General features: G+C 71.8%; 111 protein-coding genes and 1 pseudogene (1 of these 112 running past the window's edge). 50 read left to right on the top strand and 62 right to left on the bottom strand.

Going from position 1 to position 110,975, the window contains the following annotated elements; all coding sequences use genetic code 11:
• Nucleotides 1–718: the 5' portion of an alpha/beta hydrolase gene (locus ACFQO7_RS17995; RefSeq protein WP_376807419.1), read on the bottom strand. The gene continues 80 nt to the left of window position 1, outside the view; the window shows 718 of its 798 coding nt (coding positions 1–718); it begins with the start codon at nt 716–718; the stop codon falls past the left edge of the window.
• Nucleotides 719–863: 145 nt separating this feature from the next.
• Between ACFQO7_RS17995 and ACFQO7_RS17990 the strand changes: the two genes are divergently transcribed.
• The gene (locus ACFQO7_RS17990; protein WP_376807418.1) at nt 864–1,334 is read left to right on the top strand and encodes an aminoacyl-tRNA deacylase; all 471 of its coding nucleotides are present in this window, start codon (nt 864–866) and stop codon (nt 1,332–1,334) included.
• 63 nt (nt 1,335–1,397) lie between these two features.
• Here ACFQO7_RS17990 and ACFQO7_RS17985 read toward each other — a convergent pair whose 3' ends face one another.
• Nucleotides 1,398–2,816, bottom strand: coding sequence for an aminotransferase-like domain-containing protein (locus ACFQO7_RS17985; protein WP_376807417.1), 1,419 nt, complete (start codon nt 2,814–2,816; stop codon nt 1,398–1,400).
• Here ACFQO7_RS17985 and ACFQO7_RS17980 point away from each other — a divergent pair.
• From ACFQO7_RS17980 to ACFQO7_RS17965, 4 genes are read left to right on the top strand one after another with little or no spacing between them, the layout of a single operon-like run.
• On the top strand, nt 2,815–3,753 hold the full coding sequence (locus ACFQO7_RS17980) for a DMT family transporter (RefSeq protein WP_376807416.1): 939 nt from the start codon (nt 2,815–2,817) through the stop codon (nt 3,751–3,753). The genes ACFQO7_RS17985 and ACFQO7_RS17980 overlap by 2 nt on opposite strands.
• A 2-nt stretch (nt 3,754–3,755) precedes the next feature.
• A complete protein-coding gene (locus ACFQO7_RS17975) occupies nt 3,756–4,382 on the top strand; it encodes an FMN-binding negative transcriptional regulator (RefSeq protein WP_376807415.1) in 627 nt (208 codons plus the stop codon).
• Nucleotides 4,383–4,425: 43 nt separating this feature from the next.
• Nucleotides 4,426–5,547 carry an LCP family protein gene (locus ACFQO7_RS17970; RefSeq protein ID WP_376807414.1) on the top strand — a complete coding sequence of 374 codons (1,122 nt, stop codon included), beginning with the start codon at nt 4,426–4,428 and terminating at the stop codon, nt 5,545–5,547.
• Nucleotides 5,548–5,565: 18 nt separating this feature from the next.
• Nucleotides 5,566–6,096 (top strand): GNAT family N-acetyltransferase, encoded by a 531-nt coding sequence (locus ACFQO7_RS17965; RefSeq protein ID WP_376807413.1) that lies wholly within the window; start codon nt 5,566–5,568, stop codon nt 6,094–6,096.
• Here the strand turns inward: ACFQO7_RS17965 and ACFQO7_RS17960 are convergent.
• From ACFQO7_RS17960 to ACFQO7_RS17950, 3 genes are read right to left on the bottom strand one after another with little or no spacing between them, the layout of a single operon-like run.
• Entirely contained in the window at nt 6,093–6,884 is a 792-nt protein-coding gene (locus ACFQO7_RS17960; RefSeq protein ID WP_376807412.1) for an alpha/beta fold hydrolase, read from the bottom strand. The two genes, ACFQO7_RS17965 and ACFQO7_RS17960, sit on opposite strands and share 4 nt — an antisense overlap.
• A gap of 13 nt (nt 6,885–6,897) precedes the next feature.
• Nucleotides 6,898–7,629 carry an SRPBCC family protein gene (locus ACFQO7_RS17955; RefSeq protein ID WP_376807411.1) on the bottom strand — a complete coding sequence of 244 codons (732 nt, stop codon included), beginning with the start codon at nt 7,627–7,629 and terminating at the stop codon, nt 6,898–6,900.
• 1 nt (nt 7,630) lies between these two features.
• Entirely contained in the window at nt 7,631–8,227 is a 597-nt protein-coding gene (locus ACFQO7_RS17950) for an ArsR/SmtB family transcription factor (protein ID WP_360535162.1), read from the bottom strand.
• Between the two features lie 253 nt (nt 8,228–8,480).
• Between ACFQO7_RS17950 and ACFQO7_RS17945 the strand changes: the two genes are divergently transcribed.
• Nucleotides 8,481–9,302, top strand: a complete 822-nt coding sequence (locus ACFQO7_RS17945; RefSeq protein WP_376807410.1) for a hypothetical protein — start codon at nt 8,481–8,483, stop codon at nt 9,300–9,302.
• Between the two features lie 14 nt (nt 9,303–9,316).
• Here ACFQO7_RS17945 and ACFQO7_RS17940 read toward each other — a convergent pair whose 3' ends face one another.
• Together ACFQO7_RS17940 and ACFQO7_RS17935 are read right to left on the bottom strand one after the other, a co-directional pair.
• Nucleotides 9,317–9,784 carry a GNAT family N-acetyltransferase gene (locus tag ACFQO7_RS17940; RefSeq protein ID WP_376807409.1) on the bottom strand — a complete coding sequence of 156 codons (468 nt, stop codon included), beginning with the start codon at nt 9,782–9,784 and terminating at the stop codon, nt 9,317–9,319.
• Nucleotides 9,781–10,368: a TetR/AcrR family transcriptional regulator gene (locus ACFQO7_RS17935; RefSeq protein ID WP_376807408.1), complete on the bottom strand. Its 588-nt coding sequence runs from the start codon at nt 10,366–10,368 to the stop codon at nt 9,781–9,783. Before ACFQO7_RS17935 ends, ACFQO7_RS17940 begins: the two co-directional genes overlap by 4 nt.
• Nucleotides 10,369–10,630: 262 nt before the next feature.
• Here ACFQO7_RS17935 and ACFQO7_RS17930 point away from each other — a divergent pair, with 262 nt between their 5' ends.
• From ACFQO7_RS17930 to ACFQO7_RS17915, 4 genes are all read left to right on the top strand, one after another.
• Nucleotides 10,631–11,014 carry a cysteine peptidase family C39 domain-containing protein gene (locus tag ACFQO7_RS17930; RefSeq protein ID WP_376807467.1) on the top strand — a complete coding sequence of 128 codons (384 nt, stop codon included), beginning with the start codon at nt 10,631–10,633 and terminating at the stop codon, nt 11,012–11,014.
• A complete protein-coding gene (locus ACFQO7_RS17925) occupies nt 10,966–11,289 on the top strand; it encodes a DUF4872 domain-containing protein (protein ID WP_376807464.1) in 324 nt (107 codons plus the stop codon). Before ACFQO7_RS17930 ends, ACFQO7_RS17925 begins: the two co-directional genes overlap by 49 nt.
• 77 nt (nt 11,290–11,366) lie before the next feature.
• Entirely contained in the window at nt 11,367–11,885 is a 519-nt protein-coding gene (locus tag ACFQO7_RS17920) for a SigE family RNA polymerase sigma factor (protein WP_376807407.1), read from the top strand.
• 5 nt (nt 11,886–11,890) lie between these two features.
• Nucleotides 11,891–12,748, top strand: a complete 858-nt coding sequence (locus ACFQO7_RS17915; RefSeq protein ID WP_376807406.1) for a hypothetical protein — start codon at nt 11,891–11,893, stop codon at nt 12,746–12,748.
• Nucleotides 12,749–12,880: 132 nt separating this feature from the next.
• On the opposite strand, the gene pip is transcribed toward ACFQO7_RS17915, so the two are convergent.
• Nucleotides 12,881–13,831 (bottom strand): prolyl aminopeptidase, encoded by a 951-nt coding sequence (gene pip / locus ACFQO7_RS17910; RefSeq protein WP_376807405.1) that lies wholly within the window; start codon nt 13,829–13,831, stop codon nt 12,881–12,883.
• A gap of 43 nt (nt 13,832–13,874) precedes the next feature.
• On the opposite strand from pip, the gene ACFQO7_RS17905 reads away from it, so the two are divergent.
• Nucleotides 13,875–14,390, top strand: a complete 516-nt coding sequence (locus ACFQO7_RS17905) for a MarR family winged helix-turn-helix transcriptional regulator (protein WP_376807404.1) — start codon at nt 13,875–13,877, stop codon at nt 14,388–14,390.
• Between the two features lie 31 nt (nt 14,391–14,421).
• Nucleotides 14,422–14,688: a hypothetical protein gene (locus ACFQO7_RS17900; RefSeq protein ID WP_376807403.1), complete on the top strand. Its 267-nt coding sequence runs from the start codon at nt 14,422–14,424 to the stop codon at nt 14,686–14,688.
• A 39-nt stretch (nt 14,689–14,727) separates the two neighbouring features.
• Here the strand turns inward: ACFQO7_RS17900 and ACFQO7_RS17895 are convergent, their stop codons facing one another.
• Entirely contained in the window at nt 14,728–15,642 is a 915-nt protein-coding gene (locus tag ACFQO7_RS17895; RefSeq protein WP_376807402.1) for a bile acid:sodium symporter family protein, read from the bottom strand.
• Between the two features lie 50 nt (nt 15,643–15,692).
• On the opposite strand from ACFQO7_RS17895, the gene ACFQO7_RS17890 reads away from it, so the two are divergent.
• Complete coding sequence (locus ACFQO7_RS17890; protein WP_376807401.1) at nt 15,693–16,223, top strand: hypothetical protein; 531 nt, start codon at nt 15,693–15,695, stop codon at nt 16,221–16,223.
• 40 nt (nt 16,224–16,263) lie between these two features.
• Here the strand turns inward: ACFQO7_RS17890 and ACFQO7_RS17885 are convergent, their stop codons facing one another.
• Nucleotides 16,264–16,572, bottom strand: coding sequence for a hypothetical protein (locus ACFQO7_RS17885; protein WP_376807400.1), 309 nt, complete (start codon nt 16,570–16,572; stop codon nt 16,264–16,266).
• Between the two features lie 138 nt (nt 16,573–16,710).
• Between ACFQO7_RS17885 and ACFQO7_RS17880 the strand changes: the two genes are divergently transcribed.
• Nucleotides 16,711–17,910 carry an aminoglycoside phosphotransferase family protein gene (locus ACFQO7_RS17880; RefSeq protein ID WP_376807399.1) on the top strand — a complete coding sequence of 400 codons (1,200 nt, stop codon included), beginning with the start codon at nt 16,711–16,713 and terminating at the stop codon, nt 17,908–17,910.
• Between the two features lie 217 nt (nt 17,911–18,127).
• Nucleotides 18,128–19,390: a L,D-transpeptidase gene (locus ACFQO7_RS17875; RefSeq protein ID WP_376807398.1), complete on the top strand. Its 1,263-nt coding sequence runs from the start codon at nt 18,128–18,130 to the stop codon at nt 19,388–19,390.
• Nucleotides 19,391–19,534: 144 nt separating this feature from the next.
• Here ACFQO7_RS17875 and ACFQO7_RS17870 read toward each other — a convergent pair whose 3' ends face one another.
• From ACFQO7_RS17870 to ACFQO7_RS17855, 4 genes are all read right to left on the bottom strand, one after another.
• Nucleotides 19,535–20,194, bottom strand: a complete 660-nt coding sequence (locus ACFQO7_RS17870) for a hypothetical protein (RefSeq protein ID WP_376807397.1) — start codon at nt 20,192–20,194, stop codon at nt 19,535–19,537.
• A 90-nt stretch (nt 20,195–20,284) separates the two neighbouring features.
• The gene (locus ACFQO7_RS17865) at nt 20,285–21,166 is read right to left on the bottom strand and encodes a hypothetical protein (protein ID WP_376807396.1); all 882 of its coding nucleotides are present in this window, start codon (nt 21,164–21,166) and stop codon (nt 20,285–20,287) included.
• Nucleotides 21,167–21,233: 67 nt separating this feature from the next.
• On the bottom strand, nt 21,234–21,950 hold the full coding sequence (locus ACFQO7_RS17860; protein WP_376807395.1) for a YqeB family protein: 717 nt from the start codon (nt 21,948–21,950) through the stop codon (nt 21,234–21,236).
• A 205-nt stretch (nt 21,951–22,155) separates the two neighbouring features.
• Nucleotides 22,156–23,001, bottom strand: coding sequence for a slipin family protein (locus ACFQO7_RS17855; RefSeq protein WP_376807394.1), 846 nt, complete (start codon nt 22,999–23,001; stop codon nt 22,156–22,158).
• 217 nt (nt 23,002–23,218) lie between these two features.
• On the opposite strand from ACFQO7_RS17855, the gene ACFQO7_RS17850 reads away from it, so the two are divergent.
• The 3 genes from ACFQO7_RS17850 (at nt 23,219) to ACFQO7_RS17840 (ending at nt 26,470) form a co-directional block, all read left to right on the top strand.
• The gene (locus tag ACFQO7_RS17850; RefSeq protein ID WP_376807393.1) at nt 23,219–24,355 is read left to right on the top strand and encodes a geranylgeranyl reductase family protein; all 1,137 of its coding nucleotides are present in this window, start codon (nt 23,219–23,221) and stop codon (nt 24,353–24,355) included.
• Nucleotides 24,356–24,536: 181 nt separating this feature from the next.
• Nucleotides 24,537–25,472, top strand: a complete 936-nt coding sequence (locus tag ACFQO7_RS17845; RefSeq protein ID WP_376807392.1) for a transporter substrate-binding domain-containing protein — start codon at nt 24,537–24,539, stop codon at nt 25,470–25,472.
• Entirely contained in the window at nt 25,469–26,470 is a 1,002-nt protein-coding gene (locus ACFQO7_RS17840) for a hypothetical protein (RefSeq protein WP_376807391.1), read from the top strand. Before ACFQO7_RS17845 ends, ACFQO7_RS17840 begins: the two co-directional genes overlap by 4 nt.
• A gap of 19 nt (nt 26,471–26,489) precedes the next feature.
• On the opposite strand, the gene ACFQO7_RS17835 is transcribed toward ACFQO7_RS17840, so the two are convergent.
• The 3 genes from ACFQO7_RS17835 to ACFQO7_RS17825 form a co-directional block, all read right to left on the bottom strand.
• On the bottom strand, nt 26,490–26,855 hold the full coding sequence (locus ACFQO7_RS17835) for a VOC family protein (RefSeq protein ID WP_376807390.1): 366 nt from the start codon (nt 26,853–26,855) through the stop codon (nt 26,490–26,492).
• A gap of 157 nt (nt 26,856–27,012) precedes the next feature.
• Nucleotides 27,013–27,660, bottom strand: coding sequence for a hypothetical protein (locus tag ACFQO7_RS17830; RefSeq protein ID WP_376807389.1), 648 nt, complete (start codon nt 27,658–27,660; stop codon nt 27,013–27,015).
• Nucleotides 27,661–27,670: 10 nt separating this feature from the next.
• A complete protein-coding gene (locus tag ACFQO7_RS17825) occupies nt 27,671–28,231 on the bottom strand; it encodes a TetR/AcrR family transcriptional regulator (protein ID WP_376807388.1) in 561 nt (186 codons plus the stop codon).
• 294 nt (nt 28,232–28,525) lie between these two features.
• On the opposite strand from ACFQO7_RS17825, the gene ACFQO7_RS17820 reads away from it, so the two are divergent.
• Nucleotides 28,526–29,776 (top strand): hypothetical protein, encoded by a 1,251-nt coding sequence (locus tag ACFQO7_RS17820; protein WP_376807387.1) that lies wholly within the window; start codon nt 28,526–28,528, stop codon nt 29,774–29,776.
• Between the two features lie 67 nt (nt 29,777–29,843).
• Here ACFQO7_RS17820 and ACFQO7_RS17815 read toward each other — a convergent pair whose 3' ends face one another.
• Nucleotides 29,844–30,452: a hypothetical protein gene (locus tag ACFQO7_RS17815; RefSeq protein ID WP_376807386.1), complete on the bottom strand. Its 609-nt coding sequence runs from the start codon at nt 30,450–30,452 to the stop codon at nt 29,844–29,846.
• A 111-nt stretch (nt 30,453–30,563) separates the two neighbouring features.
• A complete protein-coding gene (locus ACFQO7_RS17810) occupies nt 30,564–31,070 on the bottom strand; it encodes a DinB family protein (RefSeq protein WP_360535213.1) in 507 nt (168 codons plus the stop codon).
• A 106-nt stretch (nt 31,071–31,176) separates the two neighbouring features.
• On the opposite strand from ACFQO7_RS17810, the gene ACFQO7_RS17805 reads away from it, so the two are divergent.
• On the top strand, nt 31,177–31,821 hold the full coding sequence (locus ACFQO7_RS17805; protein WP_376807385.1) for a glycerophosphodiester phosphodiesterase: 645 nt from the start codon (nt 31,177–31,179) through the stop codon (nt 31,819–31,821).
• 39 nt (nt 31,822–31,860) lie between these two features.
• Here ACFQO7_RS17805 and ACFQO7_RS17800 read toward each other — a convergent pair whose 3' ends face one another.
• The 4 genes from ACFQO7_RS17800 to ACFQO7_RS17785 form a co-directional block, all read right to left on the bottom strand.
• Nucleotides 31,861–33,186 carry a GAF domain-containing protein gene (locus ACFQO7_RS17800; protein ID WP_376807384.1) on the bottom strand — a complete coding sequence of 442 codons (1,326 nt, stop codon included), beginning with the start codon at nt 33,184–33,186 and terminating at the stop codon, nt 31,861–31,863.
• 140 nt (nt 33,187–33,326) lie between these two features.
• Nucleotides 33,327–34,934 carry a GTPase family protein gene (locus ACFQO7_RS17795; RefSeq protein ID WP_376807383.1) on the bottom strand — a complete coding sequence of 536 codons (1,608 nt, stop codon included), beginning with the start codon at nt 34,932–34,934 and terminating at the stop codon, nt 33,327–33,329.
• The gene (locus ACFQO7_RS17790; protein ID WP_376807463.1) at nt 34,931–36,661 is read right to left on the bottom strand and encodes a GTPase family protein; all 1,731 of its coding nucleotides are present in this window, start codon (nt 36,659–36,661) and stop codon (nt 34,931–34,933) included. The genes ACFQO7_RS17795 and ACFQO7_RS17790 overlap by 4 nt, the downstream gene beginning before the upstream one ends.
• Nucleotides 36,662–36,777: 116 nt before the next feature.
• Complete coding sequence (locus ACFQO7_RS17785; protein WP_376807382.1) at nt 36,778–37,902, bottom strand: helix-turn-helix domain-containing protein; 1,125 nt, start codon at nt 37,900–37,902, stop codon at nt 36,778–36,780.
• Between the two features lie 102 nt (nt 37,903–38,004).
• Here ACFQO7_RS17785 and clpX point away from each other — a divergent pair, with 102 nt between their 5' ends.
• Complete coding sequence (clpX, locus tag ACFQO7_RS17780) at nt 38,005–39,264, top strand: ATP-dependent Clp protease ATP-binding subunit ClpX (RefSeq protein ID WP_376807381.1); 1,260 nt, start codon at nt 38,005–38,007, stop codon at nt 39,262–39,264.
• A gap of 9 nt (nt 39,265–39,273) precedes the next feature.
• On the opposite strand, the gene ACFQO7_RS17775 is transcribed toward clpX, so the two are convergent.
• Nucleotides 39,274–40,194 carry an ornithine cyclodeaminase family protein gene (locus ACFQO7_RS17775; RefSeq protein WP_376807380.1) on the bottom strand — a complete coding sequence of 307 codons (921 nt, stop codon included), beginning with the start codon at nt 40,192–40,194 and terminating at the stop codon, nt 39,274–39,276.
• A gap of 112 nt (nt 40,195–40,306) precedes the next feature.
• On the opposite strand from ACFQO7_RS17775, the gene ACFQO7_RS17770 reads away from it, so the two are divergent.
• The gene (locus tag ACFQO7_RS17770; protein WP_376807379.1) at nt 40,307–41,665 is read left to right on the top strand and encodes a sulfatase-like hydrolase/transferase; all 1,359 of its coding nucleotides are present in this window, start codon (nt 40,307–40,309) and stop codon (nt 41,663–41,665) included.
• Between the two features lie 6 nt (nt 41,666–41,671).
• On the opposite strand, the gene ACFQO7_RS17765 is transcribed toward ACFQO7_RS17770, so the two are convergent.
• Nucleotides 41,672–42,199 carry an NUDIX hydrolase gene (locus ACFQO7_RS17765; RefSeq protein ID WP_376807378.1) on the bottom strand — a complete coding sequence of 176 codons (528 nt, stop codon included), beginning with the start codon at nt 42,197–42,199 and terminating at the stop codon, nt 41,672–41,674.
• A gap of 119 nt (nt 42,200–42,318) precedes the next feature.
• Between ACFQO7_RS17765 and ACFQO7_RS17760 the strand changes: the two genes are divergently transcribed.
• The gene (locus ACFQO7_RS17760) at nt 42,319–43,113 is read left to right on the top strand and encodes an N-formylglutamate amidohydrolase (RefSeq protein WP_376807377.1); all 795 of its coding nucleotides are present in this window, start codon (nt 42,319–42,321) and stop codon (nt 43,111–43,113) included.
• Nucleotides 43,114–43,121: 8 nt separating this feature from the next.
• Here ACFQO7_RS17760 and ACFQO7_RS17755 read toward each other — a convergent pair whose 3' ends face one another.
• Entirely contained in the window at nt 43,122–44,126 is a 1,005-nt protein-coding gene (locus ACFQO7_RS17755; RefSeq protein WP_376807376.1) for a LacI family DNA-binding transcriptional regulator, read from the bottom strand.
• A 410-nt stretch (nt 44,127–44,536) separates the two neighbouring features.
• Between ACFQO7_RS17755 and ACFQO7_RS17750 the strand changes: the two genes are divergently transcribed.
• Nucleotides 44,537–45,727, top strand: a complete 1,191-nt coding sequence (locus ACFQO7_RS17750; protein ID WP_376807375.1) for a GNAT family N-acetyltransferase — start codon at nt 44,537–44,539, stop codon at nt 45,725–45,727.
• A gap of 108 nt (nt 45,728–45,835) precedes the next feature.
• Here the strand turns inward: ACFQO7_RS17750 and ACFQO7_RS17745 are convergent, their stop codons facing one another.
• The 3 genes from ACFQO7_RS17745 to ACFQO7_RS17735 form a co-directional block, all read right to left on the bottom strand.
• Entirely contained in the window at nt 45,836–48,931 is a 3,096-nt protein-coding gene (locus ACFQO7_RS17745) for a hypothetical protein (protein ID WP_376807374.1), read from the bottom strand.
• Between the two features lie 63 nt (nt 48,932–48,994).
• On the bottom strand, nt 48,995–50,353 hold the full coding sequence (locus tag ACFQO7_RS17740) for a GGDEF domain-containing protein (RefSeq protein WP_376807373.1): 1,359 nt from the start codon (nt 50,351–50,353) through the stop codon (nt 48,995–48,997).
• A 308-nt stretch (nt 50,354–50,661) separates the two neighbouring features.
• Nucleotides 50,662–51,630 carry an EamA family transporter gene (locus ACFQO7_RS17735; protein WP_376807372.1) on the bottom strand — a complete coding sequence of 323 codons (969 nt, stop codon included), beginning with the start codon at nt 51,628–51,630 and terminating at the stop codon, nt 50,662–50,664.
• A gap of 88 nt (nt 51,631–51,718) precedes the next feature.
• Here ACFQO7_RS17735 and ACFQO7_RS17730 point away from each other — a divergent pair, with 88 nt between their 5' ends.
• Nucleotides 51,719–52,264 carry a CGNR zinc finger domain-containing protein gene (locus tag ACFQO7_RS17730; RefSeq protein WP_376807371.1) on the top strand — a complete coding sequence of 182 codons (546 nt, stop codon included), beginning with the start codon at nt 51,719–51,721 and terminating at the stop codon, nt 52,262–52,264.
• 2 nt (nt 52,265–52,266) lie between these two features.
• Here the strand turns inward: ACFQO7_RS17730 and ACFQO7_RS17725 are convergent, their stop codons facing one another.
• The 7 genes from ACFQO7_RS17725 to ACFQO7_RS17695 form a co-directional block, all read right to left on the bottom strand.
• On the bottom strand, nt 52,267–53,031 hold the full coding sequence (locus ACFQO7_RS17725; RefSeq protein ID WP_376807370.1) for a sulfite exporter TauE/SafE family protein: 765 nt from the start codon (nt 53,029–53,031) through the stop codon (nt 52,267–52,269).
• A 186-nt stretch (nt 53,032–53,217) separates the two neighbouring features.
• A complete protein-coding gene (locus ACFQO7_RS17720) occupies nt 53,218–54,654 on the bottom strand; it encodes a sigma-70 family RNA polymerase sigma factor (RefSeq protein ID WP_376807369.1) in 1,437 nt (478 codons plus the stop codon).
• A 261-nt stretch (nt 54,655–54,915) separates the two neighbouring features.
• Complete coding sequence (locus tag ACFQO7_RS17715) at nt 54,916–55,959, bottom strand: coiled-coil domain-containing protein (RefSeq protein WP_376807368.1); 1,044 nt, start codon at nt 55,957–55,959, stop codon at nt 54,916–54,918.
• 169 nt (nt 55,960–56,128) lie between these two features.
• Nucleotides 56,129–56,623 (bottom strand): GNAT family N-acetyltransferase, encoded by a 495-nt coding sequence (locus ACFQO7_RS17710; RefSeq protein WP_376807367.1) that lies wholly within the window; start codon nt 56,621–56,623, stop codon nt 56,129–56,131.
• A gap of 105 nt (nt 56,624–56,728) precedes the next feature.
• On the bottom strand, nt 56,729–57,067 hold the full coding sequence (locus ACFQO7_RS17705) for an RNA polymerase-binding protein RbpA (RefSeq protein ID WP_120319291.1): 339 nt from the start codon (nt 57,065–57,067) through the stop codon (nt 56,729–56,731).
• A 115-nt stretch (nt 57,068–57,182) separates the two neighbouring features.
• Complete coding sequence (locus ACFQO7_RS17700; RefSeq protein ID WP_376807366.1) at nt 57,183–58,187, bottom strand: aldo/keto reductase; 1,005 nt, start codon at nt 58,185–58,187, stop codon at nt 57,183–57,185.
• A gap of 119 nt (nt 58,188–58,306) precedes the next feature.
• Nucleotides 58,307–59,764: a cellulase family glycosylhydrolase gene (locus ACFQO7_RS17695; RefSeq protein ID WP_376807365.1), complete on the bottom strand. Its 1,458-nt coding sequence runs from the start codon at nt 59,762–59,764 to the stop codon at nt 58,307–58,309.
• 265 nt (nt 59,765–60,029) lie between these two features.
• Between ACFQO7_RS17695 and ACFQO7_RS17690 the strand changes: the two genes are divergently transcribed.
• The 4 genes from ACFQO7_RS17690 (at nt 60,030) to ACFQO7_RS17675 (ending at nt 63,452) form a co-directional block, all read left to right on the top strand.
• Entirely contained in the window at nt 60,030–60,569 is a 540-nt protein-coding gene (locus ACFQO7_RS17690; protein ID WP_376807364.1) for a dihydrofolate reductase family protein, read from the top strand.
• A 264-nt stretch (nt 60,570–60,833) separates the two neighbouring features.
• Nucleotides 60,834–62,072: a lipocalin-like domain-containing protein gene (locus ACFQO7_RS17685; RefSeq protein WP_376807363.1), complete on the top strand. Its 1,239-nt coding sequence runs from the start codon at nt 60,834–60,836 to the stop codon at nt 62,070–62,072.
• Nucleotides 62,073–62,193: 121 nt separating this feature from the next.
• Nucleotides 62,194–62,769 carry a TetR/AcrR family transcriptional regulator gene (locus ACFQO7_RS17680; protein WP_376807362.1) on the top strand — a complete coding sequence of 192 codons (576 nt, stop codon included), beginning with the start codon at nt 62,194–62,196 and terminating at the stop codon, nt 62,767–62,769.
• Nucleotides 62,770–62,783: 14 nt separating this feature from the next.
• The gene (locus ACFQO7_RS17675) at nt 62,784–63,452 is read left to right on the top strand and encodes a lysophospholipid acyltransferase family protein (protein ID WP_376807361.1); all 669 of its coding nucleotides are present in this window, start codon (nt 62,784–62,786) and stop codon (nt 63,450–63,452) included.
• A 98-nt stretch (nt 63,453–63,550) separates the two neighbouring features.
• Here ACFQO7_RS17675 and ACFQO7_RS17670 read toward each other — a convergent pair whose 3' ends face one another.
• The 6 genes from ACFQO7_RS17670 to ACFQO7_RS17645 all read right to left on the bottom strand — a co-directional run bounded on the left by ACFQO7_RS17670 (nt 63,551) and on the right by ACFQO7_RS17645 (nt 70,616).
• The gene (locus ACFQO7_RS17670) at nt 63,551–64,435 is read right to left on the bottom strand and encodes a hypothetical protein (RefSeq protein WP_376807360.1); all 885 of its coding nucleotides are present in this window, start codon (nt 64,433–64,435) and stop codon (nt 63,551–63,553) included.
• A 197-nt stretch (nt 64,436–64,632) separates the two neighbouring features.
• Nucleotides 64,633–65,604, bottom strand: a complete 972-nt coding sequence (locus tag ACFQO7_RS17665; RefSeq protein ID WP_376807359.1) for a CU044_5270 family protein — start codon at nt 65,602–65,604, stop codon at nt 64,633–64,635.
• Entirely contained in the window at nt 65,601–66,146 is a 546-nt protein-coding gene (locus ACFQO7_RS17660; protein ID WP_376807358.1) for an RNA polymerase sigma factor, read from the bottom strand. Before ACFQO7_RS17660 ends, ACFQO7_RS17665 begins: the two co-directional genes overlap by 4 nt.
• Before the next feature lie 64 nt (nt 66,147–66,210).
• Nucleotides 66,211–66,444, bottom strand: a complete 234-nt coding sequence (locus tag ACFQO7_RS17655) for a hypothetical protein (RefSeq protein ID WP_376807357.1) — start codon at nt 66,442–66,444, stop codon at nt 66,211–66,213.
• On the bottom strand, nt 66,441–67,034 hold the full coding sequence (locus tag ACFQO7_RS17650; protein WP_376807356.1) for a hypothetical protein: 594 nt from the start codon (nt 67,032–67,034) through the stop codon (nt 66,441–66,443). Before ACFQO7_RS17650 ends, ACFQO7_RS17655 begins: the two co-directional genes overlap by 4 nt.
• A 126-nt stretch (nt 67,035–67,160) precedes the next feature.
• On the bottom strand, nt 67,161–70,616 hold the full coding sequence (locus tag ACFQO7_RS17645) for a lamin tail domain-containing protein (protein WP_376807355.1): 3,456 nt from the start codon (nt 70,614–70,616) through the stop codon (nt 67,161–67,163).
• Between the two features lie 279 nt (nt 70,617–70,895).
• Between ACFQO7_RS17645 and ACFQO7_RS17640 the strand changes: the two genes are divergently transcribed.
• The 4 genes from ACFQO7_RS17640 to ACFQO7_RS17625 all read left to right on the top strand — a co-directional run bounded on the left by ACFQO7_RS17640 (nt 70,896) and on the right by ACFQO7_RS17625 (nt 72,759).
• Entirely contained in the window at nt 70,896–71,261 is a 366-nt protein-coding gene (locus ACFQO7_RS17640) for a type II toxin-antitoxin system RelE/ParE family toxin (RefSeq protein ID WP_360535277.1), read from the top strand.
• A complete protein-coding gene (locus ACFQO7_RS17635) occupies nt 71,258–71,575 on the top strand; it encodes a helix-turn-helix domain-containing protein (protein WP_376807354.1) in 318 nt (105 codons plus the stop codon). Before ACFQO7_RS17640 ends, ACFQO7_RS17635 begins: the two co-directional genes overlap by 4 nt.
• A 254-nt stretch (nt 71,576–71,829) precedes the next feature.
• The gene (locus tag ACFQO7_RS17630; protein WP_376807353.1) at nt 71,830–72,303 is read left to right on the top strand and encodes a hypothetical protein; all 474 of its coding nucleotides are present in this window, start codon (nt 71,830–71,832) and stop codon (nt 72,301–72,303) included.
• A 9-nt stretch (nt 72,304–72,312) separates the two neighbouring features.
• Complete coding sequence (locus tag ACFQO7_RS17625) at nt 72,313–72,759, top strand: hypothetical protein (protein ID WP_376807352.1); 447 nt, start codon at nt 72,313–72,315, stop codon at nt 72,757–72,759.
• Here the strand turns inward: ACFQO7_RS17625 and ACFQO7_RS17620 are convergent.
• From ACFQO7_RS17620 to ACFQO7_RS17610, 3 genes are all read right to left on the bottom strand, one after another.
• Nucleotides 72,756–73,190 carry a DNA-binding protein gene (locus ACFQO7_RS17620; protein ID WP_376807351.1) on the bottom strand — a complete coding sequence of 145 codons (435 nt, stop codon included), beginning with the start codon at nt 73,188–73,190 and terminating at the stop codon, nt 72,756–72,758. The two genes, ACFQO7_RS17625 and ACFQO7_RS17620, sit on opposite strands and share 4 nt — an antisense overlap.
• A 67-nt stretch (nt 73,191–73,257) precedes the next feature.
• Complete coding sequence (locus ACFQO7_RS17615; RefSeq protein WP_376807350.1) at nt 73,258–73,740, bottom strand: hypothetical protein; 483 nt, start codon at nt 73,738–73,740, stop codon at nt 73,258–73,260.
• Nucleotides 73,733–73,993: a hypothetical protein gene (locus ACFQO7_RS17610; protein ID WP_376807349.1), complete on the bottom strand. Its 261-nt coding sequence runs from the start codon at nt 73,991–73,993 to the stop codon at nt 73,733–73,735. Before ACFQO7_RS17610 ends, ACFQO7_RS17615 begins: the two co-directional genes overlap by 8 nt.
• Before the next feature lie 65 nt (nt 73,994–74,058).
• Between ACFQO7_RS17610 and ACFQO7_RS17605 the strand changes: the two genes are divergently transcribed.
• Nucleotides 74,059–74,637: a hypothetical protein gene (locus tag ACFQO7_RS17605; RefSeq protein WP_376807348.1), complete on the top strand. Its 579-nt coding sequence runs from the start codon at nt 74,059–74,061 to the stop codon at nt 74,635–74,637.
• 38 nt (nt 74,638–74,675) lie between these two features.
• Here ACFQO7_RS17605 and ACFQO7_RS17600 read toward each other — a convergent pair whose 3' ends face one another.
• Nucleotides 74,676–75,143, bottom strand: coding sequence for a hypothetical protein (locus ACFQO7_RS17600; RefSeq protein ID WP_376807347.1), 468 nt, complete (start codon nt 75,141–75,143; stop codon nt 74,676–74,678).
• 168 nt (nt 75,144–75,311) lie between these two features.
• Entirely contained in the window at nt 75,312–75,962 is a 651-nt protein-coding gene (locus tag ACFQO7_RS17595) for a hypothetical protein (protein WP_376807346.1), read from the bottom strand.
• 193 nt (nt 75,963–76,155) lie between these two features.
• Between ACFQO7_RS17595 and ACFQO7_RS17590 the strand changes: the two genes are divergently transcribed.
• Genes ACFQO7_RS17590 through ACFQO7_RS17580 form a run of 3 tightly spaced genes read left to right on the top strand, consistent with a single transcriptional unit; the run spans nt 76,156 to nt 77,946 of the window.
• On the top strand, nt 76,156–76,857 hold the full coding sequence (locus tag ACFQO7_RS17590; protein ID WP_376807345.1) for a hypothetical protein: 702 nt from the start codon (nt 76,156–76,158) through the stop codon (nt 76,855–76,857).
• Entirely contained in the window at nt 76,833–77,459 is a 627-nt protein-coding gene (locus ACFQO7_RS17585) for a hypothetical protein (RefSeq protein ID WP_376807344.1), read from the top strand. The genes ACFQO7_RS17590 and ACFQO7_RS17585 overlap by 25 nt, the downstream gene beginning before the upstream one ends.
• 52 nt (nt 77,460–77,511) lie before the next feature.
• Complete coding sequence (locus tag ACFQO7_RS17580; protein ID WP_376807343.1) at nt 77,512–77,946, top strand: hypothetical protein; 435 nt, start codon at nt 77,512–77,514, stop codon at nt 77,944–77,946.
• 81 nt (nt 77,947–78,027) lie between these two features.
• Here ACFQO7_RS17580 and ACFQO7_RS17575 read toward each other — a convergent pair whose 3' ends face one another.
• Nucleotides 78,028–78,312 carry a hypothetical protein gene (locus ACFQO7_RS17575; protein WP_376807342.1) on the bottom strand — a complete coding sequence of 95 codons (285 nt, stop codon included), beginning with the start codon at nt 78,310–78,312 and terminating at the stop codon, nt 78,028–78,030.
• 264 nt (nt 78,313–78,576) lie between these two features.
• On the bottom strand, nt 78,577–78,786 hold the full coding sequence (locus tag ACFQO7_RS17570; RefSeq protein WP_376807341.1) for a hypothetical protein: 210 nt from the start codon (nt 78,784–78,786) through the stop codon (nt 78,577–78,579).
• Between the two features lie 109 nt (nt 78,787–78,895).
• Between ACFQO7_RS17570 and ACFQO7_RS17565 the strand changes: the two genes are divergently transcribed.
• Nucleotides 78,896–79,327, top strand: coding sequence for a hypothetical protein (locus ACFQO7_RS17565; protein WP_376807340.1), 432 nt, complete (start codon nt 78,896–78,898; stop codon nt 79,325–79,327).
• A 157-nt stretch (nt 79,328–79,484) separates the two neighbouring features.
• Here the strand turns inward: ACFQO7_RS17565 and ACFQO7_RS17560 are convergent, their stop codons facing one another.
• On the bottom strand, nt 79,485–79,724 hold the full coding sequence (locus ACFQO7_RS17560; protein WP_376807339.1) for a hypothetical protein: 240 nt from the start codon (nt 79,722–79,724) through the stop codon (nt 79,485–79,487).
• A 332-nt stretch (nt 79,725–80,056) separates the two neighbouring features.
• Here ACFQO7_RS17560 and ACFQO7_RS17555 point away from each other — a divergent pair, with 332 nt between their 5' ends.
• From ACFQO7_RS17555 to ACFQO7_RS17535, 5 genes are all read left to right on the top strand, one after another.
• Nucleotides 80,057–81,259, top strand: a complete 1,203-nt coding sequence (locus ACFQO7_RS17555) for a helix-turn-helix transcriptional regulator (protein ID WP_376807338.1) — start codon at nt 80,057–80,059, stop codon at nt 81,257–81,259.
• An 11-nt stretch (nt 81,260–81,270) separates the two neighbouring features.
• Nucleotides 81,271–81,990 (top strand): 5-formyltetrahydrofolate cyclo-ligase, encoded by a 720-nt coding sequence (locus tag ACFQO7_RS17550; protein WP_376807337.1) that lies wholly within the window; start codon nt 81,271–81,273, stop codon nt 81,988–81,990.
• 949 nt (nt 81,991–82,939) lie between these two features.
• On the top strand, nt 82,940–84,199 hold the full coding sequence (locus tag ACFQO7_RS17545) for a helix-turn-helix domain-containing protein (RefSeq protein ID WP_376807462.1): 1,260 nt from the start codon (nt 82,940–82,942) through the stop codon (nt 84,197–84,199).
• Nucleotides 84,196–84,756, top strand: a complete 561-nt coding sequence (locus ACFQO7_RS17540) for a GNAT family N-acetyltransferase (RefSeq protein WP_376807336.1) — start codon at nt 84,196–84,198, stop codon at nt 84,754–84,756. Before ACFQO7_RS17545 ends, ACFQO7_RS17540 begins: the two co-directional genes overlap by 4 nt.
• A 175-nt stretch (nt 84,757–84,931) precedes the next feature.
• Nucleotides 84,932–85,237, top strand: a complete 306-nt coding sequence (locus ACFQO7_RS17535) for a hypothetical protein (RefSeq protein ID WP_376807335.1) — start codon at nt 84,932–84,934, stop codon at nt 85,235–85,237.
• A gap of 389 nt (nt 85,238–85,626) precedes the next feature.
• Here ACFQO7_RS17535 and ACFQO7_RS17530 read toward each other — a convergent pair whose 3' ends face one another.
• Together ACFQO7_RS17530 and ACFQO7_RS17525 are read right to left on the bottom strand one after the other, a co-directional pair.
• Entirely contained in the window at nt 85,627–90,240 is a 4,614-nt protein-coding gene (locus ACFQO7_RS17530; RefSeq protein WP_376807334.1) for a galactose-binding domain-containing protein, read from the bottom strand.
• Nucleotides 90,241–90,703: 463 nt separating this feature from the next.
• Nucleotides 90,704–91,531, bottom strand: a complete 828-nt coding sequence (locus ACFQO7_RS17525) for an alpha/beta fold hydrolase (RefSeq protein WP_376807333.1) — start codon at nt 91,529–91,531, stop codon at nt 90,704–90,706.
• Nucleotides 91,532–91,603: 72 nt separating this feature from the next.
• Between ACFQO7_RS17525 and ACFQO7_RS17520 the strand changes: the two genes are divergently transcribed.
• Nucleotides 91,604–92,638 carry a sigma-70 family RNA polymerase sigma factor gene (locus ACFQO7_RS17520; RefSeq protein ID WP_376807332.1) on the top strand — a complete coding sequence of 345 codons (1,035 nt, stop codon included), beginning with the start codon at nt 91,604–91,606 and terminating at the stop codon, nt 92,636–92,638.
• 134 nt (nt 92,639–92,772) lie between these two features.
• Here the strand turns inward: ACFQO7_RS17520 and ACFQO7_RS17515 are convergent, their stop codons facing one another.
• Entirely contained in the window at nt 92,773–94,023 is a 1,251-nt protein-coding gene (locus ACFQO7_RS17515) for an MFS transporter (RefSeq protein WP_376807331.1), read from the bottom strand.
• A 46-nt stretch (nt 94,024–94,069) separates the two neighbouring features.
• The gene (locus ACFQO7_RS17510) at nt 94,070–94,462 is read right to left on the bottom strand and encodes a hypothetical protein (RefSeq protein WP_376807330.1); all 393 of its coding nucleotides are present in this window, start codon (nt 94,460–94,462) and stop codon (nt 94,070–94,072) included.
• Nucleotides 94,463–94,737: 275 nt separating this feature from the next.
• On the opposite strand from ACFQO7_RS17510, the gene ACFQO7_RS17505 reads away from it, so the two are divergent.
• Entirely contained in the window at nt 94,738–97,548 is a 2,811-nt protein-coding gene (locus ACFQO7_RS17505; RefSeq protein WP_376807329.1) for an AfsR/SARP family transcriptional regulator, read from the top strand.
• Between the two features lie 55 nt (nt 97,549–97,603).
• On the opposite strand, the gene ACFQO7_RS17500 is transcribed toward ACFQO7_RS17505, so the two are convergent.
• Both ACFQO7_RS17500 and ACFQO7_RS17495 read right to left on the bottom strand, forming a co-directional pair.
• A complete protein-coding gene (locus ACFQO7_RS17500) occupies nt 97,604–98,053 on the bottom strand; it encodes a hypothetical protein (protein WP_376807328.1) in 450 nt (149 codons plus the stop codon).
• A 221-nt stretch (nt 98,054–98,274) separates the two neighbouring features.
• Nucleotides 98,275–98,823 (bottom strand): TetR/AcrR family transcriptional regulator, encoded by a 549-nt coding sequence (locus ACFQO7_RS17495; protein ID WP_376807327.1) that lies wholly within the window; start codon nt 98,821–98,823, stop codon nt 98,275–98,277.
• Between the two features lie 103 nt (nt 98,824–98,926).
• Between ACFQO7_RS17495 and ACFQO7_RS17490 the strand changes: the two genes are divergently transcribed.
• Both ACFQO7_RS17490 and ACFQO7_RS17485 read left to right on the top strand, forming a co-directional pair.
• Complete coding sequence (locus ACFQO7_RS17490; RefSeq protein WP_376807326.1) at nt 98,927–100,177, top strand: MFS transporter; 1,251 nt, start codon at nt 98,927–98,929, stop codon at nt 100,175–100,177.
• A gap of 145 nt (nt 100,178–100,322) precedes the next feature.
• Nucleotides 100,323–101,180: an SAM-dependent methyltransferase gene (locus ACFQO7_RS17485; protein ID WP_376807325.1), complete on the top strand. Its 858-nt coding sequence runs from the start codon at nt 100,323–100,325 to the stop codon at nt 101,178–101,180.
• Nucleotides 101,181–101,243: 63 nt separating this feature from the next.
• On the opposite strand, the gene ACFQO7_RS17480 is transcribed toward ACFQO7_RS17485, so the two are convergent.
• From ACFQO7_RS17480 to ACFQO7_RS17465, 4 genes are all read right to left on the bottom strand, one after another.
• Nucleotides 101,244–101,531, bottom strand: coding sequence for a DUF1905 domain-containing protein (locus ACFQO7_RS17480; RefSeq protein ID WP_376807324.1), 288 nt, complete (start codon nt 101,529–101,531; stop codon nt 101,244–101,246).
• 34 nt (nt 101,532–101,565) lie between these two features.
• A complete protein-coding gene (locus ACFQO7_RS17475) occupies nt 101,566–103,230 on the bottom strand; it encodes a S9 family peptidase (protein WP_376807323.1) in 1,665 nt (554 codons plus the stop codon).
• A 114-nt stretch (nt 103,231–103,344) separates the two neighbouring features.
• The gene (locus ACFQO7_RS17470) at nt 103,345–103,797 is read right to left on the bottom strand and encodes a DUF3291 domain-containing protein (RefSeq protein ID WP_376807322.1); all 453 of its coding nucleotides are present in this window, start codon (nt 103,795–103,797) and stop codon (nt 103,345–103,347) included.
• A gap of 31 nt (nt 103,798–103,828) precedes the next feature.
• Nucleotides 103,829–104,455: a helix-turn-helix transcriptional regulator gene (locus ACFQO7_RS17465; protein ID WP_376807321.1), complete on the bottom strand. Its 627-nt coding sequence runs from the start codon at nt 104,453–104,455 to the stop codon at nt 103,829–103,831.
• 145 nt (nt 104,456–104,600) lie between these two features.
• Between ACFQO7_RS17465 and ACFQO7_RS17460 the strand changes: the two genes are divergently transcribed.
• On the top strand, nt 104,601–105,278 hold the full coding sequence (locus ACFQO7_RS17460; protein ID WP_376807320.1) for a hypothetical protein: 678 nt from the start codon (nt 104,601–104,603) through the stop codon (nt 105,276–105,278).
• A 60-nt stretch (nt 105,279–105,338) separates the two neighbouring features.
• On the opposite strand, the gene katG is transcribed toward ACFQO7_RS17460, so the two are convergent.
• Nucleotides 105,339–107,570 carry a catalase/peroxidase HPI gene (gene katG / locus ACFQO7_RS17455; RefSeq protein WP_376807319.1) on the bottom strand — a complete coding sequence of 744 codons (2,232 nt, stop codon included), beginning with the start codon at nt 107,568–107,570 and terminating at the stop codon, nt 105,339–105,341.
• Nucleotides 107,571–107,606: 36 nt separating this feature from the next.
• Nucleotides 107,607–108,026, bottom strand: coding sequence for a Fur family transcriptional regulator (locus ACFQO7_RS17450; RefSeq protein WP_465252386.1), 420 nt, complete (start codon nt 108,024–108,026; stop codon nt 107,607–107,609).
• 869 nt (nt 108,027–108,895) lie between these two features.
• Here ACFQO7_RS17450 and ACFQO7_RS17445 point away from each other — a divergent pair.
• Together ACFQO7_RS17445 and ACFQO7_RS17440 are read left to right on the top strand one after the other, a co-directional pair.
• Entirely contained in the window at nt 108,896–110,431 is a 1,536-nt protein-coding gene (locus ACFQO7_RS17445; protein WP_376807317.1) for a sigma-70 family RNA polymerase sigma factor, read from the top strand.
• Between the two features lie 363 nt (nt 110,432–110,794).
• Nucleotides 110,795–110,975: pseudogene (locus tag ACFQO7_RS17440) on the top strand (non-reducing end alpha-L-arabinofuranosidase family hydrolase); the annotation flags it as partial.

Below are 110,975 nucleotides of genomic sequence, written 5' to 3'. Positions count from 1 at the left end.
TGCGGCCGGGGTACTCGCGGTATTCGGTGAGCGCCGACGAGTGCCGGTAGAGGCGGTGGTTGGACCGGTTCACCGAGGCGGGCACGATGTGGTCGGCGCCGCCCGCGACGAACAGCAGCGGCGCGCGGTCGTCGCGGCGCACGTCGACCTTCAGCGGCGAGTTCGGGTCCAGGTTGGCGAAGGCGCCCTGGAACAGGGCGCGTGCGGCGGCCGGGACGTGGTAGCGGTCGTAGACCTGCCGCGACTGCTCGGCGGTGAGCGTGTTGGTGAAGGCGTAGTGGAACTGCTCGGGGGTGAGCGGCACGGCCTTCTTGCGGTTGGCCGGGTTGCCCAGCACCGGTGAGGCGGCCTTGAGCTGGGTGAGCGGGAGCCGGTGGACGCCGCGGATCTGGCCCGAGTTGATGGCGACACCGGCCGCGCCCAGGCCACGGCCGAGCAGGATCTGCGTCAGGGCGCCGCCGAACGAATGGCCCATGATGATCGGCCGGGTGTCGAGGTCGGCGATGATCCGCTCGTAGTGGTCGGCGACCTCGCCGACGCCCAGGCCGGCCAGCGGCGACGGGTCCCGGCGCAGCGCCTCGACGCCGCCCTCCAGGCCGGGCCAGGACGGGGCGAGCACCCGGAAGCCCTGCTCGGTGTAACGCTCGATCCAGTGCTCCCAGCTCAGCGGGGTCATCCACAGGCCGTGGATCAGCACGATCGTGTCGGGGGCGGTCATGGCCGGTCAACTCCTCGTTCGTAGTAGACGGAACGTTCTGTCTACGTTTGAATCTACGCTCGGCGGTGGCGCGAGTTCAAGGGGAGGGAGAACGGTCGTTCTATGAGCTGGGTCACGGTGGTGGCGCGCGGGATAGGGTGCGGGCATGACCGGTTCGGCGCTCGACGCGCTCAGCTCCGCAGGCCTCGACCACCGCGTGATCCGGCACGGGCCGGTGCGCAGCCTCGCCGAGGCGGCGGCCGCCCGGGGTGTGGAGATACCCGACGTGGTGAAGACGATCGTGGTGCGGCGCGGGGATGACGATTTCCTGTTCGTGCTCGTCCCGGGCGATCGGGTGATCTCGTGGCCGAAGCTGCGGGCGCTGCTCGGGGTGTCCCGGCTGTCCATGCCGGACGCGAACGAGGCGAAGAACGCGACCGGGTACGAGCGCGGGACGATCACGCCGTACGGGTCACTCAAGCCGTGGCCGGTGATCGCCGACGAGCGGCTGCGCGGGCGGGAGATCACGCTCGGCGCGGGCGAGCACGGGGTGGCCGTCGCGGTCGACGCCGACGCGGCGGTGAACGGTCTCGGCGGCACGTACGCCGACGTCACCGACCCGGAACCGGTGAAGTAACCGCGAAACCACGCCGCCGGCCGCAGCTCAGGCGCGATGTCGGGTTAAGAAGGTGCCCTTCCTCTACGCGGAGCGATGGGAAGGTGCCCTTCCTTTCTGCAGGGCGTGGGCGAGGCGGGTGATGGCTTCCTCGTGGTGGGCGGGTGGGGCGGCGGCGTAGGTGAGGCGCAGGTGGGGGGCGGGGGGCTCGGCGGCGTACCAGGGGCGGCCGGGGAAGACGATGACGCCCTCGGTGGCTGCCGCGGTGGCGAGGGCGACGTCGTCGGTGCCGTCGGGCAGCGGGGTCCAGAGGTGCAGGCCGCCGCGGGGGACGGTCGGTGGGACCAGGTCGGGTAGGTGGCGGCGGAGCGCGGACAGGAGGGCGTCGCGGCGGTCGCGCAGGGATGAACGCAGGGCGCGGCGGTGGCGGGTCCAGGCCGGGGAGGTGACGAACTCCAGGGCGGCCTGCTGGAGTGGGCCGGCCACGTAGAAGTCGTCCAGGAGGCGGGCCGCGCGCAGGCGCGCGCCGGCAGGCCCGCGGGCGCCGATGGCCGCCACGCGCAGGCCGGGAGCGGTCGCCTTGGTCAGCGAGCGCAGGTAGACGACGTGGCCGTCGGGGTCGTCGGCGGCCAGCGGCGGCGGGGCCTCCCCGTCGATGGTGAGGTCGCGGGCGTAGTCGTCCTCGATGAGGAACGCGCCGGCGGCGCGCACGGCCGCGGCGACTTCGGCGCGGCGGTGCCCGGCCAGGGTCGCGCCGTGCGGGTTGGCGTACAGCGGCTGGCAGTAGAACAGCCGCGCGCCGGTGCGGGCGAAGGCGGCGGCGAGCTGGTCGGGGCGTACGCCGTCGGCGTCGGCCGGGACCGGCACCACCCGCAGCCCGGCGGCCCGCGCCGCGGCCAGCGCGCCGAGGTAGGTCGGCGACTCGACGAGCACCGTGTCGCCGGGGGCGCTGAGCGCGCGCAGCGCGGTGGACAGTCCGGCCTGGCCGCCGGCGCAGATCACCATGTCGTCGGCGCGCAGTCCGGCCCCGGCCTCGCGGGCGAACCAGGCCCGCAGGTCCGCGCGCCCCTCGACGGGGCCGCGCTGCCACGCCGCGGGCTGGCGGGCGGCCCGGGTCAGCGCCGCGCCCAGTGCGGCGGCGGGCTGCAGGTCGGCGTCGAGGTAGCCGCCGACCAGCGGGATCGCCCCGGCGGGCGGTAACGCCAGTAACGCCTGCAGCTCCTCGTCGCCCGGCGGGCGCGCCCCGAGCGCGACGGTCTGCCAGGACAGGTCGGGCACGGTGGGCTCGTCGGGCGGGACGGCCACGAAGGTGCCCTTGCCGGGCCGGGCCTCGATCACGTTCTGTGCCACCAGCTGCCGGATCGCCTCGGCGACGGTGACCGGTGAGGCCTGGTGGCGGGCGGTCAGCTCGCGTACCGACGGCAGCCGGGTCCCCGGGCCCGCGGCGGCGGCGAGCCCGCGCAGATCTTGGATAACGCGGGCCGCTGCGTTATCGTTACTCATGACGGACAAGAGTAGCGCTACTGTCCCCGAAACGGTAACAGCGGACCGGGTCACCGGACTGGCCCTGGGCGCGGTCGGGGTGCTGGCGTTCAGCATGTCGCTGCCCATGACCCGGATCGCCGTGCAGCAGCTCGACCCCTGGTTCGTCGCCTTCGGCCGCGCGGTCGGCGCGGCCCTGCTCGCCCTGGCCTACCTGCGGTTCACCGGCGCGCCCCGGCCCAGCCGCGCCCAGTGGCGGCGGCTGGCCGTCGTCGCCCTCGGTGTCGTGGTCGGGTTCCCGCTGTTCACGTCGCTGGCGCTGACCACGCAGACGTCCGCGCACGGGGCCGTCGTGAACACCGTGCTGCCCGCCATGACCGCGATCTTCGCGGTGCTGCGGGCCGGTGAGCGCCCGCCGCCCGCGTTCTGGGCCGCCGGCGCGGCCGGGCTGCTGGCCGTGCTGACCTTCCTGGTCACCAGCGGCGCGGTCCAGGGCGCGCTCACCGTCGCGGACCTGTTCCTGCTGGTCGCGGTGGTGCTGTGCGGCCTCGGGTACGCCGAGGGCGGCGCGCTGTCACGAGAGCTCGGCGGCGCGCGCACCATCTGCTGGGCGCTGCTGGTGTCGCTGCCGGTCACCGTGCCGGTGACGATCGCCGCCGCGGTGGCCCATCCCCCGCGCGCCGACACCACCGGCTGGACCGCGTTCGGCTACCTCACCGTGATCTCCATGTTCCTCGGCTTCTTCGCCTGGTACGCGGGCCTGGCCCGGGGCGGCATCGCCCAGGTCGGCCAAGTCCAGCTCACCCAGCCCGTGCTCACCCTGGGCTGGTCGGCGCTGCTGCTGGGTGAGACGGTGACTCCCGCCTCGATCGGGGCCGCGCTGGTGGTGCTCGCCTGCGTCGTGCTCATCCAGCGCACCCGTGCGAGCGCGCCCGCGCCCGCCGTCGGAAAGGTCTGACCATGTACACACCCGCCCACTTCGCCGCCGACGAGTCCGCCGTCCGCGAGCTGCTGACGAACCACGGTGCCGCCGACCTGGTCACCGCGACCGCGGACGGCCTGGTCGCGACCACGCTGCCGTTCGTGTACGACCCGGACACCGGCCCGCACGGCGCGCTGCTCGGCCACCTGGCCCGCAACAACGACCAGTGGCGCCGCCCCGTGCTGGGCGAGGCCTTGGCGATCCTGCGCGGCCCCGACGCCTACGTCTCGCCGACCTGGTACGCGGCCAAGGCCGAGCACGGGCGGGTCGTGCCGACCTGGAACTACACCGTCGTGCACGCGTACGGCGAGCTGGTCGTGCACGACGACCCGGACTGGACCGGGGCGCTGGTGCGCCGGCTGAGCGACCAGCACGAAGGCCACCGCCCGCAGCCGTGGTCGGTCGACGACGCCCCGGCGGCGTTCGTCACCGGCCAGCTGCGCGCGATCGTCGGCATCGAGCTGCGCATCACCCGCATCGAGGCCAAGTGGAAACTGAGCCAGAACCGCTCGGCGGCCGATGTGGACGGTGTCGTCGCCGGGCTGCACGCCGACGGTGCGTCTGCCGCCGCCCACGCCGTGGACCGCGCCCGGCGCAGGGACTAAAGTTCGAGGCCCCCGACAGCGCCACACCCCCGGAGCGCACCCCATGACGACGAGGTCGACTCGGCTGTTCATCATCCTCGGTCTGGCGCTGGCACTGCTGGGCGGTGGGGCGTACGCGGCCGTCCAGGTCGCCAAGGACCGGGTGGACGAGGCGATCCCGCAGGTCGACCTGTTCGGCCCGAGCGAGGAGCCGTCGCCGTCGCCGAGCCCAAGCGCCAGCCCCACTCCCCCGGCCGGGGCGGACATCAAGGGCCCGCTGAACATGCTCATCCTGGGCCGCGACACGCGCGAGGAGCAGAAGGGCTCGCCACCGCACGGCGACGTCGTGATGATCCTGCACGTCGACAAGGACCTGACCGGTGCGTACCTCACCTCGCTGCCGCGGGACCTGGTCGTCGACATCCCGGCGTTCACGCCGTCGCGCTTCGGCGGGGAGCGCAGCAAGCTCACCCACGCCCTGACCTACGGCGCGCGGGTGCCCGGCAGCGGCTCGAAGTGGAACCTCGCGCAGGGTTTCCAGCTGCTGGCCAAGACGGTGAGCAAGTACACCGGGATCGCCCGGTTCGACGCGGGCGCGATCATCTCGTTCGGCGGCTACGTCCGGCTGATCAACGCCATCGGCGGCGTCGACATCTACGTCGACCAGAAGGTCGTCTCGATCCACCGCCGCCCCGACGGCGTGCACCGCGCGACCTGCCGCGGCTGCGCGCACGGCTACTCCGGCCCGCGGATGACCTACAACGTCGGCACCCGGCACATGAACGGCTGGATGGCCCTGGACTACGCCCGGCAGCGGTACATCACCGGCAGCGACTACGCGCGCCAGCGCCACCAGCGCCAGCTCATCAAGGCGATGCTGACCAAGGTGCTCAGCGGCGACCTGCTCACCGACCCCACCAAGCTGGACGACGTGCTCGGCGCGCTCGGCGAGACGTTCACCTTCGACGGCCGCGGCCGCAAACCCAGCGAGTTCGCGTACGCCCTGCGCAACATCCGCCCCGCGAACCTGACCCTGGTCGGCCTGCCCGGCAGCGGCGTCTTCAGCGGCGGCGCCTACCGCGGCGAACGCCTCGACGCCGTCCAATCCACCTACTTCGCCGCCCTGCGCGCCGACAAACTCGACGCCTGGACCAAGTCCCACCCCAAGCTCGTCAACCTCCGCTGACGCTGCAAGGATCGTGGCATGGTGGGGCAGGCGGTGTCCGTGCGCGCGGCGCTCGCGCAGGACGTGCCGGCGATCGTGGCGCTGGTGGAGTCGGCGTACCGGGGGGACAGCAGCCGGGCCGGGTGGACCACCGAAGCCGACATCCTGCAGGGCCAGCGCACCGACGCCGAGGCCGTCGCCGCGCACGTGGCGGACCCGGACAGCGTGGTGCTGCTCGCCGAGCGCGGCGGGGAGCTGCTGGCCTGCTGCCACCTGGAACGCCACGACGGGTACGCGTACTTCGGCATGTTCGCGGTGCGCCCGCTGCTGCAGGGCGGCGGCCTGGGCAAGACCGTGATCGCCGAGGCGGAGCGTTTCGCCGCCGACGAGTGGGGCGTGCCCGAGATGCACATGACCGTCATCTCGGTGCGGGAGGAACTCATCGCCTGGTACGAACGCCGTGGTTACACGCGCACCGGGCAGACGAGCCCCTTCCCGTACGGTGACGAGCGCTTCGGCCTGCCGCAGCGCGACGACCTCGAGTTCGAACTGCTCGTCAAGAAGCTCTAGACGAAGAACTCCTTGAGCACCGGCGCGACGGCCTCCGGCTTGAGCAGGTGGGTCTGCCCCGGCAGGGTGCGGTAGCCGGCGCTCGGCAGCGCCTGCGACAGGGCCTTGGCCCCGTTGCGCATGTACGCCGGGCTCTTGCCGCCGTCCATGACCAGCGCCGGCAGCTGCGCGCCCGCCCAGCGGGAGGCGTCCAGCGGCTTGCCGCGGCCGGTGTCGCCGAGCACCCGGAAGTCGTACGGCAGCGTGTGCGCCACCGCCTTGAGCTTCTTGAAGTTCGGCGTCAGCTTCATGATCGCGACCACGATGCCGGGCACCCCGACCGTCTTCATGAACGTGGTGACGGCGTCGCCGCGGCGGTCCTGCGCGATCATCGTGTCCATCTTGTCCAGGTAGTCGTCGGGCCGGGCCGCGTGCGTGCCGTCGACGATGAACGGCGGCTCGTACACGGCGAGCTTGCGGACACCGCCCAGCCGCGCGGCGGCGTCGCAGGCCAGCACCGCGCCGGACGAGCTGCCGTACACGTAGGCGCTGCCGCCGGCCTCCTTGATCAGCGCGTCGAGGTCCTCGACCTCCCGCTCGACGGAGTACGGCGCGGTGTCGCCACTGTCGCCCCGGCCGCGCCGGTCGTAGGTGTAGACGGTGTAGGAGTCGGTCAGCAGCTTCGCCAGCGGCTCGGCCGGGCCCATGGCGCGGTGGCACATGGCCCCGTCGACCAGGATCACCGCCGGACCCTGCCCGGCCCTGCTGTACGCGATGACGGTGCCGTCCGCGGAGACGACGGTGTTCATGGGGTGCTCCTTCTCAGGCATACAACTCGTCCAGCCAGGACTGCCAGGCGGCGGATTCGTCGGTGGGGGTGAAGACGTGGTGCATGGCGACCATCGAACCGGTGAAGCCACGCACGAAGCGGTACATCGCGTCCGGGGTGCGTACGGCCAGGGTCTGGGCGCTGACCTGGTAGACGGTGGCCTCGCGCGGAACCCCGTCGACGGTGAACACGGCCGGGTCGCCGGGTTTCGGGGTGTCCGGCAGGCCGAGCGCGCCGTGCAGCAGCCGCCAGGCGTGCGGCCAGTCGCCGACCGGCGGGCCGAACACGGTGACCGGGCAGGCGGTGCGGCCGAGGAACCAGGTGAGGTATTCGACGAGGGTGCGGTGGAACAGCGCACCGCCCAGGCCCATCGCCTCGAACTCGTCGGCCCAGTCGTCGCCGGGCAGGAAGCCGCTGGTCACCGTACGCACCACGGCACTGCCGCCGGCCCGGCCCTCGATCAGGAACTCGTACGCCACGAAGCGGCCGTCAGGGTCGGGCGCCTCGCCGTAGGCCAGGCGGTGGCCGGGCTCCCACGCGGTGATCGGCAGGGTCGGGGTGTACGCCCCGAACGCCGTGCTCACCGCACCACCGGGACCGGGCGCCACGTCGTTGCGGCCCATGAACCACGAGTCGATGCCCGGGCCGGTCGCGATGGCGTCCCAGACCTGTTCCGGGGTCGCGTCGACCGGCAGCTCCTCGGTGATCTCGAAGTCCTTGCCCATGTCAGCCCTCCTCGGCCGGGCGGGTCACGCTCGGGTGCACCGCGACGATGATCCGGTGCTCGCGACCGCCCTCGGCCTGCTCGTCGTGGTACTTGCTCACCAGCGCCGCCACGGCGCCGGCCAGCTCCTCGGCGAACGCGGACCGCTGCGCCGGGCTCGCGAACCGCACCGTGCCGTCCATCGCGAACGTGGCCAGCCGCTTGTTCGCCTTGGCCGCGCCGGTCAGCAGCTCGCCGATGTCGCGCACCAGCCGCGCGGCCAGCGCCAGCAGCCAGCGAGCGGACAGCCGGTCGGGCGCGCGGCCCGGGTCGGGCTGCACCGCCGACAGCGCGATCGGCGAGATCACATAGGACGCGGCGGTGGCCTGCAGCACGCGCTCGGTGACGTTGCCCTTACGCCGCTCCTCGACCAGCTCGACCAGCCCGTGCCGCTCCAGCTCGCGCAGGTGGTAGTTGACCTTCTGCCGGGGCTGGCCGACCTTGGCCGCCAGCGAGGTGGCCGAACCCGGCTCCACCAGGGCAGCCAGCAACCTGGCCCGGATCGGATCCAGCGAGGCCTCGGCCGCCGCCGCATCGTCGATCACCGCAACATCGAACATGCCCCGTATCCTGCTACCGACAAATTTTTTTGTCAAGCCCCGACCTGCCCCACCTCGCCCCTGCCGCAACTCTTAAAGACTTGCGGCCTCAGCCGGTGCGAGAGGCCGCGAGTCTTTAAGAGTTGCGACGGAGGGGGGCGAACCGGGGCAGAGGTGACCTTCGGTGGGGGTGGGGACCCAGCGGAAGTCAGAAACCCCACAAATGATCACCAGAACGTAGGGGTCTCCGCTACTGAGCGTTAGCGTCGAGGGTATGACGAACCCGATCGCCGATATCAGCGTGCCGGAACTCAGCCGGCAGATCGCGCTGCTGGAGCGTCAGGAGATCGCCCGGGGCGCGCTGAACGTCTGCACCCTCACCATGGACCTGCGCCACAAGTACCGCCGCGCCCTCGTCGCCCGCGACCAGGCGGCGCTGTCGCTGGTGCGCCACGAGAACTGGACCGCGGCCGACATCGCCGAGGTCATCTGCGGCCACCGCGCCTGCGGCCCGCGCGCCGCGATCATTCTGGAGTGGACCGGCCTGACCACCGACGGCGGGACCGCCCGCGACCTGGCCGAACGCCAGCAGGTCGCGATGCAGCTGCGTGAGCTGCTGTCGCTGGCCTACGACAAGGCGCTGCGCCTGCTTCCGGCCGCCCCGGTGGATCTCAACCTGCCCGACGACCCCACCGAGCGGCTCGCGTACTGCGCTCACTGGCTGCGTTTCGTCGACGGCTACCGGGCCGCCAACGAGGCCTCGCGCATCCTGTTCGCCGCGATCCTGGCCCACCACCACGGCTGGCCGCTGACCGACGTCGCCGAGCTGGGCGGGGTGACCACGGACGAGGTCGCCGCGGCCCTGGCCGCCGCGGAGGCCAGCCCGCCATCCGATGCCGACAGCGGCCTGCTCGCCCAGCTGACCCTGCTCGACCGCGTCCTGGAACACAACACCGAGCGCCTGCTGGCGGTACGCGAACGCGCGCTGGCCGACAGCCTCGCCGACGGTGTGCCCGAACGTGTCGTCGCCGCCCACATCGGCCTACCCGAGCAAGAACGCTCCGCCGGCCACGACCTCGAACCCTGCCCCGCCTAAGTGGCGCCCGCTGATCAGGGACGCAGCGACTTGGCGTAGCAGACGCTCATCTCCCAGCGGTCGTACGGCGGGTAGTTCGGGATGCGGGTGAAGCCGGCCCGCTCGTACACGGCGATCGCCTCCGGCTGGCGCACGCCCGTCTCCAGCTTGAAGCGGTGCGCGCCGGTCCGGACCGCGAGCGCCTCGGCCTCGGCCATCAGCCGCCGGGCGATGCCGCGACCGCGCCAGGCCGGGTCGACGTACATGCGCTTGAGCTCCGCCTCGCCGGCGTCGAGCGGCTGCACCGCGCAGCACCCGATCGCCGTGCCGCCCGCGAGCACCAGCAGGAAGCGGGCCGCCTGCTTGACGGTCGGGTGGTCGAAGTCGATCTCCTCGGGGTAGAGCGCGTCCAGCTCGACGCGCATCGCGCCGACCAGCGGCCCCAACCGCGCGTCGTCCGGCGACACCTCGACGATCTCCATGGTGGCGGTCTCCGCGCTCATTCCTTGGCCCCCAGCAGCAGGTCGAGGTGGTTGTCGACGGCCCGGACCAGCAGGTCCGGCGGGTAGAGGTCGGGCGTGGCCACCCCGCACAGCGCCAGCCCCTCCAGCAGCGCGACGAGGTTGCGCGCCCGAAGTTCCAGATCTTCCGGGGGTACGGCGTACGCGTCGCGCAGCAGCCCGGTCAGCCGCCTGATCCACGACTCGTGCCGGACCACGTGTTCGGCCAGCAGCACCGGATCGGTGCGCCCCGCCATCAGGAAGTAGGCCCAAATGGTGGAGTTCAGCCGCCGCTCCTCGTCGAGCGGCACCCCTTCCCGCAGCACCGCGCGCAGCAGTTCCCGAGGGCTGTCGAAGTCGCCGAGGGCGTCGATGCGCGCGGCCATGCGCCGGTGCATGACGTCGCGGGCGTGGATGAGCAGTGCGTTCTTGTCCCGGAAGTAGTGCGCCACCCGGCCCGTGGTGCAGCCGGCGGCGTCGCCGACCGCGCGCAGAGTCAGCCCGTCGAGGCCGCGCTCGCTGACCACCTGCCACACGGCGGCGGACAGCTGCTCGCGGCGCTCGTCGTGGTCCACCTGGCGCGGCACGCCCCACCCCGTTTCATCACGGCCGTTACGTAACGAGCGTTACGCTACCAAGCTCGCCTCCCGCCTGTCCAGGGGTTACGATGCGCACGGCGTTTCCGTACGCCATACCTCCTGACCGGTGCCCCACGCGCGCCGGCGACGCGGGGGCGAAGGTGGCCATCTCATCGCGGGCGGGACCGCCTGTGCAGCTGGAAACCCTCTTTCGGCGACGGACGCGTCACCGGCGTGGGAGGGGCGCAGTGCCGTCGCGGAGGACGCCGTCATGACTGCACGCAGGAACTTCAAGAAGCTCGTCCAGGAGCGCATGGACCGCACCGGCGAGAGCCACACCACCGCGGCCCGCCTGCTCGCCGGGCCCGTCGTCACCGCCACCGGACAGCACCGTGAGTCCGTGCTGGTCGGGCGCCTGCTCGCCGCCGCCGGGCGGCCGCTGTCCGAGGCCATGGTGTGCGGGCTGGGCGGCGGCATCGGCTTCATGCACGCCGTGTTCCGTCGCGGACTTCACCGCCGCCTGGACGTCCCACCGCCAGGGCCGCCACCAGCTCCTCACGATCTCAGCCGAACCCGGGCGGCGGCGCCGAAGCATCCGGCCCGGACCTGCGGCCCGCCGTCCGCGATGCGCTGCGGACCACGGTCGCGCACCTGACCGGGCCGGTGCTGGGCAACAGCTTCGACGTCGGCTTCGGCTTCTCCGGCATGGCCAAGCTCGCCGCCGAGCTGCGCGACACCCGGACCCGCAAGGGGTGGGCCAGGCGCTTCGGCGACCCGGCCGGACACGCACACGCCATGCGGCGGCTGGCCGAGTGCCTGGAACGGGAGTACACCGCCCCCGGCGCGACCCGCCCGCTCTACGCCGACTTCCTCGACGAGGCCGCGCTGTCCGCCGAACATGCCGCCGTCGGCCACCTGACCACGGGCTGACGGCAGGACGGGCGCGATCCGGCGAGAAAGCAGCGCAGACCGGGCAACCGGGCAGGAGTCCGGACCGTGGAAGGACCGTGACCGAACGAACCAAGGCCCTCAGCGAGGGCGACCAGGCGTTTGCGGCCTTCGTCGAGCTCGCCTGGCAACGGCACCTTCGGCTGGCCCTCCTGCTGACCGGTGACCAGTGGCAGGCGGAGGAACTCCTCCAGGACAGCCTGGTCAAGATCTACGAACGCTGGCGTCGGCTGTCGCGAACCGACGACCTGAACGCGTACCTGCGCAAGGTGGTGGTGAACAACCACACCTCGATCTGGCGCCGCCGGCGCCGGGAGAGCCTCGTCTCCGACGTTCCCGACCGGCCCGGGCCGGTCGGGAACGTCAGCACGCAGGCTCTCGTGGTACGCGAGGCCCTGCGGGCGCTGCCGCCCAGGCAGCGCGCGGTCGTGGTGCTGCGGCACTACGAGGACCTGCCCGAACGTGAGATCGCGCGGGTGCTCGGCTGCTCGCCGGGCACCGTCAAGAGCCAGCACGCCAAGGCCTTGGCCAAGCTCAGGCACTCGATGTCCGAACCGGCAATCCCGAGCATGAGGTGAGGCAGATGAACGATCTCGACAGGCTCTCCGGGAGCCTGCACGAGCTGGCCGGCCAGGCCACCTCGGCAGCGCCGACCCAGCGGCTGCTGAGCCGCGGGCGGCGGGTCCGCCACCGGCGTACCGCGCTGACCGGCGCGTCGCTGGCCGTCCTGACGGTGGGTGCGGTGGCCGCCGTCGCCGCCGTGAACCAGCCCTCCGGTGGGGGCGTGATCGCCGAGAGCCCGCCGGCCTCGGTGGCCGCGGCCGACCCGGGCACGCGGCTGGTGGCGGCGATCACGGCGAGCCAGAGCACCAGCTATCAGTTGAAGATCACGCTCACGTCGACCACCGTGCCGGAGGCCGCCGCCGTGGTCTCCACCGGGGCGTTCGACCCGGCGGCCCGGACCGGCTACCTGCGGACACCCTTCGGCGAAGGTCCCGGTGTCGGCGAGGAGCGGCTGGTCGACGGCGTCCAGTACGCCGGATCGGCCGGAGTCGACGGCGTCTGGCACTGGACCCGACGGCCGGGCACGCACGACAGCCTCGGCGGCCGACCGTTGCTGGACGGCCCGCTGGGCAGCACCGCCGACCCGGCGGAACTGCTGGCGGCGCTGACGCAGGCCGGCGCGGTCGTCACCCAGACCGGGCCGAACCTGCTGCACTTCGAGTACGCCGCGCAGCAACCCCAGCCACCCCTGGTCAGCGAGACCGTCACCGGGGACGTGACGCTCGACGCCGACGGCCGCATCTCCGGCGTCGTCTACGACCGCAACGCTGTCTGGCAGAAGCCCGGCGGTCAGCCGGGGCCCGCCGGCACGCACGTGGTCGTCGAGTTCAGCGCCTACGGCACCCCCGTGACCGTGGCGGAGCCCACGGTCGACTGACCCGCCCCACGATCATCGGACCTGCCTGGCACCTGGGCGTATCTTGAACACGCTTTCGCCCACGTGCCCGGCAGGTCCGATGATCGTGCGGGGTCGCGCTCGGCGGCGCGGCGCGCTCAGCGGCAGGTCCGCTCAGCGACGGGTCGCGAAGCGCGCCACCGCTGCCAGCACGACGTCGCCGATGCCGCCCCGGGAGCCGTGCCCGGCGCGGTCGACCAGGGTCAGCTCGGCGTCGGGCCAGGCCTGGGCGAGGTTCCAGGCGATGTCGGCCGGGCCGCTGATGTCCAGCCGCCCGTGCACCAGCACCCCCGGAATGCCCGCCAGCCTGCCCGCGTTGGCCTGCAGCTCGCCGTCGGCCAGGAACGCCGCGTTGGCCCAGTAGTGAGTGACCAGCCGGGCGAAGGTCATCCGGAACTCGGGGTCCTCGAAACGCGGGTCGGCCTCGAAGCCGGTGGCGATGGCGACGTGCTGGTCCTCCCAGAGGCACCAGTCCCGGGAAGCCTTGTCACGTACGGCCGGGTCCGGGTCGGCCAGCAGCCGGGCGTACGCCGCGGCGAGGTTGCCGTCGCGGTCGGCCTCGGGCACGCCGTCGCGGAACCGGGCCCACTCCTCCGGCAGGATGCGCCCCATCTGCCGGGTCACCCAGTCGACCTCCCGGTGGGTGGTGTTGGTGAGGCTGAACAGCACCAGTTCGGACACCGACGACGGGTGGCGCTGCGCGTAGGCCAGCGCCAGGGTGCAGCCCCAGGACGCGCCGAGCACCAGCCAGCGCTCGATGCCCAGGTGGGCGCGCAGCTGTTCGAGGTCTCGGATCAGGTGGTGGGTGGTGTTGACGCTCAGGTCGGTGGCCGGGTCGCCGGCGCTGGGTGTGCTGCGGCCGCAGCCGCGCTGGTCGACGAGCACCACTCGATAGTCGGCCGGGTCGAAGTAGCGCAGCCAGCCCGGGGTCGCCCCGGAGCCGGGGCCGCCGTGCAGCACGACCGCGGCTTTGCCGTCGGGGTTGCCGCAGACCTCCCAGTGGACGAGGTTGCCGTCGCCGACGTCGAGCAGGCCGCCGTCGTACGGCTCGGTCTGCGGGTGCATGGCCACCTCCAGGAAAATACAACAGTGCTGTTATGTTTGTAGCATGGCTCCTCTCCCGGAACGCGAAGCGGTCGGCACCCTGCTGCGGCACGTGCTGGAACTGCTCGACGGCGACGTGGCGAAGGTCTACGCCGAACGCGACCTGGCCGACTACCGGCCGCGCTACTCCCCCGTGGTCCGCGCGCTGCTGGCACAGGGGCCGATGCCGATCCGCGACCTGGCCCGCACCGTCGGCGTCACCCACTCCGCGGCCAGCCAGACGGTGGCCCAGATGAACCGCGCGGGCCTGGTCGACCTGACCCCCGGCACCGACGCCCGCCAGCGCCTCGTCAGCCTCACCACGAAAGCCCACGAGCTGCTGCCCCTGATCACCGCCGAATGGTCGGCCACCACCGCGGCGATGCGCACTTTGGACACCGAGCTCTCCATGCCCCTGGTGGACCTGCTCACCGAACTCACCACCGCCCTGACCCGCCGCCCTTTCCGCCAACGCATCACCGACGCCGGCCTCCCCACCCGACCGCCCCAAGATCGGCGAGGCGAGTCGGGGCTGCCATGACCTGTTGCCGGGTGTCCCTACCCTGCGCAGCATGGGGACGAGCAAAAGCAAGAGGCACCGCAGCGCGCTGGTGACCGTGGCCGGTCGCCGGTTCACCTGTCTGGTCTGCGGGCAGCGCGAATTCACCAGCCGGGAGATCCTGCTCAACACACCCGGCCTGGAACTGTTCGACCTGGCCTGGGCCAACCGCTCGTCGCTCGGCGTGATCTGCATGGCCTGCGGCTACGTGCACGAGTTCGTCGGCAAGGCCGTCGAGTTCTGGACCGTCTCCGGCGGCTACCCGGCCACGGCCACCTGACCGCCGGCGCCCTCCGGAGCAGGGCGCCGGCGCACGGCGTCAGTTCTCCAGGGCCGGTTCGGCCGCCACCCGGGCGGGCCGGACCAGGTAGCCGAAGGCGGCCGCGGTGAAGAACATGATGATGCTGTACACCGCGGCCGGCACCGCCAGCGCCGTGCTCGCCAGCAGCGTGGTGGCGATGAAGATGGCCAGCGTGCCGTTGTGGATGCCGATCTCCATCGCGGCGGCGACCGAGTCCGCGCGGTCGAGCCCGGCCAGGCGCGGCAGGAAGTAGCCGACACCCAGGCTGATCACGTTGAACAGCAGCGCGACCAGGCCCGCGTCGGCGAAGTAGTCGGCGATGTTGTCCCGCTCGGACACCAGCGTGCCGATGATGACCAGCACCAGCACCACCACGGACAGCAGACGCACCGGGCGGTGCATCCGGTCGGCGAAGTCGACCGAGCGGCTGCGGATGAACATGCCGATCGCCACCGGGATCAGCACGATCGCGAACACCTGCAGCGACTTGCCGAACTGCAGCCCGATCTGGTCGGTGCCGGACAGGAAGTGGTTCAGCGCGAAGTTCACCACCAGCGGCAGCGTGAAGATCGCCAGCACCGAGTTCACCGCCGTCAGCGTGACGTTGAGCGCCACGTTGCCGCCGAACAGGTGGCTGTACAGGTTCGCGGTGGTGCCGCCGGGCGACGCGGCCAGCAGCATCATGCCCGCCGCCAGCGTCGGATCCAGATCGAGCAGCAGGACCAGCCCGAAGCACACCGCGGGCAGCAGCAGCACCTGGCAGACCAGCGCCACCAGCACCGCTTTCGGGAACACCACGATCCGCTTGAAGTCGGCGACGGTGAGCCCGAGGCCGAGGCCGAGCATCACGATGCCGAGGGCGACGGGCAGGAACACCTGGGTCAGCACTGAATCCATAGCCGAGGATTCTTCATGGCCTGTGACCGGCGACACATCAGCCGGACAGCCGACGTGGCAGACTCCTCGCCCATGGGGAGCCAGCGATGAACCACGTCCGCGACGCCGCGATGACCGCCCTGATCTTCGGTTTCTTCGCCTCGGCCTGGTTCGGCTGGGCGCAGGAGGCGCCGCCGCAGGCCTGGAAGAAGCGGCTCGGCATCGCCGGCGGCGTGAGCATCCTGGTCTCAGTCATCGGCGGCATCCTGGCCTGGCAGCACTGGTCCGACGGGTCCGCGCTGAGCGAGCCGGGCGCGATGCGCAGGTACGGCATCATCGTCGGGATCGAACTCGTCGCCGCGGCGGGCGGTGCGCTCGTGCTCGGCCTGCGCGGCAAGCGCGAGCTGATCGCCCCGTGGGTCTGCCTCGTGGTCGGCGTGCACTTCATCCCGCTGGCCGGGCCGCTGCAGAGCCCGCTCCTGTTCCCACTCGCGGTGGCGATGACCCTGGTCGCCGCCGGAGCCACCCCGCTGGCCCGCAGGCGCGGCATCCCGCCGAGCGCGACCACCGGCGTCGGCGCAGGCATCTCCCTGCTGGCCTGCGCCTTGGCCGCCCTGGTCTACGCCTTCACTCTCTGACCGGTGGTGGCCGACCGGGCGACCGGGCGGCCAGGACAGATCAGAGGGCTCGGCGGAGCCACTCCTCGACACCGGCGACGTGGATGAGGGCCCAGGACTGGGCCAGTTCCGGGCGACGGGCGGTGATCGCGTCGAGGATGGCCAGATGCTGCTCGCGGGTCCGTTCGACGGCTTTGTCCTGGGTGAGGCCGCGCCAGATCCGGGCTGCGCTGGGCGGGGCGGTGGGGAGTTTCTCGCGGACTCCGATCCCGAAGCCGGGCGCATCGACGGTCTCGTGGACGCCGAACGGGCCCGCGACCACCGTCTCGGCAGCCGCGACAGCAGCGTCGCCGTCTCTATTGGACAACACCGCTCGGACGTGCGATAGGGCCCTACCCGATCACCTGCCCGATCGTCTCCGCGCCCTCCCGGCGGGGGAGGCTCCGCTTCACGACCTGGGGACGAAAACCCGGCGACGGGGCAGACGGGCGGCGGTAGGGTCCGCGGCGTGGGACGAATCGTGACGCTGGTGCTGGTGGACCCGACCGGAACGGTGCTGGGGGCGCTGCCGCCGTACGCGGTGGACCTGCCCTGGTGGCAGGACGTCTCCGAGGTCGTCACCGGGGCACGCGAGCACCACGGCGTCGACGTGACCGTGCTGCGCCTGCTCCACGCCGACCAGCCCGCCCCACCCGGCGGCAAGGTCACCTACCTGGCCGAGGTCGCCGGTGATCCCGGCCCGGTGCGCCCGGCGGCCGCCGCGCTCGTGCCGCACCCGCGCCGCGCGCCGTACGCCGAGATCGGCGGCCCCGCCGCCAGCCTCGCCTGGGCCGCCGACGCCCTGACCGCCCGCGGGCGGACGCTGACCGCAGCCGCCCAGCAGCGCACCTGGAACCTGTCCTCGATCTGGCGGCTGGAGACCGACACCACGCCGGTATGGCTCAAGCAGGTCCCCGCCTTCTTCGCCCACGAGGCCGCCGTGCTGGGCTGGCTCGCCGAGCACTCCCCCGGCGCCGCCCCCGTCCCCCTCGCCGCCGACGGCGGCCGGGTCCTGCTCGACGACCTGCCCGGCACCGACCGGTACAGCGCTCCCGTCGGCCAGCGGCTCACCATGCTGTCCCTGCTGCACCCCGTCCAGGTCACGGCCGCGGCGCGGGTCGTCGACCTGCTCGCCCTCGGCGTGCCCGACCAGCGCTCACCTCTGCTAGCCGGACGCCTGCGCGCGGTCGTCGCCCGCGAAGGCGCGCTCCCGGTCCCGACGGCGACCGAGCCGCTCCCGGCGGCCGACCCGCGTGCTCGGCTGGCCACGCTGCTGGACGGGCTGGACGAGCGGCTGGCCGCGCTCGCCGCCTGCGGGCTGCCGGACACGCTGGTGCACGGCGACTTCCACCCCGGCAACGTGCGCGGCACCGACGAACGGCTGCACGTCATCGACTGGGGCGACGCCGTGATCGGCCACCCGGCGATCGACCTGCTGCGCATGAGCGAACGGGTCGCCGACCCGGGGCCGCTGCGGCAGGCGTGGAGCAGGGCCTGGCGGGCGGCCGTGCCCGGCTGCGACCCCGAACGAGCGATCGAGCTGATGGAGCCGCTGGTCGCGCTGCGCAACGCGGCCGCGTACGCCGGGTTCCTCGACGCCATCGAACCGTCGGAGTGGCCGTACCACGCCGACGACGTGCCGTACTGGCTGGCGCAGGCGGCGGCCTGAGCGCCACCGCCTGCGCCGCCGAACGTGCCGCGCACGGCGCGGGCCGATGTCATGATCCGAGGTGGTGGGCGATCTCTACCCCATCCGGCTGGTCCCGAAGGAACCGAACAGGGCTCACGGAACGTTTGGGCGATGCGGCAGGATGTTCCGCGATGTGTGGATCTGGGGAGCGGGGTAGGCGGCGATGAGCCTGAGCACGATGGCGCGCAGGAGCGCGATGGCACTGGTGCTGGCGGTGGTCGCACCGCTGGCCCTGACCGCGTGTTCGAAGGACGGCGGCGAGACGCCGTCCTTCGTGGCACCCACGCAGTCGGCTCCGGTGCCCGCGCCCGCGAGCACGGAACCGCTGGCGCTGGCGGTCACGCCCGCCGAGGCGGCCAAGAACCAGCCGGTGAGCGCCGAGATCGGCACCAAGGTCAGCGGCGGCGAGGTGAAGTCGGTGACGATGACCGACTCGGCCGGCGCCAAGGTGGCGGGCGCCATGCGCGCCGACGGCTCGTCGTGGGTGCCGAGCAAGCCGCTCAAGTACGGCAAGAAGTACTCGGCGACGGTCGTCGCGGTCGGCCCGGACGGCACGACCATGGAGAAGAAGACGTCGTTCACGACGATGGGCAAGCCGGGCAAGACGACCGGCGCGGGACTCTACCTGTTCTCCGACCGCACCTACGGCGTGGCGATGCCGGTGGTCATCGAGTTCACCAAGCCGGTGCCGGTGTCGGCGCGGGCCGCCGTGGAGCGCCGCCTGTTCGTCAAGGTCGAGCCGCCGCAGCCGGGCATCTGGCACTGGTCCAGCTCGCTGCAGGTGATGTACCGCGGCCCGCAGTACTGGCAGACCGGCACGAAGATCACCGTTCGGGCGGCGCTGGAGGGCGTGCCGATGGGCGACGGCCGCTACGGCGACGCCGACCGCTCCGGCGTCGGCAACATCGCCAAGGAGAAGATCGAGCTGATCGTCGACAACGCGAACAAGCGCATGCAGGTGTTCAAGAACGACGTGGTGGTCAAGACGATCCCGGTCAGCCTGGGCAAGACGAAGACCCCGTCGTCGTCCGGCACCATGGTGATCATGGACAAGCAGCGCAAGACGGTCTTCGACACCACCGACGACCCGGGCAACGTCGACCGCTACGTCGTCAACATCGAGTACGCCCAGCGCCTGACCTGGGGTGGCGAGTACATCCACGCCGCGCCGTGGTCGGTGCAGCACCAGGGCGTACGCAACGTGTCACACGGCTGCGTGAACGTGTCCACGGCCAACGCCGTCTACCTGTTCAACCTGACCAGCATCGGCACGCCGGTCACCGTGAAGGGCACCGAGCGCAAGATCAAACCCGCCAACGGCTGGACGGCATGGTCCGTGGGCTGGGAGGACTACATGAAGGGCAGCGCCCTGCCGATCCCGCCGGAGCTGGCCGCACTCGGGTCCCCCGACCCGTCCGCATCGGCTCAGCCGTCGCCGAGCGTGTCCCCGACGGCGTGACCCGGACCACCTGACTCTCGTCATACGCAGGTCCCGACCGACGACCGCTGCGGTCGGGACCTGCTTTTACGCACACTGGAACACGTCGGCCCGGGTTCGCCTCAATGGCGCGGTGAACCGGGGCCACGCCTGCGTCCGTGACGGTCAGCGGGCACCGGCGGGTCCGAAGAGGTGCGGGACGCCGCTCTCGGCGATGAGTCCGGCCAGCACCGGGTCCTGGGCGAGGCTCGCCGGATCACGGGTCAGCCTCGCCTCGCCCAGCCGCACGACCGCGTCCTTGAGCGCGGCGCTGAACCGCTGCGCCTGCGCCGTCGACGGCAAGTGACCCACCAGCAGCGCGGGCAGCAGCAGCCGGCGGGCGAGCAGTTCCCGCGCCGAGGTCGTCTGCGGGCGGCGCACCACCGAGACGTTGACCCGTACGGCGTGCTCGTTGCCGGGCGGCACACCCGGCCGGTCGGTCTCGATCGCCACGTATCGGAAGCCGTGCGCGACCTCGCACGACCCGCACGACACCGGCCCGGAACCCCGTCGGCCCCCGCACTCGGCGCAGGGCAGCCGGTCCAGGGCCGCGTCAACGACCCGCCAGTCGTGGCGGTGCGGTTCCTGCGCGACCATCCGCGCGATGTCGACCTGATCGTCGGCCGACAGCACGCCGAAGCCCGCGACGTAGTCCCGCCACTGCTCCTCGACCAGCGCGTCGACCAGGGCCACGCACCGGGCGCAGTGCGGTGCGCCGCCGAACTCCCACCCCGGGCAGTCCGGGCAGGGGCGCAGCGGGTCACCGACCTGCGGGCGTACCGCCACGACCACCTCCCCCGTGTCCGGGCCGTCACCGGCCGCTGCCAGCCTGCCAGGCGCGGCGGCCGAGCCGCCGGCGGATTCGCGAGACCCCGGTCAGGGCACGGCGCCGGACGCCCCCAGCAGCACCCGGTTGCCCAGCGGCTGCGCCAGCCGCACGGTGTACGGCGCGGTACGCAGCATCGCGTCCCGCACGCAGCCCTCACCGCCCGTGGTGGCGGCGGGGGACTTGGTGGCGATCCGCAGCCGCACGACGGCGGCCTGCGCCGACTCCACCACCTCGGCCGTGTACTCCTGCACCGGCTCGCCGGGGCACGGCGGGCCAGGCGCGGGCAGGCGCAGCGTCAGCGTCACTCCGTCCGCGGCGAGCCCTGCCGGGTTCAGCACCCCGTCCGCGTGCTCCACCGGCCAGAACGCGGTGTCGGCCAGCGCGGCGACGGCCAACGGCTGGATCGACTCCGGCGCGGTGAACAGCCACGCGGGCAGCATCCGCGGGCCGCGGTCGGTGGCGAACTCGGCCGTGCCGAGCGCCACCTTCGTGATCAGCAGCGGCGGCGGGCTGACGTCGGGCGCCGACGCGGGGTCACCGATGGCGGCGAGCAGGTCGTACGCCTGCCGGGAGCTGATCGCGGGCAGCTCGAACGCACCGTCGGACAGCACGGCGCCAACCGTCGCCGGGCCGTCGGGCAGCTGCGCCTGCAGCTTCAGCCGCCCCTGCGACACGGCGATCTTCGCGTCACCGGTGGTGTAGCCGTACTCCCGTACCCGGCCGACGAGCAGCAGGATCGGCCGCGGTGTGCGGTCCACCGGAAAGTCGGCGAACCGGGCGAGCTGTGCCGCGGCGTCGGCCGCCGGGGACGCCGCGCCGACGAGCGGCACCGTCCCGGCGGGTTCGGGCGACGGCACGGGCGCGCACCCGGCGAGCACGAGCAGCGCGGCGAGCAGCCCCGCGGAGAGACAGGTCGATCGGCGATTCATGAGCACTCCCCCGGTACGGCGGTGCATGTCACTTCATCGACGCACCGTGGTGGGTCCCGGTTGCCGCCTAGCCGACGTGATCTCCCGAGCCGGGCGGGGTGGCCACGCGCCAGTACTGCCGGCGCTGCGCGTCGCGCACCAGCACACCCAGCCGGCGCAGCTCCTCGCGCAGCACCGCGGACTCGGTCTCCTCGCGTTTGGACAGCGCCTTCGCGCGGGCCGTCAGCAGCGCGTCCGCGCCCGCGGGCAGGCCCGGCAGATCGGGCACCCAGAGCCGGAACAGCGCGCCGTACGGGTCGCCCTCGTCGCGCCACGGGTAGCCGTGCGCCGTGAACGCCGCCCGCAGGTCGGCCGCGCGCAGGTCGGAACCCTCACGGGCGTGCTCCCAGCCGTCCGCGCCCTGCAGCACCAGCTGCTTGCCGTCGACGAACACGGCGGCCACGTCCGCGCGGGCGACCGTCCGCGACGGGCCGTCGACACGGGACAGCACCGCCGTCCCGTCGGTCACCGTCACCGTGAGCCGTTCGCCGACCGCGGTCAGCACCAACAGCAACCCGGCGGCCAGGCCCAGCACGAGCGCACCGATCGTGGCCCACGGCTCGGGGATCTCCGCGATCAGCTTGAACGGACCCTGGAACGGCGCCCAGGACAATCCGGCGATCCACCCCGCGGCGGCCTTGAGCAGCCAGCCGAGGGCCATACCCGCGATCGGGAAGCCCCAGGCGATAAGCGCCCGCTCCCCCGCCGGCACCGTCACGACCGTCTCCGCGCCACTGCGCGACATCTCGCCCCCTGCCCGCCGGATGATCCGGGCCGCGGGCCGACCCGGCGGATCCGCGGCGTCGCCGCCGAGCCTGGCACACGCCGGGCCGCCGCGTTTCGCCGGGCACCGTGGGATCCGGTTCGTCGGCTTCGGATCGAGCTCGGCCTGCCCGGGTCGGCCGCCGGACAGCGGCTGGGCGGGTCCCGGTGGACCCGCCCAGTCGGTCTCAATTCGGCGTGCTGTGCTTGTCGAAGCCGATGTACAGGCGGGCCTCGGCGTTGCCGCCGAGCGCGGTCATCGTCTCCAGCTCACGCAGCCGCAGCAGCGCCGGGTGCTCGGCATACACGGCCGCGGCCTCGGCCAGCCGGCGCAGCGCGTCTACCTCGGCCTCGACCCGGATGCGCTGGGCGGCGGCGTCGGCCTCGGCGGCCAGCCGGGTCGCCTCGCGCTTGCCGGCGGCGGTGACCTGGTCGGCCTCCGCGCGGGCCCGCGCCTCCAGCACGTCCTTCTCGGCCTTGGTGCGCGCGTCGACCAGCTGCGCCTCGGCGAGCCGCTGCGCGGCCAGCACCCGGTTCATGACCTCCTGCAGGTTGCCGGGGAACACGAGGTCCTTCACGTCGGCGCGCAGGATCTCCACGCCGTACCCGGCAGCGGCGCCCTGCACGTCGCGCAGGATGTCCTCGGACAGCTGGTTGCGGTTGGTGAGGATGTCCTCCAGCGTCATCGACGCCAGCGAACGGCGGGCCGCCAGCTGCACGTCGCTGTACACGCGGTCGGTGTAGCTGTCCACCCGCTCCACCGCGGCGACCGGGTCGACCACCTTGAAGTGGGTCAGGATGCTCACCCGCAGCGCGACCTTGTCCGAGGTCAGGATCTCCTGGCCCTTCAGGGTCAGCTCGCGCTCGCGCATGTCCACCAGGGTCACCTCGACGACCGGGCCGCGCTTGCCGAAGCGGCCGCTCGCGGCGGGCAGCTCGTAGCGGCCGGCCTCCAGCACGCCGGTGAGCTTTCCGTCCTCGTAGCGCAGGCCGCGGTGGGTGTTCTTGATGATGATCTCGGTGGTGGCGCCCATGGCGATTCCTCATGGTGAAGGGAAGAGGGTCGCCCCGGAGCGGGTCCGATGGCTAGGACGGGTATCAGGCGAAAGAGGCCTGTCAGCATGGAATGACGGATTCCAGTGCACTTTGTCTGGCAGACACCCGCTATGAGCCCGCCGGGGCGAGATCACTTCATCACGGACCCCGTTGCCCGGCAACGGATTTTCGGCTCCCGTGGCGGCGTGCCCGGCCATGACCGATGCTGGAGGCGTGTACGAGGTCGCGATCGTCGGGGCCGGGCCGGCCGGATCGGCCGCCGCGCTCGCCGCCGCGCGGGCCGGGGCGAAGGTGCTGCTGGACCGCGGCGTGTTTCCCCGTGACAAGGCCTGCGGCGACGGCATCGCCCAGCAGGGCCTCGACGTGCTGGGCGGGCTCGGGGTCACCGGGCTGACCGACGGCTACTCGCCGATCCGCTCGCTGCGCCTGACCGGGCCCGGCGGCGTGCAGGCGGCGCGGGAGCTGCCCGAGCCCGCGTACGTCATCCCGCGCGCGGTGTTCGACACCCGCCTGGTCGCCGCGGCGGTGCGGGCCGGTGCCACGTTCCGGCAGCACACGGTACGCGGCCTCACGGTGCGCCCGGACGGCGTCGAGCTGGGCGGCGGTCTGGCCGCACGGGTCGTGATCGGGGCGGACGGCGCGAACTCCACCGTGCGGCGCGCCCTGGGCCTGCCCCGCAACCCGCCGGACCGGCTGGCCGTGGCCATCCGCGCCTACGCCCCCGACCCCGCGCCGCGGCCGGAGCAGCGCATCGTGATGACCGGGCAGCGGTGGCCCGCCTACGCCTGGTCGTTCCCGATCGGGGACGGGCGGCGCAACGTCGGCTACGGCGAATTGGCGTCGCGCGGCCCGCTCAGCCGGTCTCATCTGCTGGAGCGGATGCACGACCTGCTCGGCGACACCGGCCTGGCCGGGCTGTCCGACGCACGGGCACACCACCTGCCGCTGTCGACCTGGCGTCCTCGCCCGGGGCACGGGCGGCTGCTGCTGGCCGGGGACGCGCTGTCGCTGATCAACCCGTTCACCGGCGAGGGCATCTTCTACGCCGTGCTGTCCGGCGCGCTGGCCGGGCAGGCCGCCGTGTCGCCGGGCGGCACGTCCGCGGGCCGCGCCTACACGGTCGCGCTGCGCCACCGCCTGGCCCGCCACCTGCGGCACACCGGCCTGGTCGCCCGGCTGACCGCACGACCGTGGGTGGTCGACGCCGGGATGCGCGCCGCCGCCCGCGACCAGCGCGTCTTCGACGGCTTCGTCGGCCTGGGCCTCGGCGACGGCCTCCTCACCCCGCGCCTGCTCGCCGCCGTGGCCACCGCCGCCGCCCACCGCCCCTGACCCGCGCCCGACCCGCCCCGTCGCTGTGGCAGTTTCCCCGAAACTGCGGGACGAACCAGCGGAGCGGCGTGCGCGAGTGCCAGGGCGGGTGCTTCATCTAAACGTTGTACTGACGGGCGTCACGGTGTGGAGGCGCGCGACTACATTGGACCGGCGCCGTCCACCTACCTGAGGACCGCCGATGACTGAGATTCCTGCCCGGCCGCGGTTGCGGCCGCTGCTGACCGCGACCGCGGTGACGCTGACGATGCTGTTGGCGGGCGCTGCGGCCTGCGGGCCCAAGGACAACGCGCCGACGACCGTGGACGACCTGTTCCGGAAGACCGATGTGTACGGCCAGCCGAGGATCAAGATCGGCGTGGCCGAGGACCAGCCGCTCATGGGCAAGATCGTGAACGGGCGCTTCGAGGGCTTCGACATCGAGATCGCGCGCTACCTGGCCGAATCGCTGGGCTTCCAGGGCGACAGCCGCATCGAGTGGGTGCCGCTGCAGACCGAGGACCGCGAGAACGCGCTCGTGTCGGGCCAGGTGCACCTGGTGGTGGCCAGCTACTCGATGACCCCGGACCGGGAGAAGGAGATCGACTTCGCCGGGCCGTACTTCGCCACCAAGCAGGAGCTGCTGATCCGCACCGCGGACCGTGACAAGATCCGCAACCTCAACGACCTGGCCCAGCCGGGACGGGAGACCTGCGTGGTCGGCGGCTCCACCGGCGAGCGCCAGTTCACCGACCGGGGGCTGAAGGTGTACCCGGCGGCGACCAACCGCGAGTGCCTGGAGCGGCTGATGTCGGGCAAGTCGCACGCCTACTCCACCGACGAGACGATCCTCGCCGGATACCTGTCCGAGCACCCGAAGGACCTGTTCATCGTCGACGTGCCGATCGGCGCGAACGAGCGGCTCGGCATCGGGGTGTCCAAGCAGGATCCCGAGCTGCGCGACCTGGTGGCGTTCTTCCTGCGCAAGAGCTACGACGCGGGCCGGTCGACGGGCACCAGCCCGTGGCTGGCGGCGTACCGGCGCACGCTGGGGCCGTGGCTCGGCGACGACACCACCCAGCCGCCCATCGACGCCCCTGACCTGGTGGACTACGACGAGAAGGCCCGCAAGCCATGACCGGGTCCGGCGAGCCGGGGCCGCCGCCGCCCCGCAAGCGTTCCGCGTGGCGCGCCGGACAGGGCTTCTGGACGGTGGCGGTCGGTGTGCCCGCCGTCTTCTCGGTGATGCGGCTGTGGATCGAGGCCGGCGGGGAGCTGCAGACGACGCTGCTCCTGGTCGCCAACGTCGGGCCGGTCAACCTGCTGGCGGCGCTGTTCACCACGGCCACCCGGCTGGTGACCACGGGGCTGGTCGCGGTGTTCGCGCTGGGCTCGGTGCTGGCCGTGAGCACGGAGGGCTGGCCGCGGCGGCGGCCGCTGTTCGCGCGGTGGTACGCGATAGCGCCGCCGTGGTTCCTGGCCGGGCTGTTCGCGATCGCGCTGACCACCTGGCAGATCATCTACCTGCCGCTGCTGGTGGTCGCCGCGGTGGCGGTGTTCCAGCGGGAGCTGACCGCCCTGGCCTGGCCGCGCTGGCGGTGGGCGGCGACCGTCGCGGCGGCGCTGGCCGGCTACGGCTGGCTGGTCGGGCCGACGGTGCTGCAGGCGTGGCGGACCGGGGAGCTGTTCGCGGTGGCGCTGCTGGTCGTGCCGCCGCTGCTGGCGCTGGGCGTGAGCGGGCCGCTGCCCCGGTGGCTGGTGCTGCCCGCGGCGGCGCTGGCGCAGCCCGGCATCGCGGTGGTGCTGCTGATCGCGGCCGTGCCCGTGGTGATGACGCCGGTGCTGCCGATGACGGTCACCACGGTCGCCACCCAGGCCGGGGTGCCCGAGGAGGTGCGCGGCCACGTGATCAGCACCGACGACGTCAGCACGGTGATTCTGCAGGAGCGCGGCGGCGTGCGGTACATCGACAACGACGACATCGCGGCGCGGGTGCTCTGCCCCACCGCGGAGGAGCTGGTGCGCTACCGGTTCCGGGTGCGCGAGTTCCACGTCGAGGACTCGCTGCTCGGCGCGCTGGGACGCCGGGTGCGCCCGATGGCCCCGGTCAGCGCGGTCTGCCGCATCCCGACCTGAGCATCGGGCCGCGGTGCGGTCAGCCCGCCACCTGCCAGACGAGGCAGAACGGGTGGCCGACCGGGTCCGCGTACACCCGGAAGGTCTTGCCGCCGCCGGGCAGCGGGGTCGCGCCCAGCGCGAGCACCTGCGGCTCGGCCTGCTCGATGTCGTCGACGCGCACGTCGAGGTGCATCTGCTGCGGGTGGGCCGGGTCGGGCCAGCGCGGGGGCGTGAAGTCGGCAACCCGCTGGAACCCCACGCCCGGCCGGTCGGGCGCGTCGCCGATGACGACCCAGTCGCCCTCCTCGTAAACCCGCTGCATGCCGAGCAGCTCCTGGTAGAACCCGGCCAGCGCGCTCGGGTCCGGGCAGTCGATGATGAGGCCGTGCCAGCGTCCGATCACGGCGAACATTCTGCCGCACGGGTCCGACCGATGCCGTGAACCACGGCGCATACGCCGGCCGCGGGCGGATGTACGGCACGGCAGGTCCTGAGCCTGCGGTGATGGGAAGGGCACCTTCTACAACGCGGAGCGTTGTGAAGGTGCCCTTCCTTTCCTCTCACGAGCGGGCGGGGGTGCGCCAGAGGGCGTACGCGAGCCAGAGGCAGCCGGCGGCGACGAGCACGCCGTGGCCCACGCGGACGGCGGCCGGGGTGAAGAACTGCGGTAGGAACGTCGCGAAGCCCACGGCGAACAGCACGCCGGACAGGCGCGGCAGGACGCCGGAGCGGGCGATCGCGACGGCGGCGAGGACCGCGCCGACGGCGAGCAGGATCAGTCCGATGCCGAAGGTGGTCACCGCGGCGGGCAGGTAGCGCACGCCTTCGGCCAGGCCGAGCAGGTCGAGCTGGGCGCCGCCGGTGCTCTCGGCGGCCAGCACGTGCAGGGCGAAGTCCTCCGCGCCGTAGAACGGCAGGGTCAGGCCGACGCCGATCCAGGCGGTGACCGCGGCGGTGAGCGCGAGCGGCTCGGCGCGGGTGCCGTCGACGACGCGGCGCACGGCCAGCAGGGCGAGCGGCACGAGGATGAACCCGATCATCGCGAACAGGTGGGTGGCGACCCACCAGGGCGAGGACATGGCTTCCTGCGCGCCCTGCAGGGTGGTCTCGTCGCGCCACGGGCGCAGGCCGGGGTACAACGCGAACAGGACTCCGGCGGCGGCCAGCGCGGCGGCGGCCAGGCGGATCCGGGTGAGGGGTGCGGACACGGTCTTCTCCTCAGGGGTGGGCCGGCAGGGAATCGAGGAAGGTGGCGATGAGCTGCTGGTAGGTCTCGTCGAGGTCTTCGGGCAGGCCGAAGCCGCCGGCTGACTCCAGCGAGGCGAAACCGTGCGCGATGACGCGCAGCTTGCGGATGGTGTGGACCTGACCCGCGGGGTCGAGCCGCCACGGCCGCAGCGCGGCCTGGATGACTTCGAGCTGGCGGATGCCGGCCGCGGCGAGTTCGGGGTGGTGCAGCGGGTCGACGGGCATCGCGGCGTAGCGGGCGGGGTGGGCCACCACGTATTGCCGGTAGGCGTGCATCAGCGCGGTGATCGCGTCGGTGCCGCTGCGGCCTATCGCCGCGGCGGCGAACCGGTCCGCGAGTTCGTTGAGCACGCGCACGCCGACCTGTGTCTTCAGTTCGGCGAGGCCGCCGACGTGTTTGTAGAGCGAGGGAGCGGCGACGCCGCAGCGCGCCGCGACGGCGGCGAGGGTCAGCGCATCGACCCCGTGCTCGTCGATGACCTCGACGGCCGCCTGGACGACGGCCTGAGTGGACAGTCCGGCCCTGGGCATGTCGCCACCTCCTTCCACGTTCGCTAACGTTCGTAGCTTTAAAGCTACTACCATTAGCCAGATGTCGTCAAGCGGTGCTGCGCGGCGCGGTCAGGCACGGCGGATAAGCCGGCAATTATGGACATTAAGGACTAAATCCGATACAAAGGGCATACCTGATGGAGCGCCTGGCGGGGAAGCGCTCCAGGTGTGCCGGTGACGGCTCCCCCTGACACCTGTGCCTGCCGCTACGCCTCCAGCAGCAACGTCCATGGTCTACGAGTCGGCTCGGTCGATTCGGGTTCGGAGGCTGGCATGTCGTTTCGAAGGTCCCTGGCGACAGGCGCGGCGGTGGCCACCGCCCTCCTGCCGTCGCTGCTGAGCGCCACGCCCGCGCAGGCGGCGGTGATCCCCGGCGTCGGCTCCGCGCCGCTCGTCGCGTACGCCGACCGCAACTTCACCGGCGCCAAGCAGTCCTACGGGACGGGCGTGTTCGACGCCGCCAAGAAGGAACTCGGCGTCGTCGGCAACGACGCCATCACCTCGCTCTACGTCGCCTCCGGATATCGCGCGTTGGCCTGCGACAACGGCGGGTCCGAGGGCAACGTGAACAAGGGCTCGCTCGGCACCTGCCGCTACTTCGACGCCGGGCTGCACCAGTTCGTCGGCGACGGTCTCAACGACAAGATCTCGCTGCTGGCCGTCATGGGCAAGCCGGTCAAGGGCACCGCCGTCACCGCGTTCCAGAACACGAAGTTCACCGGCACCTCGCTGCCGCTGGGCTCGGGCGGCTTCGGCCAGGTCGCCGGCAACCTGTCCACGCTGGCCGACTCGGTCAAGTCGCTGAAGGTCGCCGACGGATACCGCGTCGTCGCCTGCGACAACGACGCCAAGCCTGGCACCGCCACCCTCGACCTGGGCAAGTGCCGGCTGTTCCGCGGCGGCGAGCACGCCACCGTCGGCGGCGACATGGAAACGAAGATCTCCCTGGTCGCCGTGGGCACACCACCGCTGATCGCCGCCGCCGACGCCGACCTGGGCGGCCTGCGCCAGTCGTTCAACCCGGGCGTGTACACCGGGCTCGCCAACGAGCTGGCCACGGTCGGCAACGACAAGATCAGCTCACTGCGCGTGGGCGACGGCTGGCGCGTGGTCGGCTGCCGCAACGACAGCACCGGCCCGAGCGGGCAGGGCGACCTCGGCCTGTGCCGGATGTTCGGCGCCGGCGAGACCAACCTGGGCGGCAGCTCGCTCAACGACGGCATCTCCACGCTCGTCGTGCAGGCCGGCCCGGCCTCGGGCAGTCTGCTGAACGTGTACGCCGACCGCGACTTCAAGGGCGCCACGGCCACCTTCGGGCCCGGCATCTACACGGCCGCCGACCTCGCCCCGGTCGGCAACGACGGAGTCAGCTCGCTGCGCGTGCCCGGCGCGGGCCGTGCCGTGCTCTGCGACAACGACTCGGGCCAGAACCTGGGCACGTGCCGGCTGTTCGTCAAGAGCGACCACCTGTACGTCGGCGGCGACATCAACGACAAGACCTCGCTGATCGCCCTGGCCCCGTAGCACCCGACTGTGAGCGACGCGGCCCGCGCCACCCGGCACGGGCCGCGTCCGCGTTGCCGAGACCGGCTCAGCCGGTCGGCTCGGACTCCCTGCGGCGCTGCTGCTCGGCGGCCACCTGGCCCAGGCTCGCGCCGAGGATCTGGCTGCGGTAGAAGTCCGTCGAGTCCTCCCGCGTCAGCTGGAAGCAGGCCACGGCGAGCAGCACCACCTCCAGCGTGGTCAGCACGCTGCGGGCCGTCGAATGCCAGCCCGGCAGCAGCCCGAGGTCCGCCAGGGTGTACACCGGCATGCTCACGTCCGACGGCGGCGCGTACTCCAGGCCCACCGCGATGCCGCAGACGAGCACCACGACGAACGGCACGGCCGCGACCCACGTCAGGACCCGCCCGGCCTGCCACGGTCGCCGGATCGCGACCGCCAGAACCCCGAAAGCCACCACGGCCAGGGCCGCGACCCCGAGGTCGAACCACAGCGACTCCCCCACGACGTCGACGACGTCCGCCGGGTCGGCCACCTGCGCGGCGCGCGCCGAGGCGAGGAACGCGTCAGCCGCGTCGGCGAACCGGCCCAGTGAGACCACCGACACGACCACGTCGGCCACGGCGACGGCGACGAACGCCGCCAGCGCGGCGCTCGCCACGGTGACGGTACGCGGCCGGACCTCGTTGCTGACCATGCTTCTTCCCTCCGATGACGACGGCGTCGCACAGTGTGCGCGATCCGCCCGGCCGCGCGTGGCCCCGTCGGGTCACGATTCGGCCGCTCGTCGCGGTGGAGCAAACGCGGGTCAGGCGCCGGTGACGCCGTCGACGCCCTCACGGAGGAAGTCGGCGTGGCCGTTGTGGCGGGCGTACTCGTGGATCAGGTGCAGCATCACGAACCGCAGCGAGACGTCCTGTCCCCAGCGGGGGTTGTGGGCGACCACGTCCAGCGACTCGGCCTCGCGTTCGATGCGCCGCGCATGCTCGACCTCGGCCTGCCACGCGGCGAACGCGTCCGCGCGGGTCGCGCCGGTCGGGTCGTACGCCACCTGGTAGTCGTTGTCCGGCGACCAGACCAGGGTGATGTCCTCCCCGGCGATGACCTTGCGGAACCAGGTGCGCTCGACCTCGCACATGTGCCGGACCAGGCCGAGCAGGCTCAGCGTCGACGGCGGCATGGACCGCTCACGCAGCTGCTCGTCGGTCAGCCCGTCGCACTTCCAGGCCAGCGTGGCCCGGTGGTAGTCGAGGAACTGCCGCAGCATCTCCCGCTCACCGGCGATCAGCGGCACATCGGGGCGCTCGGTGGCCATCACGAAGATCCTTCCGTCGGAAGCCACCTTTGTACCAGGCCGTGCGGGTTCACGCGGCCGGCAAGATCGCCGTTTCGGGTCAGCAGGCCTGGTCAGAACACAGATCATGGCCGCAAACAGCGATCTTGCCTACGTGCAGCCCTCGTCCGACGGGGTGCCGTTCATCCTGCACGACAGCACCGTCGACCGGACCACCGACGGGACCGGCGCGATCCGTGGCATGACGTCCGCTCAGCTCAAGACTCTGGACGCCGGTTCCTGGTTCGCGCCGCACTACACGGGCGTGCGGATGCCGACGCTGGCCGAACAACTGGCCGACCTGCGTACCCGCGGCGGCAACCTGCTGCTGGAGATCAAGGGTGCGCACACCCGCGACCAGGTCACGAAGATCGTGCAGGTGATCCGCGAGCAGCAGATGACCGGCCGCGTGTTCATCCAGAGCTTCGACGTGGCGTCGCTGCAGTACAGCTACGAGCTGGCCCCGGAACTGCCCATCGGTCTGCTGCGCAGCACCCTGGACGCGGACCCGGTCGCCCTGGCCGGGCAGCTGCACCTGACTGCGTACCACCCGCCGGGCTCGGCGCTGCTGGCCCGCCCGACCCTGGTCGCCGACCTGCACCAGGCCGGCGTGGCGGTGATGGCCTGGACGATCGACTCCGCGGCCCAGTGGCGCTCGCTGAACCAGCTCGGCGTGGACGGCATCATCACCAACCGCCCGGCGGAACTGGCCGGGTGGATCTCGGCGGGCTGACGTGACCGGGCTCGCCTCCGCTCTGGGGGCGAGCCCCGCTCAGCGGTCAGTGCGCAGGAACGTCAGCGACTTCAGGTGGTCGATCAGGGCGTCCATCTCGGCGAGCTTGTATCCCGCCTGCTCACGCAGCTCGATGTCGAGCGAGTGGTCGACGATCGAGCGCAGCGAGAAGCTGATCCGCGACATCCGGCTGAGGAACCGCTCCCGCAGGCCCTCGGCGAACGCGAGGTGCCGATCGGTGAGGTCGCCGTCGTCGAGGTCGGCGGTGCCGGCGAGTTCGAGGGCGAGACTGGCCTGGCCCGCGAAGACCGAGGCCATCTCGACGTCCACCGCGTCGAAGGGGTCTTCCCCGGGTTTCTTGGACAGCAGGATCGCCCCGAGCGCCGTCTCCTGTCCGGTCAGCGGCGCGATCAGGAGCTGGGACGGCTGCGCCGCACCAAGCACGTCGCGCAGCCGCGGATCGGCAGCCGGCTCGACCACCATGACCCGGCGCTCGGCCATGACCAGTGCGCAGACGGCCGGCAGCGCGCCCGGGGCGTCCACGAGCAGCTTCAACGTGCCCATGGCCTGCACACCGGTCACGGTGAGACCGTCGGGCGAGAGCAGCACGACGCACGCCCCGTCCGCGCGGTCGGCGCGCTCCGCCTGACTGATGAGCTCGGCCATCAGGGCGTCGGGCCCCACCCCGGCGAGCACCCGCTCGGTGATCGAGACCATCGCCTCCTGCCAGGCGTGGCGGCGGCAGGCCTCGGTGAAGATGCCGGCGTTGCCGATAGCGGCCGCGGCGACCCGGGAGAAGTCGGTGATCAGTTCCTCGTCGGCGGCGCTGAACTCGGCCGCCCCCACCTTCTCGGTCAGGTAGAAGTTGCCCAGCAGACGGCCGGCCGAGGTCAGCACCGGCACCCCGAGGAACGACGTCATCGGCGGATGGTGCTCCGGGAAGCCCACCGAGCACGGATGGGCGGAGATCTCGGCGACCCGGATCGGATGCGGTTCCGCCAGCAGCAGCCCGAGCAGGCCACGCCCTTCGGGCAGGTGCCCCATGCGGTCGGCGGTCGCGGCGTCCATGCCGTCGAACACGAACTCGGTGATGTGGCCGTCCTCGACCACGCCGAGCGCCGCATATTTGGCGCGCACCAGGTGCCGGGCGGTCACCACGAGCCGGTGCAGCACCTGGGTCAGGTCCACCCCGCGGGCCATCTCCAGGTTCGCCCGCAGCAGCGCTCGGATGCGCTCCTCGCCCGCGCCGAGCGCGCGAGCCCGCTCGATCAGGCGCTGCAGGGCAAGGTCGAGTTCCAACCTGCCCGTGTGGGTGTAGCGGACCGCCGAGCCGAGGCTGCCCGCTTCCAGATCCCTCGATCCCATCATTTTCGCCGTGAACGGCTCACCACCGGCCATACTTCACAGCCTTCCCGGACGGAGGCATGTCCGAAGCCCTGGCGGAGGCTCTCCGAAGAAGCATATTCCCTGTTCAGGGCCGTTGCGCCGGTTGACCTCACCTCGGGTCAGCGCCGACCTCCGGCACCGGCGGCCTCGCGCAGGGCGGCACGGGCAGCGGTGTAGTCGGTGAGCACCGCGGTCGCTGGGGCCTCAACCAGCTGCTTGACCACACCCTGCACCGACGCGCGCAACTGCTTGGCGGCGCGGCGGCGGCGGGCGCGGGCGGCCAGCCGGACCACCGGGCGCACCAGCACCGCGATCAGGAACCCGGCCAGCAGGCCGCCGGCCAGCAGCGCCGTCGGCATCGGCAGCCAGCCGTCCACCATGGGCGTACGCAGCGGCGGCAGCGCCAGCGCCTGCATGCCCAGCCGTACGCCGAGCCACAGCAGCCCGACCAGCGCCACCGCGGTGACCAGCCACTGCAGCAGCCCGACCGCCCGCCACCACCAGCGTTTGCGGGCGACGCCGAGGTCGGTCTGCGCGACGGCCCGGTCCAGCGCGTCGAGCACCTCGTCGCGAAACGAGCGCACCGCCGCGAGCATGGCGTCCTGCCACGGCGCGGGCAGCGGCGCGCTCGCCCGGTCGGCGGCCTCGCGCAGCGCCTTGGTGACCGCGGCCGTGGCGGCGGGTGAGGCCGGGGCCAGCGAGGTCGCGGCCGGCACGGCCGCGCGGTGGTCGCCGAGGTGCAGGCGCTCCAGGGGATCGGGACGGGTCCGGCGGATCCAGCGCAGCAGCGGCCAGCCGGTCATCTTGCGGGCCCGGTGCACGTAGGCGTTCTCGACCGCGGCGGCCACCGTCGGCACCGCGGCGGCCTGGGACAGGGCGGCGGTCAGCGCCCTGCTCGCCTCGGCGTCCAGCGCGCTCTTCGGCGGATCGGCGGCGACGGCCGAGGCCAGCGCGGCGGTGACCCCGTCGAGGTCGGCGGCCAGCCGCCGCACCGCGGCCTGCCGGGCGACCACCGCCTGCCGGATCGCCTTGACCAGCGGGTCCAGGCCGGGCGGGCCGATCGTGGAGGTGGTCAGCACGGGCAGCCCGTCGAGGCCGTCGGCGGCCAGCAGGCGGCGCAGGTCCGCCGTGCAGTCCTCCAGGTCGGCGGCGGACAGCAGGTCGGCGGCGTTGAGCGCGACGACGGTGATCTCGCGGTGGCGGTGGAACCGCGCCAGGTAGCCGCTGTGCACGATCTTGTCGGCGTACTTCTGCGGATGCAGCACCCAGACGATGAGGTCCACCACGGACAGCAGCCGGTCGGCCTCGGCACGGTGCGCGGCCTGCACCGAGTCGTAGTCGGGCAGGTCGAGCAGCACCAGGCCGGACAGGTCGGGCTCGGTGCCGCCGTCGCGGGTGTAGCGGCGGTCGACGCCGAGCCAGTCGAGCAGCGGGTCGGCGCTGTCGGGTCCCCATACGCAGGCGTGCGCCTCGCCGGTGGTGGGGCGGCGTACACCGGTCTGCGACAGCGGCACCCCGGCCAGGGCGTTGAAGATGCTGGACTTGCCGGTGCCGGTCGCGCCGGCCAGCGCCACCACGGTGTGCAGCTGCGACAGGGCCAGCCGCTCCCCGGCCCGCCCGATCAGCGCCCGGGCCGGGGCCAGGTCGCGTTCGGGCAGCCGGTCGGCGGTCGCGGCGGTGAACCGTTCGAGCGCGGCCAAACGCTCGACCACCGTCGGCGCGCTCACCCGGCGGCTCCGTCCTGGGAGATCGGGTCGGCCCGGCGGGCGGTGTCGACGGCAGCGGCGGCGGCGCGCAGGCGGTCGCCGTCCTGCGTGGACACTCCGGTGCCGTCGAGTACGGCGTGGAAGCGGGCCGCCTCCTGCTGGAGCAGCCCGTCCACCTTGGCCAGGAAGTCCTGCCGGGCCCGTTCGGCCAGGCGGCGCACGGCGTCGTCGCCGAAGATGGCTTCGAGGACCTTCTGCGCCGCGACGGTGGCCCCGGCCCCGACGGCGATCTCCGCACCGGTCGGGATGAACGCGGTGGCCGCGAACACCAGGATCATCAGGCACAGCCCGAGCGCGTTGACGGCGTACGCGCTGAACTGCGCGGCGAACAGCTTGCCGCCGGACTCGTCGCGGACCAGGTCGAGCACCCCGCGCTGCCAGTCGCGCACGACCCGGTCGGCGCGGGCGTCGATGTCGGGGCCGACCCGGGCCAGGCCCGGGTTCGCGGCGAGCAGCTCACCGCCCGCGGGGTGGGCCCGCCAGGCGGCGGCCGCGTGCTCGGCGGCGTCGGCGGCCGCGCCGTGCACGAAGACGACCAGTTGCGACTCGATCGCCGTGATCAGCTCGTCGGTGGGGCGGGGCCGGCCGGTGATGGCGCTGACGAGCTGGTCGCGCAGCCGCCCGACCCGGGCCTGCAGGCCGCGCATGAACTCGCCGGTGCCGACCAGCTCCTGCCAGCGGGCGAGCACCTCGCCGCGGAACATGGTGCCGTCGCGGATGCCCTGGTCCACGGCGTGGGCGGCCTCGCGGTAGGCGTTGTCGACCGACGCGCCGAGCGCGGTGACGGCCTCGGCCTGGGCGTCGGCCTCGGCGGCGAGCCGGGCGGTGGCCGGGGTCAGCGCGGCGACAGCCCCGTCGACGGTCTGGCGCACCACGGCCGCGCGGGCCGCGGCGGAGCGGGCCAGTTCGTCCAGCCATTCGCGCAGCGGGGCGACGGCCTGTTCGGACAGCAGCCCGTGCTGGTCCAGGCGCTGCTCGTCGAGCACGAACATGGGCACCCCGCCGAGGCCGTGCTCGGCCAGCATCTCGGTCAGGTGCGGGGTCACCTCGGCGTCGGCGCCGGGCGGCACGCGGTTCAGGATGATCGACACGGCGGTTCCCCGGTCGCGGGCGGCGTGCAGCAGCTCCCACGGCACCGCGTCGGCGTAGCGGACCGCGGTCGTGACGAACAGCCACAGGTCCGCGGCGGCCAGCAGCTGCTCGGCCAGCGCCCGGTTGTCCTCCTCGACGGAGTCGATGTCGGGCGAGTCGAGCAGCGCGACCCCGGGGCTCAGCACCGCGACGGGCATGACCAGCAGGCCGATGCCGCCGCCGTCGGCGCTGCCGGTGCGGCCCAGCCGCGGCAGCAGGTTGGCCTCGCTGAACCAGGCGGCGTCGGAGGGATGGCAGACCAGCACCGGCGCCCGCGTGGTGGGCCGGCGCGCGCCCGCGACGCTGACCGGGGCCCGCACCAGGCTGTTGACCAGAGTGGACTTGCCCGCCCCCGTGGAGCCGCCCGCGACGGCCAGCAGCGGCGCGTCCAGCCGGGCCAGTCGCGGGATGAGGTAGTCGTCGAGCTGCCCGGCGGTGGCCTTGGCCAGGCTGGTCGCGGCGGCGGCGCCAGGCAGGGCCAGCGGGTAGCGCACCCCGGTGAGCGCGTCGCGCAACCGCGTCAGTTCCCCGCCCAGCCCCGCGTCCGCGCCCGTCATGGCCACCACATATCCAGCATGGCGGAAACTATGCCCTCGGGCGTCCCTGTGCCGGAAACACGATCATCGCGGCGAAGATCGCCGTTTGTGGTCACCGGCCGCGGTCGGACCGCAGATCATGACCGCAGTCGGTGATCTTCCCGGCGGCCGTCCGGATGCGGAACCCCGGCCGCGGCCAGGCAAGCGCCGTAGCCGTCGGCGCGGGCGGTGATCCGTCCGGACACGACGCGCACCGCGGACTCGGTGGCGTCGCTGACGGCGTCCACACCGGCGGCCGCGGCGAGCGCGCCGGTCTCGTCGTACACGATGCGCAGGCCCGGCCACGCACGGCGCGGGAACGCCGCCGACAGGCAGCGGCGGAACTCGGCGAGCATCAGCCGCGCCAACGGCATCAGCTCTCCCGGCGCGCCGCTGACGAGGACGGCGGTGACCTGCGCGCCGGGCGGCGCGGCGCGCACCGCGTCCTCGATCGCGGCGAGCCGGTGCAGGCCGAGCACTGCCACCACACCATCGGCGGCGAGGTCCACCGGCTCGTCGCGGACCGCGTCGAGGGGCGCGGGCTCCTCGCCACCGTCGGTGGGCCACGGCTCGTCCGCCGGGCGCGGCGGGGCGACGTAGTCGGCGTACAGCGGCTGCCAGCGGTCGTGCAGGTCGAGTTCGCCGAGGTGCTCGCAGGTGGCGACGACGTGGAACGGCTCGACGAAACCGGGCGAGGTCTGCGCCAGCACACTCGCGCCCTGCAGCGTGGTCAGCGCGGCCTCGGCCACCCGCACCCGCCGCTGCGCCCGTCCCGGCGCGCCTTCGGCGGTGAGCCGCTCCAGGGCCAGCCCGAGCAGGATCGCCTGGAGCTTGAGCAGCTGCGCGTGGGGCCGCCGGACCCGGTCGTCGTCGAGCACCTCGGGCACCAGGTCCAGCGGGGACGGTGCGCCGGGCGCGCGGGTGGCCACCGGCAGGCGGGCCAGGGCCGCCCGGGCGTACGCCCCCAGCGCCTGCCCCGCCGTGCGGGCCGGTGCCGGCGGCGGCTCGGGTACGCGTTCGGCGTCGTCGGCCAGCACGGCGAAGTAGAGGGCCCGCTTGCCGGGGAAGTTGGAGTAGACCGCGCCCCGGGTCAGCCCGGCCCGCTCGGCGATGCCGTCGACGGTCGCTTCCCGGTAGCCGCGGGCGGCGAACTCGGCGCGGGCGGCCGACAGCACGCCGGCGCGGTTGCGCTGCTGCGTCTCAGCCCTGGTGAGGCGGCTCATCCCTGCTCCCGTGTCCGTCCGGTTAGCAAGATAACGCGGCTCTCGAATGTTGTCATCATCTGGCGGTATCATCTGAAGGTCGCCGACCCCCGAGGAGCGCCCGTGACCCGCAGCGATGTGCTGGCCTGCTCCTTCTGCGCCAAGACCCAGCGGCAGGTCCGCAAGCTCATCTCCGGCCCCGGGCAGGTCTGCATCTGCGACGAGTGCGTCGGTCTGTGCAACGAGCTGATCGAGGAAGAGGCCACCGAGCAGGCGGCGGCCACCCTGCTGCGCCCGCCGACCCCGCGCGACATCCACGCCGCGCTGGAGCAGTACGTCGTCGGCCAGGAGAGCGCGAAGACGGCGCTGTCGGTGGCGGTCTACAACCACTACAAGCGGGTCGCCGCCCGCAACGCGGCCGCCGCCGGGGAGCAGCCGGTCGAGCTGGGCAAGTCCAACATCCTGCTGATCGGGCCGACCGGCTGCGGAAAGACCTACCTGGCGCAGACCCTGGCCCGCACCCTGGGCGTGCCGTTCGCGATCGCCGACGCGACCGCGCTGACGCAGGCCGGATACGTCGGCGAGGACGTCGACAGCATCCTGCTCAAGCTGATCCAGGCCGCCGACGGCGACGTGCGCCGGGCCGAGACCGGCATCGTGTACATCGACGAGATCGACAAGATCGCCCGCGGCGGCGCGGACCGCACCGCCGTGCGCGACGTCTCCGGCGAGGGCGTCCAGCAGGCCCTGCTCAAGATGCTCGAAGGCACCACGGTGCGGGTGCCGCAGCCGAACTCGCGCAAGCAGCCCGCCGAGGAGTTCCTCCAGATCGACACCACCGACGTGCTGTTCATCCTCGGCGGCGCGTTCGCCGGCCTGGAGGAGATCATCGAGCGGCGCTCGCAGCGGCGCGGCATCGGCTTCGCGGCCAGCGTCCAGGCCGCCGAACCCACCCTCGACGAGGTCATGCCCGCCGACCTGGTGACGTTCGGGATGATCCCGGAGTTCGTCGGGCGGCTGCCCATCGTGACCACGGTGCGCCCGTTCGACCGGGCCACCCTGATGCGCATCCTCACCGAGCCGCGCAACGCGCTGATCAAGCAGTACCAGCTGCTGTTCGAGCTGGACGGGGTGGAGCTGGAGGTGACCACCGACGCGGTCGCGGCCATCGCCGAGCAGGCCCTGCTGCGCCGCACCGGCGCCCGCGCGACCCGGGCCATCCTGGAGGAGATCCTGCTCAACGTGATGTACGAGGTGCCCAGCCGCGACGACGTGGCCCGGGTCGTGATCGACCGGGCGACGGTGCTGGACAACGTCAACCCGACCCTGGTCCCCCGCGAGCACCTCCCCCGCCGCCGCGCCCGCCGCGCCGAGACGGCCTGACCGGCGTGCTCAGCCCAGCAGGTCGATGACCGTCGCCTCGGCCCGGGAGACCCGCCGGTAGACCGTCCACAGCAGGGCCAGGTCCTGCCAGGGCAGGCCGACAGGGGCGTAGACGGTGGGGCGGTCGGTGCTGTCGCGGGCGGGCAGGTCGCCTCGCAGCACGTCGCCGAGCGTGCCCGCGGCGACCCCGGCCTCCAGCCCGACGTTGCCCAGCGCACCCGCGGCGGCGGCCGGCGCTCTGTCGTCGACCACCACCCGACACGCCAGCAGCAGGTCCGCGGGCAGCTCGACCTTGCCGGGCTCGTCCGCGCCGAGCGTGGTCAGGTGCTGGTGCGGGCGCACCTCGTCGGCGCGCAGCAGCGGGCGGCGCGACCAGGTCGCCAGCACCACCGGGTCGGCGGCCAGCGCCACCGCCGACGCGCTCTCCAGCGGCAGCGCGCCCAGCTCCGCGGGGCGGGCGGGGTCCAGGTCGGTGGCCACCACCTCGCGCCAGGCGCGCAGCCGGCGCAGCCCGGCCGCGACGACCCGGGCCTGCGCGCCCGCGCCGACGAAGCCGAGCGTGCCCGCACCCGGATCGGCCAGCAGGTGGGTGCCCAGCGCCGCGGCGAGCCCGGTGCGCCAGGCGGTGACGGCCGCCGAGTCGGCCAGCGCCAGCAGCTCGCCCGTTGCCAGGTCGTGCAGGCAGACGACGCCGCGCAGTGCGGGCGAGGCGGCCGGGAACTTCGCGTTGACCTTCACCGTGTACGCGGGCACGCCCGGCAGCAGCCCCGGCATGAGGCAGGTCGCGGTCCCCGGTCCGGGCAGCTCGGTGCGCACCCGCAGCGGCGGCTGCGCCGGAGCGGGCGCGCGGAAGCCCTCGCCGAGCACCTCCAGCACCTCGTCCACGTCGACCGCACGCTCGACGTCGGATCGGGTCAGCAACACGGTCACGTCTGGAACGCTAGTCCGCGCGGCCCGACACGATGGTCGTTAACAAACTGATCACGTCGTGAACTGGCGTTTCAGCCGACCTGTGGATGACCTTGGGTGAAAGGTTGTCCTGATGCGATACGTGATGCTCCGCGGGTGGCGGCTGGCCGCGGTCCTGACGGCGGCGCTGGCCACCGCCGCCGTCCTGGTCGGCGGCCCGGTCCACGCCGACCCCGAACGGCAGACCCGGCCGAACGTGCTGATGGTGGTGCTCGACGACGCCCGGCCCGAGGGCATGTCCGCGCTGCCGCAGACGATGGCCTGGCTGGCGGACGGCACCGCCTATCCGAATACCGTGGCGGCCACGCCGAGCTGCGGCCCGAGCCGGGCCACGCTGCTGACCGGCCGGTACGCGCACAACCACGGCGTGCTGCACCAGGCCGACGTCGACAATCTCGACCACACCAGCACGCTCCAGCACACCCTGCACACCGCCGGCTACGCCACCGCGGCCGTCGGCAAGTTCACCAACAACTGGGCCCTGGACGAGACCCCGCCCGGCTTCGACCACTCCGCCCTGGTCGGCGGCGGGTACACCGACGCGCGGTTCGTGGTCGACGGCAGGCAGCGGCGCGTGCCGTACTCGACGACGTTCATCGGCCGGCAGGTCAACACCTACCTCGACGGGTTCGAGGCCGACGACGCCAAGCCATGGTTCGTGTACGCGGGTTTCACCGCCCCGCACGCCCCGTGGACCCCCGAGCCGCAGTACGCCAAGCGCGCGTTCGACTGGCAGCCCAGCCCCGCCGTGGGTGAGGCCGACCGGTCCGACAAGCCCGCGTACGTGCGCCGCCACCGCGCGACCCGGGCCGAGGGTGACGTCATCCGCCTCGGCCAGTTGCGCACCCTGCTCTCCGTCGACGACACGCTGGCCCGGGTCCGCGAGCACCTGGACCGCCTCGGCGAGCTGCGGGACACGCTCGTCGTGCTGGTCTCGGACAACGCCAAGTTCTGGGGCGAGCACGGCCTCGACGAGAAGTTCATGCCGTACGCGGCCGGATACCGGGTGCCGCTGTACCTGTCCTGGCCCGGCCGCATCCCGCGCGGGGCAGATGAGCGCCTGGCCTCGACCGTCGACGTCACCCCGACGGTGCTGGCCGCGGCCGGGCTCACCGCCGGCTACGTGATCGACGGCCGCGACCTGCGGGGCGACGTGCGGCGCGAGGCGACGCTGCTGGAGTACTGGCAGGACTCGCACAACGGCGGCTTTCCCACCTGGGCCTCCCGCGTCGCACCCGGCGACCGTCAGTTCACCCGCTACACCGACCTGGCCGGCAACCAGCTCTCGCAGGAGTACTACGACCTCGCGGCCGACCCGTGGGAGCTGGTGAACCTGCTCGGCGACGCCGACCGGGGCAACGACCCCGACGTCACCGCCGACGCCGCGACCCTGGCCGCCTGGCAGCAGTGCGCGGGCGCGACCTGCCCCTGACCGGTGTCAGCCCTGGGCGCGCCAGGCCTGGTAGCGGTGCCAGGCCTGGAGCCCGTCGGGCACCCAGTCCCACTCGTCGAGCCGGGCGGCGATCTCCTCCTCGGTGAGGAAGGCGTGCCAGGCGACCTCCTCGACCTGCGGGTCCACCGGCCCGTCGCAGCGGACCTCGTACAGGGCCGAGAACCAGGAGTGCTCGGGGGTCTCGTACAGGAAGGTGAACAGCGGCCGCGGCGCGGGCAGGCCGGTGACGCCGAGTTCCTCCTCGGCCTCGCGCAGCGCGGCGTCGTCGTAGGTCTCCCCGGCGCCGACCACCCCACCGACGAACATGTCGTAGCAGGACGGGAAGACCAGCTTCTGCGCGGTGCGCCGGTGCACGAACAGCCGCCCGTCGCCGGTGCGGGCCAGCACGAACACGCAGCGGTGGGTGAGCCGCCGGGCGTACGCCTGCGCCCGGGTCGCCTGTCCCACCACCCGGTCCTGCGCGTCGACGATGTCCAGCAACTCCCCCGCCGACCGCGGCTCCTGCTCACCCATACCGCCCATTCAACACGCCCCCGGATGATCGTGATCATCGTGGAGGTCGCGGCGGGCACGGCGGCCTGTCGTACCCGCCCGATACCGTCACGGTGATCTTCAGAGAGCGGGTGGTCAGCATGTCGGTTCCGGTGTTCCAGGTCGGCCAGGGAGACGCGTCGTCCCCGGTGATCCTGCACGTGCCGCACGCGTCGCGGCAGATCAGCGGGCCCGCGCGGGCCTCGATCGCGCTCGACGACACCGCGCTGCTCACCGAACTCGACCGCATGACCGACGCGCACACCGACGTGATCGCCGCACGGGCGGCCGAGGCGGCCCGGGTCCGGCCCTGGATGTTCGTCAACGAGTGGTCGCGGCTGGTCGTGGACCCGGAGCGGTTCCCCGACGAGCGGGAGGAGATGGCCGCCGTCGGCATGGGCGCGGTGTACACGCACACCTCGCACGGGCAGCGGCTGCGCCCCGACGACCCCGCCTTCGCCCAGCGGCTGCTCGACGCGCACTTCCACCCGTACGCCCAGGGCATGACCGACCTGGTCGACGAGCGGCTGGCCGCGACGGGCCGCGCGATCGTCGTCGACGTGCACTCCTACCCCGCTCTCGCGCTGCCGTACGAGCTGCACGGCGACGGCCCGCGCCCCCAGATCTGCCTCGGCACGGACCTCGCCCACACCCCGCCGTGGCTGCGCGACGCGGCAGCGGAGGCCTTCGCGGGCTACGAGGTCGGCTTCGACACCCCGTTCGCCGGCTGCTACGTGCCGCTCAAGCACTACGGGATCGACGACCGGGTGTCGGCGCTGATGGTCGAGATCCGCCGCGACACGTACCAGTCCGAGCCCGGCGGCGACCCGCAACCGGGCCTGGACCGCCTGGCGGCGTCCCTGGCCACGCTGGTCGACGCCCTGGCGAAGGCCTGACGCGCGGGTCAGGCCGAGGCGCGGCGGACCAGGCGGGTGGGCAGGACCAGCGGGTGGGGTTCCTCGCCCGCGATCAGGCTGAGCAGCATCTTCGCCATCTCCCGGCCGAGCCCGTGGATGGGCTGGTGAACCGTGGTCAGCTGCGGGTCGGTGTGCAGCGCGGTCAGCAGATCGTCGAACCCGACCACCGCGATGTCGCCGGGCACCGAGCGCCCGTGCGCCTTCAAGGCGCGCAGCGCGCCGGCGGCCATCGCGTCCGATCCGGCGACCACCGCGTCGACCTCCGGATACGCCGCCAGCAGCCGGGTCATCGCCGCGGCGCCGGAGGATTCGGTGAAGTCGCCGTGCTCGACCCGGGACGGGCTCAGCCCGGCCACCGCCATCGCGTCGAGGTAACCGCGGTGCCGTGACGCGCCCGCGTCGGTGTCCATGTGGCCGGTGATGACGGCGATGTGCCGCCGGCCGAGGCCGATGAGGTGTTCGGTGGCCAGCCGGGAGCCGCCCCGGTTGTCGGCGTCGACATACCAGCGGGGCTCGGCGTGCAGCGGGCGGCCGCCGAAGACGACCGGGACGTCGTGCCGGTCGGCGAGCGCCGCGAGCGGGTCGTCGCCGCGCAGCGCCATGAGCATGACGCCGTCCGCGCGCCGGGACTTGAGGATGCGCTGCAGGCGGGCCTGGCCCTGGGTCGTGTTGGCCAGCACCAGCAGCAGTTCGAGGTCGGTCTTCTCCAGTTCCGCGTTGACGCCCAGGATGATCTGCGCGAAGAACGGATCGGTGAACTGGGCCGGGTCGTGGTGGGACAGCGCGAGCACGACCGCGCCGACCTGTTGCGTGGCCAGCGCCCGCGCGGTGGGGTTCGGCACGAAGCCCAGCTCGGCGACGGCCCGCTCGACGGCGTCGCGCTTGGCCTGGCTGACGTGCCGGGCGTTGTTGATGACGCGGGAGGCGGCGGAGCGCGACACACCCGCCCGTGCCGCGACCTCGTCGAGCGTCGGCTGACGCTTGGGACCCATGGAGCCGTGACACCCCTCTGCGGAGACGGTGGCACGAGCGTACGCGTCATCGCGGGGTTATTGGAAGCGCTCCCGGGCCCTACTTTCCCACCGGGACGGGGAGCGGCGCACAGGACACCCGGCTGATGTCACCGAATCCCGTGCTGCGAACGGCTCACGCCCAGCACACCGGCTTGCCCGGAAGCCGGGGAAAACCGGGAGCGCTTCCAGTTGCAAGATAGGAGTGTCGCGTTAAGACGTCAAGACAAGTGTCCGAAACTCTCGCCAGCAACAACCGAACAGTGGTAGGCACCTGCGGCCTGTAATTTTCAGCCGGCTGGAACCGCTTCCAGTCATGTCGATTTCCCGCGCGACTCCGCGTCGGGGGATAACCGCAGGACGGGCGGTGGGGCGGCTGGCAGGATGGCCGGGTGACGTACGAGGTGCGCCCGTTGGGGCCGGATGACAACAAGCTGGCTTGGGACCTGGGCAGTCTCGCCTTCGGCTACCACGAGCAGCCCATGCCCGAGACCTGGAACTCGAACTCGCCCGGTCGGCACACCCTCGGGGTGTTCGATCCGGCCGGGCGGATGGTCGCCAAGGCCGTGGACCGCGAGCAGGGCCAGTGGTTCGGCGGGCGGGTCGTGCCCACCAGCGGCGTCGCCGGTGTCGCCACGGCACCAGAGCTGCGCGGGCGCGGGCTCGGCCGGCTGGTGCTCACCCGGCTGCTGGAGGGGGCGCGCGAGCGCGGCGCGGTGATCAGCACCCTGTTCGACACCACCCCGCTGCCATACCGGGCGCTGGGCTGGGAGGAGGTTGGCGCGCTGGTCTACTGGACGATGTCCACCCGGGTGCTCGGCGCGATCCGCCCCGACCCGAAGACCACGCTGCGGCCGGCGACCGAGGACGACATCCCGGCCGTGTACGAGATCTACCGCCAGGTCGCCCGCGCGGGCGCCGGTCTGATGGAGCGCTCCGGCCCGGCGTTCGGCGCGACCCCCGCTCAGCTGCTGGCCGACTACCACGGCTTCACCGTCGCCGTGGACGACGCCGGGACCATCGTGGGTTACGCGAGCTGGGATCGCGGTCCCGGCTACGACGCGAGCGGCCGGCTCACCGTCGACGACCTGATCGGGCTGACCCCGGAGGCGACCCGCACGCTGCTGGCGATGTTCGGCGGCTGGGCCAGCGTCGCGCCGACCACGCTGCTCCGGCTCGGCCCGACCGACCCGGCCTGGTCGCTGATCGCCCGGATCGACGCCAAGGTGCACACGGCACAGCCGTGGATGGTGCGGGTCGTCGACGCGGCCGGGGCGGTCGCGGCGCGCGGCTGGCCGCGGCACCTGACCGGCGAGGTCGACCTGGACCTGGTCGACGACGTGTGCCCGTGGCAGCAGGGCCGGTGGCGGCTCTCCCTGTCCGGCGGCGAGGGCCGGCTGGAGCCCGGTGGAGCGGGCACGGTCCGGCTCAGCCCGCGTGGCCTGGCCGCCTGGTACGCCGGTGCCGCCACGCCGGAGCAGTTGCGCCGCACCGGCTTCCTGACCGGCGGCGACCCGGACACCGACGAGCTGCTGCGCACCGCGACCGCGGGTCCGCCGCCGACCCTGCACGACTACTTCTGACCTGCGGCCGCCACGCCGCACGCACTCGGCAGACGCCCAGCTCGGGCCGTCGTCAGGTGGGGAAGGGCACCTTCTACATCGCGGAGCGATGTGAAGGTGCCCTTCCTTTCATGCGGAGCGGGTGCCCTCCACTGCGGGGCGGCGGGGGCGGGCGAGGGAGAGGAGGAGGCCGCAGGCGGTGAGGGTCAGGCCCGCGTAGGCGGCGTAGGCGGGCAGGTCGGCGGGGATGCCGAGGTAGACGGTGATGCCGAGGATGCGGGACAGGCCCCACGGGAGCAGGGCCAGCTGGTCGTTCCAGACGGTGAGGGCGCGTTCCAGGCCGACGGCGGCGATCAGGCCGCCGATCAGGCCCAGCGGCACGCCGATCGCCGCCAGGGTGAGGCCGACGGCGCGGCGGCGCAGCAGTCCGTACCGGTCGCGCAGGACGACGGCGGTGGCCACGAACAGCCAGCAGAAAGCGGCGAACGCCACCGTGACGTAGATCGAGCGCTGGGTCGGCGAGGTCCAGAAGGCGAACCAGTACCTACCCGGTCCGCGCCCGGCCAGTGCCGCCAGCAGCAGCACGCTACGCAGCAGGGCGACGCCGCCGAGGACGGCCCACAGGTGGAACGGGTCGCGCCGGCCGACGACCAGCCGGGCCACGGCCGCGAACAGCAGCCAGCCGCCCAGCGTCACCAGCAGGTGCGCCGGTGCCGCGAACCAGGTGTACACCGCCCGGCTCGCCACCAGCACAAACGCGGGTACCAGCCAGACCAGCACCCGGTCCAGGCGTGCCGGTGGCGACTCCAGGCCGGCGACCCGCCACGGGCGCACCGCGCCGAGCAGCAGCGCCCGCGCGGCCCGGCCGCCCCGGCCGCGTCCCCGCAGGCCGAGCAGGAACACGACCAGGATCAGCACCAGCAGTCCGCGGGCGGCCCAGGCCATCGCCGGGTCGCGGTCGGCCCGGACCGCGCCGAGGTCGGCGGCGGTGAAGTTGTACGCGGGCAGGTCCAGGTCACTGCCGTAGCGCTGGGTGTGCACGTCGCGAGCGCCGCGATAGACGATCTCGGCGTCGCGCCAGCTGTCGTAGGCGGCCTGGTCACCGGTGTCCAGCCACTGCGCGTGGCGCAGCACCATGGCACGGTAGGCGCCCAGCGTCTCGAACAGGTTGACCTGGTAGTCGAGGGTGCGCGTGAACGACGTGCGCAGCCGCGGATCACGCCAGGTCGCCGGGTCGGTCACCGCGACCAGGTCGCGCATGCGCCGGGCCAGCACGACGGCCTGCTCGCCGTCGGCGATCGCCTGGTCGACCCGGCCGCCGGTCACGGCGTAGATGCTGTCCAGGGCGGCCGAGTCGCCGGTGGCGATGTCCCACTCGAAGATCCACATCATCGGCGGCGGCTCCAGGCCCAGCGCCTTGACCGTGCGGTCCGCGTACGGCCCGATGTACAGCCCCTTGGTCAGGGCCTCCCGGGACAGTGCCATGGCCTGCCCGATCGCCGCGACCGTCGCCTCGTCGCCGGAGAACGTGCGGTACGCCCAGTCGGCCGTCAGCTGCGCCGGATCGGCGTCCGGGTCCCAGGCCAGCCGCGCGACGGCGTACGTGTTGAGGTCGTACAGCTGCCAGAAGCCCGCGCGCAGGTAGAGCGACATCGGGCCGGCGCGCAGCGGGCCGCCGTCCTGCGTCCAGTTCCAGACGCCCTCGACCTTCGGGTTCGCGGCCAGGAACTCGCGCAGCGCCTGCCGGTGCAGCACGCCCAGGTCGTTGGGCAGCGAACCGAAGCCTTCGAACTCCCGCCGCGCCTGGAACTCCACGATCCGGCGGTGCTCGCCGGCCAGCAGCGTCGTGTTGAGCGGCAGGTGGCTGTAGAAGTCGCCGAGGGTGTACTTGGTCGACACGATCAGGTGCGGGTCGTCGAACCCGCCCAGCACCTGCCGGTAAGAGTCGGCATTGGTGTGCAGGTCGCCGACCGCGCCGACGCCGACGGTCCAGGTCCGGAAGATGACCTCCCGGTCTGCTCTGCCCGCGGTGTCCAGCAGCGCCCGCAGCATCGCGCGCACCGCGGCGTCGGTGGTGACCGCCAGCCGTGACGAGTAGTCCCAGCCGTTCTGGGCGTACACCTCACCGCCCTCGCCGATGCGCACCATCAGGCCTTCCACGAACGGCAGGCTCTCGAACAGCTCGGCCAGGCCCGCCTGGTAGACGGCCCACAGCCGGGGGTCGGCGACGTCCAGCCCGCCCACGGTGCGCTGCAGGTACGCCTCCAGCGGCGGCGACACCGCGAGCATGTCCGTGAGCAGGAAGACCTTCATGCCCATGTCCTCGGCGTACCGGAAGACCGGCCCGAACGCGGCGACCAGTGCCCTGGCCCGGTCGACGTGGGTGTCGCCCGCCGGGTACACGGCCCGGCCGTCGCCGACCTTGGCGAACGTGACGTACTCCAGGAAGCCCGGCACGACCACGCCGTTGTAGCCCTGGGCTGCGGAGTGGTCCACGAACTGCCGGAACTGGTCGCCGATCCGCGCCACCGCCGCCGCGTCGACCCATGGTGCCTGCGGCAGCAGGGCCTCGCCGACCACGTCGGTGTTGAGGTTGTAGTCGTCGCCCGCGGCGAAGGCGGCGGCGTCCGGTTCGCGCCCGACCGAACCGGCGTCGGTAAGCCGCAGCCCGAGGCGCGGCGTGATCACCCGACCGTCGTCCCCGGCGGGGATGACGGCGACGCCCGAGCGGATGCGGTCCGCGACCCGGTAGAGGCCGTCCGCCGTCCCGGCGACGTCGGAGCCGTCGACGGCGAGCTCCGCGCCGCGCGCCGTGATCCGGTACGAGTCGGCAGCTGGTGCGAGGGCCGCCAGCACCCCGGCACGCAACGTGGTCGCACCGGCCGTCGCGGTCGTCCCGGTCGCGGCGAGCGCCGGCGTGCTGGACTCAGGGATCCGGGTGATCGCCGGGCGGGGCAGGCCGCGGGAGGCGAGGGCGTCGGCGACCGCGTCGGCTGCCTTGGTCAGGCGCAGCAGGTCGGGCACGACGATGGTGGCCAGCGGCGGCGCGGGCACGGGCTCGCGCCGTGGTGCTGCGGCCGCGTCCTCGCGCGGGACGGCGGCAGGGGTGTGGCTCAGGCCGAGCGCGTCCCCGACGCCCCAGGCCACGCCCGCACCGAGCAGCAGCAGGACGACCGCTGCGGCGAGCAGCGGATACGGTTTCCGGGCGCGGGGAACATGAAACACGCTCGCATCGTAGTGCCCGCCCGGCCCCTGGTTTGATCACGATTTTCCAACGGAATCGCCCCGTCAGCGGCCGGCCGGCTGCGGCGGGGGCGGCCCGCTGACGCGGTCGCGTCCGGCCCGTTTGGCGTGGTAGAGCGCGTCGTCGGCACGTTCGAACAGCTCTTCGCTGGTCCGGGCGTGCCAGGGGTAGCAGACGACGCCGATGCTGGTGGTCACCAGGACGGTGGCCGTCGCGTGCACGACCGGGCAGCGCGCGATCGCGGCCCGCAGCCGCCCGGCGACCACCGTCGCGTCTCGGTGGCCGATGCCGGGCAGCAGCACGCCGAACTCCTCGCCGCCGAGCCGCGCCGCCACGTCCACCGCCCGCAACTCCCGCACCAGCAACGCCGCCACGGTGCGCAGCACCTGGTCGCCCGCCGGGTGGCCGTACCGGTCGTTGACCGACTTGAAGTGGTCCAGGTCCAGCATGAGCAGCGCCACGGGGGTGCCGGTGCGGTCGGCGTACGCCAGCGCACCGGTCAGCCGCTCGGCGAAGGAGCGCCTGTTGTGCAGGCCGGTCAGCGGGTCACGGCCGGCGAGCTCTGTGAGCGTGGCTTTCTGCACGGCGATGCGGTCGGCCATCGTGTTGAAGGCACCGGCCAGCTCGCCCAGCTCGCCGCGGCTGCCGACGGTGGCCCGCGCGCTGCCGTCCCCGGCGGCCAGCAGGTCCGCCGCCCGGGTCAGCCGCCGCAGGTCCCGGACCAGTCCGTGCGAAAGCAGGAAGCCCAGCGCCAGCGCCGCCGCCATGCCGGTCAGGCTCGCGGTGACGATGAGCTGCCGCGTCTCGCCCCCGGCGGCCAGCAGCTGCCGGTAGAGCGGGGTGTACTCCAGCAGCACCGCCCCGACGATCTTGTTATGCGCGGCGCGCATGGGCACCGCCACCAGCTCGATCCCGGCCGGGAAGTCGGCGTTGAGCTCGCTGAACGCGCGCGGCGTGCCGTCGCGCATCGTGGCGGCGACCTCGCCCCCGCGGTCCTCGGCGAACAGCTTGCCCTGGTCGGCCGGGATGGCGTCGGCGAGCACCCGCCGGTTCAGCCCGACGATCTCCAGGTCGCGGTTGCCGTCCCGGTTGACGCCGCTGACGTAGTGCTGCAGCTGCGACGGCTGCTGGTAGAGCAGGACCCGCCCCGGCCCACTGGGCTGGGTGATCATGTGCGCGACCTGCTCGGCGACGTTCTCGGCCTCGATCTGAGCGGCGCGGCGGCTGGCCGTGTGCTGCTCCCGGATGGCGACCAGGCCGACCAGCGGCAGCAGGAGCGCGACCGCCAGAAACGCCACGGTCAGCCGCGGACCGACGTGGGCCAGGGGCGCCCGCAGCGCACCCGGTAGGGGTGACCGCAACGCCGCCACTCGCCGGTGGACCAGGCGAAGAAAGTTGATCATTTTCGACCGCTCCGGCGGCCGTTTCTATCGGCACGCATCTCAGCTCCCATGACGGGACCCCAGGTCAGCGGCCTACTACTTTAGCTCTGCTAACTACCCGATAACAGGGCATCTTTCGGCCTCCATCGCGAGGTGGCCGCTGGGCAAGATCTGTTTTCGTGGACGCCAACCGCCCCTATGGGGGCGCCCAGCGTCCACAAAAACGAATCATGGTCGCGTCGCAGCCCGGCGATGCCGCAGCGTAGGTGTCGGCGACCTGGTCGCGGGCGTACCGCTGGCCGGAAGGAAGGGCACCTTCACAACACTCTTTAGCCCACCAGCACCCGCTGCTCGACGGCCGCGACATCGCCCGCCGGAGCCGGCGCGGGCCGCAGCTCGTCGATGCGGACCAGCACCACGCCGCCGATGATCAGCGCGCCGCCGAGCAGCTGCACCGGCACCGGCAGCTCGCCCAGGAACAGCCAGGCGATTCCGACCGCGAACAGCACCTCGGTCAGCCCGACGAACGACGACAGCCGCGCGCCGAGGATCCGCGCCGCGCCGATGCCGGAGACGTACGAGATCACCGCCGCCACCAGCGACAGCCCCACGATCGGCACCAGCCAGCTCATCCGCTCGCCCGCGAAGGTGACGTCGCCGAAGGTCGCCCGCAGCGGCAGCGCTCCGACCGCGCCCAGCGCCAGCAGCACCACCGCGCCGATCGCCATGCCGCTGCTGGCCATGGCCACCGACGGCAGCCGCTCGTCGACCCGCGCGCTGAGCACGAAGTAGGCCGCCAGACCCACGGCCGCGCCCAGGCCCCACAGCACGCCCACCGGGTCGAAACCGCCGTCACCGGTCAGGTCGAGCACGAAGAACAGCCCCAGCATCGCCGCGGCCGACCCGGCCAGGGTCAGCGCACGTGGCCGCTGGCCGTGGCGCGCCCACATCCAGAACACGACGAGGATGATGCCCAGGTATTCCAGCAGCAGCGCGACCCCGATGGGCAGGTAACGGACGGCGTTGAAGAAACCGACCTGCGCCCCGGCGACGGCGAGCAGCCCGAAGACGCCGATCGAGCTGAGGTTGGCGCGCAGCACGTGCCACCTGCCACGCAGCGCGAGAACGGTCGGCACGGCCAGGATCAGGGCGGCGATGCCCACCCGGGCGGCGACCGCGGCCTCGGCCGACCAGCCCGCCTCGATCAGGGATCGGGCGAAGGTGCCGGAGGTGCCGAACGTCGCGGCCGACAGCAGGGCCAGACCGAGGCCGACACCGGCGGAGCGTTGGGTCTGCATGGAACTCACCTCGGAGACTGCGCTGAACGTCATGAGTAAAACAGGTCTATGCTGATGACAGTAGACCGGTGAGATGACAGGAGTCAAGATGCTTTTTGCCCATGACACCGAAGTCGCGCTGGTGGCCGCCGCCGCGCTGGTCAACACCACCGGCTCGGACGGCGAGAAGCTGCCTGACCTGGCCGCGCTCGACGACTTCTTCCGGGCGTACGGCTGGACCGGCGGCCGCGAGCACACCGAGGCCGAACTGCGCGCGGTGCAGGCCCTGCGGCCCCGGCTGCGCCGCATCTGGGAAGCCGACGAGGACGAGGTCGTCGAGATCGTCAACGCGCTGCTGCGCGAGTCCAACGCGCTCCCCCAGCTCGTCAAGCACGACGAGTGGGACTACCACCTGCACGCCACGCCCGCCGACGCGCCGCTGGCCACCCGGATGGCGGTCGAGGCGGCGATGGCGCTCGTCGACGTCGTCCGCAGTGGTGAGCTCAGCCGTCTCCGCGTCTGCGAGCACCCCGACTGTGGGGACGTCGTCGTCGACCTGTCCAAGAACCGGTCCAAGCGCTTCTGCGACGCCGGGTGCGGCAACCGGGCCGCCGTCAGCGCGTACCGCGCCCGCAAGGCCGCCGCTCGCGGCTGACCTCAGGTGAGCAGCTGGAACATCGCGATCAGGCCGATCGCGACGATGAGGGCGCGCAAAGCGGTCGGGGGAAGTCTGCGCCCCCAGCGGCCGCCGATGAGGCCGCCGACGACCGAGCCCGCCGCGATCAGCAGCGCGGGCTGCCAGGCGACCATGCCCAGCGCGATGAACATCACCGCGGCGACGCCGTTGACCAGCGCGGCCAGCAGGTTCTTGATGCCGTTGACCCATTGCAGGTCGGTGGAGAGCAGCACCCCGAGCAGGCCGAGCAGCAGCACACCCTGGGCCGCGCCGAAGTAGCCGCCGTACACACCCGCGCCGAACACGCCGAGCAGCAGCAGCGGGCCCACCCGCCGGTCCTGGTCGGGGCGGCGGGCCGCCAGCGACCGGGCCAGCCGCGGCTGCAGGATCACCAGCACCAGGGCCAGGCCGATCAGCACCGGCACGATGGCCTTGAACGCGCCGGGCGGCAGCCACAGCAGCAGCACCGCGCCGAGCAGCGCGCCCAGCGTCGAGGCGGTGCCCAGGCGCAGCAGCAGCGGGCCGTGCCCGGCCAGGCCCTTGCGGTAGGCGTACGCCCCGGACAGCGAGCCGGGCACCAGGCCGACCGTGTTCGAGACGTTCGCGACGACCGGCGGGTAACCCAGGGCCAGCAGCACCGGGAAGGTCACCAGCGTGCCGGAGCCCACCACCGCGTTGATCCCGCCCGCCGCCATGCCGGCCAGCAGCACCGCCGCGCCCTCGGCGACGGTCAGCGTCGTCTGCATCCTTGCCGCGCCTTCCCCGGGCCGGTCGACGCCGACAGGTCGCCGCCACCCGGATACTCATGATCCGATGACGCGAGCCTAGGCGGCCGGGCGGCGGCCTCCGCCACGATGCGGCGAAGGTCACCGCGCCGATGTCGCCGGCCGGAAGGCGGGACCGCGCGCACGGTCAGGACGCCCCATTACAGCTCAGCGGAAGCCGAACATCTGGGTCCAGTAGTAGCGGTAGGTGCCGCCGGTCGCCCGGCCCACGCCCATGGCCTTGTAGGAGCAGTTCAGGATGTTCGCCTTGTGGCCGGGCGAGTTCATCCACTGCTGCATGGTCGCCTTGGCGGTGGCGTTGCCCGCGGCGATGTTCTCCGCCGACGGCTGGTCGTAGCCTGCCGCCTTGGCCCGGTCCCAGGGGCTGACCCCGTCCGGGGTGGTGTGCGAGAAGTAGTTGCGCTTGACCATGTCGGCGCTGTGCAGCCGGGCGGCCTTGTCCAGCTTCGGCTCGGCGCGCAGGGCGCCGCAGCCGGCGCTCTTGCGGGCCTGGTTGACCAGCGCCAGCATCTGCCCCTCCAGCGTCGACGGGGCGGCGGCCTTGGTGGGGCTGGGCCGCGCCGACGCGGCAGCCGAGGGTGAGACCGACGGGCTGACAGTCGCTGACGGCGACACCGACCCCGAGGCCGAGATCGAGGGCGACGCGGAGCCGAGGGCCGCACCCGCCGCGGCGGCGGCAGCGGCGGTCCCGGCCCGGTCGGCCGCCGGGACCTCCAGGGCCAGCGGGACCAGCGCGTACACCCCGGTCGCGGCCAGCACGGTGGCCGCCGAGCCGAGCGCCAGCTTGCCGGGCAGTCGCAGCCCTCGGGCACCCGCGGCGGCGATCGCCGCGGCGGGACTGGTCGGTGCCGAACCGCCCGGCACCGGTCCGTCGGTGAGCGCGAGCAGCGCGGCGAGCACGGCGTACGCGCCGTTGCGGGCCGACAGGCGGCGGCACCGGTCGCAGCCGCGCACGTGCCGGTCGACCTGGGAACGTTCGCGGGAGGTCAGCCGCCGGCGGCCGTGCACGATGGCGTCGAGCCCGGCGCAGCGGCCGTGGCGGCGGGCGATGAGCACGGTGCGCACCGCGCTGCCCAGCGCCGCCCGCGAGCGGTGCACCAGCACCGCGGCGTGGGCGGTGCCGACGCCGAGGACCTCGCCGATCTCGCGGCTGGACAGCTCCCAGCGCACGTTGAGTTCGAGCACCGCGCGCTGGCGCGGTTCGAGCCCGTGTGCGGCGGCCCAGACCAGCTCGTACGCCTCCCGCTGCTCGGCCGCCTGCTCGGGGTGGCGGCCCGGGGTGTCGTCGACCAGCAGCGCCGGATCGGGCAGCGGCGCGGGCACGACCCGGGCCGCGGCCGACATCGCTCGCTTGTACGCGATGGAGAACAGCCAGGTCCGGATCGCCTCGGGGTCGCGCAGCTTGGCCAGGTCACGCCAGGCGACCAGGAACGTCTCCTGCACCACGTCCTCGGCGGTGTGCCGGTCGCCGACCTGCCGGGACACGAATCCGAGCAGACCCGGCAGGTACAGCCGGTAGAGCCGGTCGAAGGCCTCGCGGTCGCCTGCTGCGGCGGCCCTGGCGAGGGACGTGTCTGACCGCATGACTGCCTCCCGAGGTAGCGGTGTCACTGATAAGTCCCGCTACCGGTCGCGCCATTACACCCAACGCGAGAATTTCTGTCCACGCGAGCGGCGGGCCCGCTCGCGTGACGAAAATCAGGCCCGCCCGGTCGCGGCCCGTCACCGCGCCACCGCACCGAGCGGCCGCCCCGCGGCGCGTTAAGAAGGGCACCTTCCACCACGCATGGCGATGTACCGCGTCGCTGCTCGTCTCGCTGACGCGAGCCGACGATGCCCTTCCTTTCAGTAGACGGAGAGGTGGACGTGGTCGGTGTGGTCGGCGGAGGGGGAGTCGCCGCAGCTTGAGCCGGTCGGTGAGTATCGGTGCCAGCCGCCGCCGGTGGCGGTCCAGACCTGGCAGAACCAGATGACGTACATGACCCCGAGCGCGCTGGCGTTCTTCACGAAGTACGCGGCCAGCTTGTTGCCGTAGGTGCGGTCGCCCCCGCTGGCCGTGCCGCCGAAACCGCCCGCCGCGGCCGAGAAGTCGCAGGCGCGGCCCTTGGGGTGCTCGTACATGTCACCCGGACGCCAGCAGGACGTGTAGCGCTTGAATCCGTCCTCGCGTGCCTGCTCGTAGGCGTGCAGCGTGCGCGGCGTGATGCAGGCGCTCGACGAGGGCCGGGTGGGGTCGTTGATGCTGCAGACCTCCTTGGGCCAGGTGCCGTCGGCGTTGCGCTTGGCCGGGATGGCCAGCGGCGAGTCCGGGTCGACCCAGCCGCGGGTGGCCTCGCCACCGAGCGCGCTGAGCGCCTTGTCGGCCGCCTTGCGCAGTTTCGCCATCTCGGCGAGGTGCTTGGCCTGCTCCCGCACGGAGGCGTCGACGGCCGCCTTGGCGTTGTTGATCTCAGTGCGCACCTCGACCAGTTCGCTGATGCGGGCCTCGTCGCGGGCGGTCAGCTTCTCGAACGCCGCGGAGCGGGCCAGGAACTGATCGGGCGAGTTCGCGTTCAGCATGACGCCGATGACCCCGAGCCGCCCGGACTTGTAGGCCTCGGCGGCGTACTTGGCGACCCCGGCACGGACGCGCGTGTACTTGTTCTCCGCCGTGAGCAGCGTCTGGTTCATGGAGGTCTGCTCTTTTTTCGCCTTGGCCAGCGCCGCCTCGGCCTCCAGGTACTGCCCGGCGGCGCTCTCCAGGTTCTGGCGCGCCTGGGCGACCTTGGTCGACGGGATCTCGTTGGGCTCGGCGTGAGCGGGCGTCCCGAACGTGGTGACCAGCAACACAGCGGCCACGAGCAGGGCGAACAGGGATGCGGGGCGGGGGCGGCGCACCGGGGTGGGCACGTGCGGAATCCTTCCGTCGTCCGCCGCGCCGGACACGGGCACGCGGCGGCGGCCGCCAGGGGTGAGGGGAACTCTGTACGGGCGCGGCCGCCAGGCAGATTACCGCGCCGCGACGGCGCGGGAAAGTCTCCGAGGTCGCGGTACGTGACGGAGACGCCCGCGGGAGACGTCAATCCCGCTGGATCTCCAGGTCACGGGAGTAACGCATGCCGGGACGGTCACCGACAGTGATCGCCCCATCGACAATGAAGCCGTTGCGCCGGAGCACGGCGGCCGAGGAGGGGTTGTCGAGGGTGGTCACGGCGGTGAGCCCGGCCAGCGCGTAAGCACCGGCGGCCAGCGCGCAGACCCGCGCCACCATCGCCGTGGCCAGGCCCTTTCCGGCGGCGCTCGCGGCGATCCGATACCCCAGCTCGGCCCGGCCGTGGGCGACGTCGACCAGGTTGACCCGGCCGACTATCGCCCCGGCCGGATCGACCACGACGTGGAAGTGGTGCAGCCCGGCGGCCTGCTCGGCGAGGATCGCGGCGTGCCGCTGCGCGAAGTGCGCGAAGTAGTCGTCACCCCGGTCGGCGATGCTCCGGGCGAACCAGGCCCGATTGGCGGTCTCGAACGCCAGCAGCGCCGGAGCGTGCGCGGCGGTCAGGCGCTGCAGTTCACCCATGCGCCGGACGCTACCCGAGCGGCCCGCCGCCCCGCCCCGGGTTATCCGGACACACGAATGCCGGCGCCGGTCTCGGGGACCGGCGCCGGCATCGGCGATGTCGGGTCAGCGACCGCGCTTGGTGCGGACCTCGGCGAGCCGCTCGTTCAGGATCTCCTCGAGCTCCTCGATCGAGCGGCGCTCCAGCAGCATGTCCCAGTGGGTACGCGGGGGCTTGACCTTCTTCTGCTCCGGCTCGGTGCCGTCGACCAGCCGCGCCACGGCCCCGTCGAACTTGCACTCCCAGGTCGAGGGGACCTCGGCGTCCACGGCGAACGGCACCTCGAAGCGGTGTCCGTTGACGCACGAGAACTCACGGGTCTGCCGGGGCGCGAACTCGGTGTTGCGGTCAGACTCGTAGCTGACGGCGCCTAGTCGGCTTCCCCGCAGCACGCGCTCGCCCATACCAGCTCCTCACAGTTGAAATGGCCTCTGGTGACGCAACGACGCGCACACCCGTCGTGTTTCCCCAGCGGCAGACGACAGTACGCGTCCGGCACCAGCGCGACAACCCGACACGTCAGGCCCCGGCGGCATCCAGGCGTGTGACCTGCTCGTCCGACAGCACCACGTCGAGTGCGGCGTGCGCCGTCTCATACTGCGCCAAGGTTCGCGGACCCACCAGTGGAATCGTCGTCGGCGAGACCCGCAGCAGCCAGGCCAGCACCACCTGGTTCGGGGTGGCGCCCAGCTCGGCGGCCACCTCGGCGACCGCGGCCAGCCGCGCCTGGGCGTCGGGGCCCTCGTAGTTGGCCATGGCCCAGTGCCCGTCCCGCTTGGCCGCCGAGTCGTAGACGCCCTTGAGGATCGGCGAGTACGCCACCAGCGAAAGGTCGTCGTGCTCACGCAGGTAGTCGAGCTGCTCGTCGTCCACGATGGAGGCGGAGTCCAGCCCCGCCTTCGGGCGCAGGTAGGTGTGCTGCTGCTGCAGGGCGACCGGGGCGGGCCAGCCGTTGGCCGCGCACAGCTGCCGGATGCGCTCCAGCCGCCAGGTGCGCACGTTCGACCAGCCGATGTACCGGGCCTTGCCCGCGGCGACGATGCCGGCGAGCGCTTCCAGGGTCTCCTCCAGCGGGGTCGCCCGGTCGTCGACGTGCACGTAGTAGAGGTCGACGTGATCGGTGCGCAGCCGCCGCAGGCTGTCGTCGATCGCCTTGGTCAGGGTCGCCGCACCCGCGCCCTCGAACCGGGTGCGGGCCAGCGCCCAATCGGGCTCGGCCCGTCCGTCGCGCCACACGCCGTCCTGCTCCCAGACCATGGCGCTGCCCTTGGTGGCGAGGAAGACCCGGTCCCGGCGGCCGGGCAGCCAGCGGCCGAGCAGCTCCTCGCTCTCCCCGCCGAGGCTGCCCGGCCGCGCCCACCAGCAGTAGCAGTTGGCGGTGTCGATGAAGTTGCCGCCGGCGTCGAGGAACCGGTCGAGCATCTCGACGGAGGTGGGCTCGTCGGTGCTGGTTCCCATGATCATCGCGCCGAGGGCGAGCTGGCTGACCTGCTGCCCGGTGCGCCCGAGTTCTACCGTCTTCATTCCTTCACACTAGAAGCTGGAGCGCGCTCCAGGTCAAGCGGAAGAACACGGCGCGGCCCCCTCGCCGGGCACGAGGGGGCCGCACCGCTGATCGGGGCGGGTCAGCTGGTCGGAGCGGGTCAGCTGGTCGGGAAGTTGTCCGCGGTGCGGATGCGGTTGCGCATGAAGGTGCCGGACTCGGTCAGCACCGAGGTGCCCGCGTACTGGCTGCCGTTGCAGGTGCCCGGCTTGAACGCGGCACTGCCCTCGTTCGCGTCGGAGTAGGTCCAGTTCGCGTAACCGATCTTGAGGCGGTCGAGCATGTCCAGCCAGGCGGTGCTGCTGGACGCGTCGACCGCGCCGCCGCCGGTGTAGGTGACCGTGCCGAACTCGGTGACGAAGATCGGCAGCGCGGCCGCCGCCCGCTCCACCTCGGCGCGGTAGTTGTCCTTGTGCGAGGCGGCGTAGAAGTGGAACGCGTACATGATGTTGGTCGCGTTGACCTTGTTGTTGATGATCTCGGTGGAGTTGCCGCCCTCCGAGACGCCCAGCGACGACCAGCCGCGGGTGCCGACGATGACCACCGCGTCCGGGTCGTTGGCCCGGATCACCGGGATGACCTGCTCGGCGTAGTTCTTGATGGTCGACCAGCTCACGCCGTTGGGCTCGTTGGTGATCTCGTAGATCACGTTGTTCTTGGCCGCGTGCCGCGCCGACACCGCGGCGAAGAAGGTCTTCGCCCGGTCCAGGTTGTACATCGGGTCACCCGGGGTCAGCGTGTGGAAGTCGATCATCGCGTACAGGCCGCGTTCGGTGGCCTCCTCGACGAGGTTGTTCACCTGGTTGGTGAACCCGGCCGGGTTGGTCTCGTAGCCCTGCTCCTGCACGTACATCGACACCCGCAGCAGGTCGGCCTGCCAGTCGCTCGCCAGCGCGTTCAGCGAGTTGTCGTTGTAGCAGTTGGCGAACCACTGGATGCCGTGCGTGCTCATGCCGCGCAGCTGGATCGGCCGGTTGAACCGGTTGCACAGGTTCACACCGCAGACGTGCAGCTGCCCGTTGATCGAGACAGGGGTCCCGGTCGGCTGCGACGGGCTCGGCGACGCCGACGGGGAGGCCGACGGCCGCGGCGAAGCCGACGGTGAGCTGCTCGGGGCCGGCGAGCTGGGCGTGGTGGAGCCCGTGCAGACGGTGCCGTTCAGGGTGAACGAGGTCGGCGTCCCGTTGGCGGTGGTCCAGCTGCCGTTGAAGCCGATGCCGGTGGAGGCGTTGGTGGCCAGCGATCCGTTGTAGTCCATGCTCCTGGCGGTGACCGCCGCGCCGCTCTGGGTGTAGGTGGCCGACCAGCCCTGGGTCACCTGCTGGCCGTTCGGGAAGGTGAAGCCCAGCGTCCAGCCGTTGATCGGGTCGCCGAGGTTCTTGATGGTGATGTTCGCGGTGAAGCCGCCCTGCCACTGGTTGGTGGTGTACGTGACGGCGCAGCCGCTGGCGGCCATCGCGTTGACCGCGGGCAGCGCGATCGTCACGCCCATGGCGAGCGCGCCGATCGCGCCGGCCGCGATCAGGGCGCGCCGGGACGCGCGCGGGAGGAGTCTCATGACGAGCCTTTCGTCGGGATCGGGGTGGGGGCGCGCCGGACGGACCCTCATCGGGCAATGAGGAGGCAGCAAACGCCCTGGCCAGAGACCGGGAGCGCTCCCATCGACCAGAGCTTAAGGCTCCGGTAATCCCTTCGCAACATATCCATTCATCGACGCCCCATATCGCCGCAGAGGCACTGAAACTTTCAGAAATGCGGCCCGTCGTGATCGGATGTACGGTCCGGCACGACGCAGGACGACGCGCATCCACGGGAGGAAACGCATGGGCAAGGTGCTGTGGCACATCACGATGTCGCTGGACGGCTTCGTCGCCGGACCGGGCGCGGACATGTCCTGGATGGCCGGATACGACGGACCCAATCCCGCCGTCGACGAGGTGCTGTCCCGCATCGGCGCGGTCCTCATCGGCCACCGGACCTACTTCGGCCCCACCGGCGAAGGACCCACCGCCGAAGGCCGCGTGTACGGCGGCGCCTGGACCGGGCCGCAACTCGTCTACACGCGTGACGTCCCCGAGGACCCCAACCCCGAGTACATCTTCGTCGACGACCTGGCCGAGGCCGTCGCGACCGCCAAGGCCGCCGCGGGCGACGGATACGCGGTGCTGATCGGCGCGGCCATCGCCCAGGACTGCCTCGACGCGGGGCTGCTGGACGAGGTCCTCATCCACGTGGTCCCGACGCTGCTCGGCGACGGCACCCGCCTGTTCGACCGCCCCGGCGGCGACGGCACCCGCCTGGAACAACTCAGCGTGACCCACACCCCCACCTGCACCAACATCTGGCTCCGCGTGCCCCGCTGACCCCCTTGATCATCCGACTTGCCCGGCACATGTGCGTACCTTGAGCCCGCTTTCGCCCACGTGCCTGGCAAGTCGGATGACCTTGGTGTGGCCCGCGCCTCGCTCGGCGCTCGCACCGCGGCGCGGCGGGCACGGTCGCCCGGAGGGCCAGGTTCGCGATCTCGCCCACGAGCAGGGCGAACACGAGCTACATTACGCAAACCAGGGCAATAGGGTGAACCACCTGAAAGGCCGGCGCTGCGGCGTGATGGGACGGCGAGCAAGATGAGTGAGGCTTCTGGAAGGTTCTCCCGCCGCACGGCGCTGCGGGCGCTGGCAGCAGGGTCGTTCGTCGCGCTGCCGGGGCTGTCCGCGTGCAGCCGGTCCGCGCCGCCGGCCGCGCCCGCCGCCGGCCCGACGCTCAACCGCTACGGCACCACGCCGAACGACTACGCGCTGCTCAACCTCAAACCGGACACGTTCTACGCCTGGGAGGACGGCTTCCGCACCGCGGACACCAACACCGACCCCCGGACGTACGAGTGGTGGCACACCGAGCTGACCGGCGACGACGGCATCGTGGTCTCGTTCACGCTGAAGACCCGCCCCGGCGACGGCCTGACCGCCGAGTCCGACCGGCGTCCCGCGGTGAACCTGCTGATCACCACGCCGTGGGGCAACGAGTTCAGCGTGTTCCAGACGTACAGCTGGGACGAGTTCGCCAGCGCCAAGGACCGCTGCAACGTCAAGGTCGGCCCGTTCACGCTCACCGGCGACCTCAAGAGCTACCAGCTGCGCGGCACCGCCAACGACATCACCCTCAACCTCGACCTGACCAGCACCGCGGCCCCGTTCCGGCCCGGCACCGGCCACGTCTACCTGGGCGGGCCCGACCAGTACCAGGCGTGGTTCGCCGCAGTGCCGTCGGGCAGGGCGCAGGGCCACATCGTCTTCTACAACGAGAAGCGCGACTTCATCGGCACCGGCTACCACGACCACACCTGGGGCAACCTGCCGCTGCCGCAGTTCGTGGACCGCTGGCGCACCGGCATGGGCGTCGCCGACCGCTACTCGGTGCTCGCCCGCGACATCCACCTGCGCGGCAAGTACGACTCGACGGATCTGACGGTGCTGCTGATCGACGACACCGAGGCGGGCAAGCGGCTGGTGGCGGCGTACAACGACGACACGCTCAACGCCACCGAGATGCAGACCGGCGAGGACGACGACTTCGCCGAGGTGCAGTGGAACTACACCGGCGAGAACTCGGCGATCGTGACGATGTCGGCGACGGACCGGATGGTGCCCGGACGGCCGTACGTCAACCAGACCGGTTCGGTGCTGCCCGCCTCCCGGGAGAAGGCCCCGCGCAAGCGCTGGTACATCCGCAACGAGGCCGAGATCGCACTGAGCCTGGGCACGATGGGCCCCGGCTACCGGGTCACCGGCAAGGGCACCCTCGACAACGCGCAGTTCGGGCTGCTGTCGGCCCAGCAGCAGACCCCGAAGCCCAAGCCCTCCTGAACCCGCTGCCGACGCATCCGCGTAAGGAAGGGCACCTTCACATCGCCATACGTTGTGGAAGGTGCCCTTCCTTACCGGGGCGGTGGTAGACACTGTCTACGAGGTCTGGTAGACAGTGTCTATGCCGGATCAGGACAGCACGCTGCGCGCCCGCCTGGTCGAGGTGGGCGTGGACCTGCTCACCCGCGAAGGGCCGGGCTCGCTGACGCTGCGCGAGATCGCCCGGCGGGCCGGGGTCTCGCACGGCGCGCCGCGCCGCTACTTCCCCAGCCACCTGTCCCTGCTGTCCGCCATCGCCCAGGTCGGCTACCACGACCTCGGCGGGCGCATCGCCGGCCTGCGCGCGCACGCCGACCCCCGCGCCGGCCTGCTCGACCTGGGTCGCGCCTACCTCGACTTCGCCCGCACCCAGCGCGGCATGTTCGAGCTGATGTTCCGCCACGAGTTGCTGCGCGGCAACCAGATCGGGCTGCGCGACGCCAGCCGCCAACTGTTCGGCGTGCTCGTCGACCTGGTCACCCGCGCCCGGCACGGCCGGACCGGGCCCGACCCCGTCGTCGTCGCCGGGGCGCTGTGGGCAAACCTGCACGGCATCGCCCAGCTGTGGCTGTGGGGCAGCCTGCAGATGACGGTGCAGACCGACGACGTCGACCCGCTGCTGCGCGCCGCGCTGGACGCCCACCTGGGCCCGGCCTGACCACCGGAGGACACTTGTCGATCCAGTCCATCACCAGGATGATCCTCACGCCGCTGTCGCAGGTGGCGTTCCGGCCGAGCGTCGAAGGCCGCGAGCACGTGCCGCCGGCCGGCCCGGTCATCCTGGCCGCGAACCATCTGTCGTTCCTGGACAGCTTCATCATCCCGCTGATGACACCGCGTCCGGTCGCGTTCCTGGCCAAGGCGGAGTACTTCACCGGCACCGGGTTCAAGGGCCGCCTCGTCCGCGAACTGATGACCGGGCTGGAAGCCATCCCGGTGCAGCGCGGCGGGCACCGAGCCGCCCAGGAGTCCCTGGAACTGGCGCTCGGCGTGCTCGAACGCGGCGGCGCGTTCGGCATCCACCCCGAGGGCAGCCGCTCGCGCGACGGCCGCCTCTACCGCGGCCGCACCGGCGTGGCCTGGCTCGCGCTGGCCTCGGGCGCGCCGGTGGTGCCGGTCGCGGTGCTCGGCACCGACCGCATCCAGCCGGTCGGGGCGACACTCCCCCGGCCCGGCCGGGTCACCATCCGCTTCGGCGCGCCGCTGCGCTTCGCCCCGCAGCCGGGTATCAGCGTCGGCCGCGCCCGCCGCCAGGCCACCGACGACATCATGGCCGCCATCCAGGCCCTGTCCGGCCAGCAGACCGCCGACGACTTCAACGACCTGTCGCTGACCCCGTAGGCGCGCCCGTGACGCGGACGCCGGGAAACCGGGTCGCGCCGGCGGCCGTGGCGCGGGCATGCTCGGCCGGTCCGCCTGTTCACGCCGGCGCCTGACGCTCAGGCGCCCTCCTCGCACCAGGCGAGTCCGCCCGGACATCCCTTCACCGAGTGCGCGACGTACTTACGCGCGTTCGTGTCGACGACGGCCGCCGTGCGGAAGGGTCGGCCGTGGTCGTCGATGACCAGGGTTCCGCTGCGTCCCGCGCTCGTCCAGCGCAGGCGCAGCCGCCAGGTGCAGTCGCAGCGGCCGGGCTCGGCGGTGATGATGAAGATCTCCGGGTCGGACTCGGAGACGCTGAACGGGAAGGCCACCGCGGGGATCTGCTTGCCCGCCGCGTCCGTCCCCGGCACCGGGACCGGCCGCGGGTTGGCGTCGTCGAGGCCCACCTTGAACAGCCGGGGAGACTCGTTGGCGCCGCAGCCGGAGTCGGGGTAGTACAGCCGCGTCGCCTCGATCGCCGGGCCGCGCTCGACCACCTCGATGGTCAGGTCCTGCAGCACCACGGTCTTGGACGTGCTGCCCTGCAGCGTGAGCAGGATGCGCCCCGCGGAGGGGATCGCCTCGACCCGCTGCATCCACTCGGCGACCTCGTCATCGGCCGGCGGCAGGCGCGACTCGGGATCCATCACCCGGTGTGGGCTGGACAACTCGCCCGGATCGGCGTTCACCACGTACGCCTTGCAGTAGTCGCCACGGGAGAGCACGTCGAGGCTGAACGGCAGTTCGTCGGCGGCGGCCGAGGTCGGCGGGGTGCCGCCGGGAGTGTCCGCGCTCGGGGTCAGGTATGCCAGGGCCACGCCGCTGATCACCGACACGACCACCGCCGAGGCGACGCCGCCGAGCCAGTTGCGCAGCACCCGGTGCCGCCGCCACCAGCCCATGGCCGGGCGGGCGGGCGCGACCGGCGTGGGCCGTTGCGAAGGATCGAGTGGCAGCGTCACGTCGTTCCCCAGTCCGGTGTGGAGGCAGTACCGGACGAAGACGCTACTGAATGTCCGCACCCGGTCGCAGCGCCGCCACGGCCAGTGTTGCCCGACCGATCGACCGACACCGGCCCCACCACGCACGAGCGGCGCGACCCGAATCCAGGTCGCGCCGCTCAACTCGTCCGCATGATCGTCGCGATCTTGCGGGCGGGTCAGCTCAGGGTCGAGGCGTCGGGGAGCGGGCCGTCGGCCCAGCGGGCGTCGAGCAGGACCATCCAGCTCGACAACCGGCCCCGGACCCAGGTTTCGCTGCCCAGGGCCTTGCCGGACTGCGGGTCGACGATCAGGCGGGTCTGCGCCTTGGTGAAGTCGCCCTGGCGGGTCACCGCGATCGCGACGCCGGTGCGCCCGCGCTGATCGGTGACCCGGCCGAGCGAGGTCACCCCGGGCAGCTCCGCCAGCATCCGGTACGCCGCCCCGCGCACCCGCGGGCTGACGGGCAGGTCGATGACGAGCCCCAACCCGGCGTAGAAAAGGAACTCCTGGGCGCTTTCCGCCTCCCCGTCGTTGACGTCGTGCCAGCGGAGGAGTTCCCGCTTGAGCTGCGCCGGGTCGGTCGGCAGCGCGGCCAGTTCCCGCACCGAACGCGGCATTCCGGCGAGCAGGAAGTTGTTCGCCGCGGTGTGCCCCTGCATCGGGCGGGCAGCCCAGGACCCGTCGGCGCTGCGCATGTAGGCACTCGACGCCAGGCCCTCGACGGCGGCCAGCCACATCTGGTCCTGGCTGCGCCGGGAGCCCTCACCGTGCTCGGAGTGCAGCACCCAGTAGTCGCCGTCGGAGGCGGCCACGGTTTCACTGACCAGGGCGGCGGCCAGCAGCACCCCGCCCGCGTCGGTGGGCGGCTCGGCGGAGGCGCCGGCAGCCGGGGCGCCGGTGGGCTGCTGGGTGACCGCCGGGACCGTCCCGGACGAGTTGTTCAGCAGGATCGCGCCGGTCACGGCCAGCGCGACGGCGGGCAGGCCCGCGGCGAGCACGAGGCGGCCGACCGGCCGGCGGGCGGTGCGGGACATGGTGTCCTCCTGGGGGTGCGCCATGATCGTCATCGGGTCGGCGGGTGGTGTGGTCGGGTCGAGGCTGTTCGGGCGGGCCGCGGTCAGGGCCCGCAGCGTGTCGCGGTGACTCATCGGGAGTACTCCTGGGCGGTGAGGCGGACCGGGCGGTGGCGGTTCACCGGCGCGGTGTCGGTCATGGCCTGTTCCAGGCGTTTGCGGGCCCGGTGCAGGCGGACGAAGAAGGTCGCGGACGAACAGCCGACGACCCGGGCGGCGTCCCTGGCGGACAGGCCCTGCCAGGCGGTCAGCGTCAGCGCCTCCCGGTCGTCCTCGCCCAGGCCGGCGAGCGCGGCCAGCATCGCCGCGCGGTCGGCGACGCCGTCGGCCACGTCGGCGTCGGCCTCCACGACCCAGGCACGCAGCTCCAGGGCGAGGCTGGCCTGGCGTACGTCGTCGCGGAAGCATTCCCGGACCACGTTGCGGGCCACGCCCAGCAGCCACGGCAGCGGCCCCTCGGGCACGGCCGCCAGCCTGCGCCAGGCCACCAGGAACGTGTCGGCGACGACGTCGTCGGCCAGGGTGCGCCCGGCGCGGCTCACCGCGTACGCGTACACCTGGCGATGATGTCGGTGGTAGATGGCGGTGAACCGCTCGCTCGGCTCGTCATGGGTCACTGGCTCCTGCTCCTTCGCCGTGAAGGTGTTCCGTCACCAGGTAGTGCGCCCAGGAGCCCGATTCTTACCGCGGAGCCGGCGGAGTTCTGAACGGATTCGGCGGCAGCTCGGGCCGCGGCGGCCGCTGCATGCCGCTGTCGAGGATCGCCACCTCGACCCGGGCCTGCCCCTGCCCCACCAGCCAGCCGGCGTACCCGGCCACGACGTAGGCGGCGCCGGCCAGGGCCGCCACCACCGCGAGCTGGGCGGCCAGTTTCCAGCCGCGCCGCCACTCCCACCAGGCCGACATCGTCTTCACAGCTGCGAGGGCACCTCCTGCCCGATCGCGACGACCACCTGCCGCGCGGCCTCGGGCGCGACGTCTCCATTCGGGAGGTACCGGATCCACACGCCGTAGGAGCCGTGCCGGATCTGCAGGAGCCGGTCGTCGACCAGCAGGGCCTCGTCGCCGAGCGGCACCTGCCGCACGTCGCCGATCCACCCGTGCAGCAGTTCCAGGTTCGCCGAGGGGCTGTCGCCACCGGCCCGGCCCACCCGGGTCACGGCGATCCACAACTCGCCCGACGCGCCGCGCACGGTGCAGGTCGCGCCCAGAAATCCGGACTCGGTCCGCTCGTCGCCGTCCTGGACCAGGTCACGATCGGGCAGGGCGATGTCCAGCAGTTCCGGCCGCAGCATGGGGCAGACGGCTTGCGGGCCCGGTTCCGGGGTGTAGGTCACGTGCAGCGCGGTCCAGCCGCCCTGCGCCAGCAGGATCGCGGCCAGCAGCAGGAACAGGTACTTACGGCCGTTGCGGCGACGGCGGGCGACGGCACCCGGCAGCTCGGCGAACGGATCGTCGTCGGGACCGCGTACCACCGCCACGCGGGGACCCCGACCAAGATTCACGCCGGACAAGGTAGCAACCCGCGCCACCCGCCGGCGGCACGGCATCGCCATCCACGCAGCTCGGGGGTATACGAAAGCGGCTCCGCCCCCGCTGCCGGAACAGCGTGGGCGGACCCGCCGACACGCTCAGACGCCGAAGGCCTCGCAGCGCGCCCCGGAGTTGACGTTGTTGCCGCGTCCCGCGCGGGCGGTGTCCGTGCCCGCGCCGCAGTCGACGACGTCGTTGCCGCTGCCGGTGGTCACGGTGTCGTCCCCGGCCGCGCTGTTGACGGTGTTGTTGCCGTCGCCCGCGTCGACCCGGTCGTCGCCGCCCGCGGCGTTGACCACGTCGTTGCCCGAGCCGGTGCGTACGACGTCGTTGCCCTCACCTGTGCCGACCACGTTGTTGCCGCCGCCGGCGTCGACCCGGTCGTCGCCGCTCGTGGTGGTGACCACGTCGTTGCCGCTGCCGGTGACGACGCAGTCGCCGCCGCCGTTGCCGTTCACGACGTCGTTGCCGCCCTTGCCGAGGATCAGGTCGGCACCCTCGGTGCCGGTGATCGTCTCGTTGCGCGTGGAGCCGACGAGCACGTTCTGCACGGTGGCGCACAGGTCCTGTGGCACGCCCGCCGCGCCGACGGTGACGCCGCCGGTCGACCGGATGCCGAGCAGGGCCGCCAGCCCCGCCTTGACCGTGACCTCCGGATAGGAGACCCAGCCGCCCGCCGCGACGGTCACCGTGACCGCCGTTCCCTGCACGGTCACCGTCGCGACCGCCGACTCACCGCCGAGGACCGTGACGGAGCCGGTGCCGCCGAGCACGTACGCACCCTCGCCGAGCGCGATCGCCGCCGCGCCGCCGTCGAGCGCGACCCGGGCCGGGGCGGTGCCCGCGCCGACGGTCACCAGCACGCCGCCCGCCGTGTCCGCGATCGACACGGACCGCCCCGCCCGGTCCAGGATCCGGCCGGAGGTGCCGTCGTCGTCGGAGAACGTCCCGTTGCCCGGGTCGGCGGGCAGCGGGTCGGCGTCGTCGGCGATGCCGTCGTCGTCGGCGTCGAGGTCGGTGCAGGGCAGGGTGCCCCCGCGCAGCGCGTGACCGGCGTCGTTGCTGTCGTCGGACCAGTACACCGGCTTGCGTCCGGCGACGCACGCGGACTGCGGGGCGATGGCGAAGCCCTCGTTGTTGAAGTTCGGCATCCCGGCCGGGCGCTCGTACACCGCGCCGACCGTGAACCGGCCGGACGCGTCGACGCCGAGGGTCGCGGTGCGGCCCTGGCAGGTGTCGTCGCAGACCGCCCACAGATGTCCGGTCTCCGGCTCGAACACCAGGTCCATCACCGCCGGGAAGCCGCTCGCGAACGCCGCGACCCGGGTGTACGCGCCGCTGCCCTGGTCCAGGGCGTACGCGTAGACCTGGCCGTTGGCTTCCAGGCCCACCAGGAACAGGCCGTCGCCGTGGCCGGGGTAGGCGGCCGGGTCATAGGCCTTGCCGGTGCGCTCGTCGGCGAAGCCGTGCGCGGTCAGGTAGGCGTCCGGGATCCAGGTGATGCCCTCGATGCCGCTGTTCGCGGCCACCGGCGGCAGGTCCGCCGTGAGGTCCCAGGCCATGGTGGCGTACAGCGCCGTCCCGGCGGCCGGGTCGAAGCGCACGATGCGCGGACGGCTGACGCCACTGTCGGCGTTGTTGCGCTCGGTCGACACGAACACGCCACCGGACGGCCCGGCCGAGGTCAGCGTGACGCCCTCGGCGTCGAGGTCACCGGTGCCGTCGGTGTAGTGCAGCGCCTTGCCCGCGGCCCAGCCGCCGGCCGGGTCCGGGGTCCAGGCCGCGCCGTCGCGCACCAGCCGGTAGAGCGTGCCCGGCCCGTTCTTGACCGCCCACAGCACACCCTGGTCCTGGTACGCCAGCCCGCTCATGTTGCCGCCGAACAGGTTCGCGGCGTCGGCCGTGGTCACCTCGGGCCCACCGGGCCACAAGGCCGCGGGGACCTGCCCGGGGCAGACGTTGCCCGCGCCCTTGGTCGGCGCGGTCGTCGCCGCGAAGTCACCGGTGCCGTCCGGGCAGCGCCCATACGTGGTCGCCGCGTGCGCGGTCCAGCTGTAGGAGTCGACCAGCGTCGCCCCGTCGGCCTGGAACAGCCGCGCCGAGTCCGCGCCGCCGAGCCCGAACGCCGTCTCGACGTCGAGGGCCAGGAACGCGCCCGAGGCCACGGTGGTGCCGGCCGGGATCGCGTACACATGCGTGTCGTCGTTGTCCTTGACCAGCCAACCCGACACGTCCACGGTGCTCACGCCGTTGTTGACGAGCTCCACCCAGTCGCCGGGCGTGCCGCCGTTCGACTCCACCTCGTTGATCCGCACCGGTGCGCCGCAGTCGTTGGCCGCGCCGCGCGTCGAGGACGTAGTGGCGATGAACGCCCCGGTGCCGTTCGGGCACCGGCCGTACGTGGTCGCCGCGTGCGCGGTCCAGCTGTAGGTGTCCACCAGCGTCGTGCCGTCGGCGAGGTAGAGGCGCGCCGAGTCCGCGCTGCCCAGGCCGAACGCGGGCTCGGTGTCCAAGGCCAGGAACGCGCCCGGGGCGAGGGTGCTGCCCGCCGCGACGGTCACCGTGTGGGTGTCGTCGTTGTCGCGGAACACCCAGCCGGACACGTCCACGGCCGTCGCGCCGGTGTTCACCAGCTCCACCCAGTCGCCGGGGGTGCCGCCGTTGGACTCGACCTCGTTGATCCGCACCGCCGCCGCGGCGGAACCGCAGTCGTTGGCCGCGCCCCTGGTCGAGGTGTTGGTCGAGGCGAACGCGCCGCTGCCGTCGGGGCAGCGGCCGTACGTGGTCGCCGCGTGCGCGGTCCAGGTGTAGGAGTCGACCAGCGTGGACCCGTCGGCCTGGAACAGCCGCGCCGAGTCCGCGCCACCGAGCCCGAAGGACACCTCGACGTCCACGGCCACGAACCCGCGACCGGCGATGACGGTTCCGGCCGGGATCGTGTACGCGTGCGTGTCGTCGTTGTCCTTCACCACCCAGCCGGACACGTCGACCGCGGCGGAACCGGTGTTGACCAGCTCCACCCAGTCACCCGGGGTGCCGCCGTTCGACTCCACCTCGTTGATCTTCACGACGGTCGCGTTCGGAGCCGAGCAGTCGTTGGCCGCGGCCCGCGTCGAGGACGTCGTCGTGGCGAACGCCCCGCTGCCGTCCGGGCAGCGGCCGTAGGTCGTGCTCGCGTGGCTCGTCCAGGAGTGGCTGTCGACGACCGTGCCGTCCGCCGCGAACAGGCGGGCCGAGTCGGCGGCGCCCAGGCCGAACAGCGGGTCCACGTCGACGGCCAGGTAGCCGCCCGCGGCGAGCACCGTGCCCGCGGGCAGGACGAAGGCGTGCGTGTCGTCGTTGTCCTTGACCGTCCAGCCGGACAGGTCGACGTCGGCGGAACCGGTGTTGACCAGCTCCACCCAGTCGCCGGGCGAGCCGCCGTTGGACTCGATCTCGTTGATCCGCACCGACGCCGCTTCCTGCGCCGACACCGGCGTACCGGGGATCAGCAGAGCGGCGGCGCAGAGCGCGGCGAAGGCCAGCCGCGTTCTTGTTTGCCGAGGTGTACGCACGTTGGGTCCTTGTCGCGGAGGCGGTGAGGGCACACGGAGCAGCGCTCCTCGCCGCAGCCTCCGGCACACCCGCGACCGCCAGTTGAACACGCGGCGAACACCAGCGCCGACCCTCCGAGGAATGCCGGGCCGTCCCCCTGCACATCAGCCCTCCGGCTGATCCGCGGCCACATCAGGCCGATCGTCAACATGCTCAGTGGGGTTGGCGCAACGCCCCAGCACAACACGGGCCGCAGCGGGGGCCGGCCCCAAGGTATAGTAGAAGCTATACTGCCTCCCATGCCGGACACGGAGTGGGAGATCTACCTCGTTGACGAGGTACGAGACTGGATCGCGGCACTGGACGACGCGACTCTCGCCCGCGTGGTGCAGGCCATCGACGCACTCGCCGAATCCGGCCCCGGTCTGGGCCGCCCGCTGGTGGACACGATCCACGGCTCGACCCTCGCCAACCTAAAAGAGCTGCGACCGGGGACAGTGCGCATCCTGTTCGCCTTCGACCCGTGGCGTTCGAGCATCCTGCTGGTCGCCGGAGACAAATCCGGTCAGTGGAACGCCTGGTATCGCGAAGCCATACCGCTGGCGGAGCACCGCTACGAGATCTATCTGAAAGAACGCACCGAACAGGAACGAGGCCAACGGTGACCGAATACATCCGATGGAGCGAGGTCCGCGCCGAGCATGTCGAGCGCGCCGGGGGCGAGGAAGCGATACAGGCCGGTAAGCAGGAGCTGCTCAACGAGGTGCTCGGACACCGTCTCGCCGAGCTGCGCCGCGCCCGCGGGCTGACTCAGCAGCAGGTTGCCGACCGCATGGGCGTCACCAAGGGTCGCGTCTCGCAGATCGAGCAGGGCCACATCTCCGGACAGGAAGTCCTTGCGCGATTCGCAACAGCCCTGGGCGGGCGGCTGCACCAGGCGATCTACTTCGACAACGGAGACATCGCCGCAGTCGCCTGACCAGCCCACTGACCGACTGAGACCCATCACGTCCGCTCGCTCACCCCTGCGCATCAGCGCGGGCGCATCCCTCACCTTGATCGTTCGACTTGCCCGGCAACTGGGCTTAAGGCGGGTCAAGATACGCACAGGTGCCAGGCAACTCGAACGATCTCGGGCTACACGGGCCGGGACCACCAGCCGACGGCGGCGGCTTGTGGATTCTTGGGTCATACTCGTAAGCACCGGGTCGCAGCGAGGGGCAGGAGCCAGCCGTGACTGTCGCGTCCGACCGAGAGAAGATCGCCGAACTGCTCTCCTGCGTGGAAGAGCTGGAGGACATCGCCCGCACGCTCGACGACGACCGGCGCGCGCGGCTGCTCCGCGTCGCCCGGCAGTGGCTGGCCACCTGCGAACCGATCCGGCCGGTGATCGCGGCCGAGCTGCTCGACCTGAGCGAGCCGACGGTCCGGGAATGGGCCCGCGCCGGCGTCTTCACGATCGTGCAGGTCAACGGGCAGCCACGGCTGGAGCCGCGCCGCTTCCACGAGGTCTGGCACCTGGTCAAAGACCTGCGCCAGGCCGGGCAGACCCGGGGGCTGCTCGACGCCGTGTGGCGCTACCTGGAGGACACCGCCCTGCTGGAACGCGACGACCTCCGGGAGAGCCTCGCGCAGATGCAGCGCGGCGAGGGCAAGGCCATCGACGTCCACGAGCTGCTCGCGCGTACGCGGCAGAGCCCGGCCTAGGCAGGTCACGTGCCCGTCACCCTCGACTGGACCCCCCGTGCCGAGCAGCAGTTCGACGGCCTGCGCAGCCGCCAGCAGCAGCAGGTCGCCCAGTTCCTGCGCCACCTCGAAGCGGAGGGCTGCGCGGCGCTCGGCTACCGCCTCACCGGCGGGGCCCCGCTCGACCACCTGTGCGTGAAACACGTCGGCGACCTGCGCATCGTGGTCGCGTTCCGGTCCGGCAGGCAGGCGTGTGTGCTCCTGATCGGACGGCACGACGAGGCCGACCCGGGTGCCGACGTATACGCGGCGCTGTATGAACTCGCCGGGGTCAAGCCGCCGACGGACCCGCGTACCAAGCCGCCGTGCTGCGGCGACGGCGGGCTGCCGCCGGAGATCGGCGCGGCCGTCGACGAGCTCGCCGACCGGGCGATCCGGATCCGCCGCACCCGGCGCACCGAAGGCCGGACGAGCTAGCTCGCCGCCGCGTTGGTACGGCCGGTCAGGCGCTCGTGCCGCTGCCGGGCCGCCTGCGCGGAGCCGAGGCCGAGCCCGAAGGCGATCGCCTGCCAGGTCAGCCCTCGCGCGCGGGCCAGATCGAGCAGGCCCGCCTCCAGGGCGTCGAGGTCGGCCCGCACCCGCGGGATGAGCGTGAGCGCGGCGGTCAGGTCGGTCTCGTCGAACGGCTCCTCGTCGACCTCGGGCTGGGCCGAACCCGCCGCGAGGGACACCGACAGGGCGACCGCCTCGAACGGGTCCAACACGTGCGGATGCCGCCAGCGGTCGCGCCTGCTCGCGGTCGCGCCGTGGCGCTCGGCGAGCCGGGTCAGGGCGGCGAAGTCGCGGTGAGCACGGGCCCGCCCGGCGTCCGGCGGAACGAACGGGTCCTCATCGTGGATGTCAGCCATGGACACAGCCAACCAGATAAACGGCCCGTTGTAAACATAATGTTGAACACGTCATGTTCAACCGCGTTCAAAGGTAGTCGAAGAACCGGTCCCACCAGCTCTGCACCCGAGGCCACGCACCGTTGTAGCGCTGCCACAACGGCTCTTCAGGGACGAGCACATACCCGAGGCTGGCCAGCGCGTCGCCGATCCGGCCACCGTCGTCGGGGTGGAGCAGCTCGGCCGCCTCCTCGTCCGTCCATACGCCCGGATTGTCGACGGCGAGCACCGCCATCCCGCCGAAATTGCTGATCGAGACGACGAGCCGGCTTCCGGTCGCGGTGAGCGCGGCAGGAACCTCGATGCGGCCGTGCAGGCTCGCGTCCTGCACCTGCCGGTCCACCTCGCACGCGCCCCCGAACGCGGCATCGAGCCGCTGCGCGAGCTGCTCGAACCGGGCGCGCTCGCGCCGACTGTCGTAGCCGGTGGGGAACTCCAGACCCTGTGGGTCGTCCAGTGAGCGCAGCAGTCGCCACAACTCGTCATGATCGCTGAGCATGCCGTCACGCACCGGGCAGTGCGATGTGCTCGTAGGCCAAGGCCTTCTCCAGTGCCTGCTCGTCGGTCAGGTGCGGCGTGTGGTGGAACAGGTAGCCGACGACGTGCGGGCACTCGGTGATGCGCTCCAGTTCCTCGACCTTGTCGTCGACCTCTTCGTCCGGCGTGTGCACCAGCTCGGCCATGAGCGCCAAGGCGCGCCGGCGCTGCTCGGGCGTCAGGGTCCGCATCTGCTGCCCTCCCGGGTCGGTGTCGATCGTGGCCATACCGGCTGGATGGTAGTGCTTAGGATGGGCGCCGCCATCGGACGTCTTAGCGGGGAGTCAGGGACGTGACCTGGTTTGAGGAGCTTCTGCGGCGACGACGACGGCAGCGGACGTGGTTCCGGATCGTGCTGGTGTCGGTGGTCGTGACCGGGCTGGTCGCCTTCTTCGGCTGGCCGCACTGGGTGCAGTACCAGGCCCGGCAGGAAAGGCAGGCCCGCCAGGCGGCCGTAGCCGAATACAAGCCGTTCGTATTCCCGGCGATCCGCGCCCTACTGGGATACGACTACCGCGACTTCGACGGTTCCGTCGCGCGTGGACAGTCCTTCCTCACGGGACCGTTCACCACCGAGTACACGGCGACCATGGCGTCGCTGCGCCCGACCGCCCTCGCGGAGCAGGCCGTGGTCACCGCGGAGGCCCGCAGTGTGGGCCTCCGCGAGCACGGACGGCAAAGGGCCGAGGTGCTGGCCTACGTGACTCAGCAACGTACGACGAACGCGCTGGCCGGGGTTGAGATCATCGAATGCGAGGTCGTGGTCGCACTGGAACGGGTCGGGTCGGAGTGGAAGGTGGCGCGGTTCGCCGTCCAGCCCTTTCCGAACGTCCACCTCTCGCCCACTGCCACGCCACGACCCTCGCCCTGACCGAGTGGCGCTGTCGTACCGGCGCAGCGCCGATGCTCTCACCTGGGTCTGGTCGCGTGGCACTCGTCCAGGGCGGCCAGCAGGTCGGTCAGCCCGGACAAGGTCATCGAGACTCCGCTCGGCGCACGCTTGTACTTGAGCTGTGCCGGGGTGGGATAACGCGCGCCGTCGGCCAGGTCGATCCACAACACGGCGGCCCGTTCACCGTCTGGCCTGATGGCGAATTTTTCCACCTGCGAGAACGCGAACGCCCGGTTCCGATGGCCGTAGCGTACGTGCAGGTGGGTTCCACTCGTCCAGATGCCGATCCGCAACTGCCCGCGGAACCACAGCGCTCCCCCGACAAGCATCAAGAGCCTGCCGATCCCTGCCTCGCGCACCCCGATCTCCACGATCCCGTAACCCGCCATGGCCGCACAGAACCAGAACCCCAGCAGGCCCCCCAGCCGGCTGTCGGGGTCCGGTGTCAGGCGGCGCAGGGGCGCAAAGTTGGTCCGCATCAGCACGAGCGACATTCTGCGGCAGGCACGCTTCAGCCGTCTGCCCCGAACCCGGCTGCCATGGCCGACGGGCTACCGGGAGTTCGCCGACGTCGAACGCCCACGAACCCCCGGTAGTCGTCGGCCGAGCAGCCGCTGCGCGCTCCATGCCGTGTCAGAACGGCTGAGCGCGGATCAAGAGCGCATCAGCGGGACCATCAGGTGTGTGCCGAGGACGTCGTTCATGACGGGCGGGGTCTGCGTGTCGTACTTGCCGGTGCCGGACCGCACCGACAGGAGCATCCGGCCCAGCGCGCCCGGCGCCGTCTCGTACGCCTGCAGCGCCGAACCCCGGAAGATGACCGGCTTGTCGTACTGCGCGGCCAGCCGGACCATCACCCCGCCGATGAGTTTCTGGCAGGTCGAGCACGGGGTATTGGTCTGGTGCGCCTCGATGACGGCGGCGAGCGTCGACTCCTGGTTCAGGTTCGCGGCGGCCGCCTCGACCCAGGCCAGGAACGCCTGGAACTCGGAGTGCGCGACACCGGAGACGCCCGGGAGTTTGTGCGGCTCGACGGTGTCCTTGGCGGCGGCCGACTCCTGCTCGATCGCCCCGCCGACGCGGCGGACCACGGTCAGGCCGGCCAGCAGCGAGTTCCCGGACGCGCCACCAGGCAGGGCCGTCCGGTGCAAAGCGGGGGCGGTGACGGTGTAGTAGGTGGTTGGGGCGGTGCGAAGCAGCACGTCGAGGGTGTCGGAGACCGCCCACAGGCTGTCGCCGGTGTGGGTCTGGCCACCCGCCTCGTACTCGTACCTCTCCCCGGTGAAACTCAGGTGATTGGGCATCTGCGCCTCCTGTGTCGGTCGGACACCGGTTAAGAGGCGCGACCCGGGCCGGTGATACGCGGCGTCGTCACGGCAGCCGGGTCGGGTGTGCGACTCCGGCCAGGCCGTCCACGACACAGACCCGTCCGTCGTACGAGCAACCGCACGCGATCCATACTGAAACTGGAAAGGCATCTCCTACGGCGGGTAATCGATGGCTGAGTGGCTGTTCGTGGGCATGTTCGGCGTATTCGTCGGGCACCACGGGAACTCGGTGGTGCAGCTCCCCGACGCCGAGGAAGACCGTCGGCATTCGCAACTGCACCATCTCCTCACAGTCGTCGGCACGCGAGTCCAGGAGATGGTTCAGCTACGGCAGTGGCAGGCCGCGGGCGGGATGAGCCGCCAGCAGGTGATCATCGATCCGATCTTGACGGAGACGGACCGTCCCGTGGTCGGCCGGATCCGGCAACGCGACGAACCGGGTTACGAGGGAATCTGGTGCGAGTTGCTGCTACCCCGCGCCTGGCTGAGCCGACCGGTCGACGGGCTGCGCGCCGTGCAGGCGACCCGTGCCGTCCTCGCGACGCTGGACGCCGTCGGTTCGCAGTACGGGCTGGGTGTCATCCCGGTGCGCAAACCTGCACCCGGCGGGGACGCGACGGACGACCCGTTCACCGCCCCACCCCGGCACCGCAAAGAGGCCATGGCGTACGCGTCCGAGTGGCTGGGAGAACTGCTGCAGGTTGTCGGACCTGACGAACTGCTGGTGGCGACCCGAACCGAGCGGTCCGGACGGACGGCGGCAAAGCTCGACCGATTCATCGAGAACATGGGCGACCTCGTCGAACACGACGATCAGACACTCCCCGACGGCAAGAAAGTCATGACGTGGAAGATCCGCGCGAACTGGTGAGCTGGTCGGTGGATGCGCCCGGCCTCGGACGGCGGCACCAGCGGTCACTGCAGGACGCCGCGGCGTCGGCCGCGTCCTGGATCGAGCAGTGGCCGGGATGCGTGAGCGCGACCGTCTCCGGGCCGATCCTGCTCCGTGTAGAGGTGTCGGCCCCTGGCGACGTTGCACTGCAACCGCTGGCAGCCGAACTTATCGACGGCGTCGTCGAGCTGTCCATCACCGTTGATCGGCAGGCGCTGGAGGGGTCCGCGCCGCTGCTCCGTCGGCACGTCCTCGATGCCTTTCTGGCAGGAATCGAGCTGGGTGCGTCGGTCGCGCCGCACCAGCCGCCGATCGAGGTGTGGATCGAGCCGGAGGAGGAAGAGGAGACCGCGGAGCTGCACACGCTCGACGTTCTCGGCGCGGAGCTGTCGATGCTCGCCGAGGGCGAGGTGATGGTGATCCGGCCCCTCCGGGAAGGCGCGGACGGGCTGACGCAGTACCACGAACTCGACGATGCCCTGGTCGCCCGGTTGGCTCGGTCGAAGCTGGGCGAGTTGCTGGACACCTCGTCGCACCCCGACGCGGTCAGCTGGACCATACAGGTCAGCCACTCCCGATAACCGGGAGGAGCGCTGGTCGGCAGCGCGAGCCAGCGCATGATCCAATGGGCCGATGGAACTCACCAAGCAGTTCAGCGAGCAGCAATACCGTCAGGCGCTGGACTCGTGGACCTGGCTGGACCTGGCCGGCAAAGCCCCACGGTTCACCTCGCTGTTCGGTGACGTGTTCCTGGAATCCGCGGACGGGGCATGGTGGCACCTCGACACCTTCGAAGGCGAGCTCGTACGAGGCTGGAACACCCGCTCCGACCTCGTCGCCGAACTGGAGACCGAGGCGGGCCAGGACAGGTACCTGCTGGCCGGCCTCGCCATGGGCGCGTACCACCGGCGTGAGCTTCGCCTGGGGGCCGACCAGGTCTATGCCTACGCGCCGCCACCGATCGTCACCGGCAGTTTCGACGTCGACCACATCGCCGTCTTCGACTTCGTCGTCGTGGTGAACCTCGCCGGCCAACTCCACCTGCAGCTACGGAGCACGTCCGGTTAAGAGCCGACCATCGCGGATACTTAGCAGACGTGCGGTGTGTGCGCCATCCCGACCCGGCGGATGCCGGTTGGTCCGGGGTCGTCAGGCCGAGTGTTCGTAGTGGTGCGGGTGCACCAGGTCGCTGAGGACAACGAAGTCGACGACCTCCCAGAACTCCTTCACACGAGGATGGGACAAGGCCTGCGAGCGGGTGAGCTTCTGCCCGAACAGGGCATCGTCCGGGGCGACCTCGGCGGCGTCGACCGCGGTCGCCGCCGGGTAGTCGCTGCCCGCGACCGGGCCGAACCGACATCCGAAGGTCACGTGATCGTCGTACTCGCCCTGGCCCCAGGTGCCGAAGACGACGTCGATCCAGGTCTCGCGCACGTGGCCGTGGTCGTAGCAGGCCGCGAAGAACGCCGCTTACGGCTGGACGTCGCGGTTGACCATGGCCCAGGTGCGCCGGCTGGCGTTCCCACAGCAGTCACAGGAATGCGTGGTGCCACCACGCCAACTCTCATCGAACGTAAGCATGCCGTGCATTCTGAACCGCGGGAAGATCTTCCACAAAGCCTGCACCAGGAAGCACGCGAATCTGACGCACAGGTCACGGCCGCCGCCGTCAGGCCCCTGACCTGCGCTTCGGGCCGTTCAGCTGCCGGGGAGGGTTAATCCCGAACCCGGCTGAGTCTCGTGCCGGCCTGCCATGCGCAGCTCAGCACGGGCCTGCCGTGCGCCGAGGCAGTCGGGTTGCAGGCAGATGCGGCATCGCCCGGAACGTTCACAGTTCCGGTGGCGGTGCAGCTCACGGTGCAGAAACTCCGCACGCTTGTCGCTGATCGGTTCGATGTAGGACCGCATTGATGCCTCCTTCGGTGATCGACGGATGTTCACGGGCCGCCGTGGCGGGCGAACACAGCCAGTGAACTGGGGATTCACCGAATGGCCGACGCCCGGTATCGTGCCGCGAATGACGACGGGGGATGTGCCGGGCGAGGTCCGGCAATGGAAGCTGATCGCACTGGTGAGCGCGCTCAGCGCAGTGGCGGCCGTGGCCGCGCTGGTCGGCTGGACCGCCCGCGGATGGGGTGGCGATGCCGCCCCCGCGAGCGCGACGTTCACTGGCGGCGGCCAAACCACCAGCAACGTATGCGAACCGCAGCAGGGCACCTATTTCCGGAACGGGGCCGTCGTCAAGATCCTCAGTGCCGAAGGCGAGCAGCTCGCCGCAGGCAAGATCCTCAACGAGCCGGTGTGGCGAAACGGGGGTTGCCATCAGGAGTTCGTCGTGGACGGCATCCCCGAACGGCGCAGCGTGTACGTGGTGGAGGTCGGGCGCTGGCGGCACCCGGTCACTGAGGAGCAGCTCCGCGCGAATACCGCTGAAGTCATGCTGATCTAGCAGCGGCACTGCGCACCCACAAACGCGCCTGGTCGGTCTGCCTCCGTGCGCCGCGGCCAGTGGCCGGCAGACCACACGAGCTCGTGACGAGGCTTCCGTGCCGTCGCGTTGAGCCGCCAACGCCGGTTCTGGCGGTCGGGTGATCGCCCGAGCTTTCTCATGACGCTGCTCGGTCCGCCTGCGCCGACGACCAAAGCCCGATCACCTGCCGCAGGTGATCGGCGGCACCGGCAGCGAGCTTCACCGTGAGCCGACGGCGACCTCTGACCAGTTCCACAATCCGTGCGTCGAGCAGCAGGTATACAACAGCACGAGCGGACTCCGCGGATACTCCGGCATCGGCCAGCTCCTGGTGCAGCTCGCCGATCGACCATTCACGCGACGGGTCCGCGACCATGTGCGCGTATATCGCCGCCCGACTCGGGCTGCGCCTGGCGAGCAGACTTCCCGTCGAAACCATGGTGATGCCCCTTTCGAGATCCGGGTGAACCGTTGCTTATAGCTCGTTGGACAAGGTCACCGGCCGAGACGACGCATGACGGCCACAGGGTGCGAGCCGGGGACGGCTGCCGCCCGGCCGGTGACTTGTGACAGCCCGACGTGTCCTCTCCGCGATGACCGGTGGCACACCAGGTGTCGTGACCACCTTCGTCTCCGACGGATGCCCCAGACAGCGCGGCGATGACGCAGAGCTGATGCACGACCGTTGCGCCGCCTCCGCTGATCTGCATGAATGGGTTCGGATCGTTTCATCGGACCGCAGAGGTGATCGTGAAGCGCGTCGGCCTGTCGCAACGCCGCAAGGCAGTCGGACTCAGTCAGGAGAAGCTCGCGGAGAACCTCGGTGTCGACCGGTCAACCGTCGTTCGATGGGAGGCGGGCGACACCACCCCACAGCCATGGCACCGACCACAGCTGGCACGGGCGCTGAAGATCACCGTCGAACATCTTGATGTGCTGCTGGTCGGCCACGCTGAAGCGGCACCGCCTCATGACGAGCGGCTGAAATACGCGCTGGCACACCCGTCCGCCGTCGACACCGTCATCGCGGCGGGTCTGCGGCACCAGACCCAAAAGCTCGACCGGCAGTACGACGAGCTTCCTTCCAGCGCACTGCTCGCGCCCGCAGGGCAGTTGCACGGACAGGCGGTATACCTGCGCTCACGTGCAAGTTCGGCGGCCGCACGGGACGATCTGTGGGCGGCGGAGGCTGAATCCGCGCTGCTCATGGGGCAGTTGACCTGGGATGCGTCGTATCGACGGGACCACCCGGGCGCGGACACCTACTTTGATCAAGCCATTGCCGCCGCCGGCCATGCGGGAATCGTCGTCGTGGCAGCACACGCTGAACTCCGCAAGAGCTACGTCGCGCTGTCCGGCAGGAAGGATCCTCGCGGCGGGCTGGCTCTTGCGCAGCGCGCCGCAGACTCGGCGAAGGGGCACAGCACAGTGCTCGCGGGAATGGCCACGCTGCACGTCGGAGAGGCGCACGCCATGCTGGGCGACGCCCGTGGCTGCGAAGTCGCGCTGCATCGGGCGGAACGGCTGCTCGACGAGGTCCGCCCGGAAGAGCCCGCCGCCGCGCTGTTCTGCCGGAGCACCCACGGCAGGATCGCCGGTTCCTCGTACTTGCGTCTCGGTCTGCTGTCACGCGCCGAGCCGACGCTCCGGTCCAGCCACACGTTGATGAACCACCAGCGGAAGTCCACGGCGATCGTGCTGGGCAACCTGTCCTTGGCCTGCATACGGCAGCGCAAGCTTGATGAGGCGGTGAGCCATCTCCACCAGGCAATCGCTGTGTTGGAGCGCACCCGCGGCGGCGGCGGGTTGAACGTGGCGTTCACCGCTGCGCGGGAGATGCTCCCCTGGCGCGACAACGTCGGCGTGTCCGAGGTGAGCGATAGGCTGCTCGCATTGATGTCGGCAGCATGAGTGGAGCCAGCGTGATCGACCCCGCGATCGATCAGGCGAAGCAGGCCGCCAGAGAGAAGGTATGGGCGCTGCTGCACGACATCGGTGCGGCGCTTCCACCCGGAGCACACGGCAGGATCCCCAACTTCGTCGGCGCGGACCTCGCCGCCGACCGGCTCGCCTCACTCGACGCGTGGAAGAACGCCCGGGTCGTCAAGGCCAACCCCGACCCGGCCCAGCACCCGGTGCGGATCCAGGCCCTCCAGGAGGGCAAGCTCCTCTACATGGCCGTGCCCAGGCTCGCGACGCCGGAGCCGTTCTACCTGCTGGATCCCGCTGCCACCACGGAGATCAAGACGGTGACCACGGGTGACGGGGCCAGCCGCCACGCTCCCCGCGTCAACCTGGACCAGATGCGACACGTCGATCTCATCGTGATGGGCAGCGTGGCGGTCAACCGTCGTGGCGTCCGCGTGGGCAAAGGCGCCGGCTACAGCGACATCGAGGTGGCTCTCCTGACCGAAGCCGGGCTCATCGGACCCGAGACCGTCATTGTCACGACGGTCCACACGGCGCAGGTGCTTGACGAGGCCCTGCCTGAGACCGAGCACGACTTCAGCGTTGACGTCATCATCACGCCTGCGGAAACCATCTACTGCCAGCCGCCACGAAGACCTGGCGGGATCGTGGCCAGTCACCTGACTGTCGACAAGGTCCGCGCGATCCCCGCCTTGACCCGGTACGTAGAGTGACACCACCACGGGCTACGGCCCACCGACAGACCGAATCGCGCGTGAGCACGATGCGCATTCTGGCCCCGAAGCGATCTTCTGCAAAGCCCTCGCCGGGAAGTACGTGGATCTGACGCGAAGGGCAGCCCCGGGGCCCGCGCTTCAGGCTGACCAGCTGCCAGGCTCGGATCGGCGCGGGTGAGGTCACCAGCCGGTCGAGTGACGACCACGGGGTGCGAGCCGGAGACGTCTCGTGAATCCGGCTGGTGACCTCGGCATCATGCCGATCTCGCCCCCGTTCGCGGGCTGTCCCGGGCAGGCGCGTTCTCGCCGCCGTTCTTCATTCGGAGCCCGACGAGGATGGTGGTCAGCAAGCTCGTGTTTGCGGTCGCCCAGTATGTCTCGCGACTGATACGCATGATCGGGTCCATTTCTCGCATCGACTCGCTGACACGCGTATGCGTTGTCGAACAGCCACTCGGCCGATGAGCAGAATTCACGCCGCCGCCCCGGCTTCCTGCGCTCTGGACCATGCCCCGATCACCTGCCGCAGGCACTCATCGGCACCGGTACCTAGCCTTACCGTGAGCCGACGCCGTCCTCTGACCTGCATCAGAATTCGCGCATCCAGCAGTAGGTATACGACAGCCCGTGCGGACTCCGCGGACACTCCGGCATAGGCCAGTTCACGGTGCAGCTCGCCCACTGTCCAGTCACGCCCAGGCTCCGCGATCAGTTGCGTGTATATGGCCGCGCGGCTCGGGCTGCGTCTCGCGAGCAGGCTTCCCGTGACAACCATGTTGATGACCCTCCTCTCGACCTCTAGAGTCTTGGTTGGCATCGAGGCGGCCGGATCTCCCATCACCCCGCCTCGCGCCGAACTCAGCTTGAAGGACCCGAGACGGTCTTCGAAGGGGTTGCCAGGTGGCTCAGCAGCCTGGCAACACGGCCGGTAGGCGATGGGGTGAGCATGACGACGGAATCATTCGGCGAAAGCCTGCGGCGATTGCGGTCAGAACGTGGCTGGTCGCTCCGCCGCCTCAGCGATGAATCCCATATCGACAAGGGCCACCTCAGCAGGATCGAACGCGACAAGCGCCCACCGTCGGAAACCATCGCCAGCGCTGTCGACCTCGCGCTGCAAGCTGACGGGGTTCTGATCGCCATAGCCCAGGTTCAGCAGGCCCAAGAGACACGGGCGGCGGTAACGTCTGATCCCATGAGGCGACGCACGCTCGTCACGATGCCGCTGGCCGCTGCGATGGCAAGCCTCGGCGCAGCCGGCGACACGACGCATCGGGTGGGCCGAGTCGGAGTCACCGACGCCGAACGGCTCCATCGAGCTGTGGCGCGCCTTCGCGCACTCGGTCACCAGCACGGTGGCGAGAACCTCTGGCAGGCCGCAGCCGGTGTCGCACGGGAGGGATACCAACTCCTGGAGAACGGGACGTACACCGAGAGCGTCGGAGACCAGATCCTGGCCGCCACGGGCCGCGCGCAGATGTGTGCCGGCTGGCTCGCATTCGACTCGGGTCAGCAGGATATCGCCCGGTCCTGCTACAACGAAGCCCTCTCTTTGGCGAGCCAGTCAGCGAACGCAAGCATCGAGATCCACGCGCTGGTCAACCTGGCGTTCCAGAGCAGCTTTCTCGGGATGCCGAGACAGGCCCTCCGGTACGCGGAGGCGGCCGGCCGTATCGCCAACGGCTATGACAAGCGCGGCCGGATCGCCGTCGTGCCGCTCATCCGCCAAGCCACGGCGCACGCCATCGCTGGGAACGAGGTCGAGTCCGGCAAGGCGGCAGCGGATGCCAGGCGTCACCTCGACAAGGCGCACGAGGAGGGTGACGACTGGTGCACGTTCGTCAGTTCGGCGGAACTGGACGGCATCGAGGCGACCGTTGCCATGAAGCTCGGCCAGGCCGCCCGAGCGGAAACGCTCCTTCAACGCGCCGTGGCTGCTCATGGGGTGGGCTTTGCGCGCAACCGCGCGCTGTACCGCGTACGTCTCGCGAGCACCAGGCTCGATCTGCGCGATGTCGTCGGTGCGGCGGTCTCGGCCAATGAGGCGATGGACGACCTCAGCGGAGAGGTGGCCAGTTGGGTCATCAACACCGAACTTCAGAACGTCGCCCAGCGCCTTGCTCAGCATCCAGAGGAGACGCACGTCGAACGCTTCATCAAGCGGTATCTCGCATCGGCAACCGACGACCGGGGAGCCCGGCAGTGAACACCCCCATCACCGGTCTCGTCGTCGACAAGCACTACGCGGCAGACATGGTTGAACTACGCGACGAGCTGCTCAGCGTCTACCGCGAGGCATACGCGGACAAGATCCAACAGGCGTTCTTCACCGAGGACCGCTTCTGGGAGCGGGTCGAGGCCTACGCGAGGCGGGACGGGTTCGAGCTGGTGACGGCTCGGGTCGGTGGCAGCCTCGCGGGGTATGCGCTCGGCTACACGCTCCCTGCAGGGTCCGCCTGGTGGCACGGTCTTCTCAACGAGGTCGATCCAGGCCTCGTCGTCGAGGACGGCTCGCGTACCTTTGCGCTGAACTACATCATGGTGCGCCCATCGATGCGGCGGCGCGGAATCGCCGAGGCCTTACATGCCGCACTTATGAGAGGCCGACCGGAATCCAGGGCAACCCTGCTGGTCCTGCCGGACAACATCTCCGCGATATCCGGTTACCGCAAGTGGGGCTGGCACCAGGTTGGCGAACTCAAACCGTTTGCCGACGCTCCCATCTATCACTCCTTGCTGCTGAATCTCACGCAGCCAGGCTGATTGCCAGCCGTAAGCAGCGAAGTACAGCAACCCTGCCGGCTGCTGATAGCCGCAGCTGACTGAGAGAGACCGCTTGACCGCGTCCCCGGCCGTACGCGACCTTCGCGCAAGTAATCCGCAGGTCAGGTCCGCCGCCCGGTGCCTTCCCTGGCCGGAACGGTCGCGCAGGTGGTTCATGTGGCAGGTGATCGGGGATCGACTGCCGCGCCCTAGCCAACGGATGCCGACCACGGGCACCCAACCGGCGGTGGACAACCCTAATATCCAGCCCATGAATCGGCTGTCTGACAACGTGGGTTACCTCAGGACGATTGGCACTGGCCTGATCGTCATTGGCGTGTCCGCGATGCTGCTGCGGGACCGTCTCGAACAAGACACGGTCTTCGTCTGCGCCGCGGGTGCCCTGTTCGGCTTCTTGCTGCGTATCGAGGCGGCAATCACTTCATTGCGCCGTAGCAGGGATGACTCGGGCCTCGCATGATCCACTGAGGGTAGTCAGAACGGCCGCTTAACGTCACCGCTGGTGCTGGACCACGGGCCGTTGGCGGCACGGTTTACCGGCAGGCCAGCGCGTGATCGTGGGGTATGTCCCCGCACCGCCCGGGCTCGCGATCATGATCATGAGTTACGCCAGGCCGTCTCCAGGCCGTCAGAGATGGCCCGGGCCGTCGCCAGGCCGTCAAACGGCGACCAGCAACGACCAACACTAACCGTTAAGGCAGAACAAGACAGCAGCTCAGAGCGGCTGTTGGCGGCGTGGGCATGAGGGCGACGGACGAGTCGGCCTGTACGCCGGATTCTGTACGCCAAAAGCCAGGGGGCCTGCCGATCATCGGCAGGCCCCCTGGTGTGCGCACTCTCGCGAGCAGCTCAGCTACCCGAGAAGGTGAACGTCGACCCCGGCTGGGTCACGATGTTCCCCGTACCCGAGTTCGTGATGGCGACGTTCGACAGCGTCGCGCTACCCCGGGCCTGGGCCATGGCCAGCATGCCCGCGCCGTTGTTCGACTTGTCGATCTTCACGTTGGTGATGACCACCCCCGGAAGCTCGCCCGCCTTGAACTGAATACCGTCGTACGTCGAGTCGTAGATCTCGGTATCACGGATCGTGACCCCCGGAATCGCGACCGTCGCCGCGAACAGCGTGATCGCGCCGAACTCCTGGTCCTCGTTCCAGAACGCCCCACCCGTGCGGTACAGCGCGTTGTTGGCGATCAGCGTCTGACCCGTGAAGGGGATCGGGTCGTGGTCGGTCGCCAGCATGATGCCCGGGTAGTTCATCGTGTCGTAGATCAGGTTGTTCTCGATCTTGTTGCCGTACCCGCCGTACACCGCGATGCCGTTGGCCCGCCACGGCAGCTGCACCGTGTTGTTCACGAACCGGTTGTCGTGCCCGATGTCCACCGACGTGTCCTTCACGTACTTGCTGGCCCAGACCGCGAGCGCGTCGTCGCCGTTGTTGCGGAACGACGAGTTGAACACGGTCGAGTTGCGGGTGCCGTTGGTGAAGTTGATGCCGTCGGCGTACGTGTTGCGCACGCGCATGCCGCTGAACTCCAGCCCGTCACCGGGTCCCCACAGCTCGGGGATGTTGGAGTAGTCGCGGCCGACCCAGGCGCCGACGTTCGCGTGCTCGATCCACACGTTGGTGATCTTCGTGCCGACGCCGAGCCGGCCGTTGATGCCGACGCCGCCTTCGGCGTTGCCGTCACCGCCGCGGATCCGGCCGGAGCCGAAGATCGCGATGTCGGAGATCTGGGTGTTCTTGTCGATGTCGAAGCCGAAGTTGCCCTCGTGCGGGTGGTTGATGCCGCCCGCGTTCTGCGGCTGGATCAGCGAGTAGAGGCGGGAGTGCCACATGCCCGCGCCCTTGATGACGACGTTGCTGATGCCGACCTGGTTGTGGGTGCCGCGGTTCAGCGGGTCGTCGGTCAGGATCTTCTGCTCCTGCCGCCACTGGCCCTCGGGGATCCACACGCAGCTGATCTGCCCGTTCTGGTCGGCGGTCACCGCGGCCTGGATGGCGGCGGTGTCGTCGAGGCCGTCGTTGGGCACGGCGCCGTAGTTGGTGATCGAGGTGCACTCGCTGGGCTTGCTCAGCGGCGCGGCCACCTGCTCAAGATCGATCATATCGATGATGTAGAAGGAGGCGTTGTCGCCGGAGTCGCGCTGCAGCTTGAACTTCGTGCCCGGCGGGTACGAGGTGCCCAGCAGCGCGTTCGACTCGTCGAACAGCCGGCGCGCGTTGGCCGACGGGGTGTTGGTCAGGCCCTCGGGGTCGTCGGTGGTGCCGTAGAGCCAGCTGTGCACCGAGGACAGGGTGAGCTTGCGGTTGAACGTGCCGTTGACGTACAGGCTGATCGTGAAGTCCTGGCCACCGCCGCCGGCGGCGTCGGGGACCGAGTTGCGGACGACGATCGAGTTGGCCTGGTTGGTCGAGGTGAACTCGACGTACTGGCCCGCGGTGGTGAGGCGCACCGACTTGCGGCCCGAGGACTCGGTGGCGAAGTTGGTGTGCCCGAAGGTGCGCAGCGCGTCCGTCTGCAGCAGTTCGCCCTGGTAGGCGGCGGACTCGGCCTCGTACGAGGTGTACGGGACGGCCGCGCCCCGGCCGACGACGATCGACGAGGTCAGCGAGTTGTTGGTCTCGTTGGTCTCGGTGACGACGTTGGTCGCGTCGGCGCTCGCGGCGATGGTCGCGCCGCCGGAGGTGGCGGTCCAGGTGCCGTTGACGGCCACGTTGACGGTGGCGCCCGCGGCGATGGACGCGGTGTTGGTGTTGAGGGTGGTGGAGCCGACCGTCACCCGGGTGACCGTGGTGGTGCCCGAGGCCGTGGTGCCGCGGTTGTTGACGGTCACCGTGAAGCTGACCGCCGCGCCGACGGCCGGGTTGGCCGGGTTGGTGGATATGCCGGTGACCTGCAGGTCAGGGCCGGGTGCCTGGGCCACGACGAGGTTGCTCGCGGCGTTGGCGGTGTTGTTGTTCTCGTTCTTCTCGACGACCGTGGACGCGTTGTCGGCGCGGGCGCTGACGGCGTACGTGCCCTGGCCGAGGTTGCCGATCGGCAGGCTCACCGACTGCGAGCCGCCGGCCGCGATGGCCGCGACGTCGACGGTGCCCTTGAGCGCGCCGTCGAGGTACAGGCCGACCTTGGAGGCGGGGGCGGACAGGTCGCCGATGTTGTTGACGGTGGCGGTCAGCGAGATGCTCGACGCCTCGTTCGGCGAGGACGGGGTCCACGACACGTTGCTGACGGTGAGGTCAGGGTTCGGCGCGGGGGTGCCGCAGACCTCGAACTCCGCGACCTGGCCCGAGGGCGCGCCGGTGTTGGAGTTGAAGGACAGCCGCACGTCGGCGGTGGTCGCCGAGACGGGGACGCTCACCACGTTGTTGCCTTGGGTGAACTGGTAGCTCGCCGCCGACACCAGGTTGGTGTAGGTGGAGGAGGACTGCTCGCGGCCCAGGATCTGGAAGTTCTGGGTACGCGTGCCCCACGCCGGGTCCGGGTTCAGCTTGACGTTGACCTGGGTGACGACGTGGTTGCCGCCGAGCGCCACGGTGAGCGTCGCCGGGTAGCCGGCGCCCTCCCAGTAGGTGCCGAGCTGGCCGTCGTTGGCCTTGTCCGGGGTGAACGTGAACGTGGAGCCGTTCGCGGTCATGGTCTTGCCGGACGCGACGTTGACGCAGCCGGGCTGCTGGGTGCCGGTGCGGGTGACGGTGTTGCTGTTGCCGGAGACGTTGCCCGCGTTGTCACGCGCCCGCACGTAGTACTGCACGGTCGCGGTGGCGGCCTGGGTGTCGTTCCAGGTGGTGACGGTGCCGACCTGCGCGGCCAGCGCGCCGTCGCGGAACACGTCGTAGCCCGCGAGGCCGCTGCCGCCGGTGTCGGTCGACGCGCCCCAGTTCAGGGTGATCGTCGTGCCGGAGGTGCTGTGGCTCAGCGTGCCGGGCGTGCTCGGCGGGGTGGTGTCGGTGGTGGTGCCGGTGCGGGTGACGGTGTTGCTGTTGCCGGAGACGTTGCCGGCGTTGTCCCGCGCCCGCACGTAGTAGGACACGGTGGCCGTGGCGGCCTGGGTGTCGTTCCACGTGGTGACGGTGCCGACCTGCGCGGCCAGCGCGCCGTTGCGGAAGATGTCGTAGCCGGCCAGGCCGCTGCCGCCCGCGTTGTCGGTCGACGCGCCCCAGTTCAGGGTGATCGTCGTGCCGGACGTGCTGTGGGTCAGCGTGCCGGGCGTGCTCGGGGCGGTGGTGTCGGGTGTGGTCCCGGTGCGGGTGACCGTGTTGCTGTTGGCCGACACGTTGCCCGCGACGTCACGGGCCCGCACGTAGTAGGACACGGTGGCCGTGGTCGGCTGGGTGTCCTGCCAGGTGGTGACCGCGCCGACCTGGGCGGCCAGCGCGCCGTTGCGGTAGATGTCGTAGCCCGCCAGGCCGCTGCCGCCGGCGTTGTCCGTCGACGCGCCCCAGTTGAGGGTGATCGTGGTGCCGGATGCGCCGAGGGTCAGGTTCGACGGCACGCTCGGGGCGGTGGTGTCGGGGGTGCCGCCGCCGGGCCCGTACACCTCGATCTCGGAGAGCTGGCCCGCCGGCCACGCGGAGTTGGCGGTGATGTTGATCCGCACGTACCGGGTGGTGGTCTGGGTGAAGTTGATCGTCACCGAGTTGCCGGCCACGGCCGGGTTGAAGGTGTACGACGCCGAGCCGACGATGTCGGTGAACGTCGAGCCGTTGGTGCTGCCCTGGACCGCGAGGGTCTGCGAGCGGGTGCCCCAGCCGGAGGTGGGCAGCTTGAGCACGACGCGGTTGACCGCGACGGACGAGCCGAGGTCGACGGTGGCCCACTCGGGGAACGAGTTGTTGACGCTCTCCCAGTAGGTGCCCTGGTTGCCGTCGACGGTGCGGGACACGTCGTAGACGTCGGCGTGGCCGCTCTCGGTGGTCGGGCGGCCCTGGGCGAGGTTGGTCGACGCGCTGGCGGTGCCGTAGATCTCCAGCTCGGAGAGCTGCGCGGCGGCCCAGCCGGTGTTGGCGCTGATGTTGACGCGCACGTACCGGGGCGAGGTGGCCGGGAAGTTGATGGTCACCGAGTTGTTGGCGACCGACGGGTTGAAGCTGTAGCCCTGCGAGGCGACGATGTCGCTGAACGTGGAGCCGTTGGTGCTGCCCTGCACGGACAGGGTCTGGGTGCGGGTGCCCCAGCCGGCGGGCAGCTTCAGCACGACCTGGTCGATGGCGGTGGCGGCGCCGAGGTCGATCTGGGCCCACTGCGGCAGGGAGCCGGAGCTCTCCCAGTAGCTGCCCTGGTTGCCGTCGTTGAGGTTGCCGGTCACGTAGGGGCCGTTGACCGAGCTGGCGGAGGTCGTCTTGCCTGATGACAGGTTGGGGCCGCCGGCCGCTTGCGCGACCGCCGCCCACCCGGCGGTGGCGATCATGGCAGCGGCGACCGCGGTCGCCACCACTCTGATCGGAGTCCTGGTTCTCATCACTGTCCTTTGTCACGGAGGGACGGTTCCGCGGGTGGACGGGGATCCACACGCGTTGCGGTGAAACGGGTGACCGATCAGCCGCGACGGTGAGCGGGGCCGTGCGGTTGATGTTTTGCAGGCGTGGTGTAACCGCTGACGTGGCGGGGGCGTGAACTCAGCCCGGGCCGCGTGGAGGTGATCGACCAGTGCGTACGAATGCCGACGTCATACCGGGCCTCTCCCGAACGGATGGAGAACACCGGCAGGTGAGCGGCCTGCAGGGAACTTGCACAAGCTAACGACAAAACTAAACATCTGTTTGTCGAAATCTTGCACTGTGTCGGGGGCAACGTTACCGACACGTCACGAACACGTCAACACTTCGACAGTCGTGAGCCGACGAACGGATGAGAAGCGCGCACGACGACATGGCCATCCGGACGGAATCCGGATGGCCATGTGTCCACTATCGACGGTGCGGTCAGCCCGCGGCCAGCACCTCGCGCAGTCGAGCGGCGAACGCCGCCGGGTCGCCGGTGAAACCGATGTGGTCGCCGGGGAACATCGTCGGCTCGATGTCCAGCTGCGCCGCCAGCGCCCGCGAGGTGCGGTCGCAGAGCTGGCCGGTCGACTCCTCGCCGATGCCGACCACGAGCCGGGCGCCGCCCTTGCGCAGCGCCGCCGCGTCCGGCACGAAGCGGACCGTCGGCAGCAGCATGTGGGCGTACTGGAAGTGCTCGTCGGCGACCGACTGCTCGTCGCGCTCGCCGCCGACGATGGCCTCGAACACGAACGGGGGCAGCTCGATGTTCGCGATCTTGAGGAACTTCGCGAACGCCCCCCGGTGGTCCCCGCCGAGGTACGTCGCGATCATGTCGTCGGTCGCGACCCGCAGCTCCGCCCGGTCCTCGACCAGCTCGTCCAGCGGCGGCTCGTGGGCGATGAGCGTGCTCACCAGGTCGGGCCGGGCCTCGGCCAGCGCCAGCGCGCTGACCGCCCCGCCGCTGGAGCCGAGCACCACGGCCGGGCCGGCGTCGAGGTGGGTGATCAGCCGGGCCAGGTCGTCGCCGCGCTGCTGCGGCGTCGAGTCCTGGTCGCGGTCGTCGACCGAGCTGCGGAAGATGCCGCGCGGGTCGGTGGTGAGCACCGTGTGGTCGGTCGCCAGCAGCTCGGCCAGCGGCGTGAACGCGCGGGCGTCCATCGGCGCGCCGATCAGCACGATCAGCGGTCCGGCACCCCGGACCTCGTAGTGCAGCCGTGCGCCGGGCACCTCCAGGACGGCGGCGGGCACGGTCGAAATGTCGTTCATCAGGGCTCCCTAGCAGGTGAGATGGCTCTCGTACCTGAATGAGACCGGGCGCGTGCGGCAGAATCGTCGCTTGTGAGCGAACTTTTCTCCGCGCCGCCTGGGGACGACCCCGACCTGGCCGCCGCGCGGGGCGGGGACGACGCCGCGTTCACCCGGCTCGTCGAGCCGCTGCGCGCCGAGCTGCACGCGCACTGCTACCGGATGCTGGGCTCGGCTCATGACACCGACGACGCGCTGCAGGACGCGCTGCTGCGGGCCTGGCGCGGGTTGGCGGGCTTCGCCGGGCGCGGCTCGCTGCGGTCGTGGCTCTACACCGTGGCCACCCGCACCTGCCTGGACCTCGTCGAGGCGCGCGGGCGGCGGGCCCTGCCGATGGACCTCGGCCCCGCCAGCGCCCACGCGGTGCTCGGGCACACCCCGCTGACCGAGGTCGCCTGGCTCGGGCCGTACGCCGGCGCGGGTCTGGGGTCCGGTCCGGCCGGGCCGGGCGCGCGCTACGAGCAGCGCGAGGCGGTCGAGCTGGCGTTCGTGGCCGCGCTGCAGCACCTGCCGGGCAACCAGCGGGCAGCGCTGCTGCTGTTCGAGGTGCTGGGGTTCTCCGTCGCCGAGATCGCCGCGATCATGGACACGTCGACCACCTCGGTGAACTCCGCGCTGGCCCGCGCCCGCCGGATCGTGGCGGAGCGGGCGCCCTCCCCCAGCCAGCAGCAGACCCTGCGCAAGATCGGCGACGCGCGGGTGCGGGAGGTGGTGGGCAGGTTCGCGCAGGCGCTGGAGCGCGGCGACGCCGACGCCCTGATCACCCTGCTGGTCGAGGACGTGACCTGGTCCATGCCGCCGCTGCCGCACTGGTACCACGGCCTGGCCGCGGTCACGGACTTCGCGGTACGCGTCCCGCTGACCTCGTGCGGGTCCTGGCGGCACCTGCCGGTCGACGCCAACGGCCAGCCCGCCGTGGCCTGCTACCTGCGCCCCGGCGACGAGGGCGGGCACCTGCCCTGGTCGGTCAACGTGCTGACCCTGCGCGACGACCGCATCGCCGAGGTCACCTCGTTCGTCGGCGAGGAACACTTCCCCCTCTTCGACCTGCCCCGGTCACTTCCCTGACTCGCGCCCGCCACCCGTCGCGAGCGGGTGCCGGGACTCACCATGATCGTTCGACTTGCCCGGCAAGTGGGCGAATGAACGGTCAAGATACGCACAGGTGCCGGGCAAGTCCGATGACCTTGAGGGGCGCGCGGTCACGCGGCGGCGGGGACGGGTTCCTGCTCGTCCTCGTGGGCGATGCGGGTCATCTCGCGCCACAGCAGCACGACGAACGCCGCCGAGCCGGCGAAGGCGAACCAGAACGGCGCGGTGACGCCGTAGTGGGTGGCCAGCACGCCGCCGATGACCGAGCCGACGACCAGCCCGCCGAAGACGCAGATGGTGTTGAGGCTGTTCACCCGGCCCTGCAGCTGCTCGGGCACGGCCCGCTGGCGCACCGTGACCGAGGTGGTGCCCCACACGAACGCGTGCGCCCCGAACACGAAGAAGATCGCCGACGCGACCACCGGTGAGTTCGTGACCGCCAGGCCCAGGTGGGTGAGCGTCTCGATGATCAGCCCGACGCGCATCACGTTGCCCAGGCTCACCCGGCGGGTGATCGCGCCGTACAGCGCGGTGCCGAGCAGGCCGCCCACCGCCGAGACGGTGGTGAGCAGGCCGAAGCCGACCGCGCCGAGGCCGAGTTGCTCCTGTGCGTAGAGCACGAGCACCGACCACGCGGCCCCGAAGGTCACGTTGAAGATCAAAATCGTGAGCACGAGGGTACGCACGGCCGCGTGGTTGACCGTCCAGCGGAATCCTTCGGCGACGTCGCGCCGCAGGCTGCGCTCCTGCTGCGCGGGCCGCTCCCGGACCGGCAGCCGCACCCGCGACACCAGGACCACGGCCGCGGCGACCAGCACGACCTCGGTCGCGAACGGCCAGGCCGTGCCCGCGGCGAACAGCGCCGCCCCGATCGGCGGGCCGATCAGCTGGTTCAGGGTGATGAAGCCGGTCTGCAGCCGGGCGTTGGCCACGGCCAGGTCGTCGCGGTGCACCAGCATCGGCGTCAGCGTGCCCGCGGTGTTGTCGGCGAACACCTCGGCGACGGTCAGCAGGCCGATCGCCGCCAGCGCGCCGATCGCGGTCAGCGTCCCGGTGAGCATCGTCGCCACGAGCCCGGCCAGCACCAGGACCCGGGCCAGGTTCGCCACGATCATGATCAGGCGGCGGTCGTGCCGGTCCGACAACACTCCGGCGTACAGGCCGAACACCAGTGGTGGGGCCCAGCGCAGCAGCGCGGCCAGCGAGATCAGGAACGGGTCGTCGGTCAGCGAGGTGACCAGCAGCGGCCCGGCCGCGAGCGCCACCCCGTCGCCGAGGTTGCTCGACCAGGACGAGGCCAGCAGCCAGCGGTAGCCCGCGCCGAGCCGGGCGGGCACGACGGAGTCGACTAGCCTGCGCACAAGGTCGAGACCCTACGTGGGTGCGCGGCCGGGCCGCAACGCGTATTCACCGGCCGGCGAAGCCGATCACGGCGAGCACCGCCGAGGCGAGCGCCAGGACTCCCGAGACGGCCTCGCCCCGGGCGGAGAACCGGCCGGCGCCCCAGCGCTGCGGGAACAGGACGTCGTCGGCCCGGCGGGCTTTGACGACGACGTAGGCGGCATAGACGTTGAGCAGGGTCGCGCCGACCGCCACCGCGGGCAGCAGCCAGGAGTGCCAGACGGCGAGCGCGACGCTCAGCACCAGACCGAACGCGCCGGCCAGGGCGGCGGGCAGGCCGGCCGCCTGCCAGCTGCGCGCCTCGGTGAGCGCCGAGCGGGTCCGTGCCCGGCCGCCGGGCTGCATCCGTGCGGCAGCGGCGGCTCGGCGGGCCCGGACTTCGCGGCGTGACTTCGGCATGGGAGGCAGTGTGCCCGACGCCGTCCAGCGGCTGCCAGTCGTGGTCTCGGGGCGGCCGAGGTCCCCCGAATCTCGGCCCACCCCGAGACCATCGGCACGTCGGCGTGCCGGCCGACGAACGCGCAACGGTTGTCACAGGGCGTTTCGACCCGTGCCGTACGCTCGCCGATACCGCGCATCGTGTCCTATCGCGGTACAGGCGATGTACAAAGCGGACCGTAGTCGCCTGAGCACGTTTCGTTGTCGGGATCGTGGTCGGGGAAGGCGAGACGGCAGTGGAGTTCCAGACGCTGGGACCCCTTCAGGCGGTACACGACGGACAGCCGGCCTACCTGCCCACGGGCCACAAGCCGCGGCTGGCGCTCGCCGTCCTGCTGGCCCGCCTGGGCCGGCCAGCGCCCATGGACGTGCTCGTCGAGGCGCTGTGGGCCGACCAGCCCCCGGCCTCGGCCCGGCGCAACGTCCACCAGTACATCAGCCAGCTGCGCGGGGCCCTCGGCACCGAGCGGATCCAGAACGCCGCCGACGGTTACACGGTGCCCGCGGGCGAGTCGCTCGACGCGGCCCGGTTCGGCGAGCTGAGCGCCGCGGCGGCCGCGGCCCTGGACGGCGGTGACGTCGAGGCGGCCGCCCGGAACTGGCGCACCGCCCTGGACCTGTGGCGCGGCCCGGCGTACGCGGAGTTCACCGCGTACCCGCCGCTGGCCGACGAGGCGCTGCGCCTGGACCAGCAACGGCTCGCCGCGTACGAGGGCTGGGCCGAGGCCGAGCTGGCCCTGGGCCGGCACCGGCAGGTCGCGGAGACGCTGGAGACGCTCGTGGCCGAGCAGCCGTTCCGCGAGTTCTTCCGCGGTTGCCTGATGCTGGCCCGTTACCGCAGCGGGCGGCGGGCCGAGGCCCTGGACCTGTTCCGTGACACCCGCACGCTGCTGCGCGACGAACTCGGGCTGGAGCCCGGCCCGCAGCTGCGGGCGCTGCACGAGGCGATCCTGCGCGACGACGAGCGGCTGACCCGCCCCGGCCGGTACGACTTCACGCCCGAAGCGCCCGCGGCCGAGCCGGTGACCGTGCCCCGGCAACTGCCCGCCGACGTGGCCGGCTTCACCGGCCGCGACGCGGCGCTGCGGGAGCTGGACCGGATGCGCGACCGGGAGACCGGCCCGGCCCGGGTCGCGGTCATCACCGGCAGCGCGGGAATCGGCAAGTCCTCGCTCGCGGTGCACTGGGCGCACCGCTCCGCCGAGCGTTTCCCCGACGGGCAGCTCCATGTCAACCTCCACGGCTTCGACGCGTCCGGCCCGCCGACCAACCCTTCGCAGGCTGTCCGCGGCTTCCTCGACGCGCTGGGCGTGCCGTCCGCGCGGGTGCCCGCAGACCTCGCCGAGCAGGCCGCTCTCTACCGCAGCCTGCTGGCCGGGCGGCGCATGCTGCTGGTGCTGGACAACGCCCGCGACGCCGACCAGGTGCGTCCGCTGCTGCCCGGCACGGCCGGGTGCATGGTGCTGGTAACCAGTCGCAACCAGCTGTCCGGCCTGGTCGCGGCCGAGGGCGCCCGGCCGCTGTCGCTGGCCGTGTTCACCGCCGCCGAGGCGCGGCAGCTGATCACCCATCGGCTCGGCGGCACCGCGGTCGAGCGGGAGCCCCGCGCCGTGCGCGACGTCATCGCCCGCTGCGGCGGGCTGCCCCTGGCCCTGGCGATCGTGGCGGCCCGCGCCGCCGTCGGCTCGGCGCTGCCGCTGGCCGCGCTGGCGGGGGAACTGGCCGACGGGCGCGACAACCTGGACGCGTTCAGCGGCGACGACGCGGCCACCGACCTGCGCGCGGTGTTCTCCTGGTCGTATCGCCAGCTCAGCGACGGCGGCGCGCGGATGTTCCGGCTGCTCGGGCTGCATCCGGGGCCGGACGTCTCGCTCGCGGCGGCGGCCAGCACGGCCGGGCTGACCGTGCGGCAGGCACGCCCGCTGCTGGCCGAGCTGACTCGCGCGCACCTGGCCGTCGAGCACGGCCCGGGGCGGTTCCTGCTGCACGACCTGATGCGGGCGTACGCCGCCGAACTGGTCGCCGAGGCCGACCCCGAGCCGGACCGCTTCACCGCGCTGCGCCGCGCGTACGACCACTACCTGCACACCGCCAACAGCGCGACGCTGATGGTCTACCCGCACCGGCACCGCATCGCGATCCTGCCCTGCGACGAGCAGGTGACACCGGAGGTGCATGCCGACCGCGACGCGGCCTACGCCTGGTTCGCCGCCGAGCACGCGGTGCTGCTGGCCGTCATCCGGCAGGCCTACGAGCTGGGCTGCGACGGGCACACCTGGCAGCTGGCCTGGACGCTGATCACCTACTTCGACCGGCAGGGCCACTGGCTGGACCAGGCGGCCACCCAGCGCACCGCGCTCGACGCGGCGCTGCGCTCGGGTGACGTGACCGGCCAGGCCCACGTCTACCACGGGCTCGGCGTCTCCAGCACCTGGCTGGAACGCTACGACGAGGCCCAGCAGCACTACGACAGCGCCATGGCGCTGTTCGCCCAGGCCGGCGACGCGGCCAGCCAGGCCAACACCTTGCTCGCGCTGACCTGGCTCGGCGAGCGCACCAGCCGCTACGCCGACGCCTACAGCTACGCCGAGCGGGCCTACCAGCTGCACCGGGCCACCGGGGACCGGTCGGGGCAGGCCAAGGCGCTGAACACGATGGGCTGGTTCCAGACCCTGCGCGGCGACCACGCGGCGGCGATCACGGCCTGCGCGGAGGCGCTCGCCCTGCACGAGGAGGTCGGCGACCTGGCCGGGCAGTGGGAGACCTGGGACAGCCTCGGCCACGCCCACCTGCACCTCGGCAACCACGAGCAGGCCGTGCTCGGTTTCGGCAACGCGCTGGTCCTGGTCCGCCAGACCCGCGACCGGTACTGGGAGGCGTTCATCCTCGACCACCTCGCCGACGCGCACGAGGCGCTCGGCGACGCGGACACGGCCGACGGGCTGTGGCGGGACGCGCTGCGCATCATGGAGGAGCTGGCCCATCCCGACGCCGAACGCATCCGGGCCAAGCTCCGGCCGCTCGACTCCGACCCGGCACCGGCCTGAACGCCGTCGGGGCCGCCGCCCGGATCCGGGTGGCGGGCCCGACGGTTCAGCGCTGTTACCGGGTGGACACCCGCTCGTCCGACTCGGCCTCGGCGGCGTCGCGGGCGAGCTTGGCGTCGCGGGCCGCCCGAGCGGCCTCGACCTCGCGTTCGGCGTCGGCCGCACCCGCCTCGGCGGCGCGCTGGGCGGCCAGTTCCGTGGCGATGGTGTCGTGCTTGCGCTTCAGGGCGAGGTTCTCGGCGCGCTGCGCCTGCAGTTCCCGGCGGGCCGCCATCCGCCGGCGGGCGCGCCGACCGGCCCCGCCGAAGAGCATGAACAGCCCGACGAGCAGCAGCGCACCGGCGGCCGCGCCGATGAGGAAGACCTCACCGACCGAGAGTGTGGCGTCGTAGCCGAACAGCTCGACCGAGCCCACCGACGCGGTGAACAGGCCGTCATTGTCCATGAAGGCCACGAGCGCCAGTCCGGCCAGGCCGAGGACCAGCAGCAATCCGAGCAGCATCATCGTTGTCCTCCTGCGTGCCGACAGCGGTGTTGATTCGTGGTGACGGGCAGCGGATACCCGCCGGACACGGCCGTAAACCGCCGCGGAAACGAAGGATCCCCGCCGACCACGGGGGAAGTCGGCGGGGAACGCCTATGACGATACTCCTCCGGACCCGGGCCGGATAGTCCACGGTACGAAGCAATTCGTTCCGATCTCCACCGTCGTGATCGGATAGGTCGTCAGCGACCCGCGAACAGGCGTCCCACCAGGGACGATGCCAGATCGTCGTCCAGGGTCCAGGGCCGGAAGAGCACTCGATAGACGATCGGCGCGATGACATGGTCGATCACGTCTGCCACGGGCACGCCGCCGCCGGCCCGCTCGATCAGCAGGGTCGCTTCGGCGCGGCGGTTGCGCAGGCAGTCCGAGTCGCCCGCCCCGGCCCCGGCCGCCCCACCCCGCAGCAGTGCCGCGGCGGCCGGCTGCCGGAAGTGCTCGATGATCTCCTGCGCCCAGCGGGTCAGGTCCTCGCGCAGGTCACCCGTGTCGGGCAGGGGCCGGTCCGGCGAGATCCGGTACGTCGCGAGGTCGTTGATCATCGACGGCGCGTCGCCCCAGCGGCGGTAGATGCTGGTCGGGTTGACCCCGGCCCGCTCGGCGACCATCGGAATGGTCACCTGGGCGCTGCCGCGCTCCTGCACCAGTTCCTCGACCGCGGAGCGCACCGCGGCCAGCACGGCGGCGCTGCGGCCGCCGGTGCGCCGGGCGGGGCTGGGTGTGGCAGACATGACTCCCACTCTAACGCAGAAATATTTGCTTTAACTTTCGCGCTGAGGCTACGGTCGCCTACGACACTAAACGCAATGATCTTTGCTTTAGGGAGCGCACGTCATGACCATCGCCGAGCGGGCCACTCCTTATATACCCCGCCATTCCGCCCGGACCGCCCGGCGGCCGCTGTCGCCGACCGTCGCCTTCGCCGGCGCGGCGCTCGCCTTCGGGTCGCTCTATCTGGCGGCCGGTGCGCCCACCCCGCTGCTCGTCCTGTTTCAGCGGCAATGGGGCTTCGCGCCGTCCATGCTCACCGTCGCCTTCGCCGCGTACGCCTTCGCGCTGCTCGCCGCGCTGCTGGTGGCCGGCTCGCTGTCGGACCACCTCGGCCGGCGGCCGGTGCTGATCGGCGCGCTGCTGGTGGAGCTGGTCTCCATGCTGATGTTCGTGTTCGCGCCGAACCTCGGCTGGGTCATCGCCGCCCGCGTCGTGCAGGGCCTGGCCACCGGCGCGGCCAGCAGCGCGTTCACCGCGTCGCTGCTGGAACTGGCCCCGCCGCGGTATCGCCGCTGGGGTTCGCTGATCGGCAGCGTCGCCCCGGCCGGCGGCCTCGGCCTGGGGGCGCTGCTCACCGGCGTCGCGGTCCAGTTCACCCACTCCGCCAACGTGATCGTGTTCAGCACGCTGACCGTGATCATGGCGATCGGCGCGGTGGTGCTCTACCTATCCGCCGAGACGTCCGCGCGACGGCCCGGCGCGCTGGGCTCGCTCGTGCCGCGGGTCACCGTGCCGCACCCGGCCCGCCGCGAGTTCGCCGCCGCCGTGCCCGTGCACCTGTCGGCTTGGATGATGGCCGGCCTGTTCATGGGCCTCGGGCCGACCATCGTGCGCGGCGTCTTCCACCTCGACAGCGGCCTGCTCAACGGCGCGACCGCGTTCCTGGCCCCGGGCGCGGCCGCGGTCGCGGGCATCATGACCGGCCGCTTCCACGGCCGCCGCGCCACGGTGCTGGGCAGCGCCGGACTGCTCACCGGCACGGTGGTCGTCGCGGCCGGCATCGCCGCCGGCCTGCTGCCCGTGGTCTGGCTCGGCGCGATCGTCAGCGGCCTCGGCTTCGGCGCGTCGTTCGGCGGAGCGCTGCGCCTGGTCGCCCCCCACGCCCAGCCGCACCAGCGGGGCGGCCTGTTCGCCGCCGTCTTCCTGGTCGCCTACCTGTCCTTCGGCCTGCCGCTGATCATCGCCGGCCAGAGCGTCGCCTCCGTCGGCCTGCTCCCCACCGTGCTCACCTACAGCGCCATCGCCGTCCTGATCGCCGCCACAGGCCTGCTCACCCAGCTCCGCCTGCGCCGCAGCGACCCCGTCCTGGCCTGACGGTTTCGGGCCTGCAGTTTCCTGGAAACTGCAGGCCGACCACGAAAGGGACGCACCAGGGCACCGACGAATCGGTTGCGGTGCAAGCGGAAGCGGGTTGTCGCCGTCGCGCGGGAAGGGCCGGGAGCGTCTACAGTTGGCCGCCATGACCTCCCAGGCGGACGCGGCGGCGGGCACGGAGCGAGTACGCCGCTACTACGACAACAACGCCGCCGCTTTCGAGCGGCTCGGGCAGGGCGGCGCGTCCATCCACCGCGCCGTCTGGGGTCCCGGCGTGGCGACCCGCGCACAGGCCTTCCACCACGTGGACGAACTGCTGCTCGACACGCTGCCGCCGGAACTGGCGCGACCGTCCGTAGTGGACCTGGGCTGCGGGCTCGGCGCGAGCCTGCTCTACCTGGCGGCACAGACCGACCTGACCGGCGAGGGCATCACCATTAGCTCCGCGCAGGCGGCGCGAGCGGCCGAGCTGATCGCCGAGGCCGGGATGGCCGACCGGGTCCGCTGCCGCGAGGGCGACTTCCTCGCGGTGCCCGACGACCTGACCGGGACCGCCGACCTGGCCTTCTCCATCGAGGCCTTCATCCACAGCCCCGACGCCGACGGCTACTTCCGCGAGGCGGCCCGCACCCTGCGCCCCGGCGGCAGGCTGGTGCTCTGCGACGACTTCCTCACCTCCGCCGCCACGCCCGACTCGCCGAAGGCCGCCCAGCGGATGGAAGAGTTCCGCGCCGGCTGGCACGTCGGCTCGCTGCTGACGGTCGGCCAGGTGCGCACCACGGCCGCCGCGCACGGCCTGGAACTGGTCCGCGACCTCGACCTGACCCCGTACCTCGAACTGCGCCGCCCGCGTGACCGCTGGATCAGCGCGCTGCTGGCCGCGGGCCGCGTGTTCCGCCCGACCGGCCTGTACTGGCAGTCGCTGGTCGGCGGCGACGCGCTGCAGTGGGCGCTCATCCACGACCTGCTCAGCTACCGCTTCCTCGAACTGCGCCGCCGCTGACCGCGGTGACCCGCCGCATCGCGGATCCGGGGCCCGGAAAGCCGTCGGGCTCCGGCCGTGATTTCAGGCGTCGACGTTGAGCCGGACGGTCACCGTGTCACCGGCGTCGAGCTTCTCGGCCCGGCGCACCACCGCCTTGACGGGCACGATGTAGCGCCCGTCCTTGGGGAACAGCGAGGTGGTCCAGCCGGTCGTGCCGATCCGGGCGGTCACCGGGATCATGCCCCAGCCGTAGCTGACCTGCGCCGACGCGTCTTCGAGCGCCGGGCAGTGCTCGTCGGGCACGGTCACGAAGTACCAGGGGGCCGGGCCTCTCCAGAACCAGATCTCGCCGCTGAACTCCAGGTCCATCGCGCCAGGATAGCCAGCCCCACCGACACCGCGGTCAGGACGAGGGTCCCCGGGGGACCTTGCCGCGGTTCCGCGATCCGCCGGCGGCGGCGGGTTCGTGCCGGATCGACGGCTGCGCGTGCTCGCCCCCGGCAGGAGCCTGACCGCCCTTCTTGCGGGACCCCCGGGCACGGCCGTTCGCCTTCCCGCCAGGGGCGGGAGCAGCGGACGCTGCCGCAGCGGCGGACGGGGCTGGCGCGGCGGACGCTGCCGCGGCGGCGGCCGGGGCGGGCGCGGCAGGCGGCGCTGGCGTCGGCTCCACGGGCCGCACGGGCGGCGCCGTCTCCGCAAGCCGCTGCGGTGCCGGCGTTTCCACCGGCTCGGCGGCCCGCACCGGCGGTGGTTCCACCGGCTCGGCCGGCGGCAGCGGGCCCCGGTTGATCCGGCCGTCGCCGTCGATGAGCCACTGCTCGGACGGGAAGGCGTCGCCGCGCACCCGGGCCGCGAGCCAGTCGGCCATCAGGCCTGACGGGGACGGTCCCCGGCGCGCCGACGGCACACCGCCGATGTGGTGGGGCGAGTCCTGGTAGACCACCAGCTGCCGGGGACCCTGCATCGCGTCGAGCAGGGCACGGGTCCACTCGATCGGGCTGAGTTCGTCGTCCTCGCCGACGACGGCGAGGTACGGCATCCGGATCCGCTCGGCGCGCCCTCGCAAGGTCAGCGTACGGGCGAACCGGTCGAACTCGGCCTCGTCGGTGTGCCCGGTCATGTACATGAAGCGCATCTTGTAGGCCGGGGACGCCTGCTCGAACACGGTCGTCCAGCCTGGTTCGTGGCAGACCTCGGTGACGGCGCACGCTCGGATCCGGGGCTCGTGGGCGGCCACGACGGTCGCCGCGAACGAGCCGAAGCCGCTGCCCGCGAGCACGACCTGTTCCGGGTCGAGTTCGGGCCGCCCGGCCAGCCAGTCCAGGCAGGCCGGGCCGACCTGCGCCCAGGCGGGCATGCTGAAGTGGGTGCCGAGCAGCGCGCACTCGTACTGGCCCGGCCCCTCCAGCGCGAGCACGGCGAAGCCGCGGCTCAGGAAGCGGTCGCCGTACAGCGCGACCGTCGCCTCCTTGGCGCTGTCCAGGTCCGGCACCACGACGGCGACCGGGAGGCGGCCGCCGGTGTATCCGGCCGGCAGATGCAACCAGGCCGGCAGCGAACCGCGGTGGGTTCCGGGAAACGGCACCGACACCGCTTCGACGTGGTGGTCGGCGAGCGCGGCGTAGCGGGCGTAGCAGGCGCGTTTGCGCTCGTGGTGGCCCCGGCCGGCGGCGTCGTCGGCGTGGCCCGGCCACTGCGCCGCGCTCCATTGCACCGCTGCCATGAAGTAGTTCTCCCGCGCGGTGACCAGGTCGCCCATGGCCTCGGCGGTGCGGGCGCGATCCTCGCGGTGGCGGGCGGTCGCGGCGAACGCGGGCGCGATGGCGTCGTAGGTGCGCGCGTTGCGGCGTACGGCGGCGAAGTCGGCCGCGGCGTCCGTGCCGCAGGCGGCGTTCCAGTGCACCGAGCGGGGGTGGTCCCAGTCGACCCCGTGCTCGGCGATCGCGGCCGCCCACCGCTGCTGTTCCGCGACCCAGCGCCTGACCCGCGGTGTCGTGCCGCCGGCGGGTGCGAGCTGATCCACGGTACTGCCGGCCGCCCTGGTCTGGTCGGCGAGAATCCTGTCCATCCCGGCTCCTCTCCTTGCGACCACCCTGCCCTGACTCGGCCACGGAAGTGACCGATTCGGTCATATCTGCCGCAAATCGGCACAACAAGGTGGCGCTCGGCGGTCCGGCTCCGGTCAGGCAGGCGCGTCGACCGGGTCGCGGAAGTCCCGGAAGGTGAACGCGTCCGGGCCGGGGCCGTGCTCGTTGAGCAGCGCCAGGCGCGCCATACCCTCCGCGGCGGTCGGCAGGCGCCCGTCCGGAACCCACCACATCACACTGTGGATCTCCACCGCCCGCTGGAACCACTCCCGCCGCCGCTGCAGTACGGCCAGGTGACGGGACCGGTACACGTAGTCCCACAGGTCCTGCCGGGTGCGCCAGACCGACATGTTGATCAGGAGGTCGTCGCCGAAGTCGTGCCGGTAGGCCACCGCCGAGTCGGTCTCGGCGTCCTTGAGCCGCCACACGAACCCGGGCGCGGCGTCGGCCAGCGCGTTGATCGGTTCGAGGAGCGCGACGAACTCGGCCACTTCCGGGGCGTCGAGCGGGGCCACCAGGCGCCCGACGTTGAGCTGCGCGAGATGCATGGATCGAGCAGACCACCCCGCCGCTTCTATGTCAACGAAAATTGTTTTTAGAGAACGATACGCAGCACTCCCCCGGTCGCGGGTCCAGCTCCACATCGGCGTCCTCACCCGCGATCCCCTTGCACAACGCCAGGTTCATCGCGCACACGAGCAGCGGCTCCGCCTCGGCGACCTGCCGGAAAGGACAGTTGCGCAGGCGCACCCGGTCGCCGTCGGCATAGGGCTCGTAGCCGCGTTCGCGCAGCGTCGCCAGCCAACCGCCGGGCTCGTGCAGCCGCTCGCCCGCGGCCGCTGCCACCGACACCGCGCGGTCGTCCGCGGCCAGGTCGTGGACCACCTCGGCGAGCAGCGCCGCCAGCTGCTCGTAGTCACGGTGCGGCAGCGTGACCTTGCGCGCGGCGCTCGCTCGGCGATACACCTTGGCCGGACGCCCGCCGCCCGGACCGGGCCTGGCCTCGGTCAGCCGCATGAAGTCGCTCTCCAGCAGACCCGCCTCGGCGAGCTTGTCCAGGTGGAAGGCCGCGAGGGTACGCGACACCCCGGCCTCCTGGGCCGCCTCGTTGCGCCCGACGGCCCGGCCCTGGGCGACGACATAGTCGTAGAGCGCCCGGCGCACCGGGTCGTGCAGCGCGGCCACCGCGCCGAGATCGTCGGTCACCCCACGAGTGTGCCTCCCACCAGGCAGCGGGCCGATCGCGGGTGCTCCGGGGGTCGGCGCACCCCCACGACGAGCGGCGGTGACGCTGATCTGATGTGGACCCGCTGCGTGGAACACCGTTGCGCGCCCGTGTGAGACTCCTGGGGTGACGCTGCCTCCACCGCAGAATCCCCCCGGTTACCCCGGCGCCGCCCCCTGGCAGCCCGGCCCGCCGCCACCGCCGAAGAAGAACAACACGCCCCTGATCATCGGCTTGATCATCGGCGTGGTGGTGCTGTGCGTGGTCGGGCTCTGCGGCGGTGGCGTGGTGTACAACCTCGTCAACGACGACAGCCCGTCGCCGTCGCCGACGGCGCAGCGGACCGCCCGCCCGTCCCCGTCCGACCTGTACTCGCCGCCCGAGCCGATCCCGACGACGGAAGCCGCGCTGCCCGCGCCCGCCGCCGTCGGCGACTGCATCACCGTCGACAAGACCGGCGACTTCCTGGGGCTCGGCAACTGCAACGGCACCCGCGGCACCTACCGGGTGCTGTCCGTCGACCGCGCGCAGGGCACCTGCGCCGATCCCGACGGGCCCTGGATCACCACCGACGGCTACCGGCTCTGCCTGGAGCTGTACCTGGTGCGCAACTACTGCTACATCCTGCCGACGGACACCGAATTCGCGGTCGCCGCACCGAAGTGCAAGGCCAAGGGCACGGTGCACATCGTCGACATCGTGCGCGGCGGGGCCAACGGCGACAAGTGCACCAACGACTACAAGTGGAACCACTGGTACCGGTTCCTGCACCCGACGGTCGTCTACTGCGTCATGAAGTACTGACCTCCGACAGCGACGAAGCCCGCCGGTGACGTACACCGGCGGGCTTCGTCGTCACCAGGATCAGGCGAGGTCGTACCGGCCCAGGTTCATGACCTTGACCCACGCCGCGACGAAGTCGCGCACGAACTTCTCCTTCGCGTCGTCGCTGGCGTAGACCTCGGCCAGCGCCCGCAGCTCGGAGTTCGAGCCGAAGACGAGGTCGGCGCGGCTGCCGGTCCACCTGACCGCACCGGTGGCGAGGTCGCGGCCCTCGAAGGTCTCGGCGTCGGCCGACGTCGCCTTCCACGCGGTGCCCAGGTCGAGCAGGTTGGCGAAGAAGTCGTTGGTCAGCGACCCGGGGGTGTCGGTGAACACGCCGACCGTGGACTGCTTGGTGTTCGCGCCGAGCACCCGCAGACCGCCGACCAGCACGGTCATCTCGGGCGCGCTCAGGGTGAGCAGGTTGGCCCGGTCGAGCAGCAGGTACTCGGCCGGCAGGCGGTTGCCCTTGCCGAGGTGGTTGCGGAAGCCGTCGGTGGTCGGCTCCAGCGCGGCGAACGACTCCGCGTCGGTCTGCTCGGCCGACGCGTCGGTGCGGCCCGGCGTGAAGGGCACCTCGACCGGGTGGCCGCCGGTCGCGGCGGCCTGCTCGACGGCGGCGGACCCGGCCAGCACGATCAGGTCGGCCAGCGACACCTTCTTGCCGCCGGTCTGGGCGGCGTTGAACGCGGCCTGCACACCCTCCAGGGTGTGCAGCACGCGGGCCAGCTGGTCGGGGTCGTTGACCTCCCAGCCGCTCTGCGGCTGCAAACGGATGCGGGCGCCGTTCGCGCCGCCGCGCTTGTCGCTGCCACGGAACGTCGACGCCGACGCCCACGCGACCGAGACCAGCTCCGACACCGACAGCCCCGACGCGAGCACCTGCGCCTTGAGGGCGGCGACGTCGGCGGCGTCGACCAGCTCGTGGTCCACCGTCGGCACCCGGTCCTGCCAGATCAGCGCCTCGGCCGGGACCTCCGGGCCGAGGTAGCGGTCGATCGGGCCCATGTCGCGGTGGGTCAGCTTGAACCAGGCACGGGCGAACGCGTCCGCGAACGCGGCCGGGTCGTCCTTGAAGCGGCGCGCGATCGGCTCGTACACCGGGTCGAAGCGCAGCGACAGGTCGGTGGTCAGCATGATCGGGGGGTGGCTCCTGGCCGGGTCGTGCGCGTCGGGCACGGTGCCCGCGCCCGCGCCGTCCTTCGGCTTCCACTGCTGCGCGCCCGCCGGGCTGCGGAACAGCTCCCACTCGTACCCGAACAGGATCTCGAAGAAGCTGTTGTCCCAAGCGATCGGCGTGTTCGTCCAGGCGCCTTCCAGGCCGCTGGTGATGGTGTCGCCGCCCTTGCCGCTGCCGAGGCTGTTCTTCCAGCCCAGGCCCTGCTCCTCCAGCGTCGCGCCCTCCGGCTCCGGACCGACGTGGTCGGTGGTGCCGGCGCCGTGGGCCTTGCCGAAGGTGTGGCCGCCGGCGATCAGCGCGACGGTCTCCTCGTCGTTCATGGCCATGCGGCCGAAGGTCTCGCGGATGTCGCGGGCCGCGGCGATCGGGTCCGGGTTGCCGTTCGGGCCCTCCGGGTTGACGTAGATGAGGCCCATCTGCACGGCGGCCAGCGGGTTCTCCAGCTCGCGGTCACCGGTGTAGCGCTGGTCGCCGAGCCAGGTGGTCTCCGGGCCCCAGTAGACGTCGGCGTCGGGCTCCCAGACGTCGGGGCGGCCGCCGGCGAAGCCGAAGGTCTGGAAACCCATCGTCTCCAGCGCGACGTTGCCGGTCAGGATCATCAGGTCGGCCCAGGAGATGGCCTGGCCGTACTTCTTCTTGACCGGCCACAGCAGGCGGCGGGCCTTGTCCAGGTTGCCGTTGTCCGGCCAGCTGTTCAGCGGGGCGAACCGCTGCATGCCCGCGCCGGCGCCACCGCGGCCGTCGCTGATGCGGTACGTGCCCGCGCTGTGCCACGCCATGCGGATCATGAACGGGCCGTAGTGCCCGTAGTCGGCCGGCCACCAGTCCTGCGAGGTCGTCAGCACCTCGGCGATGTCCCGCTTCACGGCGGCGAGGTCGAGGCCCGCGAACGCCTCGGCGTAGTCGAAGTCCTCGCCCAGCGGGTTGGCCACGGCCGGGTTCTTGGCCAGGATCTTCAGGTTCAGCTGGTTGGGCCACCAGCCGCGGTTGCCGTCACCCTGGGTCGGGTGGGGCGCGCGTCCGTGCGCCACCGGGCAGCGCGACTCGGCGCCGGCCTCGGCGTCGTGGACGACGGCATCGTGGTTCTCAGACATCGGATTCCTTCCGTGACTTGCGGGGGATCGGGTGGATCAGGAACTGCCTGCGGTGGAACAGCCGGGGCAGCGGCCCCAGTAGACGACCTCGGCCTCGTCGATCGCGAAACCGTCGCCGCCGGACGCGGTCAGGCAGGGCGCGTCGCCGACGGCGCACTCGACGTCGGCGATGAGCCCGCAGGACCGGCAGACCATGTGGTGGTGGTTGTCCCCGACCCGCGCCTCGTAGCGAGGCACCGAGCCGGCGGGCTGGATCCGCCGCACCAGGCCCGCGGCGGTCAGGGCGCGCAGCGAGTCGTATACCGCCTGGTGCGAGACCTCGCCGCGCAGCGCGCCGACGATCGAGTCCGTGTCGGCGTGCGGATGCGCGGACACCGCGCGCAGCACCGCCGTTCGGGGACGGGTCACCCGCAACGCGGCTCCGCGCAGCAACTGCTCGAAGTCCGGGGCCGTCACCACGCCCCGTAGTCTGCTGCCTTTTCTGGAATGAGTCAAGAAAAAGAGTTGATCTCAGGGCAGCATGAATCCGGGCACGCCTCGGCGGGCAGCACAGGCCGAAGGCGAGACCACAGCAGGTCGGCAGGAGGACATGGCGCACACGCGCGTCACCGCCGAGCAGGCGCCAGGACACCGGGCCGGGTCCGGCATGTGCGGTATGGCCGCAGGGCGGCAGATCCGCGGCAGCATGGAAACGGAGCGGGCGACATCGACATCGCGGCATCGCCGCGCGATCGCACACGGCACCGCGGCGATGATGGGAACAGGGTCGGTCAGACGGGAGGGGCGGGACGGCTCAGCAACGGGCGAGTAGCGGGGCGACGCCACCTCGCCGGTTCTGATTGATGTTAATCGATACAAATGCTCCTGTTCGCAGACGACGCGTCTTCCAGGTGTCCGGGTATCGACGGGGGCCGGCCGGGCAGGTCCGGCCCCATCGATAAACGACGACATTGCCAGATTGTTTCGCCGCTATCAAGGGGCAGCCGCCAACCCGGTTCGCCGACCCTTGGGATGCCGGCGAAACAACTGCTGATCAAGGCGTATCCCCTGGCAGATACCATCAGGGAAAGGTGAGTGCCAGTGCGGTCCGCGATGGTGCGACCCTCCAAGCAGGACTTGGATAACGCTTTTTCGGACACGATTTCGATACGTCTGGCGGGCGATTCTCAGCGCGGATAAGTGTTATGCAACGCACGGTGCGGCGGTCGCGAGGCGACGACGGCGGCCGACCGGCACGGCGGGACCTCTCCCACCGCGTCTTGACGCGGCACCCGCGACTCCGTCAGAGTCAACCACCCGATCCACCGACGACAGCGATGCGGAGAATGCCACCCAACAGCTCGACCGAGACCGCGCTCGTCGTCGCAGCGCAGGCCGGTGACCGCCGGGCACTCGACACCCTGATCGAGGCGTACCTCCCGTTCGTCTACACCATCGCGCGCAGAGCCCTCGACACCGAGGACGACGCCGACGACGTGGTGCAGGACTCCATGCTGCGCGCCGTGCGCGAACTACGGGACCTGCGCGCGCCGGACCGCTTCCGGGCGTGGCTGGGCGCGATCGCGGTCCGGCAGGTCAGCACCCACCTGCACCGCAGGCGGGCCGCCGAACGGCACACCGGCGACCTGGCCGACCTGGTGGGCACACCCGACGCGGGCGCGCGCTTCGAAGGACTGACGGCGCTGCGGCTGAACGTCTCCGAGCAGCGCCGCCAGGCGGCCCGCGCCGCGAACTGGCTCGACTCCGACGACCGGGTGCTGCTGTCGCTGTGGTGGCTGGAGGTCGCCGGCCACCTGTCGCGCACCGAGCTGGCCGAGGCGATCGGGGTCAGCGTCGCCCACGCCGGCGTACGCGTCCAGCGCATGCGCCGGCAGTTCGACGGCTGCCGCGCCGTGGTGGCGGCCCTCGACGCGCGACCGCGCTGCGGCGAGCTGGAGGGCGTCGTGGCGGGCTGGGACGGCGTGCCCGGCGGGACCTGGCGCAAGCGGCTGACCCGGCACGTCCAGGCATGCGCCGTCTGCGCTCCCGGGGCCGAGGCGATGCCCGCGGCCGAGCAGCTGCTCATCGGGCTCGCACTGCTGCCCGCCCCCCTCGCGCTCACCGCCGCGGTCATCGGCAAGAGCGGGCTGGCGACCGCGACCTCCGCGTCCGCACTGGCCGCAGCCGCCAAGACCGGCGTCGTCAGCCAGCTGGCCAAGGCACTGGCGGCTCATCCGATCGCGGCGCTCGCCGTGACGGGCACCGTGGTCGCGGGAAGCGCCGCCGCCGTCATCAGCTGGCCCGAGACCCCGCCGCCGCGGCCTCCGGCGATCGCGGCGCCCGCGCCCTCGGCCGTCGCGCTCCCGCCGAGTCCGTCTCCCCGCCGCGCCGCCCCGAGCCCCGGTCCCGTCGCACCGAGCCCGGCGCGCAGCCCGGCGCGGCAGCTCGCGGTCGGGCCGACCTCCCTGGAGGCCGGCGACGGCACCGGGCTGTACGTCACGACCACCGCGGCGCTCGGCGTCCTGGCCCCGCTGTCCGGCGCGAGCAGCGCGTCGGCTCGCCAGCAGGCCACCTTCCGGGTCGTGGCCGGCATCGCCGACCCGAAGTGCTTCTCCTTCCGCAGCCCGGACGGCCGCTACCTGCGCCACTCGTCGTGGCGGGTGCGGCTGCACGCCGACGACGGCACGGCACTGTTCAAGGGGGATGCCACCTTCTGCGTCCGGCCCGGTTCGTCGGCCGCGACGATCCTGCTCGAATCGTCGAACTACCCCGGCTGGTTCCTGCACCGGCGGGGCAGCGAGCTGTGGGTCGACCAGTCCGACGGCAGCGCCGTCTTCCGCTCGGACAGTTCGTTCCGGATCCGGCCACCGCTGGCGGCGTAGTGCCCCGTGCGCGGAGCGTGCCGGATGCCGCGCGGGTGACGGCGTTGACGTCGGCCGATGCCCGGCTCGCACGCTGGGCGTTCTCGAAACATTTTCGCCGGGGCTTGACGTCGCTGTTGTTATCGTTCACATTCGACTGACGGGACGGCTCACGAAACCAGCGTCACAGCGCCATCAGCACTATCCGGAGCAGGGCGACGTCTTCTAGGGACGTGCTCCACAGGACGCGTGTGACCGATAACCGAGTTCCCTGTTCTCACCGCAAGCGCATCCGTGGACGGCCGTACCCATCGGCCGGCCCGCGGCGCTGCGTCGTGCCCGCGGCCGGCCGACGGGCCGCACCCGACATCGAAGGAGGATGCCGTGACCGGCATCAGCACCATCCCACCAGCCGTCTCCCGGCGGCAAGCCTGGCGCGTGGCCCTGACCACCGTGGTGGTCACCGCCCTGGTCAGCGCCGGAATGATCGTCATGGCGAGCAACCGCGCCCAGGCCGCGACCGTGGACACCAGCGCCTGGTACATCCTGGTCAACCGCAACAGCG

It is taken from the genome of Catellatospora aurea (assembly GCF_042663325.1).
Lineage (GTDB): Bacteria > Actinomycetota > Actinomycetes > Mycobacteriales > Micromonosporaceae > Catellatospora > Catellatospora aurea.
The sequence above is the reverse complement of the archived record's forward strand: the minus strand, read 5'-3'. Positions and strand labels throughout refer to the sequence as shown.

Bases quoted from the DNA above. Each gene is read 5' to 3' on its own strand.
- ACFQO7_RS17990 (WP_376807418.1), top strand. From the start codon at position 864: ATGACCGGTTCGGCGCTCGACGCGCTCAGCTCCGCAGGCCTCGACCAC.
- ACFQO7_RS17980 (WP_376807416.1), top strand. From the start codon at position 2,815: ATGACGGACAAGAGTAGCGCTACTGTCCCCGAAACGGTAACAGCGGAC.
- ACFQO7_RS17985 (WP_376807417.1), bottom strand. From the start codon at position 2,816: ATGAGTAACGATAACGCAGCGGCCCGCGTTATCCAAGATCTGCGCGGG.
- ACFQO7_RS17975 (WP_376807415.1), top strand. From the start codon at position 3,756: ATGTACACACCCGCCCACTTCGCCGCCGACGAGTCCGCCGTCCGCGAG.
- ACFQO7_RS17970 (WP_376807414.1), top strand. From the start codon at position 4,426: ATGACGACGAGGTCGACTCGGCTGTTCATCATCCTCGGTCTGGCGCTG.
- ACFQO7_RS17965 (WP_376807413.1), top strand. From the start codon at position 5,566: ATGGTGGGGCAGGCGGTGTCCGTGCGCGCGGCGCTCGCGCAGGACGTG.
- ACFQO7_RS17960 (WP_376807412.1), bottom strand. From the start codon at position 6,884: ATGAACACCGTCGTCTCCGCGGACGGCACCGTCATCGCGTACAGCAGG.
- ACFQO7_RS17955 (WP_376807411.1), bottom strand. From the start codon at position 7,629: ATGGGCAAGGACTTCGAGATCACCGAGGAGCTGCCGGTCGACGCGACC.
- ACFQO7_RS17950 (WP_360535162.1), bottom strand. From the start codon at position 8,227: ATGTTCGATGTTGCGGTGATCGACGATGCGGCGGCGGCCGAGGCCTCG.
- ACFQO7_RS17945 (WP_376807410.1), top strand. From the start codon at position 8,481: ATGACGAACCCGATCGCCGATATCAGCGTGCCGGAACTCAGCCGGCAG.
- ACFQO7_RS17940 (WP_376807409.1), bottom strand. From the start codon at position 9,784: ATGAGCGCGGAGACCGCCACCATGGAGATCGTCGAGGTGTCGCCGGAC.
- ACFQO7_RS17930 (WP_376807467.1), top strand. From the start codon at position 10,631: ATGACTGCACGCAGGAACTTCAAGAAGCTCGTCCAGGAGCGCATGGAC.
- ACFQO7_RS17915 (WP_376807406.1), top strand. From the start codon at position 11,891: ATGAACGATCTCGACAGGCTCTCCGGGAGCCTGCACGAGCTGGCCGGC.
- pip (WP_376807405.1), bottom strand. From the start codon at position 13,831: ATGCACCCGCAGACCGAGCCGTACGACGGCGGCCTGCTCGACGTCGGC.
- ACFQO7_RS17905 (WP_376807404.1), top strand. From the start codon at position 13,875: ATGGCTCCTCTCCCGGAACGCGAAGCGGTCGGCACCCTGCTGCGGCAC.
- ACFQO7_RS17900 (WP_376807403.1), top strand. From the start codon at position 14,422: ATGGGGACGAGCAAAAGCAAGAGGCACCGCAGCGCGCTGGTGACCGTG.
- ACFQO7_RS17890 (WP_376807401.1), top strand. From the start codon at position 15,693: ATGAACCACGTCCGCGACGCCGCGATGACCGCCCTGATCTTCGGTTTC.
- ACFQO7_RS17875 (WP_376807398.1), top strand. From the start codon at position 18,128: ATGGCACTGGTGCTGGCGGTGGTCGCACCGCTGGCCCTGACCGCGTGT.
- ACFQO7_RS17865 (WP_376807396.1), bottom strand. From the start codon at position 21,166: ATGAATCGCCGATCGACCTGTCTCTCCGCGGGGCTGCTCGCCGCGCTG.
- ACFQO7_RS17860 (WP_376807395.1), bottom strand. From the start codon at position 21,950: ATGTCGCGCAGTGGCGCGGAGACGGTCGTGACGGTGCCGGCGGGGGAG.
- ACFQO7_RS17855 (WP_376807394.1), bottom strand. From the start codon at position 23,001: ATGGGCGCCACCACCGAGATCATCATCAAGAACACCCACCGCGGCCTG.
- ACFQO7_RS17850 (WP_376807393.1), top strand. From the start codon at position 23,219: ATGACCGATGCTGGAGGCGTGTACGAGGTCGCGATCGTCGGGGCCGGG.
- ACFQO7_RS17845 (WP_376807392.1), top strand. From the start codon at position 24,537: ATGACTGAGATTCCTGCCCGGCCGCGGTTGCGGCCGCTGCTGACCGCG.
- ACFQO7_RS17840 (WP_376807391.1), top strand. From the start codon at position 25,469: ATGACCGGGTCCGGCGAGCCGGGGCCGCCGCCGCCCCGCAAGCGTTCC.
- ACFQO7_RS17825 (WP_376807388.1), bottom strand. From the start codon at position 28,231: ATGCCCAGGGCCGGACTGTCCACTCAGGCCGTCGTCCAGGCGGCCGTC.
- ACFQO7_RS17820 (WP_376807387.1), top strand. From the start codon at position 28,526: ATGTCGTTTCGAAGGTCCCTGGCGACAGGCGCGGCGGTGGCCACCGCC.
- ACFQO7_RS17815 (WP_376807386.1), bottom strand. From the start codon at position 30,452: ATGGTCAGCAACGAGGTCCGGCCGCGTACCGTCACCGTGGCGAGCGCC.
- ACFQO7_RS17810 (WP_360535213.1), bottom strand. From the start codon at position 31,070: ATGGCCACCGAGCGCCCCGATGTGCCGCTGATCGCCGGTGAGCGGGAG.
- ACFQO7_RS17805 (WP_376807385.1), top strand. From the start codon at position 31,177: ATGGCCGCAAACAGCGATCTTGCCTACGTGCAGCCCTCGTCCGACGGG.
- ACFQO7_RS17800 (WP_376807384.1), bottom strand. From the start codon at position 33,186: ATGGGATCGAGGGATCTGGAAGCGGGCAGCCTCGGCTCGGCGGTCCGC.
- ACFQO7_RS17790 (WP_376807463.1), bottom strand. From the start codon at position 36,661: ATGACGGGCGCGGACGCGGGGCTGGGCGGGGAACTGACGCGGTTGCGC.
- ACFQO7_RS17785 (WP_376807382.1), bottom strand. From the start codon at position 37,902: ATGAGCCGCCTCACCAGGGCTGAGACGCAGCAGCGCAACCGCGCCGGC.
- ACFQO7_RS17770 (WP_376807379.1), top strand. From the start codon at position 40,307: ATGCGATACGTGATGCTCCGCGGGTGGCGGCTGGCCGCGGTCCTGACG.
- ACFQO7_RS17765 (WP_376807378.1), bottom strand. From the start codon at position 42,199: ATGGGTGAGCAGGAGCCGCGGTCGGCGGGGGAGTTGCTGGACATCGTC.
- ACFQO7_RS17760 (WP_376807377.1), top strand. From the start codon at position 42,319: ATGTCGGTTCCGGTGTTCCAGGTCGGCCAGGGAGACGCGTCGTCCCCG.
- ACFQO7_RS17755 (WP_376807376.1), bottom strand. From the start codon at position 44,126: ATGGGTCCCAAGCGTCAGCCGACGCTCGACGAGGTCGCGGCACGGGCG.
- ACFQO7_RS17740 (WP_376807373.1), bottom strand. From the start codon at position 50,353: ATGATCAACTTTCTTCGCCTGGTCCACCGGCGAGTGGCGGCGTTGCGG.
- ACFQO7_RS17735 (WP_376807372.1), bottom strand. From the start codon at position 51,630: ATGCAGACCCAACGCTCCGCCGGTGTCGGCCTCGGTCTGGCCCTGCTG.
- ACFQO7_RS17730 (WP_376807371.1), top strand. From the start codon at position 51,719: ATGCTTTTTGCCCATGACACCGAAGTCGCGCTGGTGGCCGCCGCCGCG.
- ACFQO7_RS17725 (WP_376807370.1), bottom strand. From the start codon at position 53,031: ATGCAGACGACGCTGACCGTCGCCGAGGGCGCGGCGGTGCTGCTGGCC.
- ACFQO7_RS17720 (WP_376807369.1), bottom strand. From the start codon at position 54,654: ATGCGGTCAGACACGTCCCTCGCCAGGGCCGCCGCAGCAGGCGACCGC.
- ACFQO7_RS17710 (WP_376807367.1), bottom strand. From the start codon at position 56,623: ATGGGTGAACTGCAGCGCCTGACCGCCGCGCACGCTCCGGCGCTGCTG.
- ACFQO7_RS17705 (WP_120319291.1), bottom strand. From the start codon at position 57,067: ATGGGCGAGCGCGTGCTGCGGGGAAGCCGACTAGGCGCCGTCAGCTAC.
- ACFQO7_RS17700 (WP_376807366.1), bottom strand. From the start codon at position 58,187: ATGAAGACGGTAGAACTCGGGCGCACCGGGCAGCAGGTCAGCCAGCTC.
- ACFQO7_RS17695 (WP_376807365.1), bottom strand. From the start codon at position 59,764: ATGAGACTCCTCCCGCGCGCGTCCCGGCGCGCCCTGATCGCGGCCGGC.
- ACFQO7_RS17690 (WP_376807364.1), top strand. From the start codon at position 60,030: ATGGGCAAGGTGCTGTGGCACATCACGATGTCGCTGGACGGCTTCGTC.
- ACFQO7_RS17685 (WP_376807363.1), top strand. From the start codon at position 60,834: ATGAGTGAGGCTTCTGGAAGGTTCTCCCGCCGCACGGCGCTGCGGGCG.
- ACFQO7_RS17680 (WP_376807362.1), top strand. From the start codon at position 62,194: ATGCCGGATCAGGACAGCACGCTGCGCGCCCGCCTGGTCGAGGTGGGC.
- ACFQO7_RS17665 (WP_376807359.1), bottom strand. From the start codon at position 65,604: ATGAGTCACCGCGACACGCTGCGGGCCCTGACCGCGGCCCGCCCGAAC.
- ACFQO7_RS17640 (WP_360535277.1), top strand. From the start codon at position 70,896: ATGCCGGACACGGAGTGGGAGATCTACCTCGTTGACGAGGTACGAGAC.
- ACFQO7_RS17620 (WP_376807351.1), bottom strand. From the start codon at position 73,190: ATGGCTGACATCCACGATGAGGACCCGTTCGTTCCGCCGGACGCCGGG.
- ACFQO7_RS17610 (WP_376807349.1), bottom strand. From the start codon at position 73,993: ATGGCCACGATCGACACCGACCCGGGAGGGCAGCAGATGCGGACCCTG.
- ACFQO7_RS17595 (WP_376807346.1), bottom strand. From the start codon at position 75,962: ATGCCCAATCACCTGAGTTTCACCGGGGAGAGGTACGAGTACGAGGCG.
- ACFQO7_RS17590 (WP_376807345.1), top strand. From the start codon at position 76,156: ATGGCTGAGTGGCTGTTCGTGGGCATGTTCGGCGTATTCGTCGGGCAC.
- ACFQO7_RS17580 (WP_376807343.1), top strand. From the start codon at position 77,512: ATGGAACTCACCAAGCAGTTCAGCGAGCAGCAATACCGTCAGGCGCTG.
- ACFQO7_RS17570 (WP_376807341.1), bottom strand. From the start codon at position 78,786: ATGCGGTCCTACATCGAACCGATCAGCGACAAGCGTGCGGAGTTTCTG.
- ACFQO7_RS17565 (WP_376807340.1), top strand. From the start codon at position 78,896: ATGACGACGGGGGATGTGCCGGGCGAGGTCCGGCAATGGAAGCTGATC.
- ACFQO7_RS17560 (WP_376807339.1), bottom strand. From the start codon at position 79,724: ATGGTCGCGGACCCGTCGCGTGAATGGTCGATCGGCGAGCTGCACCAG.
- ACFQO7_RS17555 (WP_376807338.1), top strand. From the start codon at position 80,057: ATGAATGGGTTCGGATCGTTTCATCGGACCGCAGAGGTGATCGTGAAG.
- ACFQO7_RS17545 (WP_376807462.1), top strand. From the start codon at position 82,940: ATGACGACGGAATCATTCGGCGAAAGCCTGCGGCGATTGCGGTCAGAA.
- ACFQO7_RS17535 (WP_376807335.1), top strand. From the start codon at position 84,932: ATGTGGCAGGTGATCGGGGATCGACTGCCGCGCCCTAGCCAACGGATG.
- ACFQO7_RS17530 (WP_376807334.1), bottom strand. From the start codon at position 90,240: ATGAGAACCAGGACTCCGATCAGAGTGGTGGCGACCGCGGTCGCCGCT.
- ACFQO7_RS17525 (WP_376807333.1), bottom strand. From the start codon at position 91,531: ATGAACGACATTTCGACCGTGCCCGCCGCCGTCCTGGAGGTGCCCGGC.
- ACFQO7_RS17510 (WP_376807330.1), bottom strand. From the start codon at position 94,462: ATGCCGAAGTCACGCCGCGAAGTCCGGGCCCGCCGAGCCGCCGCTGCC.
- ACFQO7_RS17500 (WP_376807328.1), bottom strand. From the start codon at position 98,053: ATGATGCTGCTCGGATTGCTGCTGGTCCTCGGCCTGGCCGGACTGGCG.
- ACFQO7_RS17495 (WP_376807327.1), bottom strand. From the start codon at position 98,823: ATGTCTGCCACACCCAGCCCCGCCCGGCGCACCGGCGGCCGCAGCGCC.
- ACFQO7_RS17490 (WP_376807326.1), top strand. From the start codon at position 98,927: ATGACCATCGCCGAGCGGGCCACTCCTTATATACCCCGCCATTCCGCC.
- ACFQO7_RS17485 (WP_376807325.1), top strand. From the start codon at position 100,323: ATGACCTCCCAGGCGGACGCGGCGGCGGGCACGGAGCGAGTACGCCGC.
- ACFQO7_RS17480 (WP_376807324.1), bottom strand. From the start codon at position 101,531: ATGGACCTGGAGTTCAGCGGCGAGATCTGGTTCTGGAGAGGCCCGGCC.
- ACFQO7_RS17475 (WP_376807323.1), bottom strand. From the start codon at position 103,230: ATGGACAGGATTCTCGCCGACCAGACCAGGGCGGCCGGCAGTACCGTG.
- ACFQO7_RS17470 (WP_376807322.1), bottom strand. From the start codon at position 103,797: ATGCATCTCGCGCAGCTCAACGTCGGGCGCCTGGTGGCCCCGCTCGAC.
- katG (WP_376807319.1), bottom strand. From the start codon at position 107,570: ATGTCTGAGAACCACGATGCCGTCGTCCACGACGCCGAGGCCGGCGCC.
- ACFQO7_RS17445 (WP_376807317.1), top strand. From the start codon at position 108,896: ATGCCACCCAACAGCTCGACCGAGACCGCGCTCGTCGTCGCAGCGCAG.